Origin of the sequence: Aquibacillus salsiterrae (assembly GCF_028416595.1) — a bacterium.
In the GTDB taxonomy this organism is placed as follows: Bacteria; Bacillota; Bacilli; order Bacillales; family Amphibacillaceae; genus Aquibacillus_A; species Aquibacillus_A salsiterrae.
This window is the reverse complement of the sequence record NZ_JAMQKC010000003.1, coordinates 1-115343: the sequence shown is the minus strand read 5'-3', so window position 1 is coordinate 115343 and position 115343 is coordinate 1. Positions and strand designations below refer to the sequence as shown.

Annotated in this window: 106 protein-coding genes, 1 other RNA gene, 2 pseudogenes, 1 riboswitch and 1 other annotated feature (1 of these 111 running past the window's edge); of the genes and pseudogenes, 74 read left to right on the top strand and 35 right to left on the bottom strand. The window is 37.3% G+C overall.

Features of this window, described 5'->3' with window-relative positions:
• The 4 genes from NC799_RS05220 to coaA all read left to right on the top strand — a co-directional run.
• A protein-coding gene (locus tag NC799_RS05220) for a DUF6262 family protein (RefSeq protein ID WP_272445225.1) crosses the window boundary here: on the top strand, positions 1-77 show its 3' end. Its footprint begins 304 nt before the window's first position; 77 of the gene's 381 nt are visible here — the last part of the coding sequence; its start codon lies off the left edge, out of view; it ends in the stop codon at positions 75-77.
• Between the two features lie 363 nt (positions 78-440).
• Positions 441-1424, top strand: coding sequence for a GMP reductase (gene guaC, locus NC799_RS05215; RefSeq protein ID WP_272445318.1), 984 nt, complete (start codon positions 441-443; stop codon positions 1422-1424).
• A 127-nt stretch (positions 1425-1551) separates the two neighbouring features.
• On the top strand, positions 1552-1854 hold the full coding sequence (locus tag NC799_RS05210; RefSeq protein WP_272445317.1) for a DUF6980 family protein: 303 nt from the start codon (positions 1552-1554) through the stop codon (positions 1852-1854).
• A 221-nt stretch (positions 1855-2075) separates the two neighbouring features.
• Entirely contained in the window at positions 2076-3020 is a 945-nt protein-coding gene (gene coaA, locus NC799_RS05205; RefSeq protein WP_272445316.1) for a type I pantothenate kinase, read from the top strand.
• Positions 3021-3079: 59 nt separating this feature from the next.
• Here the strand turns inward: coaA and NC799_RS05200 are convergent, their stop codons facing one another.
• Complete coding sequence (locus NC799_RS05200; protein ID WP_272445315.1) at positions 3080-3271, bottom strand: hypothetical protein; 192 nt, start codon at positions 3269-3271, stop codon at positions 3080-3082.
• 136 nt (positions 3272-3407) lie between these two features.
• Here NC799_RS05200 and spoVK point away from each other — a divergent pair, with 136 nt between their 5' ends.
• From spoVK to NC799_RS05170, 6 genes are all read left to right on the top strand, one after another.
• Complete coding sequence (gene spoVK, locus NC799_RS05195; protein ID WP_272445314.1) at positions 3408-4325, top strand: stage V sporulation protein K; 918 nt, start codon at positions 3408-3410, stop codon at positions 4323-4325.
• A gap of 177 nt (positions 4326-4502) precedes the next feature.
• Positions 4503-5735, top strand: coding sequence for a GTPase HflX (hflX, locus tag NC799_RS05190; RefSeq protein ID WP_272445313.1), 1233 nt, complete (start codon positions 4503-4505; stop codon positions 5733-5735).
• Positions 5736-5739: 4 nt separating this feature from the next.
• Complete coding sequence (locus tag NC799_RS05185; protein WP_272445312.1) at positions 5740-6981, top strand: methionine gamma-lyase family protein; 1242 nt, start codon at positions 5740-5742, stop codon at positions 6979-6981.
• Positions 6982-7177: 196 nt separating this feature from the next.
• Entirely contained in the window at positions 7178-7573 is a 396-nt protein-coding gene (locus NC799_RS05180; RefSeq protein WP_272445311.1) for a MerR family transcriptional regulator, read from the top strand.
• A 25-nt stretch (positions 7574-7598) separates the two neighbouring features.
• Positions 7599-8930, top strand: a complete 1332-nt coding sequence (gene glnA / locus NC799_RS05175) for a type I glutamate--ammonia ligase (RefSeq protein ID WP_272445310.1) — start codon at positions 7599-7601, stop codon at positions 8928-8930.
• Between the two features lie 567 nt (positions 8931-9497).
• Positions 9498-10214, top strand: coding sequence for a hypothetical protein (locus tag NC799_RS05170; RefSeq protein WP_272445309.1), 717 nt, complete (start codon positions 9498-9500; stop codon positions 10212-10214).
• A 461-nt stretch (positions 10215-10675) separates the two neighbouring features.
• Here the strand turns inward: NC799_RS05170 and NC799_RS05165 are convergent, their stop codons facing one another.
• Positions 10676-11065 (bottom strand): YhjD family protein, encoded by a 390-nt coding sequence (locus NC799_RS05165; protein WP_272445308.1) that lies wholly within the window; start codon positions 11063-11065, stop codon positions 10676-10678.
• A gap of 117 nt (positions 11066-11182) precedes the next feature.
• Here NC799_RS05165 and NC799_RS05160 point away from each other — a divergent pair, with 117 nt between their 5' ends.
• Positions 11183-11854 (top strand): abortive infection system antitoxin AbiGi family protein, encoded by a 672-nt coding sequence (locus NC799_RS05160; RefSeq protein WP_272445307.1) that lies wholly within the window; start codon positions 11183-11185, stop codon positions 11852-11854.
• A 138-nt stretch (positions 11855-11992) separates the two neighbouring features.
• On the opposite strand, the gene lexA is transcribed toward NC799_RS05160, so the two are convergent.
• Positions 11993-12622 carry a transcriptional repressor LexA gene (gene lexA, locus NC799_RS05155; protein ID WP_272445306.1) on the bottom strand — a complete coding sequence of 210 codons (630 nt, stop codon included), beginning with the start codon at positions 12620-12622 and terminating at the stop codon, positions 11993-11995.
• A 265-nt stretch (positions 12623-12887) separates the two neighbouring features.
• Here lexA and NC799_RS05150 point away from each other — a divergent pair, with 265 nt between their 5' ends.
• From NC799_RS05150 to NC799_RS05115, 8 genes are all read left to right on the top strand, one after another.
• Complete coding sequence (locus tag NC799_RS05150; RefSeq protein WP_272445305.1) at positions 12888-13553, top strand: YneB family resolvase-like protein; 666 nt, start codon at positions 12888-12890, stop codon at positions 13551-13553.
• A gap of 144 nt (positions 13554-13697) precedes the next feature.
• Positions 13698-13937, top strand: a complete 240-nt coding sequence (locus tag NC799_RS05145; RefSeq protein WP_272445304.1) for a DUF896 domain-containing protein — start codon at positions 13698-13700, stop codon at positions 13935-13937.
• Positions 13938-14085: 148 nt separating this feature from the next.
• Positions 14086-16086, top strand: a complete 2001-nt coding sequence (gene tkt, locus NC799_RS05140) for a transketolase (protein WP_272445303.1) — start codon at positions 14086-14088, stop codon at positions 16084-16086.
• Positions 16087-16276: 190 nt separating this feature from the next.
• The gene (sirA, locus tag NC799_RS05135) at positions 16277-16705 is read left to right on the top strand and encodes a sporulation inhibitor of replication protein SirA (RefSeq protein ID WP_272445302.1); all 429 of its coding nucleotides are present in this window, start codon (positions 16277-16279) and stop codon (positions 16703-16705) included.
• An 81-nt stretch (positions 16706-16786) separates the two neighbouring features.
• The gene (locus tag NC799_RS05130) at positions 16787-17008 is read left to right on the top strand and encodes a YneF family protein (RefSeq protein WP_272445301.1); all 222 of its coding nucleotides are present in this window, start codon (positions 16787-16789) and stop codon (positions 17006-17008) included.
• Between the two features lie 125 nt (positions 17009-17133).
• Complete coding sequence (locus NC799_RS05125) at positions 17134-17838, top strand: cytochrome c biogenesis CcdA family protein (protein ID WP_272445300.1); 705 nt, start codon at positions 17134-17136, stop codon at positions 17836-17838.
• Positions 17839-17901: 63 nt separating this feature from the next.
• On the top strand, positions 17902-18327 hold the full coding sequence (locus NC799_RS05120; protein ID WP_272445299.1) for a Na(+)/H(+) antiporter subunit B: 426 nt from the start codon (positions 17902-17904) through the stop codon (positions 18325-18327).
• A 113-nt stretch (positions 18328-18440) separates the two neighbouring features.
• Positions 18441-18920 carry a CcdC family protein gene (locus NC799_RS05115; protein WP_272445298.1) on the top strand — a complete coding sequence of 160 codons (480 nt, stop codon included), beginning with the start codon at positions 18441-18443 and terminating at the stop codon, positions 18918-18920.
• Positions 18921-18980: 60 nt separating this feature from the next.
• Here the strand turns inward: NC799_RS05115 and NC799_RS05110 are convergent, their stop codons facing one another.
• Entirely contained in the window at positions 18981-19409 is a 429-nt protein-coding gene (locus tag NC799_RS05110; protein WP_272445297.1) for a DUF2621 family protein, read from the bottom strand.
• A gap of 276 nt (positions 19410-19685) precedes the next feature.
• Here NC799_RS05110 and NC799_RS05105 point away from each other — a divergent pair, with 276 nt between their 5' ends.
• Complete coding sequence (locus NC799_RS05105; protein ID WP_272445296.1) at positions 19686-20804, top strand: ATP-binding protein; 1119 nt, start codon at positions 19686-19688, stop codon at positions 20802-20804.
• Between the two features lie 104 nt (positions 20805-20908).
• Here NC799_RS05105 and NC799_RS05100 read toward each other — a convergent pair whose 3' ends face one another.
• Positions 20909-21022, bottom strand: coding sequence for a small acid-soluble spore protein P (locus NC799_RS05100; protein WP_272445592.1), 114 nt, complete (start codon positions 21020-21022; stop codon positions 20909-20911).
• A gap of 233 nt (positions 21023-21255) precedes the next feature.
• On the opposite strand from NC799_RS05100, the gene acnA reads away from it, so the two are divergent.
• From acnA to NC799_RS05065, 7 genes are all read left to right on the top strand, one after another.
• Positions 21256-23961: an aconitate hydratase AcnA gene (acnA, locus tag NC799_RS05095; protein WP_272445295.1), complete on the top strand. Its 2706-nt coding sequence runs from the start codon at positions 21256-21258 to the stop codon at positions 23959-23961.
• Positions 23962-24065: 104 nt separating this feature from the next.
• Positions 24066-24671, top strand: a complete 606-nt coding sequence (locus NC799_RS05090) for a TlpA family protein disulfide reductase (RefSeq protein WP_272445294.1) — start codon at positions 24066-24068, stop codon at positions 24669-24671.
• Positions 24672-24860: 189 nt separating this feature from the next.
• A complete protein-coding gene (locus NC799_RS05085) occupies positions 24861-25004 on the top strand; it encodes an acid-soluble spore protein N (RefSeq protein ID WP_272445293.1) in 144 nt (47 codons plus the stop codon).
• 12 nt (positions 25005-25016) lie between these two features.
• Positions 25017-25253: a small acid-soluble spore protein Tlp gene (gene tlp, locus NC799_RS05080; protein WP_272445292.1), complete on the top strand. Its 237-nt coding sequence runs from the start codon at positions 25017-25019 to the stop codon at positions 25251-25253.
• A gap of 148 nt (positions 25254-25401) precedes the next feature.
• Positions 25402-27684 (top strand): AAA family ATPase, encoded by a 2283-nt coding sequence (locus tag NC799_RS05075; protein ID WP_272445291.1) that lies wholly within the window; start codon positions 25402-25404, stop codon positions 27682-27684.
• Positions 27671-28096, top strand: coding sequence for an acyl-CoA thioesterase (locus NC799_RS05070; protein WP_272445290.1), 426 nt, complete (start codon positions 27671-27673; stop codon positions 28094-28096). Before NC799_RS05075 ends, NC799_RS05070 begins: the two co-directional genes overlap by 14 nt.
• Position 28097: 1 nt before the next feature.
• Positions 28098-28403, top strand: a complete 306-nt coding sequence (locus NC799_RS05065) for a hypothetical protein (protein ID WP_272445289.1) — start codon at positions 28098-28100, stop codon at positions 28401-28403.
• Positions 28404-28445: 42 nt separating this feature from the next.
• On the opposite strand, the gene yidD is transcribed toward NC799_RS05065, so the two are convergent.
• From yidD to plsY, 3 genes are all read right to left on the bottom strand, one after another.
• Complete coding sequence (gene yidD / locus NC799_RS05060) at positions 28446-28673, bottom strand: membrane protein insertion efficiency factor YidD (protein ID WP_272445288.1); 228 nt, start codon at positions 28671-28673, stop codon at positions 28446-28448.
• Between the two features lie 12 nt (positions 28674-28685).
• Positions 28686-29618 (bottom strand): GTP cyclohydrolase FolE2, encoded by a 933-nt coding sequence (folE2, locus tag NC799_RS05055; RefSeq protein ID WP_272445287.1) that lies wholly within the window; start codon positions 29616-29618, stop codon positions 28686-28688.
• Positions 29619-30097: 479 nt separating this feature from the next.
• Positions 30098-30682: a glycerol-3-phosphate 1-O-acyltransferase PlsY gene (plsY, locus tag NC799_RS05050; protein WP_272445286.1), complete on the bottom strand. Its 585-nt coding sequence runs from the start codon at positions 30680-30682 to the stop codon at positions 30098-30100.
• 632 nt (positions 30683-31314) lie between these two features.
• Here plsY and NC799_RS05045 point away from each other — a divergent pair.
• The 4 genes from NC799_RS05045 (at position 31315) to NC799_RS05030 (ending at position 40188) form a co-directional block, all read left to right on the top strand.
• Entirely contained in the window at positions 31315-31728 is a 414-nt protein-coding gene (locus tag NC799_RS05045) for a CoA-binding protein (protein WP_272445285.1), read from the top strand.
• Between the two features lie 228 nt (positions 31729-31956).
• Positions 31957-33912: a DNA topoisomerase IV subunit B gene (gene parE / locus NC799_RS05040; RefSeq protein ID WP_272445284.1), complete on the top strand. Its 1956-nt coding sequence runs from the start codon at positions 31957-31959 to the stop codon at positions 33910-33912.
• 14 nt (positions 33913-33926) lie between these two features.
• Positions 33927-36386 carry a DNA topoisomerase IV subunit A gene (gene parC / locus NC799_RS05035; protein ID WP_272445283.1) on the top strand — a complete coding sequence of 820 codons (2460 nt, stop codon included), beginning with the start codon at positions 33927-33929 and terminating at the stop codon, positions 36384-36386.
• A 187-nt stretch (positions 36387-36573) separates the two neighbouring features.
• The gene (locus tag NC799_RS05030; RefSeq protein ID WP_272445282.1) at positions 36574-40188 is read left to right on the top strand and encodes a dynamin family protein; all 3615 of its coding nucleotides are present in this window, start codon (positions 36574-36576) and stop codon (positions 40186-40188) included.
• A gap of 18 nt (positions 40189-40206) precedes the next feature.
• On the opposite strand, the gene hisJ is transcribed toward NC799_RS05030, so the two are convergent.
• Entirely contained in the window at positions 40207-41142 is a 936-nt protein-coding gene (gene hisJ, locus NC799_RS05025) for a histidinol-phosphatase HisJ (protein WP_334313843.1), read from the bottom strand.
• A gap of 68 nt (positions 41143-41210) precedes the next feature.
• Here hisJ and NC799_RS05020 point away from each other — a divergent pair, with 68 nt between their 5' ends.
• Genes NC799_RS05020 through hisIE form a run of 8 tightly spaced genes read left to right on the top strand, consistent with a single transcriptional unit; the run spans position 41211 to position 47537 of the window.
• Positions 41211-42335, top strand: coding sequence for an ATP phosphoribosyltransferase regulatory subunit (locus tag NC799_RS05020; protein WP_272445281.1), 1125 nt, complete (start codon positions 41211-41213; stop codon positions 42333-42335).
• A complete protein-coding gene (gene hisG / locus NC799_RS05015; protein WP_272445280.1) occupies positions 42332-42952 on the top strand; it encodes an ATP phosphoribosyltransferase in 621 nt (206 codons plus the stop codon). The genes NC799_RS05020 and hisG overlap by 4 nt, the downstream gene beginning before the upstream one ends.
• On the top strand, positions 42949-44229 hold the full coding sequence (hisD, locus tag NC799_RS05010; RefSeq protein ID WP_272445278.1) for a histidinol dehydrogenase: 1281 nt from the start codon (positions 42949-42951) through the stop codon (positions 44227-44229). Before hisG ends, hisD begins: the two co-directional genes overlap by 4 nt.
• 22 nt (positions 44230-44251) lie before the next feature.
• Positions 44252-44839, top strand: coding sequence for an imidazoleglycerol-phosphate dehydratase HisB (hisB, locus tag NC799_RS05005; protein WP_272445277.1), 588 nt, complete (start codon positions 44252-44254; stop codon positions 44837-44839).
• Entirely contained in the window at positions 44836-45435 is a 600-nt protein-coding gene (gene hisH, locus NC799_RS05000; protein WP_272445276.1) for an imidazole glycerol phosphate synthase subunit HisH, read from the top strand. Before hisB ends, hisH begins: the two co-directional genes overlap by 4 nt.
• Positions 45432-46136 (top strand): 1-(5-phosphoribosyl)-5-[(5-phosphoribosylamino)methylideneamino]imidazole-4-carboxamide isomerase, encoded by a 705-nt coding sequence (hisA, locus tag NC799_RS04995; protein ID WP_272445275.1) that lies wholly within the window; start codon positions 45432-45434, stop codon positions 46134-46136. Before hisH ends, hisA begins: the two co-directional genes overlap by 4 nt.
• Positions 46133-46900: an imidazole glycerol phosphate synthase subunit HisF gene (gene hisF / locus NC799_RS04990; RefSeq protein ID WP_272445274.1), complete on the top strand. Its 768-nt coding sequence runs from the start codon at positions 46133-46135 to the stop codon at positions 46898-46900. The genes hisA and hisF overlap by 4 nt, the downstream gene beginning before the upstream one ends.
• The gene (gene hisIE, locus NC799_RS04985; protein WP_272445273.1) at positions 46881-47537 is read left to right on the top strand and encodes a bifunctional phosphoribosyl-AMP cyclohydrolase/phosphoribosyl-ATP diphosphatase HisIE; all 657 of its coding nucleotides are present in this window, start codon (positions 46881-46883) and stop codon (positions 47535-47537) included. The genes hisF and hisIE overlap by 20 nt, the downstream gene beginning before the upstream one ends.
• A gap of 235 nt (positions 47538-47772) precedes the next feature.
• Here the strand turns inward: hisIE and msrA are convergent, their stop codons facing one another.
• Positions 47773-48300 carry a peptide-methionine (S)-S-oxide reductase MsrA gene (gene msrA, locus NC799_RS04980; RefSeq protein ID WP_272445272.1) on the bottom strand — a complete coding sequence of 176 codons (528 nt, stop codon included), beginning with the start codon at positions 48298-48300 and terminating at the stop codon, positions 47773-47775.
• A gap of 152 nt (positions 48301-48452) precedes the next feature.
• Between msrA and NC799_RS04975 the strand changes: the two genes are divergently transcribed.
• The 3 genes from NC799_RS04975 to NC799_RS04965 all read left to right on the top strand — a co-directional run bounded on the left by NC799_RS04975 (position 48453) and on the right by NC799_RS04965 (position 51034).
• Entirely contained in the window at positions 48453-49853 is a 1401-nt protein-coding gene (locus NC799_RS04975; protein ID WP_272445271.1) for an ATP-binding protein, read from the top strand.
• 105 nt (positions 49854-49958) lie between these two features.
• The gene (locus NC799_RS04970) at positions 49959-50840 is read left to right on the top strand and encodes a 5'-3' exonuclease (protein WP_272445270.1); all 882 of its coding nucleotides are present in this window, start codon (positions 49959-49961) and stop codon (positions 50838-50840) included.
• A gap of 53 nt (positions 50841-50893) precedes the next feature.
• A complete protein-coding gene (locus NC799_RS04965; RefSeq protein ID WP_272445269.1) occupies positions 50894-51034 on the top strand; it encodes a small, acid-soluble spore protein L in 141 nt (46 codons plus the stop codon).
• A 148-nt stretch (positions 51035-51182) separates the two neighbouring features.
• On the opposite strand, the gene NC799_RS04960 is transcribed toward NC799_RS04965, so the two are convergent.
• A complete protein-coding gene (locus NC799_RS04960; protein WP_272445268.1) occupies positions 51183-52085 on the bottom strand; it encodes a LysR family transcriptional regulator in 903 nt (300 codons plus the stop codon).
• Positions 52086-52220: 135 nt separating this feature from the next.
• On the opposite strand from NC799_RS04960, the gene gltB reads away from it, so the two are divergent.
• The 6 genes from gltB to NC799_RS04930 all read left to right on the top strand — a co-directional run bounded on the left by gltB (position 52221) and on the right by NC799_RS04930 (position 63639).
• Entirely contained in the window at positions 52221-56774 is a 4554-nt protein-coding gene (gltB, locus tag NC799_RS04955) for a glutamate synthase large subunit (protein ID WP_272445267.1), read from the top strand.
• A 17-nt stretch (positions 56775-56791) separates the two neighbouring features.
• On the top strand, positions 56792-58288 hold the full coding sequence (gene gltD, locus NC799_RS04950; protein ID WP_272445266.1) for a glutamate synthase small subunit: 1497 nt from the start codon (positions 56792-56794) through the stop codon (positions 58286-58288).
• A 486-nt stretch (positions 58289-58774) separates the two neighbouring features.
• Positions 58775-59845: a branched-chain amino acid aminotransferase gene (locus NC799_RS04945; RefSeq protein WP_272445265.1), complete on the top strand. Its 1071-nt coding sequence runs from the start codon at positions 58775-58777 to the stop codon at positions 59843-59845.
• 226 nt (positions 59846-60071) lie between these two features.
• Complete coding sequence (locus tag NC799_RS04940) at positions 60072-61325, top strand: MFS transporter (protein WP_272445264.1); 1254 nt, start codon at positions 60072-60074, stop codon at positions 61323-61325.
• 16 nt (positions 61326-61341) lie between these two features.
• Positions 61342-61626: a hypothetical protein gene (locus tag NC799_RS04935; protein WP_272445263.1), complete on the top strand. Its 285-nt coding sequence runs from the start codon at positions 61342-61344 to the stop codon at positions 61624-61626.
• Between the two features lie 57 nt (positions 61627-61683).
• Positions 61684-63639: a tripartite tricarboxylate transporter permease gene (locus NC799_RS04930; protein ID WP_272445262.1), complete on the top strand. Its 1956-nt coding sequence runs from the start codon at positions 61684-61686 to the stop codon at positions 63637-63639.
• Between the two features lie 187 nt (positions 63640-63826).
• On the opposite strand, the gene NC799_RS04925 is transcribed toward NC799_RS04930, so the two are convergent.
• Positions 63827-64795, bottom strand: coding sequence for a tripartite tricarboxylate transporter substrate binding protein (locus tag NC799_RS04925; protein WP_272445261.1), 969 nt, complete (start codon positions 64793-64795; stop codon positions 63827-63829).
• A gap of 87 nt (positions 64796-64882) precedes the next feature.
• Entirely contained in the window at positions 64883-65530 is a 648-nt protein-coding gene (locus NC799_RS04920) for a YitT family protein (RefSeq protein ID WP_272445260.1), read from the bottom strand.
• A gap of 318 nt (positions 65531-65848) precedes the next feature.
• Positions 65849-66064, top strand: a binding site (T-box leader).
• Between the two features lie 62 nt (positions 66065-66126).
• Here NC799_RS04920 and proB point away from each other — a divergent pair.
• The 5 genes from proB (at position 66127) to NC799_RS04895 (ending at position 72390) form a co-directional block, all read left to right on the top strand.
• A complete protein-coding gene (gene proB, locus NC799_RS04915; RefSeq protein ID WP_272445259.1) occupies positions 66127-67248 on the top strand; it encodes a glutamate 5-kinase in 1122 nt (373 codons plus the stop codon).
• A complete protein-coding gene (locus NC799_RS04910) occupies positions 67245-68489 on the top strand; it encodes a glutamate-5-semialdehyde dehydrogenase (RefSeq protein ID WP_272445258.1) in 1245 nt (414 codons plus the stop codon). Before proB ends, NC799_RS04910 begins: the two co-directional genes overlap by 4 nt.
• 141 nt (positions 68490-68630) lie before the next feature.
• The gene (locus NC799_RS04905) at positions 68631-69554 is read left to right on the top strand and encodes a manganese-dependent inorganic pyrophosphatase (protein WP_272445257.1); all 924 of its coding nucleotides are present in this window, start codon (positions 68631-68633) and stop codon (positions 69552-69554) included.
• A 497-nt stretch (positions 69555-70051) separates the two neighbouring features.
• Positions 70052-71311, top strand: a complete 1260-nt coding sequence (gene ilvA, locus NC799_RS04900) for a threonine ammonia-lyase IlvA (protein WP_272445256.1) — start codon at positions 70052-70054, stop codon at positions 71309-71311.
• A gap of 122 nt (positions 71312-71433) precedes the next feature.
• The gene (locus tag NC799_RS04895) at positions 71434-72390 is read left to right on the top strand and encodes an AraC family transcriptional regulator (RefSeq protein WP_272445255.1); all 957 of its coding nucleotides are present in this window, start codon (positions 71434-71436) and stop codon (positions 72388-72390) included.
• 92 nt (positions 72391-72482) lie between these two features.
• On the opposite strand, the gene NC799_RS04890 is transcribed toward NC799_RS04895, so the two are convergent.
• Positions 72483-73409 carry a 3'-5' exonuclease gene (locus tag NC799_RS04890; protein WP_272445254.1) on the bottom strand — a complete coding sequence of 309 codons (927 nt, stop codon included), beginning with the start codon at positions 73407-73409 and terminating at the stop codon, positions 72483-72485.
• Between the two features lie 382 nt (positions 73410-73791).
• On the opposite strand from NC799_RS04890, the gene NC799_RS04885 reads away from it, so the two are divergent.
• Positions 73792-74097, top strand: coding sequence for a rhodanese-like domain-containing protein (locus NC799_RS04885; RefSeq protein WP_272445253.1), 306 nt, complete (start codon positions 73792-73794; stop codon positions 74095-74097).
• 13 nt (positions 74098-74110) lie between these two features.
• Entirely contained in the window at positions 74111-75031 is a 921-nt protein-coding gene (gene cysK / locus NC799_RS04880; RefSeq protein ID WP_272445252.1) for a cysteine synthase A, read from the top strand.
• Between the two features lie 218 nt (positions 75032-75249).
• On the opposite strand, the gene NC799_RS04875 is transcribed toward cysK, so the two are convergent.
• Positions 75250-75558 carry a hypothetical protein gene (locus NC799_RS04875; RefSeq protein WP_272445251.1) on the bottom strand — a complete coding sequence of 103 codons (309 nt, stop codon included), beginning with the start codon at positions 75556-75558 and terminating at the stop codon, positions 75250-75252.
• Between the two features lie 203 nt (positions 75559-75761).
• Here NC799_RS04875 and NC799_RS04870 point away from each other — a divergent pair, with 203 nt between their 5' ends.
• The 6 genes from NC799_RS04870 (at position 75762) to NC799_RS04845 (ending at position 78861) form a co-directional block, all read left to right on the top strand.
• The gene (locus tag NC799_RS04870; protein ID WP_272445250.1) at positions 75762-75917 is read left to right on the top strand and encodes a hypothetical protein; all 156 of its coding nucleotides are present in this window, start codon (positions 75762-75764) and stop codon (positions 75915-75917) included.
• Positions 75918-76529, top strand: coding sequence for a VanZ family protein (locus NC799_RS04865; protein ID WP_272445249.1), 612 nt, complete (start codon positions 75918-75920; stop codon positions 76527-76529).
• Positions 76530-76559: 30 nt separating this feature from the next.
• Positions 76560-76747: non-coding RNA, 6S RNA (gene ssrS, locus NC799_RS04860), on the top strand.
• A gap of 59 nt (positions 76748-76806) precedes the next feature.
• Complete coding sequence (locus tag NC799_RS04855) at positions 76807-77391, top strand: hypothetical protein (RefSeq protein ID WP_272445248.1); 585 nt, start codon at positions 76807-76809, stop codon at positions 77389-77391.
• A 14-nt stretch (positions 77392-77405) separates the two neighbouring features.
• Positions 77406-77978, top strand: a complete 573-nt coding sequence (locus NC799_RS04850) for a hypothetical protein (RefSeq protein ID WP_272445247.1) — start codon at positions 77406-77408, stop codon at positions 77976-77978.
• Positions 77979-78483: 505 nt separating this feature from the next.
• Positions 78484-78861 (top strand): hypothetical protein, encoded by a 378-nt coding sequence (locus tag NC799_RS04845; protein ID WP_272445246.1) that lies wholly within the window; start codon positions 78484-78486, stop codon positions 78859-78861.
• 545 nt (positions 78862-79406) lie between these two features.
• Here NC799_RS04845 and NC799_RS04840 read toward each other — a convergent pair.
• Positions 79407-79862 (bottom strand): YaiI/YqxD family protein, encoded by a 456-nt coding sequence (locus NC799_RS04840; RefSeq protein WP_272445245.1) that lies wholly within the window; start codon positions 79860-79862, stop codon positions 79407-79409.
• 102 nt (positions 79863-79964) lie between these two features.
• On the opposite strand from NC799_RS04840, the gene NC799_RS04835 reads away from it, so the two are divergent.
• From NC799_RS04835 to NC799_RS04825, 3 genes are all read left to right on the top strand, one after another.
• Entirely contained in the window at positions 79965-80852 is an 888-nt protein-coding gene (locus tag NC799_RS04835; protein WP_272445244.1) for a CvfB family protein, read from the top strand.
• 92 nt (positions 80853-80944) lie between these two features.
• Complete coding sequence (locus tag NC799_RS04830) at positions 80945-82081, top strand: M20 family metallopeptidase (protein ID WP_272445243.1); 1137 nt, start codon at positions 80945-80947, stop codon at positions 82079-82081.
• Between the two features lie 85 nt (positions 82082-82166).
• Positions 82167-82418: a sporulation protein gene (locus tag NC799_RS04825; protein ID WP_272445242.1), complete on the top strand. Its 252-nt coding sequence runs from the start codon at positions 82167-82169 to the stop codon at positions 82416-82418.
• Between the two features lie 478 nt (positions 82419-82896).
• On the opposite strand, the gene sda is transcribed toward NC799_RS04825, so the two are convergent.
• The 5 genes from sda to NC799_RS04800 all read right to left on the bottom strand — a co-directional run bounded on the left by sda (position 82897) and on the right by NC799_RS04800 (position 86793).
• On the bottom strand, positions 82897-83046 hold the full coding sequence (sda, locus tag NC799_RS04820; protein ID WP_272445241.1) for a sporulation histidine kinase inhibitor Sda: 150 nt from the start codon (positions 83044-83046) through the stop codon (positions 82897-82899).
• Positions 83047-83263: 217 nt separating this feature from the next.
• Positions 83264-84151, bottom strand: coding sequence for a 4-hydroxy-tetrahydrodipicolinate synthase (gene dapA / locus NC799_RS04815; RefSeq protein WP_272445240.1), 888 nt, complete (start codon positions 84149-84151; stop codon positions 83264-83266).
• A 154-nt stretch (positions 84152-84305) separates the two neighbouring features.
• Positions 84306-84490: riboswitch (Lysine riboswitch) on the bottom strand.
• 127 nt (positions 84491-84617) lie between these two features.
• On the bottom strand, positions 84618-85436 hold the full coding sequence (locus NC799_RS04810; RefSeq protein WP_272445239.1) for an ATP-grasp domain-containing protein: 819 nt from the start codon (positions 85434-85436) through the stop codon (positions 84618-84620).
• Positions 85437-85543: 107 nt separating this feature from the next.
• The gene (locus tag NC799_RS04805) at positions 85544-85804 is read right to left on the bottom strand and encodes a YqhV family protein (protein ID WP_272445238.1); all 261 of its coding nucleotides are present in this window, start codon (positions 85802-85804) and stop codon (positions 85544-85546) included.
• A gap of 68 nt (positions 85805-85872) precedes the next feature.
• Entirely contained in the window at positions 85873-86793 is a 921-nt protein-coding gene (locus NC799_RS04800) for a nucleotidyltransferase domain-containing protein (RefSeq protein WP_272445237.1), read from the bottom strand.
• Positions 86794-86893: 100 nt separating this feature from the next.
• Between NC799_RS04800 and NC799_RS04795 the strand changes: the two genes are divergently transcribed.
• Both NC799_RS04795 and NC799_RS04790 read left to right on the top strand, forming a co-directional pair.
• On the top strand, positions 86894-87703 hold the full coding sequence (locus tag NC799_RS04795; RefSeq protein ID WP_272445236.1) for an Fpg/Nei family DNA glycosylase: 810 nt from the start codon (positions 86894-86896) through the stop codon (positions 87701-87703).
• 20 nt (positions 87704-87723) lie between these two features.
• A complete protein-coding gene (locus NC799_RS04790; RefSeq protein WP_272445234.1) occupies positions 87724-88557 on the top strand; it encodes a deoxyribonuclease IV in 834 nt (277 codons plus the stop codon).
• A gap of 55 nt (positions 88558-88612) precedes the next feature.
• Here the strand turns inward: NC799_RS04790 and NC799_RS04785 are convergent, their stop codons facing one another.
• Positions 88613-88864: a DNA alkylation repair protein gene (locus tag NC799_RS04785; RefSeq protein ID WP_272445232.1), complete on the bottom strand. Its 252-nt coding sequence runs from the start codon at positions 88862-88864 to the stop codon at positions 88613-88615.
• Positions 88865-89001: 137 nt separating this feature from the next.
• Between NC799_RS04785 and NC799_RS04780 the strand changes: the two are divergent.
• A pseudogene (locus NC799_RS04780) lies at positions 89002-89266 on the top strand (ABC-2 family transporter protein); the annotation flags it as partial.
• Positions 89267-89769: 503 nt separating this feature from the next.
• On the opposite strand, the gene NC799_RS18475 reads toward NC799_RS04780, so the two are convergent.
• The gene (locus NC799_RS18475; RefSeq protein ID WP_465248823.1) at positions 89770-89934 is read right to left on the bottom strand and encodes a respiratory nitrate reductase subunit gamma; all 165 of its coding nucleotides are present in this window, start codon (positions 89932-89934) and stop codon (positions 89770-89772) included.
• Positions 89935-90194: 260 nt separating this feature from the next.
• Between NC799_RS18475 and NC799_RS04775 the strand changes: the two genes are divergently transcribed.
• The 6 genes from NC799_RS04775 (at position 90195) to NC799_RS04750 (ending at position 96591) form a co-directional block, all read left to right on the top strand.
• Positions 90195-90425 (top strand): hypothetical protein, encoded by a 231-nt coding sequence (locus NC799_RS04775; RefSeq protein ID WP_272445231.1) that lies wholly within the window; start codon positions 90195-90197, stop codon positions 90423-90425.
• Between the two features lie 169 nt (positions 90426-90594).
• Positions 90595-91839 carry a nickel pincer cofactor-dependent isomerase, group 22 gene (locus tag NC799_RS04770; protein WP_272445230.1) on the top strand — a complete coding sequence of 415 codons (1245 nt, stop codon included), beginning with the start codon at positions 90595-90597 and terminating at the stop codon, positions 91837-91839.
• Between the two features lie 156 nt (positions 91840-91995).
• Positions 91996-92850, top strand: a complete 855-nt coding sequence (locus NC799_RS04765; RefSeq protein ID WP_272445229.1) for an MBL fold metallo-hydrolase — start codon at positions 91996-91998, stop codon at positions 92848-92850.
• A 249-nt stretch (positions 92851-93099) separates the two neighbouring features.
• Complete coding sequence (locus NC799_RS04760; protein ID WP_272445227.1) at positions 93100-94227, top strand: tyrosine-type recombinase/integrase; 1128 nt, start codon at positions 93100-93102, stop codon at positions 94225-94227.
• The gene (locus NC799_RS04755) at positions 94217-96211 is read left to right on the top strand and encodes a tyrosine-type recombinase/integrase (RefSeq protein ID WP_272445226.1); all 1995 of its coding nucleotides are present in this window, start codon (positions 94217-94219) and stop codon (positions 96209-96211) included. Before NC799_RS04760 ends, NC799_RS04755 begins: the two co-directional genes overlap by 11 nt.
• The gene (locus tag NC799_RS04750; RefSeq protein ID WP_272445225.1) at positions 96211-96591 is read left to right on the top strand and encodes a DUF6262 family protein; all 381 of its coding nucleotides are present in this window, start codon (positions 96211-96213) and stop codon (positions 96589-96591) included. The genes NC799_RS04755 and NC799_RS04750 overlap by 1 nt, the downstream gene beginning before the upstream one ends.
• 170 nt (positions 96592-96761) lie before the next feature.
• Here NC799_RS04750 and NC799_RS04745 read toward each other — a convergent pair whose 3' ends face one another.
• Positions 96762-99443 carry a UxaA family hydrolase gene (locus NC799_RS04745; protein WP_272445224.1) on the bottom strand — a complete coding sequence of 894 codons (2682 nt, stop codon included), beginning with the start codon at positions 99441-99443 and terminating at the stop codon, positions 96762-96764.
• A 231-nt stretch (positions 99444-99674) separates the two neighbouring features.
• Here NC799_RS04745 and NC799_RS04740 point away from each other — a divergent pair, with 231 nt between their 5' ends.
• On the top strand, positions 99675-100049 hold the full coding sequence (locus NC799_RS04740) for an rRNA methyltransferase (protein ID WP_272445223.1): 375 nt from the start codon (positions 99675-99677) through the stop codon (positions 100047-100049).
• Positions 100050-100115: 66 nt separating this feature from the next.
• Here the strand turns inward: NC799_RS04740 and NC799_RS04735 are convergent, their stop codons facing one another.
• The 11 genes and pseudogenes from NC799_RS04735 to NC799_RS04685 all read right to left on the bottom strand — a co-directional run bounded on the left by NC799_RS04735 (position 100116) and on the right by NC799_RS04685 (position 114872).
• Positions 100116-100547 (bottom strand): hypothetical protein, encoded by a 432-nt coding sequence (locus NC799_RS04735; RefSeq protein WP_272445222.1) that lies wholly within the window; start codon positions 100545-100547, stop codon positions 100116-100118.
• 725 nt (positions 100548-101272) lie between these two features.
• Positions 101273-102490 carry a hypothetical protein gene (locus NC799_RS04730; protein WP_272445221.1) on the bottom strand — a complete coding sequence of 406 codons (1218 nt, stop codon included), beginning with the start codon at positions 102488-102490 and terminating at the stop codon, positions 101273-101275.
• Between the two features lie 5 nt (positions 102491-102495).
• Positions 102496-103719: a hypothetical protein gene (locus NC799_RS04725; protein ID WP_272445220.1), complete on the bottom strand. Its 1224-nt coding sequence runs from the start codon at positions 103717-103719 to the stop codon at positions 102496-102498.
• A gap of 82 nt (positions 103720-103801) precedes the next feature.
• Positions 103802-105082: pseudogene (locus NC799_RS04720) on the bottom strand (nucleotide sugar dehydrogenase).
• A gap of 318 nt (positions 105083-105400) precedes the next feature.
• Positions 105401-106714 (bottom strand): transposase family protein, encoded by a 1314-nt coding sequence (locus tag NC799_RS04715; protein ID WP_272445219.1) that lies wholly within the window; start codon positions 106712-106714, stop codon positions 105401-105403.
• A gap of 349 nt (positions 106715-107063) precedes the next feature.
• Positions 107064-107549 (bottom strand): transposase, encoded by a 486-nt coding sequence (locus NC799_RS04710; protein ID WP_272445218.1) that lies wholly within the window; start codon positions 107547-107549, stop codon positions 107064-107066.
• A gap of 326 nt (positions 107550-107875) precedes the next feature.
• A complete protein-coding gene (locus NC799_RS04705) occupies positions 107876-109084 on the bottom strand; it encodes an ATP-grasp domain-containing protein (protein ID WP_272445217.1) in 1209 nt (402 codons plus the stop codon).
• Positions 109085-109163: 79 nt separating this feature from the next.
• Entirely contained in the window at positions 109164-110366 is a 1203-nt protein-coding gene (locus NC799_RS04700; protein ID WP_272445216.1) for an MFS transporter, read from the bottom strand.
• Positions 110366-111583, bottom strand: a complete 1218-nt coding sequence (locus NC799_RS04695) for an ATP-grasp domain-containing protein (RefSeq protein WP_272445215.1) — start codon at positions 111581-111583, stop codon at positions 110366-110368. Before NC799_RS04695 ends, NC799_RS04700 begins: the two co-directional genes overlap by 1 nt.
• A 338-nt stretch (positions 111584-111921) precedes the next feature.
• Positions 111922-113229, bottom strand: coding sequence for a transposase family protein (locus NC799_RS04690; protein ID WP_272445214.1), 1308 nt, complete (start codon positions 113227-113229; stop codon positions 111922-111924).
• Positions 113230-113558: 329 nt separating this feature from the next.
• Positions 113559-114872 carry a transposase family protein gene (locus tag NC799_RS04685; protein WP_272445213.1) on the bottom strand — a complete coding sequence of 438 codons (1314 nt, stop codon included), beginning with the start codon at positions 114870-114872 and terminating at the stop codon, positions 113559-113561.
• Positions 114873-115343 lie beyond the last annotated feature (471 nt).

The window sequence follows — 115343 nt, the reverse complement described above, 5'->3', positions numbered from 1 at the left end:
GAGATTTAGAGAAAGAAAACAAGCAATTAAAAGAGGAAATTAAAAAGGTTAACGGAAAACTATACGAAAGTTTTTAAAAACCTACTCTGCGTAAAACTTGAAAAAAGAGTTCTCTCGTTGTGTATATATACATAACGTGAGAACCCTGATTTTTTGTACATTTTTATTTTTTTAGTCTTGATTTATAATAGGTGTCTTTTTTTTATAAGATAATAAAGTATAAAAAAATCCAAGCGTGGATAACATCCAGCGACAGCCACGTCCAGCTTCAGCGCTTTTGTTATGAGATAAGAAAGCATTCCTGTATTAAAACAAAAATGAGGAGTGTACAAAAAACCTACCTTAGGCTTTGACATCTATCGGAAAATGATGTACATTACCTTATGGACGAACAATTACAAATGATTAAATATAAATATTCGTGTTTAGGGGTGTATCTTATGGAAAATGTGTTTGATTATGAAGATATTCAATTGGTTCCGGCGAAATGTGTAGTAAACAGTAGGTCGGAGTGTGATACATCTGTTACATTTGGCGAACGTACTTTTAAATTGCCAGTAGTTCCTGCAAATATGCAGACGATTATCGATGAAAAAATTGCTAGTTACTTAGCAGAAAACAATTATTTTTATATCATGCACAGGTTTGAACCAGAAAAAAGAATTGATTTTATCAAAGATATGAATGCAAGGGGTCTCTTTACTTCTATCAGTGTTGGCGTTAAAGAGGAAGAATACCAGTTTGTTGAACAATTAAAGGCTGAAAACCTGACTCCTGATTATATTACCATTGATATTGCACATGGCCATTCGAATGCTGTTATCAATATGATCAAGCATATAAAAAAACACTTACCAAATAGCTTCGTTATCGCTGGAAATGTAGGAACTCCTGAAGCGGTACGAGAGTTAGAACATGCTGGTGCTGATGCAACTAAAGTTGGCATCGGTCCAGGGAAGGTTTGTATTACCAAAATTAAAACCGGTTTCGGTACTGGTGGTTGGCAACTAGCAGCTTTAAGGTGGTGTGCAAAAGCGGCAACAAAACCAATTATTGCTGATGGTGGAATTCGTACGAACGGTGATATAGCTAAATCTGTCCGTTTTGGTGCGTCTATGGTCATGATTGGTTCATTATTTGCAGGTCACGAGGAATCTCCAGGAGAAACAATTGAAAAAGATGGCAAGCTTTATAAGGAGTATTTTGGTTCAGCATCTGAATTCCAAAAGGGCGAAAAGAAAAATGTCGAAGGTAAGAAAATGTACGTGGAACATAAAGGTGCATTACAAGATACGCTAACGGAGATGGAACAAGACCTTCAGTCATCGATTTCATATGCCGGAGGAGATAAATTAGATGCTATCCGTACCGTTGATTATGTCGTAGTGAAGAATTCGATCTTTAACGGTGACAAAGTCTATTAAGTGAGGGTAAGCATAACCACTTTACTAAAAAAACAGGAATGAAAAAATGAATAAAAGTGTCCATAGGAATTTATCGATTGTTCAAGTAAAATAAAAGCAATCGAGAAGTGAAAAGGAGCTGTTATCCATGAGGCATTGCTGTGAAACAATGACAAGACAGGTGAATTATGAATGTGACGAACATCCTAACCCTTATGACTGTCCAGAAAAGCTAATTCACTACGATGAAAGATTCGATGAATACGGAATAATTATTCATGATGGCGGGGAGTCAAGTGTTACCATCTTTTATTGTCCGTGGTGCGGAAGTAAATTGCCTGATTCAAAGAGAGAGCTCTGGTTTGATGTACTTGATGACTTGGGTTTTGATAACCCTTTAGAGCAAGAAATTCCAACACAATATAAAACAGGAAAATGGTATGAAAATTAGAACTAATGCACCTTTAACAAGGTGTATTTTTCTTGCGCGTTAGGGCTTTGGGGTGAAAAAATAAATGAATTCGGTTTCAAATTATTGAAGTATCTTGTCGTTTCCTCCATAATGTTCAAGAGATTATTTTTATTTAAAAATTCAAAGATGTCTAGCCCTAGCACCAAACTTAGCACTAAGGAGCACTTCTATGAATTGACATCGTAGAATGGAGTTTTAACATGGAAACAGAAAAATTCTCACCTTACACAACATTCTCGAGAAAAGAATGGGCAAAATTGCGATTTAATACCCCATTAACATTAACGCAAGGTGAAATTAAAGAATTACAAGGGATAAATGAGAACATAACCTTAGAGGAAGTAGAGGACATTTATTTACCACTTATACGGTTATTAAATTTCAATGTGGAAGCTGCCCAGCAATTACATACCGTTATTGAGCAGTTTTTTCGTAAGGAGACTGATCGGGTTCCATTTGTGATTGGTGTTGCTGGAAGTGTGGCGGTTGGGAAAAGTACAACCTCAAGAATATTACAATCGTTACTTTCCTCTCAACCAACTAGTCCAAAAGTGGCATTGATTACAACTGATGGATTTCTTCTTCCTAATAAGGAATTGGAACGAAAGGGTTTAATGGAACGAAAAGGTTTCCCTGAAAGTTATGATACGAAAGGATTAATTCAATTTTTATCTGATATAAAGTCTGGAAAAGAAAAAGTAAATGCGCCTGTTTATTCCCATCTTTATTATGATATTGTTCCAAGTGAACAGATTGAAGTCGCAAAGCCAGATATTGTGATTATCGAAGGAATTAATGTGTTACAAACACCGCAACAAGAAGATAACAGCTTACCTAGTGTTTATGTATCCGATTTCTTTGATTTATCTTTGTACGTAGATGCAGATGAAAAAGATATTGCGCGGTGGTATGTAGAACGGTTTAAAGTATTAAAAGAAACAGCGTTTACAAAGCCCGAGTCTTATTTCCGAAGATATGCAAGTTTGTCAGATTTAGAAGCCGAGCAAGTGGCGACTGATATTTGGAACAAAATAAACAAAATAAATTTAGAAATGAACATTAGGCCAACAAAAAATCGAGCAGATATTATTATCCGAAAAGGCTCAGACCATTCTGTTTCTAATATTAAACTAAGGAAGCTATAAATGGGTATGGCTTTAATTGTAGAGGATGCCGGAGATGAACACCGGCGCCCTCTATAGGCTTACTTTAAGGAATTATCAAATCGTTTCATTCCTTCGTCTTTCTTTAACGATTTCACATGAAACGGGTTTTTAGAACTACTACTGGCATCGTTTCGAATGCCGATTTCTTTGCCAATCGAATCTGAAATAATTCCCTCACGTTTTCCATCGGGATGTGCAGTTACTTCTTCATTTACGCGATCTTCTTGCACAAAAGTCACCTCCCTATCTATAGAATGGTTATCAATCACTTATTTATGTTGATTTTTTTTAACCATAGATGTTATAGGCTTTTGTAACACCCTAATGATTAATTGCGTATAATGTTGTTAGGTAAGGGGTGGTGACGTGGAATCTCAAGTTTCATTAAATAAGAACGGGCAAATTAACATTGTATTAAATGAAAGAGAAAACCATCTTTTTGAAAGTAATCGGCAGTTGAATACGAATGTGAACCCTTTTACGAAAATTGAGCAAGAATTTTCTTCTTTTATTGGGATGAACCGCCTTAAAGAAACGATTAAAGAAATTTATGCAAATATAGAAATTAACCAAAAACGAGAAAAAGTTGGATTAAAAGCACAAAAGCAAGTGCTTCACATGCTATTTAAAGGTAATCCCGGAACAGGTAAAACAACAGTTGCAAGAAAATTAGCCGAGACCTTTTATGACATGAATATCCTGTCAAAAGGGCACTTTGTAGAAGCAGAAAGAGCAGATCTTGTAGGAGAATACATTGGTCACACTGCACAAAAAACAAAAGAACTTGTAGAAAAAGCAATGGGTGGCATTTTGTTTGTCGACGAAGCCTATTCACTCGCGCGGGGCGGCGAAAAGGATTTTGGTAAGGAAGCTATTGATACACTGGTGAAACACATGGAAGATCATCAAAATGATTTTATTTTAATTTTAGCTGGTTATCCAAAAGAAATGGATCATTTTTTATCGTTAAATCCAGGTCTTTCCTCCCGATTTCCGATTGTGATGGATTTTGAAGATTATACGGTTGATCAACTTATTCAAATAGCCCACCAAATGGCTTTAGAACGTGAATATGAACTATCGAAGGAAGCTGAATGGAAGCTTCGTGATTATTTAGTCCAACAAAAGCAGGACTACAAAATTAAAAATTTTTCAAATGCGCGATTTATTCGTAACACGATTGAAAAGTCGATTAGAAAACAAGCGGTCAGGTTATTGAAGAAGCAAACGTATTCAACAGAAGAAATGATGGTATTAACGAAATTTGATTTAGTATTGGAGTAATTAATCAACCCTATTTTTTCATTAGGGTTGGTTTATTTTTTATAAGTAAAAGTTAAGTAACAGGAGAAACTATGATTGATACAATGTTTTCTTTACATTATACTTTGATTGGTAAATGTCGATAATTCTTACATTTTTTTCTTTTTCTCACAATTTTCTTTTGAAAAGGGGTTTATTATGCAGGAAAAAGTATTAATTATAGCTGTTCATCACCCAACACAAGACGAGGAGAGATTTCATTACTCCTTGGATGAACTTAAGTCCTTAACAGAAACAGCAAAAGGGGAAGTAGTAAAAGTTGTTACTCAAAAACGAGATAGAATTCATCCGGCTCTCTATTTGGGTGAGGGGAAATTAGAAGAGATAAAGGAATATATTGATGAATTGGAAGTTGACTTGGTTATTTCGAATGACGAGTTATCAGGTAGCCAGCTAAGAAACCTGAATCAGCTGCTAGAGGTTAGAATCATCGATCGAAGCCAATTGATTTTAGATATTTTTGCGCAAAGAGCGAATACGAAAGAAGGGAAGCTTCAGGTTGAATTAGCTCAGTATCAATATATGTTACCGAGACTTGTTGGGCAAGGACAAGCTTTATCACGGCTTGGTGCAGGTATTGGTACGCGTGGACCAGGGGAAACAAAGTTAGAATCAGACCGTAGACATATCCGGCGTCGAATTGACGAAATAAAGCGACGGTTGGAAACAGTTGTAAATCAGCGTGAACAATATCGGAAACGACGAAAAGAAAATAACGCCTTTCAGATTGCAATCGTTGGTTATACGAACGCAGGAAAATCAACATTTTTTAATCGTTTAACAAACAGTCAGTCATTGGAAGAGAACCAATTGTTTGCAACGTTAGATCCGATGTCGAGGCAAATTCAACTTCCTTCGGGTTTAAATGCGATTATTACTGATACTGTCGGCTTCATTCAAGACCTTCCTACGTCACTTATTGCTGCGTTTCGTTCGACGTTAGAGGAAGTCACGCAAGCTGATTTTATCATTCATATGGTTGATGCATCTCATCAAGATAACGTCCAGCACCAAAAAACAGTGCTGCAATTATTGAAGGAGTTGGGTGCAGACCATATTCCGATGTTAACCGTTTATAATAAAAAAGATCTGTTGGAAGAGTCGTTCATTCCACAACACCATCCATTTATATTGATTAGTGCATATCAAATAGATGATGTTAAGGAAGTGCTTTATAAGCTCGAACGTGTTCTTTTGGAAGAATGGGAAGCTTATCATACGTTTGTGCCAGCAAATGAATCAACATTACTGCATCAGTTAAATCGAAATACGATTATTCATGAACAAACGTTCAATGAGTATGATGAAGGTTACATCGTTGCTGGATTTATCGATCCAGAACACCCGTTAAAATTTATGATGAAGGAGTAACAGGATGATTGCAAAGATAGTTCAGGGAGTAGAAGAAATCATTCGACCAACGTTTGATCGAATTGGGGAAATTGCCGAAGAAAATCAACGACGAGTGTTAAGCGCATTTCGAAACAACAAGGTTAGCGATAGTCATTTCCACCCGACAACAGGTTATGGGTATGATGACTACGGGAGAGATGTGCTTGAGGCTGTTTATGCAGAAATTTTTGGGGGCGAAGATGCGTTAGTTCGCCCTCAGCTTATTTCTGGGACCCATGCAATTACGGTTTCGTTGTTTGGGGTGCTAAGGCCAGGGGATGAATTGTTATACATAACAGGTAACCCGTATGATACGTTAGAAGAGGTCGTAGGTAGTAGAGGAGAGGCGAATGGTTCCCTCAAAGATTTTAACATCAACTTTGAAGCGATTGCATTAACAGAGTCTGGACAAATTAATTGGGAGAGTGTCGCCCGGTATATAAATCAGAAGACAAAGGTCGTCGGTATCCAAAGGTCTAAAGGGTATGCCGATCGCCCTTCCTTCTCGGTTAGCCAAATAAAAGAAATGGTTGCATTTGTCAAAGAAATTAACCCGTCCATTATTGTTTTCGTAGATAATTGTTACGGGGAATTTGTAGAGGTTTTAGAGCCGACGCATGTGGGTGCAGACCTTATTGCGGGGTCTCTAATTAAAAATCCTGGTGGTGGACTAGCCCGAACCGGCGGCTACATTGTTGGTAAAAAAGATTTAATTGAACTGTGTGCAAATCGTCTAACAGCGCCTGGTTTAGGTAAGGAAACAGGTGCAAGTCTTGGTTTATTGCAGGAAATGTTTCAGGGCTTATTTCTTGCTCCACATGTCGTTAGTGAGGCGTTAAAGGGAGCTGTTTTTACGTCGTACTTACTTACAAAAGCGGGGTTTAAAACAGAACCTGCTTTTGATGCCGATCGAACAGACCTAATCCAATCTGTCCAGTTTGATGATGCAAAACAGATGATCGCCTTTTGTCAGGCAATCCAGCATGCATCACCAGTAAATTCGCATGTTACGCCATATCCAGCACCGATGCCTGGGTATGAAAGTGATGTTATTATGGCAGCGGGTACATTTATTCAAGGGGCTAGTCTAGAACTAACTGCAGATGGACCAATCCGTCCTCCTTATCTCGCTTTTGTGCAGGGTGGGTTGATTTATACGCATGTAAAAATTGCTATTATAGAAGCTCTAAATCATTTGGATGAGAAAGGTTTTCTTCATTTATAATAGTTTCCGTATTGGTTCTTTGGTAGAATGTAAAGTAGAGTAACGTGTTTTTATCATGATTTGGCAAATAGCTTGTATACTATTAGATAATTTTTTGAATTTTTCGATGTAAAGAAAGCTGACACGTATTGACAATTAATTTTCCGGTTGTATAATAAAAGTATGGAAAGTTAAGAACTGAAAGGGGTGGAAATTCATGAGCGATTTTGATAGACGTTCAATGCCCTTATTTTCCATTGGTATAGTTAAGTCATTGACTGATTTAACTGCTAGACAAATTCGTTATTACGAAGAACATGGCTTGATTCATCCAGCGCGAACAAATGGTAATCAGCGATTATTTTCCTTTAACGATGTTGACCGCTTATTAGAAATAAAAGTGTTAATCGAAAAGGGAATTAATCTAGCGGGTATTAAGCAAGTGCTCTCGATTAAAGATCTACCAATGACAAAAGAGCTGGAAGAAGGACAAGTAACCCCGGAATTGTCTGAAAAAGAATTGAGAAAGATGCTTCATAAAGAATTATTCGATTCAGGCAGACTTGGTAAAACTTCGTTAAGACAGGGAGAGTTATCGCGATTCTTCCATTAATGAAATAACTAAAGGAGAGGAAAACATGGGATTAACAAAAGAAGAAATTAAGCAAAAAATTCAAGAGGAAAACGTTAAGTTTATTCGTCTTCAATTTACAGATTTACTTGGAACGATTAAGAACGTTGAAATTCCTCTAAGCCAACTAGACAAAGCATTAAACAATGAAATGGCATTCGATGGTTCATCGATTGAAGGTTTTGTACGTATTGAAGAATCAGACATGAAGTTGTATCCGGATCTAGATACATTCTTAGTATTCCCTTGGACTTCAGAAAAAGGCAAGGTTGCACGCTTTATCTGTGACATTTACAAACCTGATGGTACACCATTCGAAGGCTGTCCTCGTTACAACCTTAAGCGTAATCTTAAGAAAATGGAAGAGTTAGGATTTTCTGCCTTCAACCTTGGTACTGAGCCAGAATTCTTCTTATTCAAATTAGATGAAAAAGGTGAACCTTCTCTTGAGCTTAATGATAAGGGTGGTTACTTTGACCTTGCTCCAACCGATCTTGGTGAAAACTGCCGTCGTGACATCGTGCTAGAATTAGAAGAAATGGGCTTTGAAGTAGAAGCTTCTCACCATGAAGTTGCTCCTGGTCAGCATGAAATTGATTTTAAGTATGCTGATGCTGTTAAACATGCAGACGATATTCAAACGTTCAAACTAGTTGTTAAAACAATTGCTAGAAAGCATGGATTACATGCAACATTCATGCCAAAACCATTATTTGGTGTAAACGGTTCTGGAATGCACTGTAATATGTCTTTATTCAAAGGGAAAACAAATACATTCCTTGATGAAAGTGGCCCATTACAGTTAAGTGAAACTGCATATCAATTTATCGCGGGTATCCTTAAGCATGCCCTAAGCTTTACAGCTGTTACTAACCCAACAGTTAACTCTTACAAGCGTTTAGTTCCTGGTTATGAAGCACCTTGTTATGTGGCTTGGTCTGGTACAAACAGATCTCCACTAATCCGTGTACCTGCTTCTAGAGGATTAAGCACTCGTATCGAAGTTCGTAGTGTTGACCCAGCTGCAAACCCTTATCTTGCTATGTCGGTATTATTAGCTGCTGGTTTAGATGGTATCCAAAACAAGTTAGAAGCTCCTAAAGCTGTTGATCGTAACATCTATATCATGGATAAGGAAGAAAGAGAAGCGAACGGCGTTCAAGATCTTCCTGCAACATTATATGATGCACTTCAACAACTAAAGTCTAATGAAGTTATTGTTGAGTCTTTAGGTGAGCACATTTTCGAACATTTCATTGAAGCGAAAGAAATTGAATGGGATATGTTCCGTACTCAAGTACACCCTTGGGAAAGAGAACAATACATGTCAACGTATTAATAAGTCTAATCCTCTGGCACATAAAGTGTTAGGGGATTTTTCTGTTTTGGGGGTGCTTGATGTTGAAGTTGTAATGAATAACAATCACCCCAAATTCACCCCTGAATTCACCCACGAAAATCCACAAAAAGATCACTATAAAAATTAACAGTATCAACAGCAAGCAAAAACACGCAGAGAAAATCTTGCGGTTCGGTTTTGGAGTACAAAATACAAAAATAACAATCCTTTTAGTGGTCCAATTAACATATAAATTAGGGCTGCTTATTTTTGAAGAGTTGATAGAGTTTATAAAAGAATTGGTAGTAAATTGACACAATATAGGAAATGACCTCTTCTAAATCACTAAGGGCTAATTTTGACCATCTTAATTCAGCCATTTAGCCAATCTCTCCTTAACTTCATTATGATTCCTGTTTTGCATAAAGTGTTGGTTGGGAAGTATTTTTAATCAAACTTTATTTTAAAGCTACAATAATTACCGCTCTAATCTCATATAACACACTTGAAACAAAATTGTAATTTTGTTTCAAGTGTGTTTATCCTAGATACAAAGGAGGGGTAGCAATGGAAATTCAAGAAACGGGAGGAGTTCATTACTCCATTGAAGCTTCAGCTGCGCAAATGCTTAAAATCACAAAGTTAGATAGTTTAAGCGCCTATACAATTCAAATGAAATTTACTCGTTTTGTTATTGGGATTTCTCCTAGTGAGAGTACAGTGTTTAAAAATAAAGAAGTTGACGTTCATTTTATTGATGTTATTAACGAGGAATTAAAAAAAGATGTATCAGTAGAGAGTTTTGCGATTATTAAATATTATTTAGAGAAATGGTTCTACGAAATTACAACTAAAGGGAAACTCGAGTTCTCTTATCGTCAAGACTATTTAATCCCAAGTAAAGTATTGAGTGATACAATGAAGGTATCCCGTGCAACCATTATGCGTTTGGTAGAAAACGGAATGGAAACTGTAGAAGGGAATGGCCATGCGCGTTATCCGAAGCACAATTCGTTTTACTGGGAAGATGGTATTTGGTCTTCACGAATTCAAACATTGCGGGAACTGTTTAAGTTGCGGAACCAAAGTAAAGAAGAGGTCACAAAAGAAATAGAAGAACAAATAAACGAATATCAAGACCAATACGACGGACCTTTTGAAAAAGTATTTGCAGATGTAATCAACGGAGAAATGGATGTATATGACTTGGAGGAACCTGATGATTTTAAAGATTGGCGAGATTTATTAGATGATTTAGAGAAACTTCGGGGTAAAGAAACTTAATATGAGTTTATATCAAGAGAAAAGAATACATTCAGAACTTATTTGAATCTAATCAAAGGTTATTCGATTATCGATTTCCAGAGTTTCAAAAAATCCAATCTAAAGGTGCTAGTAAAATTAAAGCAACACTTCCGCTAAAAACACATCCGGAATATGGGGAAACTGTCCTTGAAATTTCAGGAAGATTAAGTGAAAAAGGAAAAATTTATCAGTATCATTATGGATGGGAACTTTCCCAAAGAAATGGAAAGATAGGAAAGAAGTCTAGACATTTCGTGGCTCGGGACTTCAACCCCAAAGAATGTGCGCATGCCTGGCACACAAAGATAGGAAGCCACTGAAAATTCATTGACTTCCTTTTACAGGATTATTTTTTAATAAACGAATCAATTTCATAATTACTCTGCCGGTTAAAAAGGGCGACGCGCCTCAAACGTCACCCCATAATACCTCCAAAACGTTTATACATCCCAAATTCTCTCCTTTTGAACCGGGGGGCGTGTTAAAAATCCGTACAAGTATAGAGCCATCATGTCTTCGGTGAGTGCACGCAGTTCCTCTGGGTCAAACCTTAAATCCCCAGAATCTGTCTGTGATTGCCAATCAAACCGAATTTGACCGTTTCGCTTCCCTAAATTTCGCACTTTTAAGTGGTAGTTACTATATAACTGCTTTTTAACAGCGTTTAAATCATCCTGAATACATGAAATGATTGTTTCGATTTTATCTAAATAAGGTCCTTTAGCTTTATATTTTCCTTCCCTAAATATTTCTAAATATCTTTGGAATATTGTTAACACAAAAGGTAAAATAATATAAGCGTATACCGTCTTTTTAATCTCCTCATCCATATTTGTCACCTCGCCATATCTACATTATATTACGAACACTTGTTCTTGTAAATGCATCTATAGTATAGCAAAATATAGCAAGTACATACTATTATCAAAAAAACTGGAGGGAGATTGGTGAAACCAAGGTACTATTCTAATATTTATTGGCATTTTACAGGAGGTCCAACCTCGAAACGAAATGGAATAGTTTGGCATCATTTTACGAACTTGAAGGATGTTAAAAAGAACTCTGAATTAAGAAAGCCAAAAGATGCGATGAATAATCTTAAAAGTATCATAGAATCCAATGTCTTAAAAGCAACGTGTACGGAGCTAATTTCAAATAAAGTAGAAACGAAAAAGTTTTGTAGTGTATGTGATATTCCGTTAGTTGATTTAATGTACCATAAAACGTATTACGGTGAATATGCCATCGGTTTTAATGCGAAACAAATTCACGATCACTTCCATCCGGTGCTTTATTTGGATCCATCTTATACAACGATAACAAGCTCAAAAGAGGAGGATGACAGCTTAGATGGTCATAAATTATGGGATGTTATCGGAATTCATAAAGAAAATCCCTTATTGAATTTTATAAAGATAACTAATTTTGCTTTGGATTACGACCACTCGTTTTATGGGGAGCGGGAGTGGAGGTGCTTAGAAGACTTTAACTTTAAGAAAAATGACGTAGAAGCCATTATTGTTCCGAAAGAAGAAGTAGAGGAAATGAATGAGTATTTAGTTCAAAATGGATACCACAATATTAGTGTAATGAGTTGGAACCTAATTGAAAACATATAAGAAAAAGCAAAGTTGGACGTGGCTGTCGCTGGATGTTATCCACGCTTGGATCTTTTTTATACTTTCTTTACTTTAAGAAAAACACAAGTCGCGCCTACCCCTGGGGTAGGCGCGACTTGTGAGCTAAACATCCTAAGATTAATGAATGTGTCGATAAAGGCCAACCACTTTACCAAGAATGGAAACATTGTGATAAATTAATGGGTCCATCGTCGCGTTTTCTGGTTGAAGTCTAATGTGGTCCGTCTCTTTAAAAAAACGTTTTACGGTTGCTTCTTCATCTTCTGTCATAGCAACAACAATCTCACCATTGTGTGCAGTTTGTTGTTGTTTAACAATAACCATATCTCCGTCTAGTATTCCCGCTTCAATCATGCTTTCTCCTTCAATAACTAGAACGAAAAAAGTATCGTTAGGATTTGCGATTGTGTTAGGGATTGGCACGTATTCATCGATATTTTCAATAGCTGTAATTGGTATTCCTGCAGTTACTTTACCGATTACAGGGGCATAAAGTGTGTTTTCGTTAGCAATGGTTTGCTCGTTTTCGTGTTCCGTAGATAATAATTCAATTGCTCTAGGTTTAGTAGGATCACGTCTAATATACCCTTTTTTCTCAAGTCGGGATAAATGGCCGTGGACGGTAGAGCTTGATGCTAACCCAACAGCCTCGCCAATTTCTCTAACGGACGGTGGATAGCCTTTTTCTTTCACTTGTTCCCGGATATATTGCAAAATAGATTGCTGCCTTTTTGATAGATTTGTCATAAGAAAACACCTCGAACATATTATTTATTAAGAACATTATACCATGATTAACCAGTTCGTACAAACATTTGTTCGAAAAGTTATTGACAAGAACTTTTGTTCGCAAGTATAATAAAAATAACAAGGAACGCTTGTTCTTATTTTGGAGGTGTAGATAATGTTTCAGAATCTTTCAAAAGTAGATTTGTTCTATCTAGTTGCTTTTATAGCAACACTTGGTTTTATGTATTTCGGGTTAGTGACTAGTTAACGCGGGGGCTATGAAATGAAAGCAATTATATACTGTAGAGTTAGTACTACGAAAGAGGAGCAGACTACCTCCCTAAGTCGGCAAAGACAGGAATTAATAGCGTTAGCTAGTAGCCTAAATATCACAGTTTTTGATATCATTGAAGAGACAGAAAGTGGATATGAAATAGATCGGGACGGAGTATTCCAGATGCTTGACTACTTTTCTTCTAATCAAGCTGATTGTCTTCTCATTCAAGATGAGACCAGATTAGGGCGGGGGAATACGAAAATTGCACTTTTTCATCAACTCAACAAAATGGACATACCTATTTATACGTTATCAGACCATGATGGATTAAAATTGTCCGAATCCGATTCGATGGTTATACAAATTGTTGGTATCGTTGAAGAATATCAAAGAAGGATCCATAATTTGAAGATTAAAAGAGGGATTAAAAAAGCAATGGATAATGGATTCAATCCAACTAAAAATCTCTCGAATATTAATCAAGCACCTGGTAGAGAAAGAAAGAAGTTCCCGGTTGAGGAAGTTAAGCGACTTAGGGAAAACAAACTTACCTTTGCTGAAATAGCTACCATATTAAGAGGAATGGGCTATGATGTTTCCAAAGCAACAGTCCATCGGAGGTATAAGGAGCATGTATCACTTGAAACAACGGAAAAACATAAGATAGAATGAAAGGACAAGTCGTGCAATGTTTGGCGCCTTGTCTTTTTTTAGTTTTTGGAGAAATGGTTATGATAAGGGATAGTAGGAATTTTAAAAAAATAGCTCTGAGCTCGTTTCTTATACTTCCTTATCTTTATAAAAAGGAGAATCAATATGTTATCAAAGGATAAAATAGAACGGATTAATTTTTTGGCTAATAAGGCGAAAAATGAGGGATTGACAGATGTGGAGAAGGATGAACAGCAACAATTGCGACAAGAATATTTAAAAAACGTCCGCAAGTCGTTCAAAAATCAATTTAAGGGAATGACAGTAATCGACCCTGCTGGCAACGATGTGACACCAAAAAAGGTTAAAAACCTTAAAAATGAGAGTAATAAAAAGTATCATTAAGTAAAAGGAAGAGAATCTGGTCCAAAACATTCGAAATATTGTAATAAATATCGTTTATTTGATACTCTAGTACTTGTTAATTCTAACATTTCATTATAGGATATTAATGGTACGTACATATTTCTGTCAAAAGAAAGGGGATACAAGAATGTCGAAACAAATAGAACAAAAGTCGATTAATTCTATTCGGACTTTGTCGATTGACGCGATAGAAAAAGCAAACTCTGGTCACCCAGGATTACCAATGGGTGCAGCACCTATGGCTTATAAGTTGTGGGCAGACCATATGAATCATAATCCGAAAAATTCAAAATGGTTTAATCGTGATCGTTTTGTACTGTCTGCAGGCCATGGCTCTATGTTATTATATAGCCTTTTACATCTATCAGGCTATAATGTGACAATTGATGATCTTAAAGGCTTCCGTCAGTGGGGATCTAAAACGCCTGGACACCCTGAAGTTCATCATACAGATGGTGTGGAAGCAACAACAGGTCCACTTGGACAAGGGGTTGCAATGTCTGTTGGTATGGCAATGGCAGAAAAGCATCTTGCTGCTAAATACAACCGTGACAATTATCAGGTAGTCGATCACTATACTTATACTCTTGTAAGTGACGGTGATTTAATGGAAGGGATCTCTCATGAGTCTGCTTCCCTAGCTAGCCACTTAAAGCTAGGCAAACTAATCGCTCTCTATGATTCAAATGATATTTCGTTAGACGGTGAACTAAACAAGTCTTTCTCTGAAGATGTAGCAAGCCGTTTTACAGCATATGGCTGGCAAGTTCTTCGAGTAGAAGATGGTAATGATATTGATTCGGTTGGAAAAGCAATCGCAGAAGCACAACAAAATACAGACCAACCTACATTAATAGAAGTAAAAACAGTAATTGGTTATGGATCTCCAAATAAATCAGCATCATCAGCCTCACACGGTGCTCCACTAGGTGCTGACGAAATTAAGCTAACAAAAGAATTTTACGAGTGGGAGCATGATGATTTTCACGTTCCAGATGAAGTTTACCAAGACTTCCAAACTAAAATCGTAAACCGTGGACAAAAGACTGAACAAGAATGGAATGCTTTATTTGATTCTTACAAAGAAGCACACCCTGAATTAGCAAGTGAATTTGTCCAAGCGATCAATGGTGAGTTACCTGAAGGATGGGAAAAAGATCTTCCTGTATATGAAACTGGAAAATCATTAGCAACACGTGCTTCTTCTGGTGAAGTATTAAATGCAATTGCAAAAACAGTGCCTTCATTCTTTGGAGGAAGTGCTGACTTAGCTGGTTCTAACAAAACAACCATTAAAGATGCAGGTGACTTCTCGCGAGAAGATTATTCTGGTAAAAACATCTGGTTCGGGGTTCGTGAATTTGCAATGGCTGCAGCGTTAAACGGGATGGCTTTACACGGTGGTTTAAAAGTATTCGGTGGTACGTTCTTCGTATTTAGTGATTACTTAAAACCAGCTGTTCGCTTATCAGCTATTCAAAACCTACCTGTAACCTATGTACTAACACATGACTCGATTGCAGTAGGGGAAGACGGCCCAACACACGAACCAGTTGAACAACTTGCTGGATTACGTGCAATGCCAAATCTTTCTGTGATTCGTCCGGCTGATGGTAATGAAGTTCAAGCAGCATGGCGTTTAGCTTTGGAATCAACAGATCAACCAACGGCGCTAGTACTTACAAGACAAAACCTACCTACTCTAGAAGGTACTGCTGAAAATGCGTATGAAGGAGTGAAAAAGGGTGGTTATGTTGTAAGTCCGGCATCTAAAGCAACTCCTGATGCAATATTAATTGCGACAGGTTCTGAAGTACAACTAGCTGTTAGAGCACAGGAAGAGTTAAAAGGTCAAGGGATTGATGCAAGTGTAGTTAGTATTCCTTCTTGGGACCGCTTTGCTAAACAAGATAAAGCTTATAAGGACCAAGTATTACCTCCTAGTGTGAAAAAGCGTTTGGGAATTGAGATGGCTTCTTCACTTGGCTGGGAAAGGTTTACAGGTGATGAAGGGAAGATTCTTGCCATTGACACGTTTGGTGCATCTGCGAATGGTGATAAAATTATCGCAGAGTACGGCTTTACGGTAGAGAATGTTGTGAATCAAGTAAAATCATTGTTTAACTAAGGACTAATGACAATTAAACCCTTGACCTCTAGTGTCAAGGGTTTTAAAATGAAGAAAGCGCTCGAAAAAGTTTATAGTAAGTGTTTAAAAGGCAAAAAAAGACAAAACTTGTTTTAAATTTTAACACGTTATGACACGAACTTCAGCTGTTTTTCTGTATAATGTTTGTCAAAATAGGAGGGACAAGCATATGCAGAAGTATTCGATATTCTGGATTGAGGAAGAATTTTGTTATCATTATTTTTATCGTTCGGAAATTCTTTACCGTTTTTTAAATGAATATTTAAGTTATACTTCCAGAACAGATTTGCTTTCACAATTTACGTTTGTAACTAGAAATCTTCCATATAATACGTTACTCACCCATTTTAAAAACTATCACGGCGATAGTTTGAAGCTAGAGATGACAGAGAAGGGCTTAGTAATGGAAAAGGGAAATAGCTCGGTTTGTTTGGAATTATTTGATCGATACATAACAGTTCAAGCATTTTCTGTGGAAGAAGCTGATCGTCTGTTGTTTCAATGCTTGAAATCATTTGATCCAAGTTTTTTCATTATTGAATCAGAAACGACAAATTGTGGATGGATTACTCCTATTAAAAAGGAAGTATTACTATAGATAATAAGTATCCTACTATTGTATTATTTTGTTGATTTTACTATACTGTATGAGAGACAACATGAAGGAGGAAAGCTTGACATGGCAACTATTTGGGTTGTGTTAATAGCTATTTTAGCCTTAATTGCTGGTGTCGCATTAGGGTTTTTCATTGCTCGAAAGTATATGATGAACTACTTAAAAAAGAACCCACCAATTAACGAACAAATGCTTAGAACATTAATGATGCAAATGGGGCAAAAACCGTCCCAAAAGAAAATTAATCAAATGATGCGTGCGATGAACAATAATCAACCAAAGTAATTTCTCGGATGATTCTCTCAATTTAGATAGATTGAGGTTGCACAGATAAACCCCTTGGCACTATTGGTGTCAAGGGGTTTATCTTAAAGTTTCATCACAGATGGATAAGGTAGGTGCAAGGATAAATGGAAGAACTTAATGTGCTTCTTGCCTTTGGGGCTGGTTTTCTGTCATTCATCTCTCCATGCGTATTGCCATTATATCCAGCATTTCTTTCTTATATTACAGGCATGGGTGTCAATGATATTAAAGAAGAACATGGCATGTTTAATAAAAAAAGTATAGTACATACGATTTTCTTTTTAATTGGTTTTTCCAGCATTTTTATCTTGATGGGCTTCACGACTTCGTTTATTGGAACATTTCTGCTTGAGTGGAAAGATATTATTAGGCAAATTGGTGCTATCTTAATTGTATTTTTTGGTTTAGTAATCATAGGAGTGCTAAATTTTGATTTTTTAATGAAAGATAGAAAAATAATATTTAAACAAAGACCAGCTGGTTATTTTGGGTCTCTCTTTATTGGGAGTGCCTTCTCATTAGGATGGACCCCATGTACAGGGCCAATCTTAATGGCCGTTTTATCTCTTGCGGCATCTAATCCAGAATCAGGTGTAGTAATGATGACTGCCTATTCGTTAGGCTTCTCTGCGCCATTTTTAATTCTGTCTTTTTTCATTGGTAAGCTTAAGTGGATTAAAAGAAATGGGCCACGCTTAGTTAGAATTGGCGGTTACGTGATGATTTTTATGGGGATTTTTTTGTTTTTTGACTTCATGGCAAAGTTAACTTCCTTTTTAGCTGGTTGGTTTAATTTTTATGGTTTCTAAGTAATGGCAAATCTGACTGTTTTATATTATGATTATACAAAAGAGACAATAAGGAGAATGTTCGTGATACAACATAATGACTTGATTTTAAGAACGACAACATCATTAATAGCCTTTATTTTGTTTGGATTTTCCATCTATTTATTTCTGGCAGGACATAGTGCTCCTGGTGGTGGATTTATTGGTGGCCTAATGACATCAGCTGCTATTCTTTTGATGTATATGGCTTACGGCAACAAAGCCGTAAGTAAGATATTACCGATAAACTATCGAATGCTAATCCCAATTGGATTATCAGTTGCTATTTTAACAAGTGTTGGTTCATTTCTTTTTGGTCAACCCTTTTTAAGTCATACGTATGGTTATTTCTACTTGCCTGTTTTTGGTGAGAAGGAACTTGCTACTGCGGTGCTCTTTGACTTGGGGGTTTACTTAACTGTTGTCGGGATAACGATGACTATAATCTTAACAATTGCTAGCGACAGATAAGTTGTTAAAACGATCATCGTGTAGAAGAAAAGCGTAGGATGTTTGCTTGCCGTGGTTGTTTCTGGACGTTTATCCAAGGATAAAAAAACATGTAAAGAGAAAGAGTTGATGATATGTTCTGGGCTATAGCCAGTTCGTTTGTCGGGGTCATTATGGCTATCTCCATGATAATCATTCGCCTGAAAGCCGCCAAAAAACCAGTTAGTATTAGAAAAATAATATTGCCACCACTGTTTATGAGTACAGGCGCATTGATGTTTATTTTCCCTGAATTCCGCGTACCATGGGCGCAAGTATTCGAAGCGACGATTGTTGGTGCTATCTTTTCTATTTTGTTAGTTAAGACAACTAAGTTTGAGGTTAGGCATGGTCAAATCTATTTAATTCCATCTAAAATATTTGCTGTTATCCTGTTTGGCTTACTATTGGTTCGTGTCATTTTAAAATTGATTATTGGCCAAACTATCTCGTTAGGCGAAACGAGTGGTATGTTCTTTTTGCTAGCTTTTGCGATGATTATTTCTTGGAGGTTAGCGATGTTGGTGAAATATAGAAAGGTGGAGCAGCAAATCAGCAATTTGAAGGAATCGTAAAAAAATAGGTTGTCCGAATGAGCATTCGGGCAGCCTATTCTCCTTAGTAAAACTAACATTTCATTGGTCAAAAAGCGTTTGATAGGGAGATGCATCAATGTTTTTTTCCTCTAGTTTTTTCCTTAAAAATTTATGATCACGCTTAGGAGTAGCTAAAATATAACCCTCAATCAGTGTGTCAAAGGTTATTTTCTTTTCTTTTTTCGATAATGCAATTTCTCCTATTTTGCTAGCGATTTTTTGCCTAGCAACATCACGGAAAAGCTCTGGAACAGGAGAGATTAATTCCTCTAACAGTAATTTTTCCGGTTCACGCCACATGTGTCTTGTTTTTTCTACATAGTGCTCTTCCCAGTCCATGATTGATTTTCCATCTTCCTTGGGAAGCTTTTTAAGAAATTTTCTAAACATAAAAAAACCACCGATTGCTAATAACCCCACTAAAACAAAAGTCCAGCTAATTATAAAGATAGCAAATTGTGTCGACATTTTTTCACCTATCTTATCTTAGAAAAATATTGTAATTTTTTTATTGCAAAAAAGTCCAAACATTTTAATTTTTCTAGTTTTATAGTAATATTACTAATAATTGTTTTTTTTTTACATACTTTCTCCGAATTTACATTAAATTCATCTTAGAGAAATATAATGATACTAGACAATCTTTATAATAGTGACATTATAAAAGGAACTAGACTAATTTACAACAATATTGAATGGGTTTTGTCGAAATCTCGGGATTAAAGATAGGGGAAGGTGGTTCTTTTGTCGGATCATATTCAGAACAACCAGTATAAAGAAGGGCCTCAATATCGTGCTTCGGCCGGGAAGCAAATTAATTTCGCTAAGTTGTCCGATTTGCCGAAGTGCATGTTAAATTGGGTTGAAGACCATGCCTTTGATCTTATCATTGTCTGTGATTCACTAGGCAGAATTCTATATGTTTCTAAGTCTGTTTCAAAATTATTGGGATATAAAAGAGATGTGTTGATCGGTGACCAAGCACTTAATTATCTTCCCTATAGTGACCAACTTCTTATCAAAGCGAGATTAAAACAACAGGCGACTAAGTCAACCAAAATAATTGTTAGTGTTCGTGATGTATATGGTAAAAATGTCTGGATCGAGACCTATATTTCAGCCATGCAAAATGAGGAAATGGGTGAGAAACTTTTTGTTTCTTTAGCAACTGACATAACGGATAAAAAAGAAGCAGAAGAAATGTTAATCCGTTCAGAAAAAATGTCTGTTGCCGGTCAGCTTGCTGCCGGTGTTGCTCATGAAATAAGAAACCCCTTAACGTCACTGAAGGGATTTGTTCACCTACTACAGTCTGGTATTGAACAAAAAAGTGACTATTACAAAATAATGGTTGATGAAATTGAGAAAATAGAAACTATAACATCTGAGCTTTTATTTATTTCCAAACCAATGACAGATGAGAAGTCGAAAGTAAGCTTGTCAGAAATGTTGAGTGACGTTGTAACATTACTTCGATCACAAGCAACCATTTACAATATCCAAATCAACATTAAAATGGAAAAAGACGTCATCCTTTATTGCGATAAGACGCAAATGAAACAAGTCTTAATCAACCTTATTAAAAACGCTGTGGAAGAAATGGGGAACGGTGGAACGATTCAAGTGATCGTAAGTAGCGAGGAGAAACATGTATTCATTTCGATTGTGGACGAGGGTCCTGGTATTCCGGATGATATTCTACATAAGTTGAAAGAGCCGTTTTTTACAACGAAAAAAGATGGAACAGGATTAGGTTTAATGATTTCTAATAAAATAGTTGAAAATCATAACGGGGCAATTGACATGATGAACAATCGAGACATAGGAAGTACCTTTCGAATTCGTTTGCCAATTGATGGCTAGGAATGTTAAAAGATAAGAAGTATCGAGAAATCGAAGGGCTATCTAGCATAGGTCACCAATCCCGCCTTGGTCAGTCTTCGGCTGACCAAGGCGGGGTGATTTATTTACATATCATGGGAAGCGTCTTTTTTCTGGCGGGAATGGTTTCTATTTTTAACCTTTTTTGAACCGCTTAATGGTTCGTTTGGTTGCTTTTTGTTATTTTTAGTCACATTCAGCCCTCCTTTGTTACAATGATTATTATTTTATTTAGCGTGGTTTTTTATGCTTTCTAACGGCAGCTTTTTTCCGTTTTGTCATTTCCTTTGTTTCTTTATAAGAAAATTGTCTAAACATTTTACTTATAAACCGATTTCATTTAAAATAAATAGGTGCAAAAGATAAATGCTTTAGGGGAATGGAGAGATCGAATACGATCCTACATATTTTTAAAAGGGGGTAGCGTAGTTTTATGACAACGAACAATCTTTTCGATGCACGTAAACAATTTGAAGTAAACGGAAAAAAGTATAATTACTATCAACTTAAAGCACTAGAAAATGCTGGACTAGGAAATATATCTCGTTTGCCATTCTCTATTCGTATCTTATTGGAATCGCTAATAAGACAATACGATGGACATGTAATTAAGGACGAGCATGTCGAAGGTTTAGCAAAATGGGGGCAAACAGAAAGCACAGATGTTCCATTTAAGCCAGCTCGTGTAATCCTACAAGACTTTACTGGTGTACCAGCTGTTGTTGACCTTGCGTCACTTCGGAAAGCAATGGTAGACATGGGGGGTTCTCCGGATAAAATTAATCCAGAAGTTCCAGTAGACCTCGTTATTGACCACTCTGTCCAAGTTGATAGATATGGTACGAATGATGCGTTAACGAAAAACATGGAATTAGAATTTGAACGTAATGCAGAGCGCTATGAATTTTTACACTGGGCTCAAAAGGCATTTAACAATTATCGTGCCGTTCCACCAGCAACAGGTATCGTTCACCAAGTTAATTTAGAGTACCTTGCTAATGTGGTGCATGCAGTTGAAAGCGATAATGGGGAATACGATGCATTTCCTGATACATTAGTTGGTACTGATTCCCACACGACAATGATCAATGGACTTGGTGTCCTCGGTTGGGGCGTAGGCGGTATTGAAGCAGAAGCTGGAATGTTAGGACAGCCTTCATACTTCCCGGCACCAGAAGTAATTGGTGTGAAATTTACAGGTAGCTTTCCAAATGGAACAACTGCTACAGATCTTGCGTTAAAAGTAACACAAGTACTACGTGAGAAAAAAGTAGTAGGGAAATTTGTTGAATATTTCGGTCCTGGCCTTAAGGAAATGCCTTTAGCAGACCGTGCAACAATTGCTAACATGGCTCCGGAATATGGAGCAACATGTGGTTTCTTCCCGGTAGACGAAGAGGCACTTAACTATCTTCGTCTAACAGGTAGAAGTGAAGATCAAATTAGTTTAGTTGAAAAATATTGTAAAGAAAATGATCTTTGGTATTCTTCAGACTTACCGGATCCGGAGTTCACTGAATTAGTTGAAATTGACTTGTCTGAGTTAGAGCCTAACCTTTCTGGTCCTAAACGTCCACAAGACTTGATTCCACTGTCTGCTATGAAGGAATCTTTCAACAAAGCAATTACAGCTCCTGCTGGCAACCAAGGATTTGGTTTAAGTGAAGATGAGATCAATAAAACGGTGAAAATTGATCATCCAAACGGGAAATCCTCCGTTATGAAAACAGGTGCAGTCGCAATTGCTGCAATAACGTCTTGTACGAATACCTCTAACCCATACGTTATGTTAGGTGCAGGCTTACTTGCTAAAAAGGCAGTTGAAAAAGGCCTGGAAGTTCCTGCTTATGTAAAAACTTCATTGGCACCTGGTTCTAAAGTAGTTACACGTTATCTGGAAGATTCTGGTCTAATGACTTATTTAAATGATTTAGGCTTTAATTTAGTTGGGTATGGGTGTACGACATGTATTGGTAACTCAGGTCCATTATCAGAGGAAATTGAAGAAGCTATAGCGAAAAATGATTTAACTGTTGCTTCCGTGCTTTCCGGTAATCGTAACTTTGAGGGTAGAATTCATCCATTAGTAAAAGCTAATTACCTTGCCTCTCCACCATTAGTTGTAGCTTATGCGTTAGCCGGGTCAGTTGATGTTGACTTAAGATCCGAACCAATCGGTAAGGATAAAGACGGCAAGGCAGTTTACTTTGATGACATTTGGCCAACAATCGATGAAATTAAAGAACAAGTAGAAAAAGTAGTTACACCAGAAATTTTTCGTAAAGAATATGAGGATGTATTTAACTCAAATGAAAAATGGAACGAAATTCAAACAACGGATGAACCATTGTATAAGTGGGATAGTGAGTCTACTTATATTCAAAACCCACCGTTCTTTGAAGGTTTATCAAAAGATGCAGGCAAAGTTGAAACATTATCTAGCCTTCGCGCAATCGGTAAATTTGGTGATTCAGTGACAACTGACCATATCTCGCCGGCTGGTGCGATTGCAAAGGATATGCCTGCAGGTAAGTATTTGCAAGAGAAAGATGTTTCCCCTCGAAACTTCAATTCTTACGGTTCTCGCCGTGGTAATCATGAAGTAATGATGCGTGGAACATTTGCAAATATCCGGATTAAAAATAAGTTAGCACCGGAAACAGAGGGTGGCTATACAACTTACTGGCCAACAGAAGAAGTAATGCCTATTTATGATGCGGCAATGAAATACCAAGAAAACAATACTGGATTACTTATCATTGCTGGAAAAGACTATGGTATGGGAAGCTCACGTGACTGGGCTGCCAAAGGTACAAACCTATTAGGAATCAAAACAGTTATCGCTGAGAGCTTTGAAAGAATTCACCGATCTAACCTTGTAATGATGGGTGTTCTTCCATTACAGTTTAAAGATGGGGATAGCGCTGAATCACTTGGTTTAACTGGAAAAGAATCATTCGATGTGGCCATTGATGAAAAAGTAAAGCCACACGACTTAGTCAAAGTTACCGCAACAGATGAAGAAGGTAACAAAAAAGAATTTGAAGTAGTTGCCCGTTTTGATAGTGATGTTGAAATTGACTACTATCGTCATGGTGGTATACTGCAAATGGTTCTAAGAAATAAACTAGAAGCATAATATGAAAGAGGTAGCTTGGGTAATTTACAAGCTATCTCTTTTTGCTTTCTTAAGCTTTTAGAAAAAGATGAGTAATTGGAACAATGGTAAAGGATGTGTAACTCTTGATTAAAAAGGTAGTTGGGGTATTTGTTCTTCTATTTCTGATTACGTTAATGGTATGGAATTATTTGAATCAACAAGGTTTCGTTAACTCTACAACATCCAATCAAGGGAACGAAGGGGACATGACAGGAGAGTCATCTGAACAGGGGGCATCTGGTGCTGGACTAAACAAGAAAGGGGGTCTTAACGTAGGGAAAGTTGCGCCAGATTTTACATTAGAAACGCTTAATGGAGATAAAATTACCTTGTCAGATTATCGTGGTAACATTGTCTTTGTCAATTTTTGGGCAACCTGGTGCGGTCCCTGCCGAACAGAGATGCCAGAATTGCATGAATTTCAAAAAAAATACCCTGACCAAGTTAAAATCATTGCAGTTAATGTTACCAATACAGAAAATAGTGTAAAAGATGTTAAGGAATTTATGAATCATGGGAATTTTTCTTTTACGGTAGTACTTGATCCTGATGCAGTGGTAAGTGAAACATATAAGCTTTTAAATATTCCGACTACCTATATAATTAGTCCAGAGGGAGAGATTATCCAACGGGTCATGGGTCCAATGACTCTTGATTTTATGGAAAATATAGTACTTAAAATGAAGTAAGTTTTATTGTAAGAACAGGATAACTTTTAGATGGAGGAATTTTTTTAAACTCATGGCCTTTATAGACTTGTTAGGAAACATTAACGGTTAAACGTTTTCTGAAAAATAATTCCTCCCGGTATCTAGATGAATAGATAAACGAACTGGGCAAATAATATCATTGACGTCCTAAAGAAAGGGGAATGAAGCATGGGTAATCCAAAAAAGGATTCAAAGCACTTTAGACCACGTCATTTAGGAACACAGCCACTCGAGGCTGGAGGGAATAAAGGTAAACAAATGCAAATGAAAACAAACGAGAAGCCTCAGGTAATACAAACCAAAGGACATTAGGAGGAGAAGCACATGAGCGAATATAGCAACCGTCCAAATCCTGATAACCGTGAGGATAATGTCGAAAAACTGGTTAGTAAAATTCAGAACACAATTGAAAATATCGAAGAGGCGCATGAAACAATGCGTTTTGCTTCAAATGAGGAAAAGCATCACATTGAAGCTAAAAATAAACGACGAGAAGAAGCGATACAATCAATGCGTGATGAGGTAAAAGACGAGTATCAACATCAACAAAAAACACATTAAGACGTCCACTTGCTTTGATTAAGGAAAAACGTATGGATATTCATGTCCATACGTTTTTCTTATTGTACTGTTGTTAGTTGTTTTTGTGTGCAAGATAATAACGGAACATAAGCGGCTATGATAAAATAAAAGAGAAGGGAGCGGCTTTATGAGTATCAACATAGACACAATGAGAAAATCAGTGCAAGAGTGGCAAACGATTAATAAGTTACCGCCTCTTAAAGAAGTACAAGTATTAAGATTTCTCGATGCAAATGAAAAAGGCGAAATAACCATAGATGATCAAACAGCTGCAAAGCTATATTGTATGCTTGCTTTTTACCGATTAAAGCGTAACTTTAAAGATGATAAAGTGACAACTATCCTTCTAGAGGAAGGTAAAAGGTTAGCAGGACATGAATCAACGTTAGTAGAAATAGAGGAACTAAAGTCATTTTTTACCTTTTATACGCTCCTATCTGAAGTTAACTTAGATCAGTGGTCAATCAGAGAAACAGACTTTGATTCAGCGAAATTAAAAAAGGCTACGGAACTTAAAGCAGAGCTAGCCAAATTAAATATTACTCCAGTAGACAAACATTCGACTTATACCAAGCTTTTTAATGAAATTACTGCCGAGTTAACAGAATTAGAACAGACCTTAGCAGATACGATTTCCTCATTAGAGAATCGGAGGTCTGGTGTGCCTGTGACAGCGTTAAATAATCATGTGCGAAAAATTATTCAGTACAAGCAGGAATTTTATCATCATTTTCCTGATGTGTTGAAAAAAAATGCATCGAATGACCCATTAGATCAATTACAACACCTCACGGGCTTAACAGAAGTGAAAAAATATATTCACCAGTATTATCATTATTTAAAGTATCAAAAAAAAAGACGAGAGCTTGGCTTTCATATGGTCGATGAACCTGGACTACATATGATTATTACGGGTAATCCTGGTACAGGGAAAACATCCATTGCAAGGCTGCTTGCTGCCACTTACCACGAGTTAGGATTGTTGGAAACAGATAAAGTGATTGAGGTAAATCGCTCTCATTTAGTTGGTTCTTACGTAGGACAAAGTGAAGAAAACACAATTAGCTATGTGAAACAATCAATTGGTGGAATATTGTTTATCGACGAAGCGTACAGTTTGAAACGAGTTGGCCAAACCGCTAACGATTATGGTCAAGCTGTTATTGATACCCTTGTTTCAAGTATGACTAGCAAAGAGTTTGCCAATAAATTTGCCGTTATTTTGGCTGGTTACCCGGAAGAAATGCGCCAATTTTTATGGTCTAACCCTGGACTAAGAAGTAGGTTTCCGGAACAAAATTCGATAAGTTTACCCAATTTCAGCATGAATGAACTTATGGAGATTGCCGAAAACACGGCAATGGTAAATGATTATTTTTTTACAGCGGAGGCTTTAAATCAATTTGAAACAATCGTCGAAAAGTCAATGGTCGATGAAACGTTTGGTAATGCTAGGACGGTACGTGATTTAGTTTTAAAAGCAATTTTTAAAAAGGGTGCAGCTAAAGGTTTAACAGGAGAAGAAAATTGGATAGATCATATGCGAATCGATTTGTCAGATTTAACCATGTGGGAAGATAAAGGTAAGCTTGATAAACCAATGGAGAAATTGGAGCAATTGATTGGGCTAGATAATGTTAAACAAGAAGTGAAAAAACTGTCCTCTTTTGTTAGGGTCCAACAACAACGGAAACAAAAGAATCTTCCCATTGTGCCGATTCAATTACATGCTGTCTTCTCTGGTAATCCCGGAACTGGAAAAACAACTGTCGCTAAATTATATTCACAGATTTTAAAGGAATGTGGTTTATTAAAACGGGGGCATTTTGTCATTGCTTCGCGGAGCGATTTAGTTGCGGGTTTTGTCGGACAAACAGCAATCAAAACAAAGCAAAAGGTTAGAGAGGCGCTGGGAGGCGTATTATTTATCGATGAAGCATACTCGTTATTTCGAGGAGATAAAGATTTTGGTAAAGAGGCAATCGATACGTTAGTTGATGAGATGACAAAACATAACGAGAACTTAGTTGTCATATTAGCCGGTTATCAAACGGAAATGGAACGGTTTATCGCAAGTAATCCGGGACTTGAATCAAGGTTCAAAAAATACCTTAACTTTACAAATTACCAGGAAGAGGAATTGATGGCAATCACTCGCTATCATGTAGAAGCCTATCAATATGAACTTGAGGTTGATGCGGAAGCTTTTTTAACTCAAAAATATAAGCAATACCGGATTGATGGGAATGCCCGCTTTGTTGTTAATCTTATCGATGAGGCTATTCAATTCCAAGCACTTCGAATGGACAGAGAAGGTGTGGCGGATCTTAACAGGTTTACCTTACTTTCTAAAAATGACTTTGACAATGCTTGGTCAGTGATTAGGGGGAACGACAATGAAAATGACTAAAACACCTATTAAAGTTCGTTATCAAGAAACTGATCAAATGGGGGTCGTTTATCATGCGAATTATTTGGTTTGGTTTGAGATTGGTCGAACAGCATTTATCGAATCACTAGGCTTTAACTATCATGACATGGAGCAAGAGGGAATTGTCTCTCCTGTCATTGATGCACATATGTATTTTAAGCAACCAATTAGGTATGGACAGGACGCATTTGTTAAGACGTGGATTGAAGAATACGATGGACTTAGAACAACTTACGGATACAAAATAGAAGACGGAGAAGGGAATGCAGCAGTTACAGGTTCGACGAAACATGTAATAGTTAAAAAAGAAAGTTTTAGACCTGTCTCGTTAAGAAGAGTATTCCCTGATTGGCATCAAGCCTATTCTGATGCATATAAGAGTGAGGAATGATATGGCTTTTGGGGTAAAAAGATCAGAGCTTAAACAGTGGAAGGCTGAAGTAGAGGAAGGTCAAATTGCATTTTTAACCCACTACTGGCTTGATCCAAGGTTTCCTGGATGTAATACGGTAACAAAGGTGGGCTGCTCTAATGTAAGCAATTTAGAAAAATGGGGGAAGCGCTACGGGCTACAACCGGAATGGATTCACCAAGACCCACGTTTTCCGCACTTTGATTTATTTGGTAAAACACAAGTAGAAATCTTACAAGCTGAACAGATTTGGGATCAACTGGAGCGGTTTAGCCTAAAGGAATAATGCCTAATCAAAACCACCAGTTCACACTGGTGGTTTTGATTATTATTGTTTAACTTTCTTGTCTGGAACTGGATCATATCCCCCAGGATGAAACGGGTGACATTTCAGGATGCGTTTGCATGAAAGAAACAATCCCTTCATGACACCATGTCGTTGAAATGCTTCGATACTATATTGGGAACAGGAAGGATAAAACCGGCAAGAAGGCGGGGTTAGTGGGCTTATCAATTTTTGATAAGCCCGAATTAAGATAATGAAAAAATGTTTCATTTAAACAACACCCTATTTCTCACGTGCTTTATCATACGTAATCGAAGCAATCGCATCGTGGAGATGAATGGATTCTTCATTCCGACATTTCACTTCAAACCACTGGACATAGTCAAGTTCATATAAATCACAAGCGACCAATCGAACGATGTCTTCTACAAATCGTGGATTTTCATATGCAAGTTCCGTTACCATTTTTTCATCAGGGCGCTTTAATACTGGGTGTATCCTCGCACTAGCATTACTTTCAGCTGCCTCAAGTAACGCCTGTTTCCAATCCGTTTTAGCTTGATCGAATTGATCGGTTAGTTTTACACGCATTGAAACGATACCACGCTGGTTATGTGCGCTATATTCACTTATCTCTTTAGAGCAAGGGCATAGGGTGGTAATTGTTCCTGATAGAGCAACTTCGATATCATACCGATCGTTTTCATGATAGGTCACTTTAATGGTAGCATCTGCGTGATTAAGCCCAGCTAAATCAGATGAAGGACCTTTTCGCTCAAAAAACCATGGGAATGTTACCTCCATTGTTGCATCTCGTTGTTTTAAGCGAATAGCTAGGTCTTTTGTGAATTTTTTTAGCCCTTCAATGGTTAAGGTGAAAGAATGGCTACTGTAATATTCATGAAGTTGTTCGGTAAACCTACTCATATTGGTTCCTTTACTGTCTTTATCAATACTTGATGTAAAGGTAAAGGTGCCGATTGTTGTTTGTTTTGTTGGTTCAAGAATACTTTCTATTTGAATCGGATGTTTTACATTTTCAATTCCTACAGCATCTATATCAAACAAAAAATTCTTCTTGGTATTTTGTAAATCAGCCATTGCATCTTTTTCTACTGGCTTTACTTTTGGACCAGGAGAAACTGATCCAAACAATTTATGACGTTCAGCTTTTGGTGGTAAGGAAAGATTACCGCTCTTATCTGGAAGTTTCATTTTTCGACTCCTTTCAGGCCTATTTAAACTATGTACAAAGTATACTCAACAACAACCATTTATTCAATTTTTTTATCTTGATATAAGAAAAGCGCAGAGCGTCTTGCCCACCCCCGACAAGCTTAAGCAAAAGAGCTATGTGGCGCTCTTTGCCACAAAGATTTTTTGCTTAAGACCTCGAGGGGTAGGCGCTCGGAGCTAGACAGATCTTTTTATACTTTCTTATCTTTGAACAAAGATTCGGGAGTTAATTCGACAAAAATCAAAATATTTCAGTCATAAGCGCAACAATCAAGAAAAAGCCTTAATCGCATTGATTAAGGCGGGAATAACTAGGCGCTTTCCGCTTTTCTGTATTGTCTAGCTACAAGCGCCACCCCTTCCGAGTCGTAAGTCAATCCCCTGCATGGCAAAGAGCGCCATTACGTGTCTTGTCTTACGCTTGTCGGGGGTGACCAGGCGCTTTCCGCTTTTCTGTATTACATCCATTTGATTTTTGGTTCGGTTTTGTTAATGATTCTTTTAATATTTGTTCGATGTCTATAAAAGACAAAGAGGGTTAGAATGGAAGTAATAATGATTAAGCCGATATCTTGCATGATGATACTGGTGATAACCGTAATAACCCCCGTGACCATCGATGAGATTGATACGTATTTCGTTATATATAAAACGATAAAGAAAGTTAGAAGTATAATTAGGAAGAGAAGTGGGCTTACACCAAGAATAATCCCTCCGGATGTTGCAACTGCTTTTCCGCCTTTAAATTTGGCGAAAATGGGGTACATATGGCCAATCACTGCAAAAACTCCAATAATAAGTGGGTTAACGGAGTCATTCCCAACCAAGATAGGTAATTGGGTTGCTAGCGTACCTTTTAGGATATCACCGGCTGTTACGATAATACCTGCTTTAATTCCCAGGACACGAAACGTATTTGTCCCGCCAAGGTTCCCACTACCATGTTCACGGATGTCTGTGTTGTATCCAATTTTGCCAACAATTAGACCAAACGGAATTGATCCAATCAGGTAAGCAACAATTGCTAAAAGTATAAAATTCATCTTCTTTTACTCCTTTTACGAAAAACTTGTATCTTATTTTAACATGAACAAGCATAGCTTAGTACTTTATCTTTCAAATGACCTATAAATATTTTAGGATGATACTCTTACAAATAGTAAAAAGTTTTCATGTGAAAGGCTGTTTTCATGGATGGTTGGTTTACGCAGTTTATATATAATGCGCACTAACTTGTTAGGGTTGATTTGCGCTCCAGTCAGTCGCTTATCAGTGATTGGGGGCCGGCCTCATCGACACATTTTGTTAATCCGACCTCAAATGTGTCGATAATTAGGGTCACTATCGACACATTTTATTAATCCGAACTCAAATGTGTCGATAACCAGGTCCACCATCGACACATTTTATTAATTTGAACTCAAATCTGTCGACAATCAGGTCCATCATCAACACTTTTACCAAATCCGAACTCAAAAGTGTCAATAGTGGCACCCATTAGCTCGATGAGGCTCATCAGCCACCCACGGAAAGCAAGTGTATTTCCGGAGCGGTTGATTAACACTGGATCTTATGTCAAAGGTTGGTGCGCATTATCCATCTACTGTAACATTAAAAGAAAACAAACTTTATGCAAAGAAGCGACACAAAATATGATAAACAAGGAGGGATTGCCGTGGAAAATCCATCTAGGAGTCAATTAAAGCATATACTCATGGACGCGAAAACAATTGCCGTTGTTGGGCTTTCCGATAAGCCGGAAAGAGGGTCCTACCAAATAGCGAAAGCGATGCAACAAGCGGGGTATAAAATCATACCTGTCAATCCTCACATCACCGCATCACTTGGTGAAAAATCATATTCATCGGTAGCTGAAGTGGACGAAGAAATAGATATTGTTAATGTTTTTCGAAGGCCAGAATACTTAGAAGGTTTGGCACAACAAGTAATAAAACAAAATATACCAGTTTTTTGGGCCCAACAAGGAATCCAAAATGAAGCAGCCTACCAAGTATTAACCAGTCACAATATTGTAACAGTGATGGATTTATGTATCAAAGTTACACATGCTACACTTATAGGTAAATAAATAATAGAAACAAATCTCTGTTGTTTAGCAGGGATTTTTTCTTATTTCTATAATATAAAAGGGTAATTCGTCTAAATACGGGTTTGCTAATTTCAAGAAACAAGCTAAAATAGAACAAGTAGTCTTTACAGAGTCAAACACTTGTTCTACGATTAAATAGAATAGTAATGATAAATGGAATATTGATGTGTACATAAGATAGATAGGTTAGTGAAGGGGGATTGTTTAATGCCTAAACAAGCAACGAATCAGTATTCAGATGATTCGATTCAAGTGTTAGAAGGTTTAGAAGCCGTTAGAAAAAGACCGGGGATGTATATCGGTAGTACCGATGCAAGAGGTCTGCATCATCTGGTCTATGAAATTGTGGACAACGCCGTTGATGAAGCATTGGCGGGCTTTGGTAACTTAATAAAGGTGATCATCCATAAAGATAATAGTATTTCGGTTGAGGATATGGGGCGCGGAATGCCTACCGGAATGCATCAAATTGGGCGGCCAACTCCAGAAGTAATTTTAACAGTCTTGCATGCTGGTGGTAAATTTGGACAGGGTGGATATAAAACAAGTGGTGGGTTACATGGTGTTGGTGCATCTGTTGTTAACGCTCTATCTGAGTGGTTAGAGGTGACGATTTACCGAGACGGACATGTTTATTTCCAACGCTTTGAGAATGGTGGTGTCCCGGCAACGACTTTGGAGAAAAAAGGCACAACACGAAAAACGGGAACAACGATTCATTTTAAACCAGATACAACGATATTTTCGACAACGACCTATCAATTTGAAACGTTATCAGAACGGCTCCGTGAAGCTGCATTTCTACTGAAAGGTATGCAAATCGATTTGATTGATAAACGAACAGGCACGGAAGAAACGTATCAATACCCAGATGGACTAGAATCGTTCGTTGCTTATTTGAATGAAGAAAAGGATGCTCTTCATCCTGTTGTGTCATTCGAGGGAGAGCAGCAAGAAATCGAAATTGATTTTGCCTTCCAATTTAATGACGGTTATGCAGAAAGTATGCTATCTTTTGTCAATAACGTCAGAACAAAAGATGGTGGGACGCACGAATCAGGTGCTCGGACGGCTGTCACGCGTGTTTTTAATGACTACGCAAGAAAGACAAACATGCTTAAAGAAAAAGATAAAAATCTCGAAGGAAATGATATTCGGGAAGGATTTACTGCTGTTGTATCTGTACGGATACCGGAGGAAAAACTACAGTTTGAAGGACAAACAAAAGGGAAACTCGGAACATCTGAAGCAAGGTCAGCAGTAGACGCGGTTGTATCAGAGAACCTATTGTACTTCTTAGAAGAAAATCCGGACATTGCGAGTATGTTAGTGAAAAAAGCTGTCCGAGCGAAGGAAGCGCGTGAAGCAGCAAGGAAAGCGCGAGAAGATGCCCGTTCTGGAAAGAAAAAGAAGCGGAAAGATACACTATTAAGCGGGAAACTGACGCCTGCACAGTCGCGTAATCCAGAGAAAAATGAATTGTATTTGGTCGAGGGAGATTCTGCGGGGGGCTCAGCGAAGCAAGGGAGAGATCGTAAATTCCAAGCTGTCTTACCACTTAGAGGTAAAGTAATTAACACAGAGAAGGCAAAGCTTGCGGACGTTTTTAAAAATGAAGAGATATCAACGATCATTCATACGATTGGTGCTGGAGTCGGTGGTGACTTTAGCTTAGAGGACGTTAACTATGACAAAATTGTCATTATGACTGATGCCGATACAGATGGTGCTCATATTCAAGTGTTGTTATTAACTTTCTTTTATAGATATATGCGTCAGCTAATCGAGGCAGGAAAGATTTATATTGCCCTTCCACCTTTGTATAAGATTAGTAAAGGAAAAGGTAAAAAAGAGCTGATTTACTATGCATGGAATGAAACAGAAATGAAGAAATATGTGGCAGAACTAAAGAATGGATACATTATACAAAGGTACAAAGGTCTTGGTGAAATGAATGCCGACCAATTGTGGGAAACGACGATGAATCCAGAAACAAGAACCCTAATTCGTGTGACCATCGATGATCTAGCACGGGCAGAGCGTCGGGTAACTACCTTAATGGGAGACAAAGTAGAGCCACGCAGAAAGTGGATAGAATCCCATGTTCAATTTGGCCTAGAGGAAGAAACGAACATTATTGATAACGAGAATATTCATTCTTAAGGGGGAGAGTTTTTTTGGTTCAAGAAAAGTATTTAGATTTACCGCTTGAAGAAGTAATTGGTGACCGGTTTGGTCGTTATAGTAAATATATTATTCAAGATCGGGCATTACCCGATGTTAGAGATGGTCTAAAGCCAGTTCAGCGTAGAATTATTTTTGCGATGCATGAAGAACGAAACACGCATGATAAGGCATTTCGTAAGTCAGCGAAAACAGTCGGAACGGTTATTGGTAATTATCATCCCCATGGTGATTCTTCTGTTTATGAGGCTATGGTTCGGTTAAGCCAAACGTGGAAAGTCCGGAATGTGTTAGTTGAGATGCATGGAAACAATGGTAGTGTTGACGGTGACCCGCCCGCAGCGATGAGGTATACAGAAGCTAGACTTTCTAGTATTTCTTCTGAGTTAGTCAGAGATATTGACAAAGAAACGGTTGATTTCATTCCAAACTTTGATGACACCATTAATGAGCCGGTTGTTTTGCCGGCAAAAATTCCTAATTTACTCGTCAATGGATCTACAGGTATTTCCGCTGGTTACGCGACTGAAATTCCTCCACATAATCTTGCAGAGGTAATTGATGCCGTCATAAAAAAAATTGATAACCCATCGATTTCCATTGATGAAATTATGAAAATAATCAAAGGACCTGATTTCCCTACTGGTGGGATCATTCAGGGGGTTGAAGGGTTAAAGCAAGCATATCAAACAGGTAAGGGTAAGGTAGTGGTCCGCGGGAAAGCAGAAGTGGAAAAGGTTCGGGGCAATCGCGAACAGATTGTCATTGACGAAATTCCATATGAAGTAAATAAAGCAAGCTTAGTGAAGCGGATGGACGAATTACGCATTGACCGTAAAGTCGAAGGGATAGCGGAAGTTCGTGACGAAACCGATCGTACCGGATTACGAATTGTGATTGAGTTAAAGAAGGATGCGGACAGTGAAGGGATCCTCAACTACTTTTATAAAAATACAGACCTCCAAATCACTTACCATTTTAATATGGTTGCGATTAAAGATAAGACACCAAAGCTGTTAAGTTTAACCGATATGCTTGACTCTTACATCGCACACCAAAAAGAAGTCGTAACGAGACAATCCACTTTTGATTTGCGAAAAGCAAAGGAACGTTCCCATATTGTTGATGGGTTAATTAAAGCTATTTCGATACTCGATGAGTTAATCGCGACGATTCGTGCATCGAAGGACAAACAGGACGCAAAAGCTAGAATCCAGGCTGCTTATGGGTTTACCGAACCACAGGCAGAAGCAATTGTAAACCTCCAATTATATCGATTAACGAATACAGATATTACATCATTACAAAAAGAATCCGAAGAATTACAGGCTAAAATCCAAGAGTTAGAATTGATTTTAACTAATGAAAGTCGACTTTTAGACGTCATTAAGGCAGATTTAAAAGGATTGAAGAAAAAGTATGCTGATCCAAGAAGAACAGTGATTGAGGACAAAATCGAGGAGTTAAAAATCAATCTAGAGGTCACTGTAGCGAGCGAGGACGTTTTAGTTTCTGTAACGAAGGATGGGTATGTAAAACGAACAAGCTTGCGTTCTTATGCTGCATCCAATCAGGAAGACTTAGCAATTAAAGATGAGGACCATTTGATTGCTTTACAAGAAATTAATACAACGGATACGTTGCTGTTGTTTACGAACAAAGGAAGGTACATTTATATTCCTGTTCACGAACTGCCAGATATTAGATGGAAGGATTTAGGGCAACACATATCTAATATTGTGTCGATTGACAAACATGAGACGGTCGTCAAGGCTATCCCTATTCGAAGTTTTGAGGAAGGTAAGTATTTGGTCTTTATTACGAGAAATGGTATGGTGAAGCGTAGTGAATTAAAGCTTTACGAGGCACAGCGTTATTCCAAAGCACTTATTGCAACTAATTTGAAAAATCAGGATGAAGTCCAAAATGTTCACGTTACAGACGGTAATTCCGATATATTTATTGCATCAAGTAAAGGGTTTGGCTTATGGTTTCATGAGTCAGAAGTGAGTCCGGTGGGGCAGCGAGCAGCAGGTGTTAAAGCAATTCAACTGAAGGATGATGAGTTTGTTGTCAATGGTATTGTCTTTGATGACTTAATCGCAGACCAGGACTTAGTGTTGTTAACGCATCGTGGGGCATGTAAACGCATGAAATTAAATGACTTTGAGAAATCGTCTCGTGCTAAACGTGGTTCTGTTATGCTACGTGAGCTTAAGAAAAATCCGCACCGAGTTGCTGGCTTTATGTTAGTGACCGAAAAGGATACCATTTTGTTTAAAACAGCAAAAGGTTCTATCCATTCCGTTTATCCGTTAGAACTGCCTAAAAGTGACCGCTATAGTAATGGGTCCTACATTATTGATGTTGATGAGCATGGGGAAGTGGTTGAGGTCTTTGAACAAGCAACTTATACAAAAGTATTCGATAGTGACAACATAACGGAATCTTAAGTAGTTGTTATAAAAGGAAAGTATGCTTAAGCAAATACTTCGTCCTTAGAGAAATTTTTGCGTAAATTACTACAAAATTAAAAATTATCCAATATGAAAACAGTGCGATTTTGCACTGTTTTTTTGTAAAAAAACAAAAAAATAGTATAATAGGTTCTGTTAATATTCAGACAAAGGGGCAACATCGATGACTTCTTTAACAACATATGAGATTAGTGCAGAAAGTATAGCTGCCATTTATAAAGAGTTTCAACTCGCGGGAAATAAGAAATTAGCAAATAGAACCTTAGATTTGTTAGAAAAGTATGACAAAGGGGAGTTAGTCATTTGTTTCTCTGGTCATTTCTCAGCAGGCAAGTCAACGATGATTAATTACCTGATTGGTGATAGTGTATTACCACAAAGTCCAATTCCAACAAGTGCAAATGTTGTGAAATTGACAGCTGGCAAACAGGGAAGGGCAAGAGTGTTTTTTAATCATGAGGAGCCTGTCGAATATCAAGAGCCTTATGATATCGAGGTTATTAAGTCGTATTGTAAGGACGGCGATGCGATAAATAAGATAGAAATAAGTAAAGTTACTGACCGGATTCCAGAAAACGTTGCCATTTTAGATACACCGGGGATCGATTCTTCCAATGATGCAGACCGTATTATGACAGAGTCATCGCTGCATACCGTTGATGCCATGTTTTATGTTATGGACTACAATCATGTGCAGTCAGAGGTTAATCTACTATTTCTAAAGGAGATGCAGGACCGCGGAAAACCAATCTATATCGTTATTAATCAAATAGATAAACACCGGGAAGAGGAATTATCTATTAAGCAGTTCAAACAAAGTGTAGTAGATACCTTTCAAAATTGGACAATAAAACCGGAAAGAATCTTTTATACATCGATGCAAACGAAAGAGTTAAAGGCTAATCAGTTAACAGAATTAAGAGCTTGTCTAGCGGAGTTGATGAGTAAGAAGCATTCTAGCATAAGGTCTACGATTGATCATTCGCTCCAATTTTTTATTAAGGAACATTTGCATTGGTTAGAAGAGAAGGAAGATGACAAGAAAAGGCTGTTAACAGAGCGATTAGAGGAGCTATCAGACCTTGAGGAACGTGGTTCTAGGCAACAACTAGAGCAAACGTTAGATCAACTGCGAAGTCGTACTAGTGAAGTGGAGAAGGAATTTAGAAAAGAGGTTGCTAGTACATTAAAAAATGCTTATTTAATGCCGTTTGAGTTAAGGGAACTGGCAGAACAGTTTTTGGAGGCACAACAACCGGGGTTCAAGGTGGGGCTTTTTTCGACGAAGAAAAAAATCGAGGAAGAACGACAACAACGGTTAACGCGTTTCTTTGATTCACTGATGGATACGACGAAAACAACGATCGAGTGGAAATTAAGGGAAAAGATTACTGAAATACTAAAAGCACATCATATCCAATCTTCTCACTTGGCTAGTCTCGCACAACAGTTAACGATTACTTATGATAAAGAACGGTTAATTTCGTTAATAAAACCGGGCGCCCGGATAACAGGGGAATATTTACTCGTCTATACAGACGGAATTTCTAATGATATTAAGCAGGCATATAAACAAAGATGCAATGACATATGGCTGCAAATTGAGGAAGCGCTAGAAGAAGATAGTTATCATGAAAAACAACAAATAATCGAGTTGCTTGATAACTGGGATGAAAAAGAAAGGTTAGAAGAGGAGCTTGCAACGATTGACGAAGCGATTGACGAAGTAGGAGAAAAACTTCGCGCACTATTGACCGAACCCCGTACGAACCCAGGACTTGTAGACGCTGCCAGGAAAGATAGGGATAAGTTGACAAGTAATGTTCGGTTAGTTTCCGATGAGAAGGACGTAGCACAACCAAATCAATCGATGGATGCTACGAAAGAACCAGTGGTCAGCACCACAGGAACAAACCAAACGCTCGAACAAACAGTCAAAGCAATTGAGGATACACTGTCGGTTATTCATGATTTGCCAGGTTTTCAAACGATTGTTACGGATTTATTAGCGAAAAAAGAACGGTTAAATAACCGTCATTACACGGTGGCATTATTTGGTGCGTTTAGTGCAGGGAAATCTTCTTTTGCTAATGCTCTTATCGGGGAAGATGTTTTACCGGTATCGCCAAACCCAACAACAGCAGCAATTAATAAAATAGCACCCCCAAATGGTACGTTTACCCATGGAACGGTGTTAGTAAAAATTAAAGAGGAAAAAGCGTTAATGATGGATATTAAAACGATCACATCATTTGCCGGTTCGATGACTGAGTTTATCGCTGTGGCAGCAAAGGGTGGATTAGAAAACAAAGATTCTATCGAACACAAACATCTGTCATTTATCGATGCTGTAGTTGACGGCTACAAACGAATGGGCGATTCTTTAGGTAAGCAAATAACCATTGATTTGGAACAATTTCCTGAATTTGTTTCAAATGAATCACTTGCATGCTACGTAGAATGGATGGAGTTGTTTTATGATTGCTCGCTAACTAGAAAAGGGATAACACTCGTAGATACCCCAGGAGCAGATTCGGTGAATGCCCGTCATACAGATGTTTCCTTTGAGTACATTAAACAAGCAGATGCCATTTTGTTTGTGACCTATTACAACCACCCATTTTCAAAAGCGGACCGTGACTTTTTAATCCAACTGGGTCGGGTTAAGGATGCGTTTAGTTTAGATAAAATGTTTTTTATCGTAAATGCTGCTGATTTAGCACAAAGCGAAGAAGACCTGCAGTTAGTTTTAACCTATATTAAGGAGCAATTAGAGCTATTTGGTGTTCGTAATCCTCGGCTTTTCCCGGTTTCTAGTAAGTTAGCACTACAAGAGAAAGAAGGAAATGTCCAAACTTCTGCATCTGGAATGGGTGAATTCGAACAATCATTTGACCATTTTGTTAACCAGGAATTAATGGAATTATTAATTCAGTCTTCTTACCACGAAATAAATCGTGGGGCACGAATACTCGATAACTATCTGGAATCGGCTTCGATGAATCAAGAAGAAAAGAAGAAAAGATTGGCACAATATGAAGAAGAGTTAGGTGCTGTTTATGATGTTATCCAAAAGACAGGGACGGAATCTCATCAAACCGCAATCATTCAAAAAATAGAAAAACAACTATTCTATGTTCAGGAAAGAATGTCTATCCAATTTACCGATCGTTTTAAAGAGGCATTTAATCCTGCGACGATTAAACATAATGGGAAGGAAGCAAAACGTGAGTTAACGGATTGCTTAATGAAGTTAATAAGTGGGATTGGTCATGAACTTGCACAAGAACTAAGAGCAGTTTCGTTAAGAATTGAAGCATTGTTAAATCAAAGAGCTATCGAATGGAATGAAGAAGCAGAGAGTAGATTGAAAAGATTGAATGAAAACATTGCTTTAAATAAACTAGATCCTGCTACCTTTGATACACCAACATTCTCTCAAGCATTTGACCGTATTGATTTAAATCAGTTTGATCGTTCTTTAACTATTTTTAAAAATACTAAGTCATTTTTTGAGAAAAACGAAAAGGAAAAAATGAAGGAAAGCTTATTGGAGCAATTAACGCCGTTTATCGAAGCATATTTGGAAGGAAATAAAACAGTGTTAAGTGAGCATTATCGTGAAAAATGGAAGACATTAGTTGAACAAACAAAGCAGCAGGCTATCAAGTCAACAAAGCAATATTATGATGCACTTAAGCACTCACTGACCGATGCCGTTGATGTAGAGGAACTAATCCGTAAGAAAAATAAGCTCGATTCGATCATAAGACAATAACAGCAAACCCTTTCCTACTTAGGAAAGGGTTTTTGCAAGTGGTAGGGAGTAAGTTATCTCGCTTGGAAGTAATTCAAAACCTCTACCGATATGGTCACTTTTATGGCTGTCTGATCCAACTACGAGTGGTATTCCTAAATCATGTGCAGCATGAATAAGGGGAGTACGTGGATAGCTTGTACCACAATACTCTTTATAGTTCCCGGCGGTGTTAATATCTAAAGAAAGGTTGTTTTTCTTTACTAACTGTAATAGCTCGATAATTTGTTGATCGTAGTTTTGTTGCGGTTGAAATAACTTTGAAAATTTTTCGACTAGCGTGATGTGTCCAATCCGCATCGGCTTGTAAAAACCTAAATCAGCGCCGATTGCCTGTTTAACCGTTTCATAATAATGCTTATAAACAGTATCGACCGAGCCAAACAACGTAATAATCCGATTAAATTCATCTTCACTGAAATCAATACAAACATATTCACCGTTTGGAGCCTTTAACATATGCACGGAAAGAATGCTGTCATCTATATCTGCTCCATATCTATCAAGAAAAGCCTTGGTCTCCTGTTCAAAGTCAGAGATAAAGTCTACCTCAAATCCTACTCGAATCGTTATCTCGTTTTTATATTTGTCTTTCAATCGTTTTCCTTCCTCGATATAATCCGTGACATCGCTCCAACGCATCGCACTATCTTGATCTGGAGTAGGGTCTGTGAAGCGACGAGGAAGTGGGGCGTGTTCTGTGAACGTGAGATTAGTCAATCCTTTTTCCAACGCCTTACGTACATACGACTCCATGGAATCGTCAGTTCCGTGTGGGCAATAGGGTGTATGAACATGGAAGTCACCGTTTATCCGCATTCGATAAACTCCTCTCAATTCGGTATAATTAGTATAGGTATTAATTTTACCGTAAATCGATTGACTTGAACAAGTATCCTGTGTTAAGTTCAACATAACAACAAAATCCTTTAGTGTGGTAGAGTGATAACAAACTAAAGAATGAATGTATTGGAAGTGAAAAAATGTTTTTACCAGCAGGTAGTCAAGATGAAATTGGACAAACAGTTGATAATCGTTCGAAAGCTTATGAAATTTTCAGGCAAGTAATGATACTAAGAAACTATAAACAAATCTCTACACCAGTCGTAGAATTTGCGGATACATTTACTAACGAATATGCTGGCATGAATTTGCAAAATATGCTGAAATGGTTTAACCGTGAAGGAGAAATTGAAGTGTTACGTCCAGACTGGACAACGGCTATTGCAAGAGCGTTAGTAAAGCAACACCCATCAGAGCTCAAGTGGTCTTATCAAGGGTCTGTGTTTCGACGTGATAAGGACGGAATTGAAAGCAGACAAGCGGGTATTGAAATTGTTCACACACCAGTATTTTTAGGTGAGGGAGAAAGTCTACTTACAGCTGTTCAATACTTAAAAGAATTAAATATCGCTGACTATTTAATCGAATTAGGTCATACCGGAATTTTTGATGAATTAACTGCGCCACTACAGTTATCTGATCAAGAGTTAGATCAATTACGTGAGGCGATGCATGATAAAAGGCGTGATGTCGTTTTTACTATTGTAAACGGGAAAGCTTCCAAAGAACAAGCAGATGAGATTACTGCTATGGTGGATGCTTTTGGTTCCTTTGATGTCATTGAAGAATATGAAGTGAAGTGGAAGGATAATCCTCGGTTATTAGAAATTATTAAGCATTTAAAGAAATTAGCGACCCTACTAACGGAAAGAGGGGTTAAAGATGTTTCTGTTGACCTTGGTCGCGTGAAAAATCTACCTTATTATTGTGGAACAATGTTTCGTGGTTACTTAAAAGAAACCGGGGCAACTTGTTTTTCTGGTGGAAGGTATGACAAGCTATATGAACAGTTTGATGAGAGCATTTCTGCTGTTGGCTTAGCGTTTGATGTCGACGTGTTAGCAGACCATCTTCATATTGAGGAATCTTATGAGCGAATATGCATCATAGCTGAAGAGGCGTCCCATGCTTACGCAGAAGAGCTACGCCATACCTTTACCAACGCTATTGTTGATATTCAGTATACCGATAAGGATAAAGAAAAATTTGACCGCGTGTTTAAAGTTATTAAGGAAAATGATGAGTATAAGGTGGTTGAACAATGAAACCGACGATTGCATTAACAAAAGGAAGGGTTGAGAAACAATTTTTGAAATTCTTTGCATCCCTTTCATACGATGTCGAGCCGCTAATTAATAAAGGAAGAAAGTTACGGGTAGAAACAGATGACTTTCTGTTTGTTTTTGCTAAAGGTGTCGACGTGACAACGTATGTTGAGCACGGTATTGCTGATTTAGGCATTGTTGGTGAAGATATACTCGCAGAATTTCAGCCAGATGTCTATAATTTGTTCCCTCTGCCATTTGGTGAATGCCGAATGGCACTAGCTAAAGAGAAGGGCAAAGAATGGCCAGAAGGTAAGAGACGGATTGCAAGTAAATACACGAATATTACAAAAGAATACTTTAAGCAAAAAGGTGAATCTGTGGAAATCTTTAAATTGGAAGGTTCTGTTGAATTAGCACCAATTTTAGGATTGGCTGACGGTATTGTTGATATTGTAGAAACCGGTACAACACTGAAGGAAAACGGCCTTGTTGTAACAGATGAATTTATGCACTTTAGTGCCCGCTGCATCGCCAATCGTTCGTCGCTAAAGATCAAGCGTAACGAGTTAGCAAAAGTAATCGAGGCGTTCCAAAGGGGGTTAACGGTAAAATGATCCCAGAATATCAACTAGACGCGTTTTCTAACACTTTTTTATCCAAGAAAAAGGCTGAAACACAAAACATGGCTGTGCTGCAAACAGCGAGAGAGGTCATTGTTGACATTAGGAAAAATGGTGACCAAGCATTACATCACTATATAGAAAAGTTTGATGGCGTCCTGCCTAATCAGTTAGTGGTCAGCGCGGATGAACGTAAAGAAGCTTGGGACCAAGTCGATGATAAAACGATTGAGTCCTTGAAGCAAGCTGCCAACAACATTCGTAAATTCCACCAAAAACAACTGCAGTCTTCTAGGTTTATGCATATGGATGAAAATATTGTTTCCGGGCAGCTGTTCCGTCCAATCGAAAAAGTGGGAATCTATGTTCCAGGAGGGACAGCATGCTATCCATCATCCGTGTTAATGAATGCCATCCCAGCTATTTTAGCAGGAGTGGAAGAGGTAATCATGGTTACGCCCGCTCGTAATGGAGAGTCGATTGCACCAATTCTGTCGGTCGCAGCTGATATTGCAGGAGTAACAACCATCTTTAAAATTGGCGGTATTCAAGCAATTGCTGCCCTAGCGTACGGAACAGAAACCGTTCCCTCTGTTGATAAAATCGTTGGTCCTGGTAATGCTTATGTAGCAGCGGCTAAATCATTAGTGTTTGGGGATGTGGGCATTGATATGATTGCAGGACCGTCTGAGGTAGCAATCATTGCAGATGATACAGCAGAACCAAGTTTTGTAGCAGCTGACTTAATTGCTCAGTCGGAACACGATGAAAATGCAAGATCATTTTTGATCACAACATCAGCTAGCTTAATTGGTAAAGTGAACGCTGAGCTAGAAAAGCAATGTGCGGTTTTGCCAAGACAGTCGATTGCCGAAGCATCTTTAAAAAATAAAAGCGGAAGTGTCCAAGTAACAACGATAGAAGAGGCGTTCAGACTAGCTAACCAGTTGGCGCCTGAACACTTAGAAATTCAGGTGGAAAACCCGCTTAGCTTTTTAGGATATATCAAAAATGCTGGGTCGGTTTTTCTCGGGAACTATACACCGGAGGCGCTAGGTGATTACTACGCCGGACCAAACCACGTGTTACCAACGTCTGGTACAGCTAGATTTTCATCTGGTTTGTCTGTCGATGACTTTATTAAGAAAACAACCTTTTTATATTATTCAGACAAAGCTCTACAAGATGCAGCACAGCACGTCATCACTATTGCAGAAGAAGAGCAATTAGTAGGCCATGCTAGAGCGGTCGAAAAAAGACTTAAAAATTAATTTCAAGTGGAGTGATAACCTAATGCGTTCGGCAAGTAAACAAAGAAAGACAAATGAAACGTATATAGAAGTAGCTGTAAAACTAGATAATAGTGAAGAAGTAACCATTGAAACGGGTGTCGGTTTTTTTGATCATATGCTTGAGTTACTAGCAAGGCATGGTCGGTTTGGGTTAGTCGTTAAAGCAGATGGTGACCTCCATATTGACAGTCACCATACGGTTGAGGATGTTGGGATTGTGTTAGGTCAAGTTCTAAAAGAAGCACTAGGAGATAAAAAGCAAATTAATCGCTACGGCCATGCCTATGTACCAATGGATGAAACGTTAGGATTTGTCTCTCTTGATATTAGTGGTAGACCGTTTTTAGCGTTTGATGCTAGCTTTGAAAATCAAAAATTAGGAAACTTTGATACAGAGTTAGTTCGTGAGTTTTTCCAAGCGTTTGCTTTTCAATCAGGCATAACCTTACATGCTAGAGTGCTGTATGGGATCAATACACACCATAAAATCGAGGCGTTGTTTAAAGCGTTAGGTCGTTCACTGTCTGAGGCAATTCGAATCAATCCAGATATAAAAGGGGTTAATTCAACAAAGGGGTTAATCGAATGATTGCAATTGTAGATTATGGCATGGGTAATGTCGCTAGTGTTACGACGGCATTCAAGCGGTTAGGGTATGACGTTATTTTAACAGATAAGAAGGATGAGCTAGCAAAAGCTTCCCATATCATTTTACCAGGTGTGGGTTCGTTTCAAGCAGCTGTGGAAGAAATTGAAGAACGGGGGTTAAAAGAGACGCTTAAACACCTTGCGAATGAAAAGCCGTTCCTTGGCATTTGTCTTGGGATGCAACTACTTTTCACGGAAGGTTATGAGGGAGGCACTTCGTTAGGTCTTGATTTAATACCCGGTACAGTTGAAAAAATAAAAACTCCATACATCCTACCACACATTGGCTGGAATTCTCTCGATATTAAGGAAAATGATCGATCATTTCAGTCATTTCAAGGGGAGCATGTCTATTTTGTACACTCGTTTGAAGCGCGGACAGAAGAGCGCTATTTAGTAGCAACTGCCGAGTACGGAACAGAGGTACCGGCAATCGTGAAAAATGGTAATGTATACGGAATTCAGTTTCATCCTGAGAAGAGTGGAGAAATTGGAGTCGAGATCTTAAAAACATTTCTTCGGGAGGAAACAAAATGAAAATCTTACCTGCAATAGATTTAATTAATGGAAAATGCGTGCGATTATATCAAGGGGATTTTAGTAAAACAACCCAAGTTGGCAGTGACCCAGAATCCCAGCTAGCTACGTTTATTAAAGATGGTGCTGAGATCGTTCATATTGTGGATTTAGATGGTGCTCGCAATGGAGAAGCTAGACAGTATGACTTAATTCGTAAATTGTGTAACCAGTCGAGTGTGCCAATCCAAGTAGGCGGGGGGATCCGTTCACTAGAAACGATTGAAAAACTAGTGGAAGCAGGAGCTAGCCGGTTGGTGCTCGGTACTGCAGCATTGGAAGATGAAGATTTTTTAAAGGCTGCATTGGACAAATTTAAACACCATATTGTTGTTGGTATTGATGCAAAGGATGGAAAGGTCGCGACCCGAGGCTGGGAAACAGTGTCAGAAGTAGACTATATTGATTTTGCCAAAAAAATGGAGTCTTTAGGCGTGCAAACGATTGTGTTCACCGATATTTCAAGAGACGGTACGATGTCAGGTCCAAACGTAACACAGCTTAAAAATTTATTAGATGCGGTTGATTGTAAAATTGTTGCATCTGGTGGAATTAAAGATAATGATGACCTTAAAGCACTAGCTGAAATTGGGATTGAAGAGGCAATTGTCGGTAAAGCGATCTATGAAGGTACGGTTACACTTAATGGAGGCCAATCATGATTGTAAAACGAGTGATTCCTTGCTTAGATGTAAAAGAAGGTAAAGTTGTGAAAGGAACGAATTTCGTTGGATTACGTGAATTAGGTGATCCTGTAGAAATGGCATCCGCCTATTCGAAGCATGGTGCAGACGAAATTATCTTTTTAGATATTTCTGCGACAAACGAAGGTAGACAAACAATGGTTGATATCGTCAGAGAAACAGCTGAAAATGTATTCGTTCCTTTTACTGTCGGTGGTGGAGTTAGAACGATTGATGATGTCACCCGTTTATTAAAAGCGGGTGCAGACAAAGTTGGGATGAATTCTGCTGCTGTAGCAAATCCAACGTTAATTACAGAGTCTTCGGCACGCTTTGGCGCACAATGTATTGTTGTAGCTATCGATGCCAAAAAATTTGCTGATGGTTGGCATGTGATGACTCATGGCGGTAGTAAAGATACTGGCATCGACGCTATTCGATGGGCAAAAGAAGCCGAGCAAAAAGGTGCAGGTGAGATACTACTCACTAGTGTCGATACGGATGGGGTAAAGGACGGATTTGATCTTGAGTTGACCCAAGCGGTAGTGGATGCTGTCCGTATTCCTGTAATTGCCTCTGGTGGCTGTGGTAGCCCTGAGCACTTCCCAGAAGTATTTAAGGCTACAGATGTTTCTGCTGCACTAGCGGCGTCTATTTTCCATGAGAACACATTTACGATTGAAGAAGTGAAACAATCTTGTAAAGACCAAGGAGTGGATATACGTGAAGCCAGACTTCTCTAAAGGGCTAGTACCTGCAATCGTTATAGATTATCAAACGAACGACGTGCTAATGTTAGCTTACATGAATGAAGACTCTTATCAAAAAACGCTCGAAACGAACCAAACATGGTTTTTCTCACGGTCAAGAAATGAACTATGGAATAAAGGGGCTACATCTGGAAATACGCAAACAGTGAAGTCGATAAAACTAGACTGTGACAAGGATACTCTTTTAATCGCTGTCGATCCTAAAGGACCAGCGTGTCATACTGGCGAAACTACTTGTTTCTTTCAGTCTGTCTTTGAGGATGGATCTGTTGATCAAACACTAGAAACAGATATCTTTGAAGAAGTAATGCGTGAAGTGGAAGACCGCAAAATTAGCAAAGTGGAAAATTCCTATACGAATTATTTGTTTGATAAAGGTATTGATAAGATAGGGAAAAAAGTCATTGAAGAAGCAGGCGAAGTTGTCATTGCTGCAAAGAATCAAGATAAGCAAGAAATTATTAATGAAGTAAGTGATTTAATCTACCATAGTTTCGTATTAATGGCAGATCAAAACGTTTCATTGGAAGATGTTAAGGGTGAATTAGATAATAGATTTTCAAAAAAAGGAAACAGTAAAGGTGAGCGTCCTGAAATAAAAGAGTGGTGACGCTCTCTTTTTAAAAGGTAAGAAAGCATTAAATAAAATCGAAGAGCTGTCTAGCTCCGGGCAAGGCGCGACTTGTGCTTTTCTTATACCAACTTAGCGATGGTGGTTTACCATAACCTGATTATGTAAAGTTGTCCGAGGAAACAAGACCAGTTGTATTGCAGATTACAACTGGTCTTGTTTACCATTATCTAAGTTTAGATAGAAAATAGTCATATTTTTTCGCTTTTCTTTTTCATTTCCAATGTTGGTGAATAAATCCATCTCTTCCCGATTTTTCGCGGTCCTCTTGATATTCTTGTTCATTTTTTTTATAAAAGTTTTGATGATATTCCTCGGCGGGATAAAAAGTTGACGCAGGTAGAATTTCTGTCACAATTGGTTTATGGAATTTTCCGCTTTGTTCCAAGGTGCGTAAAGAATTTTCCGATTTTACTTTTTGTTCTTGGCTATGGTAAAATATTGCAGTTCGATATTGACTTCCTCGGTCATGGAACTGTCCATCAGGATCGGTCGGATCGATTTGTGGCCAGTAAAGCGATAAAATTTGGTCATAGGTAATAATTGTTGGGTCATAGGTAATCTCAACAGCCTCATAGTGGCCAGTAGATCCAGTTTTCACTTCTGCATAGGTAGGATTGGCAACATGGCCGCCAGTGTATCCAGAAACAACACGATGGACACCTTCCCATTGATCAAAAGGCTTAACCATACACCAGAAACATCCACCTGCAAAGGTTGCTTTTTCAAATTGCTTTGACATTCCATCCACTCCGTTATTATGATTAGAATGTAACTATACATGAATTTATAAGTGTATTCAACTGTTGACGCTCTTCTAACAAGGTTCATAGAAATAGATAAAAAAAGTGGACTAGAGCTTATTGCCGTTCGTTTACCGAGGGGGAGATTTATTTGGCAATCAAATTCATTGATTTTACTCAAGTGATTGAAAACTCACTGATAGGAATTTTCATACTTAGTAAAACAAATGATGTTATTTACGCAAATAAGCATACATACGATCTGCTTGGCTATGACAAGAAAGAGACGCTTAAGCTGTCTAACATACTACATCCGCAATTTTGGGAAACCTGTCAACATACCATCCAGACAGTGATTCACCAAGAAAAACGCATGGAAGCAATGGAGCAGAAATTAATTAAAAAAGACGGATCGATTCTCCACGTCGAAACTGACGCTTTACCGTACAAACATGAGAATAGTACGTTTGCACAAATACATGTAAGAGATATTTCGAAACGGAAAGTTTTTGAAAAAGAATATGTGTCAAGGGAAGAAGAGTATCAATTAATCAGTAAAAACACCTCTGATGTGTTGCTTGAACTAAGTGAAGAAGGCAAGGTGAAGTATATTTCACCGTCTGTTGAACACGTGTTAGGTTATCAGGAACAAGACTTCCTTGAAGTTGACCTATTAGCCTTTATCCACCCAAGCGACATTCCGAACATAACGAATGCGATTAACTCGTTAAAGGAGGAGGAAGAACCTTTTCTGATTACTTACCGGGTCTGTTCTAAGGAAAACCGCTACATATGGGTTGAGGCAAAAGGGAAAATCATCCACCGGCATAAGGAAAAAAGAATACTGCTTGGACTTCGGGACAATTCTGTTCAAATGGAGACAGAAAGGTTGCTTCGACAATCTGAGAAATTAGCATTAATCGGCGAACTAAGTGCCGGCGTAGTTCATGAAATTAAAAATCCGTTAACATCAATTAAAGGCTTCTTGCAACTTATGCAAGCAGGAACGATTGAAACGAAAGATTATATAACAATCCTAAATTCTGAAATTGAAAGAATTGAACATATCGCCAACGACTTGTTAGGGTTTGCTAAACCTAAAGAAGAAATGGCGAACCTTTCTATTCATCAAGTTTTGGATGAAGTAGTTTTCTTATTAAATGCTCAATCGAAGCGAAAAAACGTTTATATTTATTGGCAGAAAAAAGCAGACGATGTTGAAGTTCTTGGAGATAAATCCCAATTAAAACAAGTGTTTATTAACTTAATTAAGAATGCAATAGAAGCATCTTTTGAGGACGGGGTTATTGATGTTTCGTTAGAAGAACAGGATTCTTTTGTTCTGATAAAAGTAACAGACCATGGTAGTGGTATACCCAAACATAATTTAGACAAGCTCGGTGAATCCTTTTTTACCACGAAAAAGAAAGGCACAGGACTAGGTTTGATGGTGTCTTATAAAATCATTAACAATCATAATGGTAGAATTCACATCGAGAGCGAAGAGAATAAAGGGACAACCTTTATCATTTATTTACCAAAATCACGATGAGCTCTTGTCAGTATTAGGTAATCTTGTGTTTGCTCTTGTAAAACTATCATTTTATGAGATTATGGATACAGTTTAATAAAGTTAAAAGAAAAGGATTCGATACCTATGAATAAACACAATAAAGTCTTGCTTGTTGATGGGATGGCTTTGTTATTTAGAGGATTTTTTGCAACATCATATACAGGTAATTTTATGATTAACAGTAAAGGGATGCCGACAAACGCAATTTTTGGTTTTCTGAATTATTTTGTTAATGCAATCGAGATGTTTAAACCTAACTATGTGATCTGTTGTTGGGATATGGGAAGTAAAACCTTTCGCAATGAAATGTATCCGGAATATAAAGGTAATAGAGGAGAACCACCAGTAGAGTTGATCCCACAATTTGACTTGATTAAGGAAGTTGTTGAGGCGTTTGATGTACCAAATATCGGTATCGCGGGCTATGAAGCGGATGATTGCATTGGTACACTTGCCAATCATTATCATCAAGAAAATGAAGTAATCATTGTTACTGGTGACCAAGATATGCTACAGCTAGTCAAGGACAATATTCATGTTGCTATCATGAGAAAAGGTCAAGGTAATTACGAAGTATTTTCGAATGATACATTTTTTGAACAAAAAGGCTTTTTACCACATCAAGTCGTTGAACTAAAAGCATTGATGGGTGATTCATCAGATAATTATCCAGGAGTAAAGGGAATTGGTGAAAAAACTGCATTAAAACTAATCGAAGCCTACGGAACAACAGAGAGAATACTCGAAAATATCGATGTGCTTAGTAAGGGTGTTAAAAAGAAAATAGAAGAAAATATCGACATGCTTCACTTATCTAAGGACCTAGCTAGAATTCATTGCACGACACCTGTTGAGTGTTCCTTGACAAAGGCGTATTGGCAGATGAATAATGACAAGGTTGCAACCAAGTTAAAGGACTTAGAATTTAAAAATATAACAAGGTGGCTCGACAAAGTAACGATCTAATATGGATAATTTTCAGATGGTGAACAGACACTATAGTTATGGAGGTGTCTGACATGAAACAAAACCGCAATGTAAAAATCGATGGTCGACCGAAGTCTAGTGTTAATCCCCAGGGCTTAACAGAAGACGTGGCCAACCAACGTCCAAAATCCGAGTTAGAAGACAACGCGAAAAACGCAAATACGAAACGTTAAGGTTATGGGATTACCCAGTTCCAAGAGCTGTCTAGCTCCGCTTCCTATCCCTCGGGGTCATAAGACAAACCCTTCTGTGGCAAAGACCGCCACGTCAGGGTTTGTCTTATGCCTGCCTTAGGCTAGCAAGGCGCGACTTGCGCTTTTCTTATTGAAATTGTTGGAGCATGGAGAAAAATTCTTTGACAAAATGATAAAACACTTGTTCGGATGGTGCTAGGTTGCGATGTTTTGGGATGATAATGCCAACGGTTCTTTTTAATGGCGGATTATTGATAATTACTTTTTTTGTATATCTTGAGTTAGCTTCACCAAAGGCACTTTCTGGTAACAGAGTAATCCCGATTCCTGCTGAGACAAGGCCTTTAATCGCATCAAGATCCTCTCCTTCTGAAGTTACATTTGGCTGGAATCCAGCTTGTTTACATCCATCAATCACTAACTTATGGAGAATATATCCTTTTGGAAAAAGGACAAATGCTTCTTTGCGCAAATCACGTAAATCTAGACTGCTGCGTTCAGCCAAAGGGTGGGATGCCGGTACAAGTGCACTTAGGTTTTCAGTAAATAAAATATCACTTTTAATGTCTACTTGATCAGTCGGTACAGGTCCAAGAAAAGCTAAGTCAATGTCGCGATTTTTAACTGCATCAATTAAAAAGTTATAAGATCCTTGCCTTAATTGAAAGGCTACTTTCGGATACTTCTGTTTAAATTCAGAAATGACAGTAGGTAACAAATGACTTGCTAAACTAGTTGGGAAGCCGATTTTAATTGTCCCGCGTTCTGGATCTAAGTGCTCATCAATTTGTTTCTTCGCATGTTCAATGGCTTTCATCGCTGTTGTTGTATGTGTAAAAAAGATTCTTCCGATTTGTGTTAGCTTGACATTTCTGCCCTCCCGTTCAAACAACGCCACCCCTAATTCCGCTTCAAGGTTGGCGATTTGTCGACTAATCGCTGATTGCGCTACGTGTAAATTAGCAGCAGCCTCAGATACGTGCTCACGTTCTGCTACTTCCATAAAATATCGTAATTGTCGTAGTTCCATTTTTACCACTCCTGACCAATCGTTCTCAAAATGAGATAACTTTAATCTATATTATATATTGTTTGGATGAATAAGAAAACCTACAATATAAATAAGAGACCTTTAAAAAGAAAAGAAAAACGGGGGCGTATAAATATGAGTTACAGTCGGATGCCTAAGGCACAAGGGTTATACCGTCCTGAATTTGAACATGACGCATGTGGAATCGGTTTATATGCTCATATAAAGGGATTGCAAACACATGATATTGTGAAAAAAGGATTAGAAATGCTTTGTCAATTAGATCACCGTGGTGGTCAAGGTAGTGATCCTAATACAGGTGACGGTGCGGGAATTATGGTTCAAATACCAGATAGTTATTTCCGTAAAGTATGTTCAGATATAAACTTACCAGAAAAAGGTCGTTATGGCGTTGGGATGGTATTCTTTTCTGATAACGAAGAAGAAAGAATCGAAATTGAAAACCAAGTAAACCAATTAATTGAGCAAGAAGGTCAACAATTATTGGGTTGGAGAACTGTACCGACAGATGTCAGAAAAGTCGGAATTGGCGCACAAGAAACTTGCCCAGTAATTAGGCAAGTGTTTATCGGTGCTGATGATAGTTTAGTGGATGATTTAGCTTTTGAACGAAAATTATATGTTATTAGAAAGCAAGCGGAAAACTGGGCGAACCAACGTGAAGTCCGTTTTTACTTTGCTAGTCTTTCTAACAAAACAATTGTTTATAAAGGACTATTAACACCAAATCAAGTGGATGAGTTCTATCTTGATTTACAAGATGAGGACTTTGTATCTGCTTTTTCGCTTGTTCATTCAAGATTTAGTACTAATACATTCCCAAGCTGGGAGAGAGCTCACCCGAATCGTTACTTAATCCACAATGGTGAAATTAATACGATGAGAGGGAACATCAATTGGATGCGTGCTCGTGAACAACAGTTTGTTTCGGAAGCTTTCGGAGACGATTTGAATAAATTACTTCCTATTTTAAATGATAACGGAAGTGATTCATCTGTTTTAGATAACGCACTTGAATTTTTCACGCTTGCAGGTAGAAAACCAGCACATGCTGCGATGATGTTAATTCCAGAACCATGGAAGAAAAATCCTCATATGCCAAAAGAAAAGAGAGCATTTTATGAGTATTATAGTAGCATGATGGAGCAGTGGGATGGCCCTACTTCCATTACGTTTACCGATGGAAAACAAATCGGAGCAATCTTAGACCGAAATGGCTTACGTCCAGCACGTTACTATGTAACAAAGGATGATTATATTATTTATTCTTCCGAGGTAGGCGTAATTGATGTTGAGGAAGAAAATATTTTATATAAGGATCGTTTAAGTCCTGGTAAAATGCTATTAGTTGACTTAGAAGAAGGAAGAATTGTTTCAGATGAAGAAATAAAGCAGGAAGTTGCGACTGCTCATCCTTATCAACAATGGCTAGATGATAACCTTGTGAAAATAACGGCAAATAATACGAGTGACCAAGAGCCAATTACTAGTCTTTATCAACGACAAAAAGCATTTGGCTACACGAATGAAGATGTCGAAAAATATTTACTTCCACTTGTGAGAGATGGTAAAGACCCAATCGGGGCGATGGGTAATGACGTACCACTTGCTGTATTGTCTGACCGCCCACAATCACTATTTAATTACTTTAAACAGTTGTTTGCACAAGTAACGAATCCACCAATTGATGCTTATCGTGAACAAGTTGTAACGTCAACATTAACTTGGCTTGGACCAGAAGGAAACATTCTACACCCGGACGAAACAAATTGTCGTCGGATACAACTAGATTCTCCGGTAATTACGAATGCTGAATTAGCTGAATTAAGAAATGATACACTCGATGGATTTAAGAGTTATACAATAGATACGTTATTTTCTGGTGATTTAGAACAAGCACTCAATGATATGTTCAATGAAGCTGACCAAGCAATTAACAACGGAGCAAATCTATTAATCTTGTCTGACCGTCATATGAGTGAAACACAAGTAGCGATCCCTGCTTTGTTGGCAGCAAGTGCGCTACACCAGTATTTAGTGCGTCAAGGTAACAGAACGAAAATTAGCTTAATAGTTGAATCTGGAGAAACAAGAGAAGTGCATCACTTTGCAGCATTATTAGGATATGGCGTTGATGCGATTAACCCATATTTAGCTTTAGAGACGTATCGTGATCAAATCGCAAAAGGAAACCTAGAATATACGTACGAAGATGCTGTTGCGAAGTATGTTGATGGCGTTACTGAAGGCGTCGTTAAAGTTATGTCTAAAATGGGTATTTCAACAGTACAAAGTTACCGTGGTGCGCAAATCTTTGAAGCGGTTGGTATTAGTAAAAAGGTAATTGAACAACATTTTACTGGAACTGCTTCACAAATTGATGGAATTGGATTAGAGACAATTGCAAAAGAAGCAATGGACCGTCATCAATTAGGTTACAAAGAAGAGGTTATGAAGTCTCTTGATCCTGGTAGTGACTTCCAGTGGAGAAAGACAGGAGAGCATCATGCTTTTAATCCGAAAACAATCCATACGTTACAGTGGGCTTGCCGCAGGGGAGATTACAGCTTGTTCAAGGAATTCTCTAAGGCTGCTGATGAGGAGCGTTTAGGCTTCTTAAGAAATCTGTTCTCATTTAAAGCAAACAACTCTATTCCAATAGAGGAAGTAGAGTCAGTTGATTCGATTGTCAAACGATTCAAAACTGGTGCGATGTCATTTGGTTCTTTAAGTCAAGAGGCACATGAAGCACTTGCGATTGCAATGAACCGTATTGGTGGTAAGAGTAATAGTGGTGAAGGTGGCGAAAATCCAAACCGTTATACGGTCGATGAGAATGGAGATTTCCGTCGAAGTGCCATCAAGCAAATTGCATCCGGACGTTTTGGTGTGAAAAGTCATTATTTAGTTCACGCAGATGAGCTTCAAATCAAAATGGCACAGGGTGCTAAACCAGGTGAAGGTGGGCAGTTACCAGGTAAAAAGGTTTATCCGTGGGTTGCAGAAGTTCGTGGTTCAACGCCTGGTGTTGATTTAATTTCACCACCACCACACCATGATATCTATTCAATTGAAGACTTAGCACAACTTATTCATGATCTGAAAAATGCTAACCGTGATGCCCGGATTAGCGTAAAGCTTGTTGCAAAAGCAGGTGTTGGAACTATTGCTGCTGGTGTTGCAAAGGGAAGTGCAGATGTTATCTCAGTTGTTGGATATGACGGTGGAACTGGTGCGTCACCAAAGACAAGTATTAAGCATACAGGACTTCCTTGGGAATTAGGTCTTGCTGAAGCACATCAAACGCTAATGCTAAATGGCTTAAGAGACCGCGTTGTCCTTGAAACAGACGGAAAGCTGTTAACAGGAAAAGATGTTGCCATGGCAGCTCTACTAGGTGCAGAAGAATTTGGTTTTGCAACAGCACCACTTGTCGTGCTTGGATGTGTCATGATGCGTGTTTGTCATATGGATACTTGCCCGGTTGGTGTAGCGACGCAAAACCCTGAATTACGTAAAAAGTTCATCGGCGAACCTGACCATATTGTTAACTATATGCACTTTGTCGCAGAAGAGCTACGTGAAATTATGGCTCAACTCGGCTTTAGAACCGTTGATGAAATGGTAGGTCGGACAGATTTATTAGGTGTTAGTGATCGTGCAAAAGAACACTGGAAAGCAAAAGACCTTGATTTATCAACATTGCTTTACCAAGCGGAAGGTCCGCGTACCTATCGTCAACCACAAAATCATAAAATTGATCAATCATTAGATATAACGCAAATTTTGCCAGCTGTTCAATCAGCAATTGAAAAGCAAGAAAAGGTCGATGTATCATTCTCAATCAGAAACATCAACCGTGTTGCAGGTACAATCGTAGGTAGTGAAATATCTAAACGCTACGGTGAGGTTGGTCTTCCGGAGGATACCATTACATTACGATTTACTGGTTCTGCTGGTCAAAGTTTTGGAGCATTCATCCCTAAAGGAATGACGATGCTACTTTCTGGAGATGCCAATGACTATGTTGGTAAAGGGCTATCAGGTGGTAAAATTGTTGTCTCTTCACCGAAAGAGTCAACCATTTTCCCTAGTAAGAACGTGATTGCAGGGAACGTTTCCTTCTACGGAGCAACTGGTGGGGAAGCTTACATCAATGGTATGGCAGGCGAACGTTTCGCTGTCCGTAACAGTGGAGCAAATGTAGTAGTCGAAGGTATCGGTGACCACGGCTGTGAGTATATGACTGGTGGACGCGTAGTCGTACTTGGTGATGTAGGGAAAAACTTTGCAGCTGGTATGTCTGGTGGGATTGCTTATGTTTACACAGAGGCAATTGATACATTCAAAACATTGACTAACCAAGAAATGATTGAGTTTGACACATTTGAAAATGTTGAGGAAGAAAATGATCTAAGACAAATGATTGAAAAGCATGTGTTCTACACAAATAGTAGTAAAGCACGAGCAATTCTTGAAAATTGGGAAACTGAAAAACAAAAAATTGTGAAGGTAATACCAAAAGACTATAAATATATGCTAAACCAAATCCAGTCTTACGTTGACGCTGGTCAAACAGAGGAACAAGCAAAAATGAGTGCTTTTGATGCGAAAAATAATAAAAAGTTAGTTGAAGTGAAAAAGTTAGAAAAGGCTGTCGTACAGTAAGAAAGGAGAGAGGAATCATGGGAAAAGCAACAGGATTTATGGAAATTGAGCGTGAAGAAGCCGTACAACGCGATCCTTTAACTCGCTTAAGTGACTGGAAAGAATATTCAGCTCCTTTCTCTGACGAAGTTATGAGTAGACAAGGAGCGCGCTGCATGGACTGCGGTACTCCTTTCTGTCACATCGGTATGGATATAAACGGGGCAACTTCAGGTTGTCCTGTCTATAACCTAATCCCAGAATGGAATGACTTAGTTTATAAAGGGAAATGGAAAGAAGCACTTGAGCGGTTATTAAGCACAAATAATTTCCCTGAGTTTACGGGGCGTGTTTGTCCGGCACCGTGTGAAGGCTCTTGTACAGTAGCAATCTCAGATCCAGCTGTAGCTATTAAAAATATTGAGCAAGCAATCATTGATAAAGGGTTTGAGAATGGTTGGATAACTCCACGCATCCCTAAAAAACGGACAGGGAAGAAAGTGGCAATTATTGGATCAGGCCCAGCTGGAATGGCAGCTGCTGATCAATTAAATCAAGCAGGTCACTCTGTAACTGTGTATGAGCGTGATGACCGTGCTGGTGGCCTCCTTACGTATGGTATTCCAAACATGAAGCTAGACAAAGAGGTTGTTGGGCGTCGGATTCGTCTTTTAGAACAAGAAGGCGTCGATTTTGTTCTTAGCACAGAGGTAGGAAAAGATATTAGTGCTGATGCGTTAAAAGAACAGTATAATTCTGTTATTTTGTGTACAGGTGCCCAGAAACATCGTGATTTAGTCATTGAAGGACGCGATTCCCAAGGTGTTCATTATGCAATGGACTACCTTAAATTTGCAACGAAGAGTCTACTTGATTCAAATTTTGAAGATGGTAACTATATTGATGCAAAAGGAAAAGACGTTATTGTTATTGGTGGCGGCGATACAGGGGCAGACTGTATTGCAACAGCGTTACGTCAAGGTGCTAACAGTGTGGTACAATTTGGTAAGCACCCACAATTGCCAACGAAAAGAACAGCTAGCAATATGTGGCCAGAATTCCCACAAGTATTTACCTTAGATTATGCACACAAGGAAGCAAAAGCAAAATTTGGTGAAGATATTCGTCAGTATTCGATTCAAACAAAGAAATTCGTTGCCGATGAAACTGGCAAATTAAAAGAACTTCATACGGTAGAAATGAAAAAGGTACAAGACGAAAATGGAATGTTTGTTTTTGAAGAAATTCCAGGGACAGAAAAAGTATGGCCAGCACAATTAGTGCTAATTGCGATTGGTTTTGAAGGACCTGAGCAGCCAGTACTTAGACAGTTCGGTGTTGATACATTCAACCGAAAAGTGGAAGCAAAATACGGCGATTTCCGCACAAATGTCAAAGGTGTATTTGCAGCAGGTGACTCAAGAAGAGGACAAAGTCTCATCGTATGGGCTATTAACGAAGGTAGAGAAGTAGCTTATGCAGTCGATGAGTATCTAATGGGTAGTTCATTACTACCAACTGTAAATGCCTTGTAAGCTTAACTCATAAAGAAAGGACTAACCAACTTTGGTTAGTCCTTTTTTAAAAGGTAAGAAAGTTTAAAAAATCCTAGCGTCGGTCGGATAGTGGACTAATCTTGTCCGAATGCACGCCTAATTCGGACAGTGGAAGGCGATACTCAGTCAATTGAGTCCGAATTCATGCTTAATTCGGACAGTGGAAGCCAATATTCAGTCCATCGAGTCCGAATGCACGCCTAATTCGGACAGGAAAAGCCAATATTCACTCAATCGGGTCCGAATCCGGTCCAAATAGGTACACTGCAGAACTGTTTTCTTACAAAAGTATAAAAAGATTCAAGAGCTGTCTAGTACAGGGGCCGGCACTTTTGTTTTTAAACTGCTTAAAAAAAGATGTTGCTTATTTAAAAACAATAATGGTTGTGTTTTTATGTCTATTAGTAATAGAATGGTATGTATAGTCTAAAAATGGAAAAAGAATGAACACAAGGAGATATGATTATGGAACAACAAATACATATGGAATATGCAGCCACAAAGAAAGAAAAACCAAACGCTGCAGATTTACAATTTGGCCGTGTTTTTACAGATCACATGTTTATTATGGATTACACGGAGGGGAAGGGATGGTATGATCCTAGAATCATCCCATATCAGCCACTTTCGTTAGATCCTGCTGCAATTGTCTTTCACTACGGTCAAACAGTCTTCGAGGGTCTAAAAGCTTATGTAACAAAGGAAGGAGAAGCTCGATTATTTAGACCTGAGAAAAATATGGAGCGATTAAATCGTTCCAACGATCGGATGTGTATACCGAGATTAGATGAGACATTCGCTTTATCTGCAATCAAAAAATTGGTTGGAGTGGATAAGGACTGGATTCCAACAGCTCCAGGTACTTCTCTATACATTCGTCCATTCGTCATCTCGACTGAACCATATTTAGGTGTTGCACCTTCCAAGCAATATCAGTTTATTGTCATTCTTTCACCGGTTGGTGCTTATTATAAAGAAGGCATTAACCCAGTTAAAATTGCTGTAGAAAATGAATTTGTTCGCGCAGTTAAAGGTGGAACAGGGGAAGCGAAAACGGCAGGGAACTACGCTTCTAGCTTGAAAGCTCAGGAACTGGTAGCAGATAAGGGCTATGCGCAAGTGCTTTGGCTTGATGGCTTAGAAAAAAAATACATTGAAGAAGTTGGAAGTATGAATGTATTTTTCAAAATAGATGGAGAAGTTGTTACTCCTGCATTGAACGGAAGTATTCTCAAAGGGGTAACTCGAAATTCAGTTATTAAACTTTTAAAGCATTGGGGAATTCCAGTTACAGAACGTAGAATTTCTATGGAAGAAATTCATCAAGCACACCTTGCAGGTAAGTTGGAAGAGGCATTTGGTGCGGGTACTGCAGCAGTCATTTCTCCAATCGGTGAACTAGCATGGAATGAAAATCAAATGATCGTAAATGATGGTGTGACTGGAAAGATAGCCAAGCAACTTTATGATACATTAACAGGTATACAATATGGAACCGAAGAAGATATTTTCGATTGGATCGTAGAAGTAAAATAAGTGGTTGGCACTTTGTTGCCAACCATTTTTTTTTAATAAACCAAGCTGTCTAGCTCCAGCGCTCACATTCCTTTAGATAACCATAATTATATTATGTAAACCAAAAGAAGTTAAACGTCGATATCTCCATTAAATACCTTTTAGCTCGATGAATGAAATTGCCGTTCAACAACCATGATAAAAAAGTATTTTATAGCAGATATGAGGTAAAGGGGGTGCTTTAAAAATGGCAAATTCAAAAAAAGGATTAACGATCTTAGCTATTAGCTCGATCCCATTAATTATGACATTGGGAAATTCCATGTTAATTCCCATTTTACCAAAGATGGAATCGGAATTAGGTCTTAACTCATTTCAGGTTAGTTTAACTATTACGATATTTTCAGTAACAGCAGCTATCTTCATTCCAATCCTTGGTTATTTTTCTGACAGATTTTCAAGAAAAATAATTATCGTACCCGCATTAATATTATATGGATTAGGAGGCTTGTTGGCAGGATTGGCAAGTGCCCTGTTTGACAGTGCCTACATATGGATCTTAATCGGTCGTGCGATGCAAGGAATCGGAGCAGCAGGAACCGCACCAATTGCCATGGCGCTTACAGGAGATTTATTTAAAGGTGGGGACCAAAGTAAGGTACTTGGTCTAGTCGAAGCATCCAATGGTTTCGGTAAAGTACTTTCCCCGATAGTAGGTTCTTTACTAGCATTACTGGTTTGGTACGGTCCATTTTGGGGATTTCCAGTATTTTGCCTAGTGTCTGTGTTACTGACGGCAATCTTCATCAAAGAGAAAAAGAAAAAGGTACAACCGCCCCCAATAAACAAGTATGTAAAAGGGTTATTTTCGGTTTTTAAACAAGAAGGTCGGTGGCTATTTACAACTTATCTTGCTGGTGCAACTTGTTTACTAACTTTATTCGGTATTTTATTTTATATATCCGATGTCTTGGAAAAAGAATACGGAATAGATGGGGTTACGAAAGGAGCAATCTTGGCAATACCTTTACTTTTTCAAATGGTTACATCATTTATAACTGGGAGTAAAATAGGGAAGAATATGAAAGTAATGAAACGATTAATCGTATTAGGTCTTTTATTTATGACGACGTCGTTTGCTTGTTTAACACTTGTTGACAACTTAGTCCCATTCTTTTCAATTTTGGTTATTAGTAGTGTTGGTACGGGACTTGTTTTACCTTGTTTAAACAGCTTAATTACTGGCTCGGTAGGGAAAGCAAGACGCGGATTTGTGACATCTTTATATGGGTCAGTTCGTTTTTTAGGAGTAGCTATTGGTCCACCTGTATACGGGTGGTTAATGTCTATTTCAAAAAATATTATGTTTTTATCAACTGCAGGCTTAACATTGTTCGTAGCGATATTAAGCTTAACATTAATTCATGTGAAACATGCAGAGGCGCAATCAGATGAAGCGTCAAATTCACTATTTAAAAAACTACAATTAAACACGGAATAAGGAGGAACGTTAAGTAATGCAACTATATTTTTCTCCCGAGTTTTTAAAGGAAGATGCTCAAGTATTAAATATTGTCGATGATAAAAATAAGGCTGTTGGCTATATTGCGTTTTTAATCGAAGAGAAAAAAATGTATGTCTACGGTCAACTAGAAGAAGAAGGAGTATCGGAAGACTTTAAAGATTTGGTCGGACCTTATTTAGAAGGCTTGTCAAAATTGAAATCAGACCTTGAAGTATTCCAATATTTATCTGTTGGGGGAAAAAAGGTAGAAGTAACGACCCAAAGTGAAAATCAATAACACATTTAGGTAATTAGGTGAATATCATATCCTAGCTTTTACTATGGGGGTTAGGATATGGATTTTTTTTGGCAAGCATTTGAACTTTACTATCTTCTCTTTCTATTCTTCGGTCTACTAATCGGCATTATCGTTGGTGCCTTACCCGGTTTAACCCCAACAATGGGTGTTGCGTTAACTATTCCATTCACCTTTTCATTAGGCCCAACGGAGGGCTTAATTGTACTAGGTGGAATTTATTGTGGCAGTGTTTACGGGGGGTGTGTGCCTGCGATTTTAATTAACGTCCCTGGTGCACCTGCTTCTGTTGCAACTACCTTTGACGGGTATCCGATGACAGAGAATGGTGAAGGTAGAAAAGCACTGGAGATTGCGACAATCTCTTCTGTCATCGGTGGATTATTTGGAATGGCGATGCTTGTTTTTTTTGCACCAATTTTCGCTGACTTGTCTCTGAAGTTTGGACCAAGCCAAAGCTTTTGGATTGCTATCTTTGGCTTGACGGTTATTGCGGCGATTTCAGACGGTTCTACAGTAAAAAACTTTATTGGCGGAAGTATTGGAATCCTGTTATCATTTGTAGGAATTAACTCAGTTACCGGCATAACAAGGTTTACACTAGGAACGGATAGTCTAATTGGCGGCTTTAATGTTGTAGCCGTGTTAATTGGTTTATTTGCCTTTCCTCAAGCCTTAAGATTAATTGAGAGTTTAACATCAATTAATAAGAATAAACCAATCATCTATCGGATTAAAGGATCGTCAATTAGAGAGTCTTTTGCAGATGTTTTAAAGAAACCAAAATCAGTGACAATCGGTAGTGTTGTTGGTGGACTGGTCGGTTTAATCCCGGGAGCTGGTGGAAACATTGCTAGTATTCTCTCTTATAATGAAGTGAAACGATTTTCTAAAAACAAAGAAAATTTCGGCAAAGGGGAGAAAAAGGGAGTTATCGCCTCAGAAAGTGCTAACAATGCTATGGTCGGTGGCTCATTAATCCCGTTATTGACATTAGGCATTCCTGGCTCGCCAACAGCAGCTATCTTCTTAGGAGGTCTACTCATTCACGGGATTTGGCCGGGAAGATCTTTATTTGTTGATAATGCTGATGTTGCTTATACCTTTTTGTACAGTATGATTGGGGCACAAATTTTACTATTATTTATTGGCTTGGCACTGATAAAATACATGACAAAAATTGCGCAAATCCCTGCATATTTCATGGCTCCTGTTATCTTATCCTTCTCGGTAATTGGTGCTTATTCTATGCAAAATAACGTATTTGACATCTATACGGTGATTGGTCTTGGTTTGATCATGTTTTTTCTGCAAAAGTTTAATTTTGCTGCAGCGCCAATTGCGCTTGGTTTTATTCTTGGACCTATTGCTGAGGAAGGACTACTTCAAGGAATTCAAGTTGGCACGTCTAAAGGTTCTGCCTTGTCCTACTTTTTTTCAGGAGGAATCAATCTTCTATTTGTCGCTTTAATTGTTGTGACGATATCTTTGTCCGTTTTCCAAGCATTAAGAGGATTTAAATGGCGGCAACCCAATCAGGTGTTCTTAACCAAACGGTTGTCAATTGGTTCGATTTTCTGGATTGCGCTAGGAAGTTTAGTTGCATTGGTCCTGTTTTACTTACAAGGGATGCAGTTGGAACAACGTATATTCCCTCAAATTACGTTAGTGTTTTTACTTGGATTAATTGTGATTGAACTAGTTCACTCATTCGGCAAAGGGAATGAAGGAATAAGTGAGCATATCAAGTGGTCGAATCTACCGATCGTTCTAGTTGTTGTCATCATTAGTTCGTTAACGTCTATTATCGGATATTACACACAAGTACTTCTATTAATGATGATTGTCCCACTTTATTTTGTTTATATAAAACAAAATAAAGATATTAAAATAAAACGAATCATTTTAACATCAGTCATCTTTACCTTGGTACTTTACTGCTTATTCACGGTTGTCTTCCAAGTCCCGTTACCACTTACCCCGGTGTTATTCTAAGTGAAAACCGCCCATGATAAAAACGGCTCAAGCAATAGTTGAGCCGTTTTTTCATGAACATTTTTATCCGTTCTGCTTAAGGCTTGCCTTAGGCTGAACAAGGCATGACTTGCGCTTTTCTTATTGTCTAGCTCCGGGCGCCTACCCCCTCGAGGTCTTAAGCTGATCAAGGCCCCCTGCGCTTTTCTTATTTGACTACACCAATTGATTGTAAGAGGTCTTTATATTTTTTTTGGCGATTTTCAATATCGGTGATGGCTTCTTCGCGGTCCATAATTAGCATGTCTGCTCCGGCTTTTTTCATTTCAGCTTGAAAATCTTCATCGTTTAGAAGCTTTAAGAAATTTGTTTCTAACGTTTCAATCACTTCATCAGGCGTTCCTTCGCGTGCTGCGATGCCTCGGTCCGTACTCATGATTACTTCAGGGTATCCGAGTTCTTTAAATGTTGGAATATCTTTATCGAAGGGATGACGTTCCTCTTGTGCAATCGCAAGTGGGGTCACCTCATCACCTAAGCGGTATATGTCTGATAAATTCCCCGCTATAACGTCTGTATGCCCCCCGAGCAACGACTTAATAGCATCAGAAGACCCTTTGAATGGAACATCCTTTAAATCAATGTCAGCACTTTTTTCTAATAACAAGGTAGCTAAATGCTGTCCAGCAAACTTACCTGGTGTGCCAACTGTTATGGAACCAGGATTACTTTTTGCCTCTTTTACTAAGTCATCCAAACTTTGAATTGGGCTATCTTTTCGAACGGCAAATACGGTAGGGTCACCACCCCAATTGACAATTGGTTCAAATGTATCTAGAGAAAAGGAGGTCTTGTTGACAAGTGGTTGCGTAATAATGTGTGGAAGATTATACGCAACAACTGTATATCCGTCTGGCTTAACGGAAGTGAATTCATTCCAGCCGACTTGCCCTCCGCCACCAGGCTTATTTACGATAGCTATTTCTTCTCCAAAATATTTATCTGCATATTTGGCGATAATTCTTGCTTGTGTATCTGTTGCAGCTCCTGGTGAGAAAGCTACAATCATTTGAATACTCTTGTTAGGGAAGTCACTAGTATCCGAAGACTGGCAGGCGCTAATAAAGACGAGGCCAATCATCAAAATAAATAAAAGCCCCTTTTTTGGTAACGTCACTGTAAGGCACACCCTTTCAAATAATTCATTTCAAATAAGAGTATGCAAATAGTGGTCAAGATAAAAATTGTCCATTTAATTTTTCTGTTATTTTTTCAGTGCCTTTCTTGCCATAAGTAACAGTGTTGGATTTACGTTTGCCCGAAAGATAAAATCGACCAGTCTAGTTGAAATGAATTGGGAAATGACAGCTTGGATAACAATTCCCCAGAAAATAATCGATCCTGTTAAAATAAATACAGAGCCATTCAGTAATAAAAGTGGCTTTCCGGGGGAAGTAGCTCGATACTTGGCGATAATCAATGCTAAGACGCCCATTCCTCCGTTGGAAACCTGTTGCCTTAATAACAGTCCGACACCGATTCCTAAAATAACCGATCCTACTACTAAATCAATCCAAACATTTGAATTTGGGTAGGTGGCGGTTGATTCAAAAAGCTGAACACTGATTGATGTTACTGTAATAGCGTACATGGTTCCGATTGCGCTTTTGTTACCGAGCCAAAAAATGGCTGCCACAAGTAAAGAGAAATTTACAAACCAAAGCGCAAAACTAAGTGGAATTTCAAACCAATAGTTTAGCAGCACAGCAATTCCTGCAGAGCCGCCAGACGGAATAGAATGAGGGAATAAAAACACAGCCATGGCCATCCCTTGAATAAATCCCCCACAGGTAATCATCAAATAAGTAAAGGAAAACCTGTACCAGTTAATGTTTTTATTAAATAATGTCATTGTAAGTTATCATTCCAATCAGACTAATTGCTAGATGGACGAGCATCATCTATTAATTTATTTTATTGGTGTTGATGAAATTTATGTTTAAATCTTGGATAAAACAATAGGGGGCATACGTACCTGCGCTTTTCTTACTGTCTAGCTACAGCGCCTAGCCCCTCTGAGGTCATAAGTCAATCCCTTCTGTGGCAAAGACCGCCACGTCAGGGCTTGTCTTATGCCTGTCGGGTCTAGCAAGGCGCTTTCGCTTTTCTTTTTCTGTAAATGGTATTGACATTGGCGGGGTTGTCACGCATAATATTTTAATAATAATGGTAAATGGCAATGATAAGGAATAGTACATTGACAGACTGCGAAAGAGAGTGGAATCCGCCGGCTGAAAGGTTCCACCGCAAAGATCGTCAATCGAACCTACCCTTTGAGCTGATGAGCTAATAACTCGTCCGTTTCCTAGCGATAATAGGTTATGAAGTGGGCAAATTTCTTGCCAAACTAGGTGGTACCGCGGGAAAAACTCTTTCCGTCCTTTACAAACACAGGTGTGTAATGGACGGAGAGAGTTTTTTTAGTTTGGTTTAAAAGGCGTGATTGAATTGGCAAAAAAAAGAATCGTAGTTAAAATAGGCAGTAGCTCGTTGACGAATAGAAATGGTGGTTTAAGTAGTGAAAAACTGTTAGAGCATGCAGAGGCAATTGCACAGTTAAAAAAGAGCAATTATGAAGTAATCCTTATTTCCTCTGGGGCTGTTGCTGCCGGATTTTCACAATTAGGCTATCCAACAAGACCGGTGACTGTCGCCGGAAAACAGGCAGCTGCAGCAGTAGGCCAAGGGCTACTCGTTCAGGCCTATACCGAAGCATTTAAAACGTACGATATTGTGGCTGCACAATTATTACTAACACGGGATGTCTTTGTTAACAAAGAACAGTATAGCAACGTGTACGCAACATTGTCAGAATTATTAAAGCGGTCCGTCCTACCGGTTATTAATGAAAATGATAGTGTATCCATTGAAGAATTAACATTCGGTGACAACGACATGTTATCAGCGTTAGTTAGTGGACTTGTTAATGCCGATTTCTTAGTAGTATTAACAGACATAAATGGTTTATATGATGAAAACCCCCATACCAATCCATTAGCGAAACGCTATGACTTCCTACCTTCTATTTCTGGACAAATTCTCGCACAAACAAAAGAGGATTCCGGTTCAAAGGTTGGTACAGGAGGAATGAAATCAAAAATATTAGCAGCCCAAACAGCAAATTCACTCGGGGTGAACGTCTTTATTGGATCTGGGACAGGAAAAAACAAATTACTTGAAATTGTTGATGGGAACGGGGATGGTACGTATATAGGGGATAACCATACGTCGAGTCTTAGGAAGATGAAACAATGGATCGCGTTCCATTCTCCTGTTGTTGGTACACTTGTGATTGACAAAGGTGCAGAGGATGCCATCTTATACCAAGGAAAAAGCTTGTTACCGGCTGGTATTCAAAGGGTAGTAGGGACATTTGGAGCGGGTGATGTGGTCGAAATTAGTAATGGCACGCAAATTATTGCAAAAGGACAAGTGAATTATTCCTCGGAGGAACTTCTATCGATTAAGGGAATGAACAGTGACCTTGCGATGGAACAAACAAATAATTCAAGACCAGAAGCCATTCACCGCGACCAACTCGTTATATCTTTAAAGGAGGTAGTTTCATGAGCGACTTACTAAGTAAAGCGCAGAAGGTTAAAGCTGTTGCAACAGAGTTAGGGAATAAAACAACACAACAAAAAGATGCAGCATTACGATTAATTGCAGAACAATTAAGAAATAACGTGAAGGATATTGTAGAGGCGAATCAATTAGATATCACAAATGGAAAAGAAAAAGGGTTTCACGAATCACTGATTGATCGGTTGATAGTAAATGAATCACGTATTCACGATATGGCTGATGCATTAGATCAATTAACTAGTTTAGAGGACCCAATTGGAGAAATCCTTGAATCGTGGGAACGGCCAAATGGGTTGAAAATTAATAAAGTGCGGGTTCCACTAGGCGTAGTTGGGATGATCTATGAGGCAAGACCTAACGTAACCGTGGATGCTGCAAGTCTGTGTTTAAAAACAGGAAATGCAGTTCTCTTGCGTGGTAGTTCTTCTGCGCTTCATTCAAATAAAGCGCTAGTTGATGTTATTCACCAAGCCCTTCAAAAATCAGACTTACCGCCAGATTCAGTTCAACTAGTTGAAGATACATCAAGAGAAACAGCAAGTAAATTATTTAAAATGAATGACTATTTAGATGTACTTATCCCTCGTGGTGGCAAAAATTTAATACAAACCGTCGTTGAACAATCAACTGTTCCTGTCTTAGAAACAGGTGCAGGTAATTGCCATCTATTTATTGATGAATCTGCTGACCCTGAGATGGCTATACCAATTGTCGTCAATGCTAAAACGCAACGGCCATCTGTTTGTAATGCCATTGAAACGGTGCTAGTTCAAAAGGATTGGGCAAATAAGCACTTGTCTAGCTTAACGACAGCTTTAAAGGACTTAGATGTGGAACTTAGAGGCGACGAAAGGGCAAGAAACCTAGATGAGAGCATAGTTCCAGCTTCCGCACAAGATTGGGAGACAGAGTTTTTAGATAAGATATTAGCTGTAAAGGTTGTTGAGAGTGTGGAAGAAGCGATAACCCATATAAATAAATACGGCTCCAAACACTCAGAAGGTATTGTTACGACAGATGATCGTCATGTTGTACAGTTTATGAATGAAGTTGACGCTGCTGCATTATACCATAATGCATCCACGCGTTTTACGGATGGATTCGAATTTGGCTTTGGTGCAGAAATAGGTATTAGCACACAAAAGCTTCATGCCCGTGGTCCAATGGGATTACCAGCGCTTACATCAACAAAGTATCTAATCTATGGAGAAGGACAAATTAAATAATTTATCATTAAATGGTACTGTATGTACACTACTGTACACCACCTTAAACGTAGTAGATGAAACAAACGCATATTTACGTTAGAATAAGAATTGGTTGTAAGTAATTACATACGTATCATTTTAAAAAGGAGAGAAAACACAATGGCTAAAGTACTAATTTTCGGACACAAAAATCCAGATACAGATACCATTTGTTCTGCACTGGCTTATGCACATTTAAAAAGTAAACTTGGTGAGGACGTTGAAGCAGTTAGACTAGGTGAAGTAAATGGCGAAACAGAATACGCATTACAACAGTTTAATGTCGAGGCACCACGGTTAATCGAAAAGGCTAAAAGTGAGGCTGACAAAGTAATTCTAGTGGACCATAATGAGCGCCAACAAAGTGTAAGTGACATTAATGAAGTCCAAGTAATCGAAGTGATTGACCATCACCGCATTGCCAATTTTGAAACAAGTGATCCATTATATTACCGTGCCGAACCGGTAGGCTGTACGGCCACAATTTTAAACAAACTATATAAAGAAAACAATATCGACATTCCAAGTGATATTGCTGGATTAATGCTATCTGCCATCATCTCTGATTCTTTATTATTTAAATCACCAACCTGCACAGACCAGGACGTTGCTGCGGCTGAAGAACTTGCAAAGCTTGCAGGTGTAGAAGCTGAGAGTTACGGATTAGCTATGCTAAAAGCAGGCGCAGATTTAAGTGATAAAACCGTAAAGGAATTGATTACGCTCGATGCTAAGGAATTTGAAATGGCATCAAACAAAGTCGAAATAGCCCAAGTAAACACAGTGGATATAGAGGAAGTGTTTGCCAAGCAAGAAGAAATAGAGCAAACTATTACCTCCGTGATCGATGAAAAGGGTCTTGATTTATTCGTCTTTGTTGTAACAGACATTTTAGAAAATGATTCGGTAGTATTGGCATTAGGAGACAAAGCAAGTACGGTAGAAAAAGCATTTCAAGTGACATTAGCAAATAATAAAGCAGTGCTAAAGGGTGTTGTTTCCCGTAAAAAACAAATTGTACCAAACCTAACGGACGCATTTTAAAACCGATAGTTGTCATCAGAACGAAAGCTTCACCATTTCAATGGTGAAGCTTTTTAAAGATACAAAAACATAAAAAATGCAAGAGCTGTCTAGCTTCGGGCACGACTTGCGCTTTTCTTGTGTGCCAAGTGGTATCCTGGTTTTGCTCAGAGTAAAGCTCGTTAAATAACAACGTTGTTATTATTGGTTTGAAGGGGTTTGTCTAGTCGAAAGATGCCGATTTTGATAGGCGCGTTCATCCTAAATAACAACGTTGTTATTTTTGGTGAAATCCTGTGATTGATGTTCTGTCGCCTGTAGTATAACAGTTAGAGAATCTTGTCGATTTGTGCCGTAACATGTCGAGAGATGGTGGTGGTTGTGAATTTCTATTTCGTACGTTTCCTTGGAAATGCAGTTACAAATAGTAACAATAAGTAAGTTCAATTGTTTTCTAATTTATCTCAATATGATAGTATGAATCTAACTATTTTTTTGATTAGGAAGGAAATAAAGCTATGAAAACTAAATCAAATCCTATACAAATTAAAGATATAATCATTGCGCATCAGGCCTTAAAAGACATTGTCGTAAAAACACCACTGCAAAGGGATCCGATTCTTTCCGAACGGTATGATTGCAATGTTTATTTAAAAAGAGAAGATCTACAGGTTGTTCGTTCGTTTAAAATTAGAGGAGCATACAACCTAATGCAAAGCTTATCGAAGAAAGAGTTAGAAAAAGGGGTTGTCTGTGCAAGTGCAGGTAATCACGCGCAAGGGGTTGCCTACTCGTGCAAAGCGCTTGGTGTTAAAGGGAAGATTTTTATGCCGACAACTACTCCAAGACAAAAAGTCAACCGTGTCGAGTTTTTTGGTGGTACATTTGTTGAAATCGTCTTGATTGGCGATACGTTTGATGACTCTTATCATCAAGCGAAAGAATATTGTGATGCGCATGGCATGGCGTTCATCCATCCATTTGATGATTACAAAACAATTACCGGACAGGGCACCGTTGGATTGGAAGTATTAGATAGTATGGAAGAGACGATTTCACATATTTTTATGTCGATTGGTGGTGGGGGATTAATTTCTGGGGTAGGTTCCTATATTAAGAATATTAGTCCAAGCACGAAAGTAATTGGTGTTGAGCCAGCTGGAGCACCGTCCATGAAAGAATCATTAGCGCAAAAGAAAGTAACAAGACTAGAAAACATCGACAAATTTGTTGACGGGGCAAGTGTGCAACAAGTTGGAAATTTAACGTTTGAAATTGCTCAAGAAGTAATTGACGAAATTACGCTTGTGCCAGAAGGTAAGGTATGTACCACACTCCTTGACTTATATAATGAAAATGCTATTGTAGCAGAACCTGCAGGAGCCCTACCTGTTGCTGCGTTGGATTATTATAAAGATGAAATAAAAGGGAAAAATATCGTTTGTATCGTAAGTGGAGGAAACAATGATATCGACCGGATGCAGGATATTAAAGAACGCTCGTTAATATATGAGGGGTATAAACATTACTTTATTGTAAACTTCCCACAACGCGCAGGTGCACTACGGGAGTTTATGGACGATGTATTAGGTGAAACAGACGACATTACAAGATTTGAATATACGAAGAAAAATAATCGAGATAAAGGTCCTGTTTTAGTTGGGGTTGAATTAAAAAATAAGTATGATTATGCCCCGTTAATCGACCGGATGGAGAAAAAAGGCTTTTCTTATATCGAGATTAACAAAGATAAAGATTTATTTAATTTGTTAATTTGAGACCGTGAGGGGGGAGGTGCGACTTGCGTTTTTCTTATTTTTCAAAAAAGCACCTATGATTCTATTAACTAATCTTAGGTGCTTTTACTTTTGCTGGCTGTTTCTAAAGGGAGAGAGAGTAAATGCGCAACTTGTTTGAAGAATTAATGCAGTTTACGGATGAAGAGCTTGCTATTATCCATAACCAAGAGGTTAAGAAAGACCTATATACAAGTCAATCTAGCTTTGTGATTGAGGGTGAAAGGTTTCTCAAGCCTAACAAAATGATAATGGTAAGAAAGCATACCCGATTTATTGATTTTCCAAAACATAAACATGATTATATCGAAATTAACTACGTGTATCATGGGAAACTTACGCAACATGTTGCTGGTGACGAGATTACTCTTAAAAAAGGGGAATTGCTTTTTTTAAATCAACATATTGAACATGAAATTGAAGCTGCCGAACAACGTGACATCGTGATCAATTTTATCATTCGTCCAGACTTTTTTGAATTTATTTTCACCTATCTAGATTCCGATAATAAAATAACTGAATTCCTTATTGATAGTTTGTACAATCAAACACATAACGGTCATTACCTCTATTTTAAAGTGTCAGAAGTAGAAGAAATTCAACAGCTAATCGGCAAAATGATAGAAGAGATATGGTACCCATCTGTGTTGTCTCAGTCATCGATCAAGCTTTATATGGGGTTACTTATTATTGAATTAATCAAACATGTAGATAAGCTGATTCAAAAGCAGGAGACACAAGAGCATTATGTTACCCTACAAGTGCTTAACTATATTGAAGATAATTATCAAGAGGCATCATTAGAGGAACTAGCTAAGCAGTTAAACCAGCCTTCCTATTGGCTGAGTAAGCATATTAAAAAAAGTACAAATCAGACGTTTAAAACGTTATTACAGGATAAGAGGCTTCGGAGGGCAAAGGAATTATTAGAAGTAACGACCATGCCAATTGTCGAGATTGCCGAGCAGGTTGGTTATGATAATATTAGTTACTTTTATCGAATATTTAAGGGTAAATACGACTATACCCCTAGCCAGTACCGGAATAAAATGAGAGGATAGTAGCGGTTTAGTAGATAGGAGAAAACGTTGGGTGGCCGGAATAATTGTGAACACAACCGTTTATTTATGTACGATGGAAGGATAACTCCCATCTAACTAGCAATCTGCTTCATTGGTGTAACGATATGTTCATCAAGCATCATGACTTTTGATGAGTGCTTGACATGTTCTTTATACGAGTGACAGAGATCTGCGTAAAATTCTTTTAGTAATTGTACTTTTTCAGTTACTTCTTTTGAAAATAAACCAGACCGGTTAATTAAAATATTCTCATATTTACTTACTAATCGTTTGGTTTGCTTTAATAGTTTGTCAACGTGTTTCATTTTATATATGTCTTCTAGATTGACCAAGAACGTATGAACATCCTTATTCATTTTAGCGATGACTAAAGGGTTTACTTCATCAATCCTTTCAAACATTTCTCCAAAGATAAAGCGATCTAGCATAATTAAATCTGACTGAAGCGGATCATGGTGAAAGCTAAGAAATATTCTCAGTGTATTGTATGCGTCGTACATAGGATTATGTTGATGCCCGATGAAGCTCAGCCCATACAGTTTCAGTGCATTGTTTACGGAAAGATTATCTTTTGATACTCGTTTCGTAAAAACAGCCTGGAAATCAACATATCTTGACTCTATTTTAGTAATTAATGAAGCAGAGATCCTGTGTAAATGACTATCACACTTTAATCTTAATAAGTCGCTGTTTGACCAGGAAAAGAATCTGGATTTCTTCACTCCACCAACCCATGTTAAAAAGGATGAAAATACTTCGTTGAAATTCGGGGCATTCCGGATATCTTCATCAGAAATACTAGTAAGTTTTTTGCAAAACTTGCTAAGTGGTTTTTGCTGGGTTGGTTTAATATATTTATCAAAATAGTCGATTTTTCCTGAGTCAATATGGTACTTCACAGCACCTAACCGAATTGCTTCCATTTCCTCAAATGCCATTCCTCGATTGGAACATAGCATTTCAAAGTCGAAGAAGATAAAATATTTTAGTTCTGCCATTGATTCACCACCTTTCATTTTTGAACGACCTCTGATTCTTATTATAAGAAAATGAAGATTAGGAAGTAAGTAGCAAATGTTACCAGCAGTTTGACACTTCCAAGAATTAGCTTGGATGACCATTATTTCCTTGGAAACCGCACGAACTGACAATTTCCTCATTCATGAAATATAATAGTAATGGTCATGATAAGAAGGAAGGAATCATTCTTTGTCCGTAGCACCTTTTTAACAAGATTACTGGAATAGGCGCTGCGATAATGATGTTAGATGGATTAAGAGCGTTAATTCCAATGTGTTATTCGTCATACATAAGACAAAACGGTGGTATCCGAAACGCGAAATTGATAAGATATTTGTAAATATAGAAGGAGGAGTATTAATGGAAGAGTTAACACCGAAAGAAGTGGAAGTAATAGTAAAAGAAGGAAAAGATTATACAATTGTCGATGTGCGAGAAGATGAGGAAGTAGCAGCCGGAATTATACCGAATGCCGTACATATACCACTTGGACTAGTTGAAGAAAAAGTAGAACATTTAGATAAGCATAAAGACTATATTCTTGTATGTCGATCTGGAAGAAGAAGTGAAATGGCATGTATGTTTATGGAAGCTAAGGGGTTTAAAGTAAGTAACATGGTTGGTGGCATGTTGGAATGGGAAGGGCCAACTGAAATTAACAAATAAGGAGTGAGGTAGCATGAAAGTTGTAAACAATATTACGGAATTAATCGGGGATACACCAATTGTTCGCTTAAATCGAGTCGTGCCAGAAGATGCTGCAGATATCTATGTGAAATTAGAGATGTTTAATCCATCTAGAAGTGTAAAAGACAGGGCGGCATTTCATATGATTGAAGTTGCGGAACAAGAGGGGACTTTAAAGCCTGGCGATACTATTATTGAGCCTACAAGCGGGAATACTGGAATTGGTCTAGCTATGACTGCAGCAGCAAAAGGGTACAAAGCGATACTCGTTATGCCCGACAACATGACGAAAGAAAGAATTAATATTTTAAAAGCATATGGTGCTGAAGTTGTCTTGACACCAAGTGCTCAAAAAATGCCCGGTGCAATTGAAAAAGCTAAAGAATTACATAAGGAAATCCCAAATAGTTTTATTCCCCAACAATTTGAAAATCGCGCAAATCCCGACGCCCATCGAACGACGACGGCATTGGAAATTCTGAATCAAATGGATGGTAAGGTAGATGGTTTTGTTGCAACTGCAGGTACGGGCGGAACAGTCACTGGTACCGGTGAAACGTTAAAAGAAAAGCTTCCGGAGCTTTATATTGCTGTCGTTGAACCTAAAGGATCACCTGTATTATCTGGGGGGAAACCAGGTAAGCATATGCTAGTAGGCACTAGTCCTGGCTTTATTCCTCCTATCTTAAACACATCTATTTATGATGAAATAATCCAAATCGCCGATGAAGATGCAGTAGCTATGTTTAAGCAGCTCGCGGCTAAAGAAGGACTCTTTGTTGGGTTATCTGGTGGTGCAGCCGTGTTTGCCGCGATAGAGGTGGCCAAAAAGTTAGGAAAAGGAAAGAACGTTGTATGTATTGCCCCTGACACAGGTGAGCGATATTTAAGTATGAACCTCTTCGAGCATTAAAAAAAGCGGCATATCTTATTGGTATTGTAAGTGGAGCAGACAAATCAAAAATTGTTCAAACGTTTGTTCAATTTTTGGTGAGTGAGATAATGGTAAGCAAAACAGCCTAAATCCAGTTGACGATTTAGGCTGTTCATGAATGATCACATACGTTTATTTCATATAACCTAACTAAGGAAAGCTTCTTCGTCTACTGCGACACACTTTCGCTTTTCTTATTAAAAAAAGTTTGGACCGTATCCTAAACCATATCCAGGACCAAAGCCAGGGCCGAATCCATAGCCAGAACCGAATCCAGCGCCGTAGCCATAACCAGGTCCATACCCTGCTCCATACCCTGCTCCATACCCATAGCCAGGTCCATCTAATAGTTCGCCACCTAACCAGCCAAGGCCAAACCCAACAAGGCCTGCACCAAGAGGGCCGATGTGTCCAAAGCCACCAGGATATCGGTAGTTATTTGCAGTGACCCCGTATGGTGGTTGTATTTGATTACGGTTTAACGGATGAATATTTTGATAATGCATGTGAATTTCTCCTTTCCACCCTAAACTCATAGGTAAAGGTCTAATGGGATTTCCAATAGTTATCATATGAAATACTACATATATCGTAAAGGACATTTACCTAGTTTTATGAAATTCTGTTCGTCTTGAATATCTTATTTAGGAGGTAAATGGTATCCTATAAATAAAAGCTTGATAAGAGAAGGAAAGGAGAGTAATGTACTTTGACTATGGTTAAAATGATCGTCCAAACAACGTACAATGGTCAGTTATTAAGGGCTGGAAAAGAATATGAGGTAGCTTCGGAAACGGCTCACAGGTGGGATGTTAGTAATATCGCAAAAATTGTCTCAGCAGAAACTGAAGAAAATCACGAATGAATGATGAAGAGAGCTAACCATTTTTTCTACAAGTTCAAAAAAGACGATAAGAAGGACAGAGAAGTTCGAGGCAACGAAGAATTGAGGAGCGGAGCGTATGCAGGAATACGTGAGGACCGGAAAAGCAAGCTAACGAAGAAATTCGATGTGTCATTTTTACCGGACTATTTGATCAAACTCTATAAATTTCTTGTTTTACTAGCTTTTGCCGGATATATGATTATCTTATTTTATTTGTTGTTTTTCTCTGCTTATCGGCAGTCGATGAAGGGGACAATTGATTATAATCTTGTGCCGTTAAAGACAATTTCTAACTACTTCTATCACTTCGATTCAGTAGGGTGGTTCCTGCTTACCGACAATTTTTTTGGCAATATTTTAGCATTTGTACCGTTTGGGTTGCTACTCCCCGAGCTGATTAAAGGTAAAAAGAAGATATTTTATGCTTGGTTCGCCATTGGTAGTTCATTCGGTATTGAAGTTTCGCAGCTCTTTTTTCGGGTTGGTACGTTGGATGTTGATGATATCCTCTTGAACACGCTTGGCGCGTTCATCGGTTATTCCATTTATCAATTGTTAACTAACAAGATTTGGATAAAGGCTAACTATTGAAATTAGATAATAAATTGTGTAATATATAAATACAGGCTACGTTGTTCGTAATTCTAATAAGTTTTAACCTTTAAACTGTAATAGGGAGTTTTATATCGAAACCGGAATGTCAAGCCTCCATTACGAGTGGAAGACAGGAACGTTTCTGCAAACACCCACTTTGAGGAGTGGTGGTTTAAAACTTTATTACACAAAGTTACGGCAATGGTGGCTCACTTCGTAACGAATAAAACCAGTTCCAATTAATGGGACTGGTTTTTTATTGTTAAGGTGGGACATGGGGACAGGAAAGGTGTCCCGTTTTTTTGAGCGAAATATGAAATGGTTGTTTTTGAAAATATGTAAATATAACAGGGAAAGATCTTTGACATCTACCTATTTCACTCCTAAAAAAAGGGATACGAATCCTGTCCCCATGTCCCTCTTAAATGTTGCCTCAGCAACAGAGACCAGTACAACACTTTACAAAGCATCAAAATGGAAAACAGAGATATGCAATGACAGTAGCATTTCTGATCAAGTATCTAGAACTGTTAATCGGAGAATATGGGCCGATTTTTCATTAGGAGTAGATTCTGAAGCCGAAGCTAACTTTGGTATTGTTACAGGAACTGTAGGCTATAGTGCAGAAGCCAGTTTAGGAGTAGATACGGAGGATTCAGTTTCCTATACATGGAACATTCCCGGAGATACTATAACTAAAATTGATGCTGGTTCAAAAGCTGTTAAAACTAATGGAGAAATTGTAAAATATAGCAGAGGTATTGCGTACGAAAGAACTCTTGTAGACGCAGATTATTCTAGAATGGAATACGCAGACAAGAATTCTATGAATTATTATGGTACATGTCCAAGTAGTTGAAACGAGGTCTAATTATGGTGAAAAGCGTTATATCATGTATTATTTTTCTTGTCATTATCTTATTTGGATGTGCCGATGCTTCTAATTTTCAAACTGCTTTAGATGATGGTGAAACTAGAACCGAATCGATTTCTGAGAGTATGAACAATGATAGGAAATTTTATTCTATTAATGACTATATGGAAGAAATAAATAACGTTAATTTAAAAACATCAAAACTAAATATAGTTGATAAGGGAGAACAAATTGAACTCCAAATAGACATTGAGTTATCAAATTATTTAAAGGATGCACTCTTAAATACAGAGAAACCGATTTACTTTACTTTTGCTGAGGTTGCTGATGATTATAACTTAAGCCAATTTATACTTAAGCGTGAGCCCTTGTTTATTGATGGGGATATAAATAATCTATTAGTTAACAATAATACTATATCAATTAAGCAAAGTATAGTAACTAGAAATTCAGTAAATAATACTCAAAAAGAAATATTACTTAATCCAGAAAACTATCAACTAGCATTTTTAAATGAGGATAAAAAAGCAGTTGCAATAGTTATTGGACTAGAAACCGCTACAATTCACTAGACATTGACCCAAAAAGTCAATAAGATTATGTTGAAGTAAGCTAGAAAATCTATGAATAAAACTGTGTTTTATATAAACATGCTAGACCGAACAGGAGCTTGATTTTTCAAGCTTTAGGCACTCCTGATTTTCCAATCTATATAAAAGGTCATTTTTACTATCAAGTAGACATAGATAACGAGTATGATCCAGTTAATAAAATCGTTATAGCATATGTGCATGACACATCATCTGGTGGTAGCTATAGCATAGTATTGGGTATGGACCTGCTAGTATCTCAGTAACTCCAACATCAAGTAACGTAGGTTATCATAACAACGTTTATTATTTAAATTATTAGTATTAGGTGCTATTTTAAGTATTTACTTAGAATAGCCTTTTAGTTCTAAAATAGAGTTAGGAAATAAATAATAAAGGAGCATTCCTGTAATAAAGAAATTTGAGGTTTGAACAAAAAAAGCCTCCTTGGTATTATATACGAGGTGTCCAAAGCTTTCCAGAATGGATGAATGTAAATAATCCAACCTACTACCCGGAGTTATCCTTTAGTGATATAAATAGAGATGAAAATGAAGAAATAATTGTGATTTTAACTACAGGTAGTGGAAGTGGTGTATTAATACAAGAAGTTCATGTGTTTCATAGGGATGGCGGCGGCCAAATAAAAGAAATACGTGTGGAGGATCCTGTTACCATTGCAAAAAAGAATGTAGCAACAGAATTAACCAAATCAGAAGCAGTTATTACAGTAGAAGAGGTTGTTCAAAAAGTCACCAATTATAAGCTACGCATCTCTTCGTTGGTTTGTTCTTCCGGTCCTCATGTAGGGAAAGCCTACATTCCGGTCCTCAGAACTGCACCGCCTCGACCTGCTTGCTTCTAATTCGTCGACTTTTTGAACACGCACTAGAAGGTGAAACCACAAAGATAGATATCAAACAACTTGGAATTGATGCTTCACACCTCTATTCAAAAATCAGTTTTTGATCTATTTTAAAGTACGAAATTAAAAATAATAAACTAATTGCAAGTGTTAGCGCATCAATAGCACCTGTTGGCGGTTATTTAGGTGAACTTCAAATCAGTTACGGTTTGAAAGATAATAGGTATAAGGCAGATCAAATAAAATTCATTCCTACTTTCAAAGAACAAAAGTACTGAAGCTAGACGTGGGTGTGCCAAAAAATGTCAATAGTCGTTCGCTGATTCAGGTTCGATTTTGGGACAATGATCCTGTCCAAGGCCATTGAAAAACACATACTCAAAACAGAATCTCTTAATTGATGAGGTTTATGGTGATTCATATTTCCAATAACCGATACTTATAAAATAAACGAGATACAAGCCATGCCTACATGCAAGCCTTAATAAAAATATCTACCTATTTCACTCATGAAAAAAGGGACACGAATCCTGTCCCCATGTCCCTTATTCCTGTTCAACTACATGCTGTAATAAATGGTGAAAGACTTGTTGGAACTGTTCGCGATCATGATCGGTAAACGGTTTTGGGCCTTTTGTTTTCTCGCCACTTCGTCTTGCCTTTGCACTGAAATGACGAGTGAGTAATAACTGATCGATTGTTTCAGGTTGATATTGAAAGCCTTTGTGGTGAATAACGGTACATCCTTTACCCAATGCTAAGGAAGCTAATCCATAGTCTTGAGTGACAATAATATCCTCTTTATCAGCAAGTTTCATGATTCGATAGTCTGCTGCATCTGCACCAGCATCTACATAAATGGATTTTACCCCGTCTGGGTCAGGTTCTGATGAAAAGTGTGAGAAACTCTTAACGAAGACAACTTCTAATTGATAAAGACTTGCTTCTGCTATAATTTCCTGTTTAACGGGACACGCGTCTGCATCAACATAAATTTTCATAATGTGCTCCTTTAAGTTGAGGTAATTTCATGTTTTAGTTATTATCAATGTGATAACAATATTATTAGGTTATCATATTTCAGTGGATTTGATAAAAGAGAAATGGAAGGCGATGATGAACAAGTGAATGAGCTCAAGGTAGGAACGATACATAATCTTAAAGTATTGAGAAAAATAGACACAGGTTACGTTTTATCCAATGGAGAAAAGGAAGTGCTACTCCATCATAACGATACAGCCCAACCATTAAATGAAGAACAAGAAATTGAAGTGTTTTTATACCACGATAAAAAAGGGAATCTTGTTGCAACAACAAGTATTCCGACTGTAGGATTCGATTCGTTTGACTGGGCAGAGGTAGTAGAGGTAGTCAAGGGTCTTGGAGTCTTTGTTGATATTGGGATGACCAAGGAAGTGTTAGTTTCAAATGATGATTTACCAATGTTAGAAAAGGTTTGGCCTAACGTAGGTGATATGCTTTATGTTGCTTTAGGAACCGATAAGAAAGGGAAGTTAATTGCTGAGCCGGTCAGAGAAAGTGATTTTGGCGATGATTGGCCAAAAGCTCCCGAGTCGCTGTTTAACCAACCCATTGCTGGACGAGTTTTTCGATCGAGTAAAGAAGGTGCTGTTATTATAACCGAAGAAGGTTATCGCGGTTTTATTCATCATTCCGAACGCAATCAAGACTTACGATTAGGTGAATGGGTTGAGGGAAGAGTGATCAAGGTAAAGGACGACGGGACACTTAACCTTTCCTTATTGCCACTTAAGCAGGAGAGAAGAGGGGAAGACGCGGAACTAATCTTAGAATTTATTCAAAACAACGACGGAGTCATGTCCTTGAATGACAAAAGCACTCCAGAAGAAATTGAAGCAGCTTTTCATATCAGTAAGTCTGCGTTTAAACGAGCATTAGGGAAATTAATGAAAGAAAAACAGGTAGAACAACGTGATGGAAAAACTTTCTTATCCTCTAGCCAAACGTAAGTATGCATAATTATATGGATATTATGTCGAAGCTATAGTATCATTTTATATAATAAAAATATAGCTGATGTTTAAAGGTCAGGGGACAAACAATGATAAGATTTTTAGAGGACCACCAGAAGGAGATGCTTCGATTACTTGAAGAACTGGTCAATATTGATAGTGGAAGCCATGATAAAGCCGGTGTTGATAAAATAGGAAGATTACTGAAAGAGCTTTTTGAACAGCAAGGCTTTGTTGTTGATGAATACGCACAAGAAGATTACGGAAATCATTTACGTATTAGACATCGAGATGCCATTGACCCAAAAATAATAATTTTAGCACATATGGATACTGTGTTTCCGAAAGGTACTGTAAAGGAACGCCCTTTTCGTATAGAGGGTAACAAAGCATATGGACCTGGCGTAATCGATATGAAGGGCAGTCTTGTTTCTTTGTATTATGCTATGGTTGCTTTGCTCCAATTTAATTTAAGTGGTGTTAAAAATGTACAAATTTTCATCAATAGCGATGAAGAAGTTGGTTCTGTAACCTCCCGCCGGTTAATCGAACAATTTGCGCAAGGAAAAAAGTATGCATTAGTAATGGAACCAGCTCGCAAAAATGGATTTCTCGTTACATCCCGAAGAGGTAATGGAAGTTACACACTTGAAATCCATGGCAAGGCTGCTCATTCTGGCATTGAACCGGAAAAGGGAAGAAGTGCTATTGAAGAGTTAGCGCATAAAGTTATTCAATTGCATAAATTGTCCGATCCAGAACATGGCATTCATGTCAATGTTGGTGTGATAGAAGGTGGCTCGGCAGTAAATATTGTGTCGGACCATGCGATAGCCAAAATTGACATTCGTATTTCGGAAATGGAACAGTTGAAGTTGTTAAAACAAGAATTGGAGAAAATCTGCGCCACAACCGATGTCAATGGAACAACTGTTTCGTTACAGGGGCACATGAATAGACCACCAATGAAAAAGACGGAAAAGACGGAAAAGCTTTTATCGGTCATTAAAGAAGTTGGGGACATGATTGGTGTTGACATACACGACACAGCGACTGGTGGCGGTTCAGATGCTTCGTTTCCAGCAGCACTTGGAATTGCAACGATAGACGGCCTTGGACCTGTCGGGGGAAATGCTCACAGTGACAAAGAGTATTTGGACCTAGAATCACTCATCCCGCGAACCCAATTACTTGCAGAAACAATTCAACGGTTATCGGAAAAATAAGCAAAAAGATTGTTATCTTTCGTATAATATCATCGGAAGAAATCCATCCTACTCTTTGTAAAGCAGACAAGAAAGGGTGTAGGAAATGGACCAATCCATTGCATATCTTCATGAGGTTTTATCCAATTACACAGAAGAAAATAAGGCCGTCCAACATATTGATCACAAAATAGAAGCGAATGATTACCGTTCCGAACGTCAATTTGTCGAAGAATTAAGTCAAGGTGATGTGCAAATGTTACGACAAATTTTACTGAAGGAAATGCACCATGCGAACCAAGCGGGAGACCATGAGAGAGGCTATCAATTAAATGAGGTTTATGAACTGCTTTATTAACTATTGTTGATTATCACACGAATCTAGTGTAGCATAGACATAACAAACTATATATACAATAAATTAACCTTTAGGTGAAAAGCTAGTCCTTTCGGGGACTAGCTTTTCGTGCTTTAGTGAAGGTGAAGAAGAAAGTGATTGCTACACTTGCAATAGTGATCAAAGGTTTGTAAGTTTCTAATTTCTAATATGATGTGACGAAGGACTAAAAAGATGTTCAAAACCAAAATTGTAATAAAAGGGGGGCTAGCAACAACCATTGAATGCGTATGAGATAGTAAACATTAACATATTCAATAATTTAGATGGTTTAAAGAATTGGCTTGAAATATTAAGGATTGCTCAGCGGAGGATGAAGCTATCGATCATTCATGAATAAAAAAGAAAGCATTAGTTCAAAAGTTGGTTGATGTCTGAATGAAAAGGATGTTTAACTTTTGAGGACGTAGTTAAATAGATAGTTAAAGAGGAGATAAACCTATTTTATGCTAGATAACTGTCTTTTCAAAACCACTAAATTTCTAGCTTCCAGTTCCTTCTTAAGCATTTCAATAAATTCTGTGTCCAAATCTAATTCCAAAGCACTATAATAAGCTTCCATTAGTGAATGGTTATCTAGATTAATCATTTTTAATAAACTCCTTTTCCTTCACTTTTCATACTAAATTAATATACAACATTAAACACGTGTTGTAAAACGAATTTGTATAGATAGTATGAAAATTTTAAAAAGTAATATCTACTAAAAGAAAAGGATAAGGAAAAGCGCATGGAGCTAGACAGCTATTGGATTTTTTCTTATCTGTTAAAAAAAGTAGATCCCTTAGGAATCTACTTTTTCACATTTATACGGCATTATACTTTATTAGAAATCGTAGGGTATGCTCTAACGTTTGTTTTTCTTCTTTATTTAAAGGAATTAATGGAAGTCGGACACTACCAACATCAATACCAGCAATAGCTAAACCTTCTTTAACTGCAGTAGGATTAGGTGCCATGAATAACACTTTGATTACCGGTAATAGACTTTGGTGAATTCTAGCAGCCTGTTTCGTATCACCGTTTAAGTAACATTGGATCATTTGCTTCATATCATTACCGATAATATGTGAGGAAACAGATACAACTCCGGTACCGCCAATAGATAAAATTGGTAATGTCATACTATCGTCTCCGCTATAGACAGAAAAAGATTCACTTGTTTCACTAATAATCTTTGTTATCGCATCTAAATTACCACTTGCTTCCTTAACAGACACGATGTTATCTATTTGGGAGAGCTGGATAATAGTCTCAGGTTCTAATCCAACAACAGATCTTCCCGGAATATTATATAACATGACTGGAAGGCTAGTAGCATCAGCAATTGCCTTAAAATGTTGGTACATACCTTCTTGGGATGGCTTGTTATAATATGGTGTAACGAGCATTACTCCATCTACACCAATTGTTTCCGCCTGTTTCGTTAGTTCAATGGAGCCGCTTGTATTATTCGAGCCTGTACCGGCTATAATTGGAACCCGGTTTTTAACTACCTTTACAACAAACTTAAACAACGAAAGGACCTCTTCTTTTGACAGGGTAGGGGATTCTCCCGTAGTTCCTGCTACTACTAATGCATCCGTTCCATTTGCTAATAAATGATTAATAAGTACCTCTGTTTTGTCATAATCAATGTTTCCATTTTGGTCAAAAGGCGTTACCATTGCTGTAATTACACGACCAAAATTCATTGTCATCACCTCTATTCATAGTTTTAACAAAAATACAACAATTCAGACAGAAAGTATGAATAGAGGGTATCTCATCACAACGAAAGATGTAAGAAAACAAAAATGCAACAACGAGGGCTCGTTGTTGCATCAATGTACCGAACTTCATTATGATGCATGAGATAGCCCTCCATATAGCAACGTATAGCTATATGACAGCCCTGTACTTATTCAATACAGAACCAGTGACCAGAATAATGAGATTCTTATCACTTCGGCAAATTCCCCTTTCAGTAACCATTATTAGATCTCATTATCTTCCGGTTACTTACTGATGGTCTTTGCACCTCTATCCTCACTTCAATGATTTATTGAAGTAAAGCATATATAATTGTTTCTTAAACTATATCAGACATTAAAAGTCCATGCAATGGCATAACCAAAATTTATCAAGAATTTTTATCCATTTGCCAATCAGTTACCAAGGTTAAGAAATTCCTTTTAAAGGAGTTAGTGGTGCAGTTGGGTATGGTGGTTCCATCGTTTTTAACAGATATTCGTAGATTTTTGCTTCAAGGGCGATTCCTTGTTCGCGGATGCCATGATTTCCGAATAAAACATTAAACTCTAGAATATAAGCATTTCCATTTGAGAACACCACATCAAATCCAGCATGGTTTATATTTAATGCCTTAGCCACACGCAACACTAAGTCAAGTGCATCTTGTGGTATAAAGTCAAAACAAAGTTCCCCACCTTGTGCAACATTGTGAAGAAAAGCGCCTTCTTCTCCGACTCGCCAATAGGCGGCAACAACCTCATCCCCAACGACACAGACCCGTAAATCCTTGCCATCGTTCGGTAAATATTCTTGCACGTATAATACATCTAACATTGTCGCATGTAAACGAAAATCTTTTTCATTTTCGATTAAAAATACACCTTTCCCCATCGAATTTCGGGCATCTTTTAAAACAAATGGAAAAGGGAAGGTTTCAAGAATGTTAGCTCGATTTTGTTCCGTGTTTGCCAATATTTCAGTATAGGGAACATGTTGCTTAGCGACTGACCAAAGGGCACGCGTCATTTCAATTTTACTAAAGCCTAATTGAATCGATTCGATGCTTGGGAATAGAGGTTTTTTTAATCCATATGCTAGAAAAGTAGTTTGCCAGTTTTCAGGAAACAACAAAACATCTGCCTGACGGATAATCTCTATGTCTTTAAAACTGTGTTCAGGTTTAATGTATTTAATACCCGGAATCCCGATTGTTCGGAAAGGGTTGAATGAAATAAGGTTTAGCATTTCATTAGTTGCTCCTCAAAAAATAATCTTCCAAATGAGATTATTTTAGTTGGGAACATGCATAACGTCAAGCTTTTTTTCATCCAGCAACAACGTACCTGTATTAGTTATTTAGACACGCCGTAAAAGATGCAGATAATCCCGACAAAAATCCATATAATTTTCACGTAAGATATATCAGCAGCAATACTTAGTAGACCAATCGAAGTGGTGATAATAAGAATTAATGGACCAACAATGGCTAAAGAACTATTAATCAATAATGCTTTATCGACTTGATGTATTTTAAAAATTAAAAATGCTGCACTAATTTCTATCGTGCCCGATAACAGTCTTAACAGGGCCATCCCGAGAATGGCTTTATCCATGGTATCCCCCCTCGTCTTTTCTTATACGATATATATATGCAAAAGGAGAGGGATTGAGACGAGCCTAATTATTCCCTAGTCATAAGTTGCTGGTACAATCGGTTAATTTCTTCTGTTGGCGGCGTCTCTTGTAACCGACTAGTAGTTTTAGACATCTCTAAGCGTTGCATGAGACGATCTGCCTTCACAAACAGCTCTTCCCATCTGAATTCCCCGTTTTTAATCGCAAGCAAGAATTCTTTGTCTTTTTCTCTATTTACAATTAATTCTCCCGTTTCTAATAGTTCGATTGCCATGTGCAGTAATCGAAACAAATGCATGGCATGTTTTGATAATTTTGAGGGCGGCATCTTCGCTTTTTGCTTGTTTGTGTTTGCACGAAGAAGGTTGGAAAGACTTGTCGTTATTTTATGCAATTGAGAAAGGGTGATTTGATTGGTGGAAACGGATAGCTCAACACCTGGAATGCCATTTTGGGTTAGATAAATATTCTTTATTGTAAATCCCTTGGCCTGATTACTAAGACATGTTTCTAACCTTTTTTTAACGTTGTCTGTAGTAAACCGTGAGGCTGTTTCATTAGTTTTCTCGAGGCCTGATTTAATTCTTGTTAATTGATCTTTGGCATAACCTGCAAAAGAGTAGTAGCACTTTTTGGACAAAAAAAGCTGACGATGTTTGCGTAAAATTTCACCTTGAGTCGTTTGTTTGATAATCATCTCCTCTGGGACAAAAAGCAATTCCAGCATGGTTGGATTCTGCGCAAGAAATAAATTCATTGCTTTTTTTAAGGAATGGAATTCGATATCTGGTTGATGAAAGGTTTGTGTCTCCCATTCCTTATTCAAAGTAAATAACTGTTGAAGCGGAAGGATGACGATAGCTTTTTGATCAATATCACTATGAGGTGTGGCGAGTCCGTAGCTTTGTGAACCTGTGACGACTTGATAAATTGTGTGTGGTTGGAGCTCTTGAATAGTATAAGACAAATGTGTCACCCTTTTCTTTAATGGAATGTTTCAGTAGTAACATTTTTTCCTTCTAATTGGAAATGATACTACTAAAAGGACAAAAAGGGTGAATGAGCATATGCCTGAGCTACCAGAGATGGAGAATTATAAGCGCTTACTACATGAGCTAATCAAGGGAAAGGAAATAACAGATGTAGAAATAAACCGGGAAAAATCGATCAACATGAAGACTGAGGAATTTATTGATCGGGTTAAGCATCAAACGATTGAGTCGATTGAACGTAGAGCAAAACACTTACTATTTAATCTTAAGAATGGGGAAACACTTCTATTACATTTGATGTTAGGTGGTTGGATGTTTTACGGTTCGGAGCACGATAAGCCTGATCGAACGGTTCAAGTGCGATTGGAATTTGGTGACAATAGTTTACATTTCATTGGACTAAGACTAGGATATTTACATTTACTGAAAAAAGCAGAGTTAAAGGATGAGCTGGATGATTTAGGGCCAGAACCATTAGATATTAATTTCTCCCTTGATGCTTTTTTAGCAAAACTAGTTGAAAAAAGGGGAGTATTGAAAACGAGTTTGGTTGATCAACACTTTTTAGCCGGGATTGGAAACAGGTATTCGGATGAAATCTGCTGGGATGCGAAATTTCTACCAACCAAAAAGGTTGCTGATTTAGTTGATCAGGAACGCATCCAATTTTATCACTCGATAAAAGCTGTCTTAGAAAGAGCTGTCAACTTAGGAGGCTATATGGATGAGCCTTTGTATAAGGGAGATAATAAAACAGGTGGATTTCTTAACCATTTTAATGTGTATAAACTGGAAGGAAATCCGTGTAAACGGTGTGGAAACACGATAATTAGAGATGAGATTTCTTCAAGAAAGTCTTTCTATTGTACAGAATGTCAATCATAAAGGATGTAGGAGCGTTTTTTATGCGATTTGGAAGTCATGTAAGCATTAAAGAAGGATATTCAGGTGCGGCATTGCGGGCGATTGAAATGGGGGCTTTAGCGTTTCAATATTTCCCCAAAAACCCTAGAGCTCTATCCGTAAAAGAGTTTAATAAGCAGGATACGCTAGCATGCAGAAAAATTTCCGAGGAGAACAACCTGGTATCCATTTCTCATTCCCCCTATCCTACCAACCTCACGGCTACGAAGGAAAAACGACAACAGGTAATCGATTCCCTACTAAACGACTTAGATATATCAAATGCATGTGGATCGATAGGGGTTGTTGTTCATTTTGGTAAGCAGATGGAATCTTTGAACCGGGTGGAAAGCTATAAAGTAATGATTGATGCTCTTAACCAAGTTCTATCTGTTTGGGATGGTAGTTGTAAAATTTTGTTAGAGAATACTGCTGGCACGCCAGGCTCCATGGGCACAACAATGGAGGAGTTGGTCCAAATCAGAAAACTAACGGATAATCCTGAAAAGATTGGGTTTTGTCTTGATACATGCCATGCATTTTCAAGTGGGTTGTGGAATGGTGATAACCTGGACGAATTTATAGCAAAAGGGGAAGAGCTTTCTTTTTTTAATCATTTAGAAGCAATTCATTTAAATAATTCCAAGTATGCTACCGAATCTGGTAAGGATCGACACGCTAACCTGTTTGTTAACGGGTATATTAAAGAGAAACAACTCAAATCATTTATTTTGCAGCCTACGTTCAGAGATGTTCCATTTATTTTAGAAACGCCCGATGACGAAGGGATTAAACATGAGGAAGAGATTGCACACTTATATGAAAAATTCGGGTGAGTAAAACGGAGAAAAGCCTTACATCAAAAAAAGAGCACTAACTTTCTGTGCTCTTTTATTTTCTGGGATTTCTTTCAGCATATTTAATAAATTGTTGTTCATCTTCAATTAACCCACAAGCCCCACATTGGACTTTTTGGGTTGGTCCGTTATAAGGTGTGTGGAACATATCTAACGTACCATTCGAATAATCGTTGGTAATTTCACCAGACTGTGGATCTAATTTAACTGGTTTGGCAACTTGTTCAATAATATTGAACCTAGAACGATTTGTTTTACAGTTTGGACAAAGATATGGATTTGTCATCATATACACCTCCTCTTCTTTATTATCTCCTCGATTAGAATAACTATACAAGCTATTGTGGCTAGTTGTTAAAAAACAACTAATTGTGCAAGGAGGATAATGGAGGACATTAATTACGCAGATATTTTCTTCAATACGTTCTAGTTCTTGGCGGTGTATTCGTGTATGGAGGAATCTTTGTTTTAATTGCATGCATTAGCTTTTGGTCTGATAGTAAAACTAGTATCATGCCCATGATGTACAACATTGGTAACTATGGGCGCTATCCGGTAGACATTTATAATAAAGTGATCCGCTTTGTGTTAACATGGATTTTACCTTTTGCATTTGCTGGTGTATATCCTTCTGCCTATTTTCTAGGTAAAAGAAGGTTTGTATATCTATGCATTTTTAACACCTGTGGCACGCACCATGGAACAATTAGAGTCAAATCTAAGGAGCCGCTGGTTGGACGTTAACGAGTCAACAAATAGGAGAGAGTAATGTTTCATTGCTCACTCCTACTTCAAAAGAGTGGCCTATTCATTTCAATTTCTGTTTGGTGTCCCAATAATAGATGGTTGGAAGCCCCCAATAAAACCACATTTCTTGAACTACAGAAGTACTTACAAAAACAATAGCTTGTAAGTCAATTTCTTTCAAAGGAATCATCCTTTCTTAAAAGATAAGGGAGGATAAAAAAATCCAAGAGCAGTCTAGCTCCGGGCGCGACTTGCGCTTTTCTTATGTTAATAATTATATGGGAGCTAAATCTTGTCTAAGTACTGGTATTAAGAAATTGACTACTAATTTTTTAAAATAAAAATATGATACTAGTCCGATTTATATAGAAGGCTTTGGGAAACCATCAACAGCATGAGTGTTCCTGGATGTCCCTTAAATAATCGAAGGAGAGTTGATCGTTGTCAGCTCTCCTTCATTTTTATTTGGATAGTCATGAATTTGATATATTTTGTGAAAGGTAACAAGATTAGTAGAAAACAGAAGTTAAGCATATGAATCTTAACAAGTATAGGAGCTGTGAATAAAAATTCGATACCCTCGAAATTAAAAAGGAAAAGGTCAATCATTCATTCAATTACTGTGTGATTAATCCCTTGCGTAATTCCTGTACTTAAAGCTATGAAAGCGGGGGGGCAAGGCGCCCTGTGCTTTTCTTATCGTATGTAGGGGTTTTCCCTTAACCCGCATCTGTTTTCAGTAATATTATTATGTAAACTTTATTCATTTCAAAATCCATCGAGTTTCTTTCCCAGCCGATGATTATTACTTTTCACTTGTCATATGATTGGATAAAGTGATTAACAAGCAGATAAGGGAGGAACATTGGATGGACATGATTTTGTTACTTGGTGTGTTAATTCTGCTTTTTATTTTGGTGATTTTATTTATAAAGTCAAAAGTGACGTTGATAAAAACCTACTCGTTTTCAAACTTTATGGACCAAGATACAGAGGATAAACACGAAACGATTATGTCTTCTTATGTAGAAAAAGCAACTGATTTTGTTGAAGACGACAGCGGTACTGATTTTGACGGTGGGGATGGGGATGGGGAGTAGTCTAACCGATGATGAATCGATTTTTTTATAAATGATGGTAAAATAATTATTGTTGCAAAATTTTCGAGACAGACAAGAAAAGGTATATAATAGAGAAAACAATTAAGATTTGTAACAAGGTATCCATATTGTTTACCAATTGTAAGCGTTAATAAGAGGAGGGGCTATAGTGGAAATAAAGGTAGCTAAAATTGAACAAACGTTTGTCTCAGATCGTGTTTCGGATATTCCAACAACTGTTCAAAGAGAGGTTTGTAAAGATCAAATTAAAACGTTAATCAAACCAGGTATGAAGATCGCGATTACGGCAGGCAGTCGTGGCATTTCGAATATGGCTTTAATCATTAAAGAAATTGGAAAACAAGTGAAAACTCTTGGTGCAGATGCCTTTATCGTTCCAGCAATGGGTAGTCATGGTGGAGCCACTGCAGCAGGACAAGTCGACGTTTTGCACGCATTAGGGGTGACAGAAGAATATTGTGAAATGCCGATTTGCTCTGATATGGATGTAGTTGAACTTGGTAAAACTTCTGAGGGGATACCTGTATATCAAGACAAACTTACAAATACTACAGCAGACGGTGTTATTCTCGTGAACCGGATCAAGTCTCATACCGATTTCCATGGTAGTTATGAAAGTGGTTTAGTCAAAATGGCTGCAATAGGACACGGTAATCACAAACAAGCTCAAACCATTCATACGTATGGCGTCCACGGAATTCGTGACATCATGCCTACGGTTGGACAATTTGTTATTGAAAAGGGAAACGTCTTGTTTGGCATTGGAATTGTAGAAAATGGCTATGACCAAACAGCCATCATTGAAGCTATCCCCCAAAATGAAATTGTCAAACGGGAGAAAGAGCTACTTGAGAAAGCAAAAGCTTATATGCCAAAGTTACCAACGGACAAGATAGATATCTTATTTGTAGATGAGATTGGCAAGAATTATAGCGGAACCGGAATGGATACAAATATCATCGGACGGCTCAGAATTCTTGGTGAAACAGATGACTTTAAACCGGACATAAAGTATATCATTGCGGCTGACTTAAGTGATGCCTCTCATGGAAATGCTCTAGGTATAGGTTTAGCAGACTTAACAACAAGCAGACTATTTGACAAGATTGATTTTAAAACGATGAATGAAAATGTGATAACGAGTAGCTTTTTAGATCGAGCTAAAATTCCGATTGTCTTAGATAATGACAAACAGGCAATGGAAGCAGCACTAAGGGGGTCATGGGGCATACCTAAGGATAAAATTCGATTTATGCGAATAAAAAATACACTACATATTGAGCAAGTCATTGTTTCTGAGAGCATATTGGAAGAAATAAAGAATTTAGAAGGAATTAAAGTGATAGAAAATCTGCACCCATTGACATATAACGTTGAAGATAATTTGGAATAGACAACATTAGGTTACAATGCTATTGGAAAATTAGTCTTATTGAACAAGTAATTAACAAAAGATTTATGATCCTACCAAAAAATGTTCCATAGCGGATAGCGATTCATCTTTAAGGGAAAATAGTAGTTGACTAAGATGAAAAGGAGAAACATCCCTATGGATCATGATATGAATTATGGAGAAGATTATAAATTTATCCCAGCAACATCAGTTGGTAGTGGTGTAAGTGCGAAAGTTCTTCCTGATGTTATTTGCCATACGATACAGATAGTTAATATTGTGTTCATCGGAAATCCAAAAACGAATGAATTTGTACTGATTGATGCTGGGATGACACATGCAGCTGACGAAATTATTTCCGTAACTGAAAAATATTACGGTCGAAATAGTAGGCCAAAGGCAATTATTTTAACTCATGGTCACTTTGACCACGTCGGGTCCATTATTGAATTAATAGACCATTGGAACGTTCCGGTGTATGCCCATAAGTTTGAAATCCCTTTTTTAACAGGGGAACTCCGATATCCTAAGCCGGATGGATCGGTGGAGGGCGGATTGGTAGCGAAATTATCTCCATTGTTCCCGAATGAGCCAATTAATATTGGAACACACGTGGAGAAGCTACCTGCTGATGGAACTGTCCCTTATTTGCCAGAATTTAAATGGATTCATACACCCGGTCATTCACCAGGGCATATCTCTTTGTTTAGAGATTCAGATCGAACGTTGATTGCCGGGGATGCTTTTGTAACGGTAAAACAGGATTCACTTTATAAGGTTTTTACCCAAGAGAAAGAAATAAACGGTCCGCCAAGGTATTTGACTACAGACTGGAAAAGCGCCTGGGACTCGGTTGAAAAATTAGCTAAACTTAAGCCAATCCTCGCTGTCACTGGTCATGGTTTGCCAATGTCTGGCGAAGAACTAACTAGGAGTTTAGATAGGCTCGTTCAATTGTTTGATCAATTAGCCATTCCAGACTATGGGAAGTATGTAAACAAAAAGCATTAAAAGTATTGGCTGAAACCCTAAAACGATTTTATAATCAACAAAAAGCCGCTAACCTAAAGGGAGCCACAGAAAAGGAATGTCGTCCATAATAAAAACAATACTATAATTAGGGATAGACCTTAACGTATTTTACGTAGGGTTTATCCCTTTTTATTTTACTTAATTGGCAATAAAACACTATTCAAATAACAAAGTATTTAAAGTAAGATACGAAGGTGAGTTCTAATCACATTAGGGGGAATTTTTAATATGAGGGTTCAAGAGATTATTACCTCCGGTAATAAAAAGAGATATTTACTTGTAGACCAAAATGGGGAATTTGTAAAACCTGTTGTTAAGTTCCTAAAATATAAAGACAACACAGGTTCTGCTAGAAATACATTACGCTCCTACAGTTATGCATTGAAATTATTTTTTGAGTTTCTAGAGCAAAAGAAGGCAGATTACAGAGACATCGGAATTGATGATATGGCGGAATTTATTAGGTGGCTTCAAAATCCCTATCGGGATGTAAAGGTGACCAGCATATCCCCGATTGATACCAAAAAGAGAAAAGCCCGTACTATTAATATCTATTTAGACAAAGTCTATGCCTTTTATGATTATCTTATGAGGCATGAAGACCATGCATTGGATTTATCTGATCGACTGAAAAGGCAAATACTTGCTTCTCGTAGTAACTTCAAGGGATTTCTTCACCATACCCTTAACAATAAGACAAAAAGTTATAAGATATTGAGACTAAAAGAACCAAAGGAAAAGTTAAAAGTAATGACAGCAGAACAAGTACAAATATTGGTTTATGCATGTCAGAATATAAGGGATAAATTTTTACTGGCCCTTCTCTATGAGACAGGCATGCGGATTGGTGAAGCTCTATCACTCCATCTTTCTGATGTTCTTCCAGCGGCAAAGAAAGTCACTATATGTGATCGTGGGGAACTCATTAACGAGGCAGAAATTAAGACCGTATGTAGTCCTCGTACACTTGATATATCAAGTGAACTGGCTAACCTTTATCGAGCTTATATTTTAGATAGCCATACAGATGAGGTTGATACTAATTTTGTTTTCATAAAACTTATGGGCAAACAAAAGGGGTTTCCCCTTGACTATCAAGCCGTACAAGCACTTTTCACCCGTCTTAAATTTAAAACTGGAATAGATGCGACACCTCATATGTTGCGTCATACTAATATAACGGAGTTATGGAAGACAGGGGAAATGCGCCCAGAAACTCTTCAAAAGCGGGCAGGGCACGCCCATGTGCAGACAACTATTCAAATGTATGTTCACCCTTCTGACGAGGATATACGGAAGGATTGGGAAAATGCCATGGAACAAAAACAATTATGGGAGAAGAAAAATGATGACTAGAACTGCCTATCGACCTAGTGTAACAACTGAGAAAATGGCGATCATTCGTGGGCAATTACAAGGATATTTGGATAATGATGTATGGGATGTAACAGACCCCCTTTTTGAAAAATATGGTGGTGGCGATTCTTGGACCGGATTGCTAAAAAGAATAACCTTTTCGTCCTTACCCGTTTCAATTCGGGATGAGGTCAAATTCTTCTTCGCTAACCAATTAGTGAATGAGAGTCTATCCCTTAGTACGATGTTAAACTATTCATCTTCACTTGGGCAGCTAAATCTATTTTTGGAGAAATATTATCCTAGAATTGAAAGTTTAGTAGACATACCCTACACCCAGGGCTTGATGAAATACAAAACTACTTTGACAAACACAGGTATCAGAATAACGAACAAAGACGGTTATAATACTGCTCCTATCACTACTTTCAATTCAATTTTTAAGTTTTTATCACACTTCTACGATACAAGGGATGAGGTAGAGAAAGATGTATGGGATCTGCGAAAGATACCGAACGCCAGGTACACAATAAACAAAACCAGTTATCTGATTTCATTTGAAAAAATCCCTCCCTTATTCCGCCAAATTGTAAAAGACTATTGTATGTTCGCCTTAACATATTTAAGTCAAGGTAAACTTGCCGAGCAACTTAGAGGAATTAGTTGTTATATAGATTTCATTTATAAAAATTATCCAGATTGGAAGGATTTCAACCAATTAAAAAGACAGGACGTTGAAAAATATTTCATTTACTTTAACAAAAAAAATGCATCGTTAAGCGCAAGTTATAAATATAAGCTGCTTTCATCAGTAAAAAACTTTTTAGAGTATCTTCAGCGCTCTGAGCGTTCCGAATCCCCTTTAAAGTTTATAAGTACGTTGTTTTTCAAGGAAGATTTTCCCAAGATATCAAAACAGAATGAAAATCAAATCAAATATATTCCTGAAACCGTCATGAATCAATTGGAACTTCTTATAAAACTGAACCCATTGGAAATAACCCCACCGATGGATGATAATGAAAAGGAATATATTCCTATTGTAATGTTACTCATGGCTACTGGCTGGCGAATTAGTGATATTTTAAACCTTCGGTTCCAAAATTGTTTGATAACCACGAACAAAGGATATTATTTACAAGGGGATATTCCCAAAACAGATGTGAAAAACCATCGTGTTCCTATAGATAGGGAAATAGCAAAGATTATTCAATTCATAATCAAACAAACAGAAGACAAATCGACAAAGGAAAACAATCCCGAAGGGTATTTATTTGTTCGCACAAAAGGGAAACGTAGAGGTAAGCCTTTCACAGGAGCAAGCATACAAAATGCATTAAACCGTTGGGCTACAAGATACAACATTGTTGATCAAAACGGAGAAACTTATCATTTTGGAAATCATGCCTTCCGACATACAAAGGGCGTGGAATTAATTAACCTTGGGATGAATTTAACTCATATTATGAAATGGTTTGCGCATGCCTCACCAGAAATGACATTAATGTATGCCAAAATTGCGGATGATACACTTAGAAAAGAGTGGGAAAAGGCACAGGAAAAAAAGGGACCGCTCTTACGAGTTGATCTTGGGGACGCAAGAGTATCGGAAATGAATTTAGATGATGACCTGATTCATTGGGAATACATTCGGAGTAACATAGAGGCGGTTCGGGTTCCTTTAGGCTATTGTTTAGCGTCTAAGAAAGAGGGGTGTCCCTATGTAGTAACACCTTGTTTAACATGCCCAAACTTTTGTACAACACCCGAAAATCTTCCTGACTTTGAGAGGGAAATTGAAAAAATTGAAGAGCATATAGAAATGACGAAACAATACCCTATATACAACGAAAAGACAAAAGAGCAATTGACAAATCTGACGAAGATTAGGGATCAACTTAACGAAGGGAAAATGCATCGTGGCGACAGTGCTAGAAAAACGCTCTTACAAGCTCAAAAGGGAAAAGAAAGTGTAGTGATATAATGAAACACAAAAGGAATACGGATGCGGTAGTTGCATTTGCCAAACAGAAGAAAAAGGAAACCGCTGAAAAAGTTGACCAAGCGATAAAACAATTAATTAGTCAGAAAGAACGAATCAACTTCAATACTGTTGCCACTGCAGCAGAAGTTTCCAAGTCTTACCTTTACAACCAACCTGAGATAAGAAATAGGATTGAAATTATTCGTCAAAAACAACAGGAAGTGACATCTCCAAAGAATATAAAAAGAAATATGAATGACGAGAGCAAAGATAGTTTAATCCAAGTGTTTCAAGAACGTATTCGAGATTTAGAGAAAGAAAACAAGCAATTAAAAGAGGAAATTAAAAAGGTTAACGGAAAACTATACGAAAGTTTTTAAAAACCTACTCTGCGTAAAACTTGAAAAAAGAGTTCTCTCGTTGTGTATATATACATAACGTGAGAACCCTGATTTTTTGTACATTTTTATTTTTTTAGTCTTGATTTCGAACAGGGTGCTTTTTCTGTGGCATCCGGGCTTGGCATTTGGCATGTAATCTTTTACTTCGTTTACAAAGACACTCCAAGGAATCCTCTCGTTAATTGAAAATCAATGTTTCCATGCTTGAATAACTTTGGAGTGTACCTGTACTCCAACGTATCTTTACATCGGTTTAATATAGCAGCAATCCAAGTAGTTGGATCTCCAGTAAGAAACAGATCTAAATCATTGCCGTTTTTCTCATTGATGGTTTCCGATGTTGTCATCTGTAGCATCGGAACAAACGGATGGGTTTGCAAGGGTCGGTCATTCGTTAAGACAATCATTAACTCTACACCTGTGGCAGCGAGTCCAGTAATCGTCTCGACCCAATGAGTCGTTGGTGTCTCCATAATATGAAACCCATTTTTATTCACATGCTCACCGTAGGATAACGAAGGGGAGACAGTTTTGTCCGAAAGCAAATGATTCAGGTACCCTTCTTCCAAGAGAAGTGGACTGTTTTCCGGGACAACAGTCAGCCCGCCTTGTTTAACAATCAGTTTGGTAAGGGTTGAAAGTTGTTCTGCCGCTTTGTTTGTCATAGGCCCATCGATAAGTAATCCAATGTTTAGTCCTTCTAACCCAATTGCTGTCTTTTTACTTGGCTTAGAACGTTCTAGTTGTTTATCAAACCAAGCTTCGACCTTTTTCGTTACTTTGTCAATCCCGCCATCACCTTGAATACTGGCAAATCCTAACTGATGTTGGTTAATCCCGAGCTCTGTCATCTTATTTTTCATATAATCATTATGTGTTTTTTCACATCCATGCTCTAATAATAGACAAGACTTGACCAATGGATGGGTAACATAGCTAAGCATTGTTCGAGTGTACGTTTCTTCTGAATCTCCCGCCGAATTTCCACATCCTTCTGTATGGGCCAAGGACACAAATCGTAACAAGCCGTTCGATTTGCCGATTGCTTGTTCATTTAAACGATTAGCAATCAAATTGCCTACTTGACCAGAACAAAGGCTCGTCGGTAAAATCAATCCAACGGAACCATCCTGATTTTTTGAAAAGCTGAAAGGAAAAGAAGCTACGGTTGTTTGGTCTATTGGAACCGGTTCACCGGATGGCTTTGGCTTATGGAGCAAGGTAGCAAGGTTTGAATCATCTGTTTGCTGCCAGTTTCGCCAAATCTGGACCTGGACATGACCGGCCTTCTCACCAACGCTACGTTTCCCTGAAGCTGTTTCTACTGTCAGTGCGAGCGCATTTTTCCCTAACTCATCCATCGAAATACCATCTAGATATGCTCCTGCATTTATATCCATATCTTTCGATAATAATTGATAGCGTTTCGAAGTTGTTACAACCTTTAACGTAGGGACAAAAGGAAAATTGGTTATCGAGCCATTACCCGTTGTGAAAAAAATTAGATTACAGCCAGACGCCACTTGACCTGCCACACTTTCCAAATCATTCCCCGGACTGTCCATAAAATGAAATCCCGATGGTTGCATACGCTCACCATAATCAATCACATAATCTAAACGAGTGTCCGGGTCCTTTTTTCGGGCAGCTCCAATCGATTTAAGGAAAATATTATACAACCCCCGATATTTATTGCCACCAGAAGGATTTCCTTCAGCATTTGCGCCATGCCAAGCAGATTGTTCTTTAAATTGTTCAACAAGCGATAAAAACTTCTGTGCCGTTTCGATATTCCGAACTTTTTGTAATACGTAAGGTTCAGCGCCAATTAATTCATCTGTTTCAGCTAAGTTTGCAGCCCCTCCATAACGAACAATCTCCTTTGATAACCAACCAAGAAGGGGGTTGGCTGAAATACCCGAAAAAGCATCAGATCCCCCGCACTGTAGGGCAATCTTCAGGTTGCTAATGGATTCTGGTGTGCGTTTCATATCGTTAACAATCGGTAACCAATTTCGGACAATTTGTTCACCCTCCTTGAGGCTTTCTTGAAAATCACCTGTTAAAAAGAACGAATGGTGAATGACATCATCAATCGGGTAGTGGTGCTTTCGTGCATAATCGATGACCATTTGATTGGTGACTGGTTCTTGTTTGTCTCCAACTAATAGAATGGCACCAACATTCGGGTTAACGATAAATCCAGCTAACGTGCGCAACAGTAATGATAAGTTATTAGGATGCTCTGTACTTCCTTCTGTATGTGCAATGGGGACAACTCCATCAATTTGAGGATAATTGCTTATCTCTTGTCTAAATTGATTCGCGAGTTGCTTGACATAACTACCTGTTCTTGACGTGATTCCTAATAAAACGATGGTATTTCTAGTACCAACCCCACGTAATTCCCTGCGATAGCCCATAAAGGTTGGGGGATTGGCATGGGTGGGAAGTGGGGGAGCTGGTTTAAATGTTGCCTCATTTAAAATAAATGATTCCATTTGATCAGTGAAATTTGGTTCTTCTGGTAGTGGGAAAGCTAATGACCGTACTTGCAGCGCTTCCAACGCTCCCTGGTTAATGACATAATTCCCTGGTTCGATTGGATGTTTAGCTATACCAAACGGTAATTCAAAGGAAAGGAGGGCATCACCTGGAGGGATTGCTTTAACAGCAAATCGATGTCCTTCCATTACAGTATAATCTATCGTTAGTTCTTGTCCTTGATAGGTAATCATCGTACCTGCCCTAAGTTTTCGAGTAGCAATGGCAACATTGTCACCAGGCAGAGGGAGTCGTGCAACCTCTTCGAATTTAAATTGTAACTTCATCCTAAAACCCCTTTTTAAAAAATTTATTAAGCGCTTTCAATGGATAAGAACATTCTACCATAACTTTTTGACGGTGAAAGAAAAAATGTCTCATCGACAATAAAAACCGCTGAGATTTAGGGAACCTTTTTTGGTGAAGGGATGTTAAAATAATTCGTAGATAGAATTGAGGAAACTGTCGTGAAGGAAAGCATAGCTTTGTTCGTTTGAAATATGGTAGGGGGGAAGCGCATGTGGAAACTAGTCCATGGGAAATTAGTTCAAACAACAGATCACTCAAGGGTTAAATTTAGGACAAACATTAGTAAGGCAATACTTGACCAGTTACATGACATTGCGCAGGAAAACGATACGTATGTCAATTATTTACTGGAGACTGGACTCGAACATGTTTTAGCAGCTGACGTTATAACATTTAATAAACAACTGAGGCCAAAAGATCGCATTCAGTACAAAACAACCTATGACAAGGAGTTGTTAGAAGAAGTTAAAAACTTTGCTGCCAAAAATAATTTATTTATTAATGACGTGATTGAATTCAGTGTAGATTATATTGATATAAAAAAAAGTAAAGATAGAAGTTATAAAAATCGAACGGAGATATAGGTTACGCAATAATAAAAAAACCGTGTGGATAGTCACCACACGGTTTTATGGAGTGTTACGCGAAATTTATTGTTGTTGGTCGCCGCCGTTAGGTCCTGACTGGAAAGACTGTTCATTTTTACGTCTTACTTCTTGAGCGTCTGTTCCTGCCACACCGTTGGCACTTGTGAACGACTGACTATTGGAGTATTGATTTTGGTTGGTACCGAATGATTGTTGCTGACTAGAGAATGACTGTTGTCCATTACCGCCATTCGGTCCTGCTTGGAACGATTGTTGGTTTTGGCTTCGTACTTCTTGTGCATCTGTGCCAGCAAAACCACTTTGTGAGCCAGTAGACATGGATTGACCATTAGAAATTGCTTGGCTGCTTGTTACAGATTGTTGTTCGGCACCACCATTTGGACCTTCTTGAAAAGATTGTTGGTTTCTACGTCTAACTTCTTGACCATCCGTACCAGCAAAGCTTTTTTGTCCAAAGTTGTTTGAGTTGTTCATTTCAATACCCCCAATAAATTATTTCGTGCAACAGGCATAGATTATGTTTTTACACAAATTCTATCCGTGAAAAATTAAAAAATATTGCTGAAAAATACGTATAAGCATACCAGGTAGGTATAGTGAAGAATCCTGAATAAATTACTGCTTTTAAAGGAGATAATCATTAAAACAAATCGAAATAAAGTAAAGTCAAAATCTTCGATAGAAATACAGGGGAACCAATGTGGTGGTTATGTAAAGAGTGGGCTTCAACGGAAATAGGGTTAGAAACTAGCATGTTTATAAAAATCTTACAACGCCCCGAACATAATATATATTATAGGAAGTAAACGTTGAAAGTAGTGTTAGGTCTCACAACCCTAGAATTACCGGGATATTGAGACGAAATTGAATTTTTGAGAATTTTCTTTCGTTCCTATAACAATCATTATTGAGAAGTTCGAGCGCGCTACTTCCCAATAATCTTTTGGACCGTCTTCGTAACTTCATTGGATGGTCTAATAAGTCTTAGACCCAGTAATTGTTGGTACGTCCAAATAACAAAATTTTTGGAGGTCGTTACCATGGAATTTCAACAAGCATTAGACGAACTTTTACTGTATTTGGAAGTTGAACAAAATTATTCAAAAAACACTGTTGGCAGCTATGACAGTGAGAGTCTTTTTTTTTGTATTATATTGACAAACACCGTAGAGAAAGACACTTACCCTTATAATTTATACTTATCTTTTACTTCTAACTTCATCTGCCTTTTTCCCATAAAAAGCATATGGGTCCTCAATTGTATTATTTCCAAATATATATCCCCAAAATCCATTCTGCAATTGACCACCTGCACCTACGGTCATCTTATTTCTAACATATTTGGGAAAATACTCGGATAGTATTCTTTCGCTCAACCCATATGTTGATTTCCATTCTTCTATCTTTTCATTGATCTTGTTAATTTCCTCTTCCTTGTACTTTTCAATAAAAGATTTAGTTAATTCATCACTTTTTCCGATATGCTCTATAAATATATTCTTAACTTCATCTATATTCGAGTCTTGACTATTTTGAACATCTTTCTTAATTGCATCTAGAATTTCACTAAGAACATCCTCTGATAATGATATCCCTGTTAGAATACACGCATTTGCAGCATCTTTAATTAGACGCTTTAAATTATGTCCTGCTTTCTTTCCATTAATACTGCAACCATCTCTATATAACGTGATAGCTGCCTTCATATTAGAAATCAGCACATAGCTATTATTATTAGACTCTAAATTATATTTTTTTAACATTTTCATAGAGTTAAAATAGAGTTCAGTTTCATATACTGAATTTACATTATTTATTATAAAGTGAATGCGTTCTGTAAAGACAATCCCGTCAATTTTAGCTGAATCATTCTCTCTATCTAACAGGACTATGTTACATAGACCTATTACTCCACCGTTATATAAGTATATGAATCGCATATAATATGCGTCATTAGTTAAAGGGATATTTTTTGCTAACATATCCTCTCTTACAAAAGGTATTACATTAGGAAACTGTTTTTTTGTTAAGCTAACTAAATCAGTATGATCTTCATTAACAACAACATATACACTGTCAGAGTTTAAACCAACTTGTTCAAATAATCCTTTAATACTATGCAGAACATCCTTAATATTAACAGGAGTAGTTTTATAATACCCTATTAAGTTTTGTAGCGGTACTGATAATGGTGAAGTGCTTATCATATCGGGATCACAATATCTATAACATTCCTGATTAACAAAAAAAGAATCGGTGCTTCTTTCAATAAACTCTTCTTCTGCTACCAGGTAAGGTGAAAAGGTAAAGAACGGCGGTTCTTCCCTGTTAAGAAACAATGGATTAGGCTTTTTCTCTATATAATTGTTATTCTCTAAATTTTTTTTTATTATATCGATTGTTGTGTTGATATTCATAAGTATTACCCCTTAGTTAATTCTAGTTTGCTCTGAAAGTGTGAATACAAGAGATTAATAAATTCACTATAAGTTAGCTTAAGATGTATATCGTTCTCGTTAATATTTTCTATTGGTTTATTAAAGAACACACCTGATCCCTCTTGGTAACCTTCTGGGTTAACGTGAATAACTTTTAAACCGTGGCTCCTTGCTTGTTCCCAAACTTTTCTCCTGTCGGCATGACTTCCTATAACAAGTAATGACTTAACCTCTGGGTGAAAATTAACTTTAGGAAAAAAGTTATCTACATCGTATTTTCTAATAATACTCTCAGTTAGTCCAGTTCTCGAAAATATTCTATCAAGATTATTAGATAAGATTTCACCTTTAAAAATACCTAGTTCAAATAATTCTTTCAGTTTTATATGATTATCCGACGGAGTTGATTGCACGAATTGCCTAACTAATTTAGACATGTCTTCGAATTTTTTTTGCTCATCCATTATTAATTCTTCAAAGAATGTATCTGTTTCACCAAAATAAAAATATCCTTCTTTGTTTTGAACTTTATATATCTCATGTAAATCATGTAATGGAGAAATTCCTATTTCTAAAGAGGGCCCACATCCCGTTTCAATTTGTGCAGGAAGTAATTGCATAAATTCCTCCATATTTTGTAATGTACGCGCTTTCTTTGATTCCCCTTTTGAACGGATTCCCTTGTTAAAGAGCTTCCATATTCTATCGTTATGTTCTAATATGTTAAACTCTGTTACTATTGGGCGAACTATTATTTCTATGTGTGAATAGTTTAACTCGAAATTGGCATAACGCTCCAAATCATTATTTTTATAGCGATGGATTTGGAATAATAAATCTCCTTTCTCGAAATAATCGCTAACTCTTTTCCAACCTGCTGAGTTTAATAGATTAGTCACTTTATATTCATATTCGTCTATTTCCTGTTCTGGCATAGATATACTTACATATATAAAGAAATCATCTATAACTAAATTACTTACATCTTTATTTTTATGTATAGTATATCTTTGCATGCTATGAAACACACGCCTCCGTTGGTCATCATCGTTATTTCGATTTGAATAAATCTTATTTTTCTCATCTTGTGTTCTAAACCATAAATTATCCAAAATATAACCTTGAGAGTTTTCATCTAAAAAATTTTCTCTAAAGATAGATTCGCTTTTATTACTCATGTTATTAATAATATTAAATGGCATTTTCATGTTTTTTTCTCCTCCATAAATGGTAAATGAAAGGGTTAAGAACAATGATGATATACTTAGATGACCCTTATTTTGTTTATAATTACACTTCCAGTACAGTTTCCAACTGCAAATATTCATGTAAGTTACCATAATTAAGTAACTTTGTATCAAATGGAATGTTCTTAACTACATTTTTAGTATCAAATATAATTTTATTTCTCATTAAATCAATCTCATTTATGTTTAAATCTTTAAATTCATCGTGATCAGTTAATATTAGAAGTAGATCAGAATCTTTCACCGCAACAGAAAATTCACTCTCTATCATATCCATTTGAACATGAGGGTCATATGCTGTAACACAATAATCACTACTATCCTTTAGTAATTCTAAAATCATAATAGCAGGGCTTTCTCTAATATCATCCACATTTCCCTTATAAGCCAATCCTAGTATTGTGATATTTCTGATATTATTGATTCTAGCCAAGTTATTAATGCTTTCTAAGACGAATTCTGGCATGGAATTGTTTATTTGTCTTGAAAGCTGTATCATTTTAGAGTATCTAGGACTAGATGTCGTTAAGAAATATGGGTCGACAGCAATGCAATGACCTCCTACCCCCGGTCCTGGTGTATGGTAGTTAACTCTTGGATGTTAATTAGCTAATTCAAAGGCATCCAACGCATTAATTCCTAATTCATTACCTAGTTTTACTATTTCGTTTGCTAAAGCGATGTTCACATCCCGAAACGTGTTTTCCATTAGTTTAGACAATTCTGCCGTTTTAGAATCTGTTAAAAGAAGTTCTCCTTTGACAAAACTTGAATATATTTCATTTCCCTTTTGTGTACATTCTTCAGTGACTCCACCAATTATCCTATTGTTGTTAATCATCTCTTTTAAAATGTTTCCAGGCAGTACCCGTTCTGGACAGTGAACTAAATAGATATCTTCTCCTACTATAAAACCTTCATTCTCTATTAATGGCTTTAATATATCTTCTGTAGTTCGAGGAGGAATAGTAGACTCGATTACTATAGTATTTCCTTTTTCCAGTAAGGGTAATACGCCATCCAAAGCTGACTCGACATAAGAAAGGTCACAAGATTTATCGTCAACATTTTTGAAGGGGGTTGGTACAGCAATTATAAAGGCATCTGATTTTGTAGGTTTTAAATCAAATCTTAATTTTCCGTTACTAAGGACTTTCTGAAATTCATCTTGTAATCCAGGCTCCTCAATGTGGATTAAGCCCTCTTGCAATGTTGAAACAACTGTCTCATTAACATCTACTCCAAGGACATCGTGTCCAAACTTCGAAAAGGTTATAGCTGTTGGTAACCCTATGTAACCTAGACCTATTACAGAAACTTTCATGTAATTATAGCTCCCATCTATAATATTTTATTCCTACTAGTTTAATTTATAATAACTTTCGGCAATATTAAAAACAAATTATCACAATGTTTTTAATTTGTCAATATTTTCCTAAAAAGAGCAGCTATGAAGAGTAAATTTATGATTTATTGCACATAATTGTTGAAAACAACTTATCCACATAAGTAAAAATTTTCCAGCGTGTTTTTTTATCTTTTTAGAATAAAGAAACAGAATTTAATGAATTTTATTTTTAAATTGTGGATAACTTGAATTTTATCCTTTCTTCACATCACATCCTTTGTTATAATTACAATATTAGGTGAACCTAACTTGTATTGGTTTTGCCACCATTGAGATATCCTCGTCTGTTAATCTGCGGGTCCGAATCGCTTCTAACAGGTTTGAGGATATTTCTTTTGCTGTTTTTTGGAAACTTTTAAGCATCCTACATCCCTTTTCGTAAAGAAGCATCAATATATCCGCAATTTGTGCCAACAGATAATGATTTTTCATGGCTACATAGTTTTTACTGCTGGCGTGCTCAATATGATATCGAATATTTTTTTGGCGATTAAATCCTTGATTTTCAATCTTCCAACGGCTTCGCCCTACTACAACAAGGTTCTTTGCGTATCTTTTTGTAATTTTGATGTCAGTTATAAATGTAAACTGCTTTTTATCCTCTTTGGTTTCACCTATTTTGCACTCAAGCACGTTCACTGTGCGTTGATTGTAGGAAATCTGATTGACCCAGAAAATATCAGATGATGCATTGCCCTGTTCCATTTCTTTTATTTTTTGGAACTCCTTGGAAATGCTCTTAATACGGCCTCCCTTAAACCGAAACATATACTTCCACTTGAATTCATTGCACTGGTTAAATACGCCTTCACATGCATATAGACTATCTCCAAGAACGCTAGGTAAGCGTTTGTATGAATCCTTTAGCTTTTCCGCTAATCGATAAAACGCCTTAAGCTCACAATCCTGTTTGGAGACATCTTCTGATTCATTTTCGATAAACTCTGACGCTATGCTAAGCACCATATCTCCAATGACCAATTTAGCTTCTAGGACATGATGCATGTAAACAGTCTTTTTCTCTCCTGTTTCTTTGTCGGTATACTCCCGTCTCAAGCAATGGTCGCAATGCTTATGATCAAAGCTAAAAAGCCCGGTACCATCAACGATTACACCCCAATATTTTCCATTAATTCTATACCGGTCAAAGCAACTCTTTTTCAGCAATTCTTTAATGATATACGTTCTGATATCCTCTAATTCTTTCGGATCAAGCTCAGATAGAAAGTCGTTGATTGTGTCATATTGGGGCAATTCTTCAAGCGTTTCTAAACCCAATATCTTTCCTACATTATCAATACATTCTTCTTTATTAAAATGATTGGTCATGCTACGCATGCTTTTCAAATTACACACGTTTTTCAATATAATCATGAACAAGAGGATGTCACAATCATAGGTTATATAGCCTTGATGTCTTGGATCTTTAACGTTTTTGAATCGCACATCGAGATCTTTCATAAAATGGTTCTTAATTTTCATCAACTCGAAAAAATAATTTGTATCTTTTTCATGCTCTCTTTTTTCTTTTCTGCTTACCACGTTCATCTCTCCCCAAAAATGTACTAATAGACAATAAATTTATATAAAATTATCCCATATTTAGCATATTTTTGGAGTGTATAATTAGAAATTATTACGAAAAATTTTTACTCTTCATGGCTGTAAAAAGAGCTTTTTGCGTTGTATCTATTTTTAGCGAAAAACGAAAAAAGAAAAATCCTCTACGAGGCTCTATATGTGTAAAAAAAGCATTTTTTAAGTGGCTATCGTAAATTTACCAAAAATGCCCTTATTCCCACTAAAAAATGGACAGACGTATCCTGTTGTCCACACAAAATCCATTTTGTGGATTTTCAAATTCAAAGAGCTATCCCCATGTGGATAGCTACATTAACTAAGCGCTAACGAGGCTTCTTATTTTTTTAGGCTGGTTTTCTTTAATCCTGCCCAGTGCCATTGCTAGCATGACACAGAGTGCCAGCCCGCAACGCAGCTTCATTTTGTCCATCCCGCGAATTGTATGAAGCTCAAATCCAAATGAAACATCCAATCGGCTGTTGACACGTTCAACGGCTGTACGCTTGTCATATTCTTTTTCCCATTTATAGCTCGACCGATCGATGGGTGTAAAAATGCGTCGGTCTTCTGACAATGGAATGCGTATCCCTTGCACAACTGGGCACTGAGTTTGACCTTCACATATAATGCCCATTTGCTTAGCAGGGCAAAGTTTCTTTAAGGTTTGGCGGTCTTTCTCGAATCCACCGTTGCACATTTCCCGTTGCTTTCCAGTTTCAGGGCACACACATGAAACGGTTCCTTTGTAATCATAAACGACATTCTCTCGTCCCACAATTAAACGTGTCTTATAAATGACCAAAATGAGGTATATATCACCTCATAAACCCCGGTATTATGGGATTTAACTTTAAATTTTGTAATTGTAGTGACCTAAGGAAAATTTGACATTTTCCACATGTTCCCCTACTGTTATTCTGAAATAAAGTTGAGATGAGGTTTTCCCATTAAGAGTCGGTTAAGATAGTTTTCAAAATAAACTAAAAAAGGTTGTAGTGACCAAATAAAAAATGAAAATGCTGCTATACGGGGGTTTCTAAGCCTTCAAGCCGAAACTTGGGCTAAGACATCGCAATTAGCTCAAAAAAAGAAAAAAGGAAACGATTAGTATCGTCTCCAATTTCCTTTTCATCTATTATTTTCAATTTTCCAATCGGTATTATTATCAATAAAGCAATCTACTTCATTAAATCGTTTAAGAAGTGTATCCCTATCAGGCGCTTCTATTATATATTCAACATAAGTATGAAAATAGGCTGAAGGATTGTAACTTTCCCCTTCCTTACCATGAATATATTGTTCAACTACGTACTCAAAGGGAATTTCCTTCACGCTTTTTTCCAATAGTCCGTTTTTTAATGGTTTATAGAAAGCTCCATATAGTGTTTTATTATTTATAGATGGATTAATATAATAATCTTTTTCAACATGGATCATTGTTGACTCCCTGTGAAGCGAGATTCCACACGCCCGCTCTACAATTTGCGGTACCAGAGCACCCGAAGTACGACAAGCTGCTTCACATAAAATCAATTCTCCTTTGTTATTTCTAAAAAACTCCAAATGAAATGTACAATTGGAAGGCGTAGGTAATGCGTTTAAAATGTTTTTTGTATATCTTAAAAATTCATCATAATCTTGAGATGTTTTATTAATTAGAATATCGCCCATGCCGTCTTTGTCACTTGCAGAAAAAGTGGTGTTAAAATACTCAAATGCAGTGAAAAATAATAATTCACCATCGCTAATTATCCCATCAGTATGGAAAACGTCACCCTCAATGTATGTTTCAATAATAAAGTTATTGGGTTTATTTTCCTTTAACCACTTTTTTAAATCCCCATACGAATTTATTTTATTTGTATTTAGAGCAGCCATCCCATCTATTGGCTTAATGAAAAGAGGGAACCCGTTTTCATCCGCAAATGTCATTAAATCAAATGTTGAATCAACTCTTTTAAACTTAGGTGTCTTATAACCGGATTTTTGCACATAATCTTTCATGAGTGCTTTATCTCTAAAGGCTTGTGCACTTTTTAACCCTTGTCCTTTGATTTTTAAGTTTTCTCGAATTATTGATGCTCGAATTATATCAGTCTCCTCATATGTAATTAATGTATTTATAGGATATTCCTTATTCAAATTTGCAATGTCATATTCAAGGGAATAGTCACTGAAGTATTTATCATAGACAAATTTCCCTCTGAATAGGGAATCCGGATATGTGTCTGCTACATTATTATTCGTAAACAAAAAAACAGGCTCTTTTACATTATTTAGCCACTCGGATAAATTTATTTTGTCATGTGGGTATCTGCAGATAATAGCTATACTCATTATGTTCCTCCTAAATATCTTAACGATTGATAGAGTTGGATATATTATTATGCATAATTACATTTATCAGAAACTTCATTTAACTTTTCGGTTCCTTAACGTACTTTAATCCGATAAAAGCACTTAAAAGACATAAGGTTATATTTATAATTAAAACAGTTACTATTGAAAAGTATCCTACAAAGTAACTGGCTATAGAAATAAGAAGAATGGACGAGGCGTTATTAATTGTATTCTTAAGTCCACTAATACGCCCAACATTATTAGTAGAACAATACATCATAAATACACTGTTAGCTGTTACCATAACAACTTGAACTCCTATTCCAACTAGAAAGCTGCAAATTAAAATTAAAACTATATTAGGAAATATTAAGTATACTAATTCAAAAGAGAAAATTGCCATTGTGTAGAAAAAAATTAACCGTGAAGTATTTATTTTTTTAGTTAGATATGGAAATGCTAATGCACCCACTAGATTTCCTATTCCTTGAAAAGTAATTGTCAGAGAAAAAGTCAAAACGCTCGCATGAAGAATATCTTTAATAAAAATATAGATCAATGATGAAAATACAGCCCCAGACCCTATAAATAAACTTTGAAATAGAATACCGCCTGAAAGATACCTATTTCCTTTTATTAATAAGAAGGCTTCTCTAATGCTATGTATAAATGGTTGTCGCTGTTTTTCTACTTTAGAGGTTCTATTCATCTTTAAGAATATAAGAATTGCCAGCAAAGCTACTCCTAATCCAAAAATTAATACACCCCTTATACCGCTAAATATGTAAAGGTTGCTTCCAATTATCGGTCCCAACATTAAAGCCAGTGAAAACACGGAACCCATCATAGCATTAGCATTGCTCAGATTAGATCCCTTACCGAAAATATCTAGGACAATTGAAGTCCTTGCCAAAGAATTTGTTCGACTTATCGCTGTAAAAAATACCATTGTAATTAGAATAGTTATGATTGTAACCTTAACTTCATTAATAATTAGAGATATAACCATTAAGGCAAGTAATAGAAAGTTAGTATTAATTAATACTTTACGTGTGTCATAGGAATCTACTATAGTTCCACCCACTATTCCAAACAAAAGAATAATTGATGTTTCAATTAATGTACCTAAAGATACAAGTTGCGGATTGTTTGTAACGTCATATATTATCACCGGAATAATAACTAAGAATGCCCTTTCAAAAAAAGAAGTAAATATTGTAGATAGCCAAATCTTAAAGAAATCGGGAAAAGTCTTTAGGAGCAAAAATTGTTCCTTCATTATTTATTTACCTCTACAATTTCTATTTCTTTTGTTAAATAGTTATTTACATATTCGATATTATTCCATAACTCCTTCCTTGTAGTCCCCGTAACTATTAAGGAAGCAATCGTATCTGAACTATGACCAATACTAGACAAGATATCCCCTTTCTTTACTCTAGGCTGATATTCCGTAACCCACTTAAAAGGGATTTCATCTGGAATTTTTCTTACCTCCCCCATACGTTTAGGTAGCAAGATAACGGCCGTTAAAATCTTGGGTTCATTTCTAATTGAGATAGAGCTTTTTTTCCAGATCCCGGCCTGTAGTTTAACTGTATTTTCTTCTAAATGGATTCCGTAAGACTGATAAATACTTTCTACAATACGAGCACCACCTGCTCTGGAAGCCGTCTCACAAAAGACCAGCTCGTTATCTTTACTATGAAAAATCTCTGTATGGAATGAAAAGGCGTTATTTGGCTTTGGCAAAGCTGATAATACTTTTTTATTAAAATTAAGAAGTCTTTTATGAATACTTTCCTTTGGTTCGACAATTTCAATTACACTAATGTTATCCCCACTCATATAATTAATTGTACTTTGATTGTACCTAGAGACACTCTCAAAAAATATACTCCCGTCAATCACTAAACCATCAACTGAATACATATTTTCAATCTCTATGAATTGTTCAATAAGTTCAACTTTATTAAGGTCTATACCTTCCAGTTCCTCATCTGAATTAACTTTTTGCACTCCTATAGAACCCATTCCATTATTCGGTTTAACAACAACTGGATAACTATATTGTTTTGCAAACTTCTTTGCCTGATCAATAGTCTGTATCTTTTCATAGGCGGGCACAGGGATATTGGAAGATTTAATTACTTCTTTCATCCAAAACTTATTACGAAAACTGGTAGCGCTAAATAACTTCTGCCCGTCAGTAATTCCAAAGTATTCCCTAAACATAGCTGCACGTTCTATATCTACTTCGTCTATAGCAATAATTAGATTTACTGAATCGGTTTTATGTATTTTTTTTAATGAAATCATCATTTCACTATCATTGTAGTAGTTATTAAGTGCAACAATATTTGTATAGCCTTCTTTTTGAAACTCACTTTTTTTATTTTCCGGAAGTAATATATAGAAAGTCTCTTCACATTCTTCCAACCATTCTTTAAAGTTTACTATATTAATAGGTAGTCTATTTAAAATTGCAATTGCCATTTTTTACCCCCATCTATTTGCTTTTAGTTAAACAACCCAATTCTATATCTATAAGACCAAGTATATTTTCTCTAATAGACGGTCTACTTAAATTAATAGAATATTATATCTCGAAGGACAAGTCAACCTAGAGTGACTTGTCGCAGCTCTGAAGAGTAAATTTATTTTTAAAGTTGTTTAATATCGAAAAAGCACTTATCCACATATGTTAAATTTTACCATTAAACTTTTCTTTTATTTTTGTGTATACGTGCCGAAATTCTATTTTTTGTTATAAAAATTGTGGATAACTCATTTGTTTCTTTTTATTTATCACCACCTCTGTTAAAATGAATTTATTAGGTAAACCTTACTTGAATGGGTTTTACCATTTTTGCTATATCCTCGCCTGTTAAAATTCGTGTGCGAAACGCTTCTAACAGGTCCGAGGATATTTCTTTTGCAGTTTTTTTCAACTTCTTAAATATCTTCGCCCCGTTTTCATATAGTTGCATAAGAATATCGGTAATCTGGGTCAAGAGATAGTGATTCTTCATTGCTTGATGATCAAGGCTTCCAGCATGTTCGATGTGATAACGAATGTTTTTCTGGCGATTGAACCCTTGATTCTCTATCTTCCAACGACTTCGTCCTACGCCAACCATATTTTTGGCATTTCGTTTTGTTAGCTTGATGTTGGTGATGAATAAAAAGGATTTATCCTTTCCTCCTTCATTCTCAAGCGTTCCTTCCAAGACATTCAGGGATCGTTCCTGATAGGAGATGTCATTTACCCAAAAAAGGTGACCATTTGTATCGCTTTTCATTGATTTAATGGTCTGAAATTCATTGGCGACACTCCTAATCCGACCTTCTTTAAATCGCATCATGAATACCCAATTATAGGAATTGCAACGTTTAAACACACTTTCGCAGGCATAAAGACTGTCTCCAAGAATGCAGATTGGCAGTCTTTTATAGGTATCTTTGAGTTTTTTCGCCAATCGGTGAAAAGCGTTCAACTCACAATCCTGTTTAGGTACATCCTCAGATTCATTTTCGATAAACTCTGAGCCGATACTCAACACCATATCTCCCACAACGAGTTTCGCTTCCAGCACATGATGCATGTACACCGTTCGTTTCTCATCAGTTTCTTCGTTTTGATATTCCCGTTTCAAACAGTGATCGCAATGTTTTTCCGAGAAACTAAATAGTCCAGTCCCATCAATGATGACTCCCCAATATTTCCCGATAATCCGGTAACGTTCCAAGCATCGTTTGTTTAACAGTTCCTGAATCATGTATGTTCTAATAGCTTCTAATTCACCTGGCTCTAATCTCTCTAGGAAATTGTTGATGGTATCGTAATGTGGAAGTTCTTCTAATTCCTTCAAGCCAATAATCCTTTGAATATTTTTAATACATTCCTCTTTATTAAAATTGCTTGTCATCCCGCGCATACTCTTTAAATCACACGCATTCTTAAGAATCATCATCAAAAGAATAACATCGCATTGATAATAGATATAACTTTGGTGTCTCGGATCCTTCACTTGATTTAGCTTCACAAATAATTCATTGAAATAGTGTTTTTTGATTTTTGCAAACTCGAAAAAATAATTTACCTCTGTTTCCTGGTCTCTTTTTTCCTTTCGCGTTGCCAATTTTCATTCCCCCTAAAATACGCCATTTACAAGCATTTATCGCACTTAATTTTACCATTTTTAGCATATTTAGGGTTGGGATTTTATCAAATTATCTCGAAAAATTTTTACTCTTCAGAGCTGGACTTGTCGCCAGCTATGAAGAGTAAATTTATGATTTATTACGCATAACTCCAGAAAACAACTTATCCACATAAGTAAAAATTTTCCAGTTAGTTTTTTATTTTTTTAGATTAAAGAAACAGAATTTAAGAAATTTAATTTTAAAATTGTGGATAACTCAAATTTTACCCTTTCTTGTCATCACATCCTTTGGTATAATTACAATATTAGGTAAATCTTACTTGTATAGGTTTAACCAATGTTGTAATATCCTCGTCTGTTATTCTGCGGGTCCTAATCGCTTCCAACAGGTTTGAGGATATTTCTTTTGCTGTTTTTTGAAAACTTTTAAGCATCCTACATCCCTTTTCATAGAGAAGCATCAATATATCCGCAATTTGTGCTAATAAATAATGATTTTTCATGGCTACATAGTTGTGACTACTGGCATGTTCGATATGGTATCGAATATTTTTTTGGCGATTAAATCCTTGATTTTCAATCTTCCAACGGCTTCGCCCTACTCCCACAAGGTTCTTTGCATTTCTTTTTGTAATATTAAAATCAGTGATAAACGTAAACTTCATGACTCCTTTTTCGGTTTCTTCCATTGTACACTCAAGCACGTTCACTTTACGTTGATTGTAGGAAATCTCATTGACCCAGAAAATATCAGAGGATGTATCGTCCTGTTCCAATTCTTTGATTTTTTGAAACTCCTTGGAAATGCTCTTAATACGGCCTTCCTTGAACCGAAACATATACTTCCACTTGAATTCATTGCACTGGTTAAATACGCCTTCACATGCATATAGACTATCTCCAAGAACGCTAGGTAAGCGTTTGTATGAATCCTTTAGCTTTTCCGCTAATCGATAAAACGCCTTAAGCTCACAATCCTGTTTGGAGACATCTTCTGATTCATTTTCGATAAACTCTGATGCTATGCTAAGCACCATATCTCCAATGACCAATTTAGCTTCTAGGACATGATGCATGTAAACAGTCTTTTTCTCTCCTGTTTCTTTGTCGGTATACTCCCGTCTCAAGCAATGGTCGCAATGCTTATGATCAAAGCTAAAAAGCCCGGTACCATCAACGATTACACCCCAATATTTTCCATTAATTCTATACCGGTCAAAGCAACTCTTTTTCAGCAATTCTTTAATGATATACGTTCTGATATCCTCTAATTCTTTCGGATCAAGCTCAGATAGAAAGTCGTTGATTGTGTCATAATGGGGCAATTCTTCAAGCGTTTCTAAACCCAATATCTTTCCTACATTATCAATACATTCTTCTTTATTAAAATGATTGGTCATGCTACGCATACTTTTCAAATTACACACGTTTTTCAATATAATCATGAACAAGAGGATGTCACAATCATAGGTTATATAGCTTTGATGTCTTGGATCTTTAACGTTTTTGAATCGCACATCGAGATCTTTCATAAAATGGTTCTTAATTTTCATCAACTCGAAAAAATAATTTGTATCTTTTTCATGCTCTCTTTTTTCTTTTCTGCTTACCACGTTCATCTCTCCCCAAAAATGTACTAATAGACAATAAATTTATATAAAATTATCCCATATTTAGCATATTTTTGGAGTGTATAATTAGAAATTATTACGAAAAATTTTTACTCTTCATGGCTGGACTTTTCCCTTAAAAGGAAATAATTTTATTTCCATATTAAACTCCTATCTATATATCAAAATTTATAGCCATATTTACCTTACCAACACACACAAAAGTTTTATCCTTTTCTCTCCCCCAATATTTATTAGAAAAATACTAAAAACACACGGCTTCTTTTGCATATATTATATTGTTTAACAAATAGCCACTAGTTAGCTTACTTTGTTATTTAAAAGGAGATACCTGGTATGTCAACACTAAACTGGACAAATTTATAAAGGAACATAAACTTGTTTATAGCGTTAAAAGTCTAGTGTTCTATTGGAAGTTAGAACGTACCATTTTGTCACTTGACTTTGAGCCTCTACGGG

What these genes read in the sequence shown, in the direction of transcription:
- NC799_RS04805 (WP_272445238.1), bottom strand. Translation starts at nt 85,804, where the DNA reads ATGGATAAAGCCATTCTCGGGATGGCCCTGTTAAGACTGTTATCGGGC.
- NC799_RS04755 (WP_272445226.1), top strand. Translation starts at nt 94,217, where the DNA reads ATGATGACTAGAACTGCCTATCGACCTAGTGTAACAACTGAGAAAATG.
- NC799_RS04885 (WP_272445253.1), top strand. Translation starts at nt 73,792, where the DNA reads ATGGAAGAGTTAACACCGAAAGAAGTGGAAGTAATAGTAAAAGAAGGA.
- hisB (WP_272445277.1), top strand. Translation starts at nt 44,252, where the DNA reads ATGCGTTCGGCAAGTAAACAAAGAAAGACAAATGAAACGTATATAGAA.
- NC799_RS04725 (WP_272445220.1), bottom strand. Translation starts at nt 103,719, where the DNA reads ATGAAAATGCCATTTAATATTATTAATAACATGAGTAATAAAAGCGAA.
- NC799_RS04875 (WP_272445251.1), bottom strand. Translation starts at nt 75,558, where the DNA reads ATGCATTATCAAAATATTCATCCGTTAAACCGTAATCAAATACAACCA.
- NC799_RS04795 (WP_272445236.1), top strand. Translation starts at nt 86,894, where the DNA reads ATGCCTGAGCTACCAGAGATGGAGAATTATAAGCGCTTACTACATGAG.
- NC799_RS04730 (WP_272445221.1), bottom strand. Translation starts at nt 102,490, where the DNA reads ATGAATATCAACACAACAATCGATATAATAAAAAAAAATTTAGAGAAT.
- NC799_RS04845 (WP_272445246.1), top strand. Translation starts at nt 78,484, where the DNA reads ATGAATGTAAATAATCCAACCTACTACCCGGAGTTATCCTTTAGTGAT.
- NC799_RS04850 (WP_272445247.1), top strand. Translation starts at nt 77,406, where the DNA reads ATGGTGAAAAGCGTTATATCATGTATTATTTTTCTTGTCATTATCTTA.
- NC799_RS05210 (WP_272445317.1), top strand. Translation starts at nt 1,552, where the DNA reads ATGAGGCATTGCTGTGAAACAATGACAAGACAGGTGAATTATGAATGT.
- NC799_RS04760 (WP_272445227.1), top strand. Translation starts at nt 93,100, where the DNA reads ATGAGGGTTCAAGAGATTATTACCTCCGGTAATAAAAAGAGATATTTA.
- gltD (WP_272445266.1), top strand. Translation starts at nt 56,792, where the DNA reads ATGGGAAAAGCAACAGGATTTATGGAAATTGAGCGTGAAGAAGCCGTA.
- NC799_RS04715 (WP_272445219.1), bottom strand. Translation starts at nt 106,714, where the DNA reads ATGAACGTGGTAAGCAGAAAAGAAAAAAGAGAGCATGAAAAAGATACA.
- guaC (WP_272445318.1), top strand. Translation starts at nt 441, where the DNA reads ATGGAAAATGTGTTTGATTATGAAGATATTCAATTGGTTCCGGCGAAA.
- NC799_RS04785 (WP_272445232.1), bottom strand. Translation starts at nt 88,864, where the DNA reads ATGACAAATCCATATCTTTGTCCAAACTGTAAAACAAATCGTTCTAGG.
- NC799_RS05170 (WP_272445309.1), top strand. Translation starts at nt 9,498, where the DNA reads ATGGAAATTCAAGAAACGGGAGGAGTTCATTACTCCATTGAAGCTTCA.
- cysK (WP_272445252.1), top strand. Translation starts at nt 74,111, where the DNA reads ATGAAAGTTGTAAACAATATTACGGAATTAATCGGGGATACACCAATT.
- NC799_RS04750 (WP_272445225.1), top strand. Translation starts at nt 96,211, where the DNA reads ATGAAACACAAAAGGAATACGGATGCGGTAGTTGCATTTGCCAAACAG.
- NC799_RS04910 (WP_272445258.1), top strand. Translation starts at nt 67,245, where the DNA reads ATGAGCGACTTACTAAGTAAAGCGCAGAAGGTTAAAGCTGTTGCAACA.
- tlp (WP_272445292.1), top strand. Translation starts at nt 25,017, where the DNA reads ATGAGCGAATATAGCAACCGTCCAAATCCTGATAACCGTGAGGATAAT.
- hisD (WP_272445278.1), top strand. Translation starts at nt 42,949, where the DNA reads ATGATCCCAGAATATCAACTAGACGCGTTTTCTAACACTTTTTTATCC.
- NC799_RS04940 (WP_272445264.1), top strand. Translation starts at nt 60,072, where the DNA reads ATGGCAAATTCAAAAAAAGGATTAACGATCTTAGCTATTAGCTCGATC.
- sirA (WP_272445302.1), top strand. Translation starts at nt 16,277, where the DNA reads ATGCAGAAGTATTCGATATTCTGGATTGAGGAAGAATTTTGTTATCAT.
- NC799_RS05185 (WP_272445312.1), top strand. Translation starts at nt 5,740, where the DNA reads ATGATTGCAAAGATAGTTCAGGGAGTAGAAGAAATCATTCGACCAACG.
- NC799_RS05030 (WP_272445282.1), top strand. Translation starts at nt 36,574, where the DNA reads ATGACTTCTTTAACAACATATGAGATTAGTGCAGAAAGTATAGCTGCC.
- coaA (WP_272445316.1), top strand. Translation starts at nt 2,076, where the DNA reads ATGGAAACAGAAAAATTCTCACCTTACACAACATTCTCGAGAAAAGAA.
- NC799_RS04700 (WP_272445216.1), bottom strand. Translation starts at nt 110,366, where the DNA reads ATGAAGGAACAATTTTTGCTCCTAAAGACTTTTCCCGATTTCTTTAAG.
- yidD (WP_272445288.1), bottom strand. Translation starts at nt 28,673, where the DNA reads ATGAAACATTTTTTCATTATCTTAATTCGGGCTTATCAAAAATTGATA.
- NC799_RS04855 (WP_272445248.1), top strand. Translation starts at nt 76,807, where the DNA reads ATGGGGACAGGAAAGGTGTCCCGTTTTTTTGAGCGAAATATGAAATGG.
- NC799_RS04830 (WP_272445243.1), top strand. Translation starts at nt 80,945, where the DNA reads ATGATAAGATTTTTAGAGGACCACCAGAAGGAGATGCTTCGATTACTT.
- NC799_RS04970 (WP_272445270.1), top strand. Translation starts at nt 49,959, where the DNA reads ATGAATAAACACAATAAAGTCTTGCTTGTTGATGGGATGGCTTTGTTA.
- NC799_RS04685 (WP_272445213.1), bottom strand. Translation starts at nt 114,872, where the DNA reads ATGAACGTGGTAAGCAGAAAAGAAAAAAGAGAGCATGAAAAAGATACA.
- NC799_RS05145 (WP_272445304.1), top strand. Translation starts at nt 13,698, where the DNA reads ATGTTATCAAAGGATAAAATAGAACGGATTAATTTTTTGGCTAATAAG.
- hflX (WP_272445313.1), top strand. Translation starts at nt 4,503, where the DNA reads ATGCAGGAAAAAGTATTAATTATAGCTGTTCATCACCCAACACAAGAC.
- lexA (WP_272445306.1), bottom strand. Translation starts at nt 12,622, where the DNA reads ATGACAAATCTATCAAAAAGGCAGCAATCTATTTTGCAATATATCCGG.
- NC799_RS04895 (WP_272445255.1), top strand. Translation starts at nt 71,434, where the DNA reads ATGCGCAACTTGTTTGAAGAATTAATGCAGTTTACGGATGAAGAGCTT.
- NC799_RS05180 (WP_272445311.1), top strand. Translation starts at nt 7,178, where the DNA reads ATGAGCGATTTTGATAGACGTTCAATGCCCTTATTTTCCATTGGTATA.
- NC799_RS05125 (WP_272445300.1), top strand. Translation starts at nt 17,134, where the DNA reads ATGGAAGAACTTAATGTGCTTCTTGCCTTTGGGGCTGGTTTTCTGTCA.
- NC799_RS04835 (WP_272445244.1), top strand. Translation starts at nt 79,965, where the DNA reads ATGGAAGGCGATGATGAACAAGTGAATGAGCTCAAGGTAGGAACGATA.
- NC799_RS05115 (WP_272445298.1), top strand. Translation starts at nt 18,441, where the DNA reads ATGTTCTGGGCTATAGCCAGTTCGTTTGTCGGGGTCATTATGGCTATC.
- NC799_RS18475 (WP_465248823.1), bottom strand. Translation starts at nt 89,934, where the DNA reads ATGATTGACCTTTTCCTTTTTAATTTCGAGGGTATCGAATTTTTATTC.
- hisH (WP_272445276.1), top strand. Translation starts at nt 44,836, where the DNA reads ATGATTGCAATTGTAGATTATGGCATGGGTAATGTCGCTAGTGTTACG.
- NC799_RS04935 (WP_272445263.1), top strand. Translation starts at nt 61,342, where the DNA reads ATGCAACTATATTTTTCTCCCGAGTTTTTAAAGGAAGATGCTCAAGTA.
- plsY (WP_272445286.1), bottom strand. Translation starts at nt 30,682, where the DNA reads ATGAATTTTATACTTTTAGCAATTGTTGCTTACCTGATTGGATCAATT.
- acnA (WP_272445295.1), top strand. Translation starts at nt 21,256, where the DNA reads ATGACAACGAACAATCTTTTCGATGCACGTAAACAATTTGAAGTAAAC.
- sda (WP_272445241.1), bottom strand. Translation starts at nt 83,046, where the DNA reads ATGATTAATCTAGATAACCATTCACTAATGGAAGCTTATTATAGTGCT.
- tkt (WP_272445303.1), top strand. Translation starts at nt 14,086, where the DNA reads ATGTCGAAACAAATAGAACAAAAGTCGATTAATTCTATTCGGACTTTG.
- NC799_RS05065 (WP_272445289.1), top strand. Translation starts at nt 28,098, where the DNA reads ATGGCTTTTGGGGTAAAAAGATCAGAGCTTAAACAGTGGAAGGCTGAA.
- NC799_RS05165 (WP_272445308.1), bottom strand. Translation starts at nt 11,065, where the DNA reads ATGGATGAGGAGATTAAAAAGACGGTATACGCTTATATTATTTTACCT.
- ilvA (WP_272445256.1), top strand. Translation starts at nt 70,052, where the DNA reads ATGAAAACTAAATCAAATCCTATACAAATTAAAGATATAATCATTGCG.
- glnA (WP_272445310.1), top strand. Translation starts at nt 7,599, where the DNA reads ATGGGATTAACAAAAGAAGAAATTAAGCAAAAAATTCAAGAGGAAAAC.
- NC799_RS04905 (WP_272445257.1), top strand. Translation starts at nt 68,631, where the DNA reads ATGGCTAAAGTACTAATTTTCGGACACAAAAATCCAGATACAGATACC.
- hisA (WP_272445275.1), top strand. Translation starts at nt 45,432, where the DNA reads ATGAAAATCTTACCTGCAATAGATTTAATTAATGGAAAATGCGTGCGA.
- NC799_RS04825 (WP_272445242.1), top strand. Translation starts at nt 82,167, where the DNA reads ATGGACCAATCCATTGCATATCTTCATGAGGTTTTATCCAATTACACA.
- NC799_RS04735 (WP_272445222.1), bottom strand. Translation starts at nt 100,547, where the DNA reads ATGAACAACTCAAACAACTTTGGACAAAAAAGCTTTGCTGGTACGGAT.
- gltB (WP_272445267.1), top strand. Translation starts at nt 52,221, where the DNA reads ATGAGTTACAGTCGGATGCCTAAGGCACAAGGGTTATACCGTCCTGAA.
- NC799_RS04705 (WP_272445217.1), bottom strand. Translation starts at nt 109,084, where the DNA reads ATGAGTATAGCTATTATCTGCAGATACCCACATGACAAAATAAATTTA.
- hisJ (WP_334313843.1), bottom strand. Translation starts at nt 41,142, where the DNA reads ATGTTGAACTTAACACAGGATACTTGTTCAAGTCAATCGATTTACGGT.
- NC799_RS04840 (WP_272445245.1), bottom strand. Translation starts at nt 79,862, where the DNA reads ATGAAAATTTATGTTGATGCAGACGCGTGTCCCGTTAAACAGGAAATT.
- NC799_RS04765 (WP_272445229.1), top strand. Translation starts at nt 91,996, where the DNA reads ATGGATCATGATATGAATTATGGAGAAGATTATAAATTTATCCCAGCA.
- NC799_RS04890 (WP_272445254.1), bottom strand. Translation starts at nt 73,409, where the DNA reads ATGGCAGAACTAAAATATTTTATCTTCTTCGACTTTGAAATGCTATGT.
- hisG (WP_272445280.1), top strand. Translation starts at nt 42,332, where the DNA reads ATGAAACCGACGATTGCATTAACAAAAGGAAGGGTTGAGAAACAATTT.
- NC799_RS04945 (WP_272445265.1), top strand. Translation starts at nt 58,775, where the DNA reads ATGGAACAACAAATACATATGGAATATGCAGCCACAAAGAAAGAAAAA.
- NC799_RS05150 (WP_272445305.1), top strand. Translation starts at nt 12,888, where the DNA reads ATGAAAGCAATTATATACTGTAGAGTTAGTACTACGAAAGAGGAGCAG.
- NC799_RS04745 (WP_272445224.1), bottom strand. Translation starts at nt 99,443, where the DNA reads ATGAAGTTACAATTTAAATTCGAAGAGGTTGCACGACTCCCTCTGCCT.
- NC799_RS04740 (WP_272445223.1), top strand. Translation starts at nt 99,675, where the DNA reads ATGTGGAAACTAGTCCATGGGAAATTAGTTCAAACAACAGATCACTCA.
- NC799_RS05075 (WP_272445291.1), top strand. Translation starts at nt 25,402, where the DNA reads ATGAGTATCAACATAGACACAATGAGAAAATCAGTGCAAGAGTGGCAA.
- dapA (WP_272445240.1), bottom strand. Translation starts at nt 84,151, where the DNA reads ATGAATTTTGGTCGTGTAATTACAGCAATGGTAACGCCTTTTGACCAA.
- NC799_RS05070 (WP_272445290.1), top strand. Translation starts at nt 27,671, where the DNA reads ATGAAAATGACTAAAACACCTATTAAAGTTCGTTATCAAGAAACTGAT.
- NC799_RS05130 (WP_272445301.1), top strand. Translation starts at nt 16,787, where the DNA reads ATGGCAACTATTTGGGTTGTGTTAATAGCTATTTTAGCCTTAATTGCT.
- parE (WP_272445284.1), top strand. Translation starts at nt 31,957, where the DNA reads ATGCCTAAACAAGCAACGAATCAGTATTCAGATGATTCGATTCAAGTG.
- msrA (WP_272445272.1), bottom strand. Translation starts at nt 48,300, where the DNA reads ATGTCAAAGCAATTTGAAAAAGCAACCTTTGCAGGTGGATGTTTCTGG.
- folE2 (WP_272445287.1), bottom strand. Translation starts at nt 29,618, where the DNA reads ATGAAACTTCCAGATAAGAGCGGTAATCTTTCCTTACCACCAAAAGCT.
- NC799_RS04920 (WP_272445260.1), bottom strand. Translation starts at nt 65,530, where the DNA reads ATGACATTATTTAATAAAAACATTAACTGGTACAGGTTTTCCTTTACT.
- NC799_RS04790 (WP_272445234.1), top strand. Translation starts at nt 87,724, where the DNA reads ATGCGATTTGGAAGTCATGTAAGCATTAAAGAAGGATATTCAGGTGCG.
- NC799_RS04960 (WP_272445268.1), bottom strand. Translation starts at nt 52,085, where the DNA reads ATGGAACTACGACAATTACGATATTTTATGGAAGTAGCAGAACGTGAG.
- NC799_RS05020 (WP_272445281.1), top strand. Translation starts at nt 41,211, where the DNA reads ATGTTTTTACCAGCAGGTAGTCAAGATGAAATTGGACAAACAGTTGAT.
- NC799_RS04810 (WP_272445239.1), bottom strand. Translation starts at nt 85,436, where the DNA reads ATGCTAAACCTTATTTCATTCAACCCTTTCCGAACAATCGGGATTCCG.
- NC799_RS05085 (WP_272445293.1), top strand. Translation starts at nt 24,861, where the DNA reads ATGGGTAATCCAAAAAAGGATTCAAAGCACTTTAGACCACGTCATTTA.
- NC799_RS04865 (WP_272445249.1), top strand. Translation starts at nt 75,918, where the DNA reads ATGATGAAGAGAGCTAACCATTTTTTCTACAAGTTCAAAAAAGACGAT.
- NC799_RS04930 (WP_272445262.1), top strand. Translation starts at nt 61,684, where the DNA reads ATGGATTTTTTTTGGCAAGCATTTGAACTTTACTATCTTCTCTTTCTA.
- hisF (WP_272445274.1), top strand. Translation starts at nt 46,133, where the DNA reads ATGATTGTAAAACGAGTGATTCCTTGCTTAGATGTAAAAGAAGGTAAA.
- NC799_RS04775 (WP_272445231.1), top strand. Translation starts at nt 90,195, where the DNA reads ATGGACATGATTTTGTTACTTGGTGTGTTAATTCTGCTTTTTATTTTG.
- NC799_RS04965 (WP_272445269.1), top strand. Translation starts at nt 50,894, where the DNA reads ATGAAACAAAACCGCAATGTAAAAATCGATGGTCGACCGAAGTCTAGT.
- NC799_RS04695 (WP_272445215.1), bottom strand. Translation starts at nt 111,583, where the DNA reads ATGGCAATTGCAATTTTAAATAGACTACCTATTAATATAGTAAACTTT.
- NC799_RS05110 (WP_272445297.1), bottom strand. Translation starts at nt 19,409, where the DNA reads ATGTCGACACAATTTGCTATCTTTATAATTAGCTGGACTTTTGTTTTA.